Source organism: Streptomyces sp. HNM0574, from assembly GCF_012726235.1.
Classification (GTDB): domain Bacteria; phylum Actinomycetota; class Actinomycetes; order Streptomycetales; family Streptomycetaceae; genus Streptomyces.
This window is the reverse complement of sequence record NZ_JAASAH010000008.1, coordinates 56,776-172,118: the sequence shown is the minus strand read 5'-3', so window position 1 is coordinate 172,118 and position 115,343 is coordinate 56,776. Positions and strand designations below refer to the sequence as shown.

At 71.8% G+C, this 115,343-nt stretch carries 77 protein-coding genes and 1 pseudogene (2 of these 78 only partly in view); 43 read left to right on the top strand and 35 right to left on the bottom strand.

The annotated features are described in order from the left end of the window. Nucleotides 1-407, bottom strand: the 5' portion of a protein-coding gene (locus HCC30_RS16215) for a bile acid:sodium symporter family protein (protein WP_169443243.1). It extends 484 nt beyond the left edge of the window; 407 of the gene's 891 nt are visible here — the first part of the coding sequence; it begins with the start codon at nucleotides 405-407; its stop codon lies beyond the left edge, outside the window. Between the two features lie 210 nt (nucleotides 408-617). Between HCC30_RS16215 and HCC30_RS16210 the strand changes: the two genes are divergently transcribed. The 9 genes from HCC30_RS16210 to HCC30_RS16170 all read left to right on the top strand — a co-directional run bounded on the left by HCC30_RS16210 (nucleotide 618) and on the right by HCC30_RS16170 (nucleotide 12,955). Continuing rightward, nucleotides 618-1,379 carry an SDR family NAD(P)-dependent oxidoreductase gene (locus HCC30_RS16210; RefSeq protein WP_169443242.1) on the top strand — a complete coding sequence of 254 codons (762 nt, stop codon included), beginning with the start codon at nucleotides 618-620 and terminating at the stop codon, nucleotides 1,377-1,379. Nucleotides 1,380-1,547: 168 nt separating this feature from the next. Next, complete coding sequence (locus tag HCC30_RS16205; protein WP_346776660.1) at nucleotides 1,548-2,843, top strand: helix-turn-helix domain-containing protein; 1,296 nt, start codon at nucleotides 1,548-1,550, stop codon at nucleotides 2,841-2,843. A 168-nt stretch (nucleotides 2,844-3,011) separates the two neighbouring features. Beyond that, nucleotides 3,012-3,782, top strand: coding sequence for a glucose 1-dehydrogenase (locus tag HCC30_RS16200; RefSeq protein WP_169443241.1), 771 nt, complete (start codon nucleotides 3,012-3,014; stop codon nucleotides 3,780-3,782). A 44-nt stretch (nucleotides 3,783-3,826) separates the two neighbouring features. After that, nucleotides 3,827-5,314: an AMP-binding protein gene (locus tag HCC30_RS16195; protein WP_169443240.1), complete on the top strand. Its 1,488-nt coding sequence runs from the start codon at nucleotides 3,827-3,829 to the stop codon at nucleotides 5,312-5,314. 2 nt (nucleotides 5,315-5,316) lie between these two features. After that, on the top strand, nucleotides 5,317-7,119 hold the full coding sequence (locus HCC30_RS16190; protein WP_169443239.1) for a DUF3556 domain-containing protein: 1,803 nt from the start codon (nucleotides 5,317-5,319) through the stop codon (nucleotides 7,117-7,119). A 5-nt stretch (nucleotides 7,120-7,124) separates the two neighbouring features. Further along, complete coding sequence (locus HCC30_RS16185) at nucleotides 7,125-8,585, top strand: NAD(P)/FAD-dependent oxidoreductase (RefSeq protein WP_169443238.1); 1,461 nt, start codon at nucleotides 7,125-7,127, stop codon at nucleotides 8,583-8,585. Nucleotides 8,586-8,622: 37 nt separating this feature from the next. After that, on the top strand, nucleotides 8,623-10,062 hold the full coding sequence (locus HCC30_RS16180; protein WP_169443237.1) for a DUF1254 domain-containing protein: 1,440 nt from the start codon (nucleotides 8,623-8,625) through the stop codon (nucleotides 10,060-10,062). 41 nt (nucleotides 10,063-10,103) lie between these two features. Further along, nucleotides 10,104-11,567 (top strand): DUF1254 domain-containing protein, encoded by a 1,464-nt coding sequence (locus HCC30_RS16175; protein WP_169443236.1) that lies wholly within the window; start codon nucleotides 10,104-10,106, stop codon nucleotides 11,565-11,567. 578 nt (nucleotides 11,568-12,145) lie between these two features. Next, nucleotides 12,146-12,955 carry a response regulator transcription factor gene (locus HCC30_RS16170; protein WP_346776659.1) on the top strand — a complete coding sequence of 270 codons (810 nt, stop codon included), beginning with the start codon at nucleotides 12,146-12,148 and terminating at the stop codon, nucleotides 12,953-12,955. On the opposite strand, the gene HCC30_RS16165 is transcribed toward HCC30_RS16170, so the two are convergent. The 4 genes from HCC30_RS16165 to HCC30_RS16150 all read right to left on the bottom strand — a co-directional run bounded on the left by HCC30_RS16165 (nucleotide 12,950) and on the right by HCC30_RS16150 (nucleotide 34,986). Beyond that, complete coding sequence (locus tag HCC30_RS16165; RefSeq protein ID WP_169443235.1) at nucleotides 12,950-19,519, bottom strand: type I polyketide synthase; 6,570 nt, start codon at nucleotides 19,517-19,519, stop codon at nucleotides 12,950-12,952. The two genes, HCC30_RS16170 and HCC30_RS16165, sit on opposite strands and share 6 nt — an antisense overlap. 14 nt (nucleotides 19,520-19,533) lie before the next feature. Further along, nucleotides 19,534-20,574: a ketoacyl-ACP synthase III family protein gene (locus HCC30_RS16160; RefSeq protein WP_169443234.1), complete on the bottom strand. Its 1,041-nt coding sequence runs from the start codon at nucleotides 20,572-20,574 to the stop codon at nucleotides 19,534-19,536. Nucleotides 20,575-20,651: 77 nt separating this feature from the next. Next, entirely contained in the window at nucleotides 20,652-34,385 is a 13,734-nt protein-coding gene (locus tag HCC30_RS16155) for a non-ribosomal peptide synthetase (RefSeq protein WP_169443233.1), read from the bottom strand. Nucleotides 34,386-34,602: 217 nt separating this feature from the next. After that, complete coding sequence (locus HCC30_RS16150) at nucleotides 34,603-34,986, bottom strand: phosphopantetheine-binding protein (RefSeq protein ID WP_169443232.1); 384 nt, start codon at nucleotides 34,984-34,986, stop codon at nucleotides 34,603-34,605. A gap of 369 nt (nucleotides 34,987-35,355) precedes the next feature. Between HCC30_RS16150 and HCC30_RS16145 the strand changes: the two genes are divergently transcribed. Further along, nucleotides 35,356-35,589, top strand: a complete 234-nt coding sequence (locus HCC30_RS16145; RefSeq protein ID WP_346776658.1) for an MbtH family protein — start codon at nucleotides 35,356-35,358, stop codon at nucleotides 35,587-35,589. Nucleotides 35,590-35,727: 138 nt separating this feature from the next. Next, on the top strand, nucleotides 35,728-36,810 hold the full coding sequence (gene rutA, locus HCC30_RS16140) for a pyrimidine utilization protein A (RefSeq protein WP_169443230.1): 1,083 nt from the start codon (nucleotides 35,728-35,730) through the stop codon (nucleotides 36,808-36,810). A 25-nt stretch (nucleotides 36,811-36,835) separates the two neighbouring features. Here rutA and HCC30_RS16135 read toward each other — a convergent pair whose 3' ends face one another. After that, nucleotides 36,836-37,873, bottom strand: coding sequence for a polysaccharide deacetylase family protein (locus tag HCC30_RS16135; RefSeq protein ID WP_346776657.1), 1,038 nt, complete (start codon nucleotides 37,871-37,873; stop codon nucleotides 36,836-36,838). A 119-nt stretch (nucleotides 37,874-37,992) separates the two neighbouring features. On the opposite strand from HCC30_RS16135, the gene HCC30_RS16130 reads away from it, so the two are divergent. Beyond that, nucleotides 37,993-39,645 carry a putative glycoside hydrolase gene (locus tag HCC30_RS16130; RefSeq protein WP_169443229.1) on the top strand — a complete coding sequence of 551 codons (1,653 nt, stop codon included), beginning with the start codon at nucleotides 37,993-37,995 and terminating at the stop codon, nucleotides 39,643-39,645. A gap of 20 nt (nucleotides 39,646-39,665) precedes the next feature. Next, a complete protein-coding gene (locus HCC30_RS16125; RefSeq protein ID WP_169443228.1) occupies nucleotides 39,666-40,154 on the top strand; it encodes a nuclear transport factor 2 family protein in 489 nt (162 codons plus the stop codon). A gap of 22 nt (nucleotides 40,155-40,176) precedes the next feature. Here the strand turns inward: HCC30_RS16125 and HCC30_RS28275 are convergent, their stop codons facing one another. The 7 genes from HCC30_RS28275 to HCC30_RS16085 form a co-directional block, all read right to left on the bottom strand. Further along, a complete protein-coding gene (locus HCC30_RS28275) occupies nucleotides 40,177-41,268 on the bottom strand; it encodes a hypothetical protein (protein ID WP_206323904.1) in 1,092 nt (363 codons plus the stop codon). Continuing rightward, nucleotides 41,265-42,767 carry a hypothetical protein gene (locus HCC30_RS16110; protein ID WP_240979632.1) on the bottom strand — a complete coding sequence of 501 codons (1,503 nt, stop codon included), beginning with the start codon at nucleotides 42,765-42,767 and terminating at the stop codon, nucleotides 41,265-41,267. Before HCC30_RS16110 ends, HCC30_RS28275 begins: the two co-directional genes overlap by 4 nt. A gap of 486 nt (nucleotides 42,768-43,253) precedes the next feature. Continuing rightward, nucleotides 43,254-44,012 (bottom strand): toll/interleukin-1 receptor domain-containing protein, encoded by a 759-nt coding sequence (locus tag HCC30_RS16105; protein ID WP_169443227.1) that lies wholly within the window; start codon nucleotides 44,010-44,012, stop codon nucleotides 43,254-43,256. A gap of 14 nt (nucleotides 44,013-44,026) precedes the next feature. Then, nucleotides 44,027-45,316 (bottom strand): helix-turn-helix domain-containing protein, encoded by a 1,290-nt coding sequence (locus tag HCC30_RS16100; protein ID WP_346776656.1) that lies wholly within the window; start codon nucleotides 45,314-45,316, stop codon nucleotides 44,027-44,029. Between the two features lie 292 nt (nucleotides 45,317-45,608). Next, nucleotides 45,609-48,008 (bottom strand): penicillin acylase family protein, encoded by a 2,400-nt coding sequence (locus HCC30_RS16095; RefSeq protein WP_169443225.1) that lies wholly within the window; start codon nucleotides 48,006-48,008, stop codon nucleotides 45,609-45,611. A gap of 121 nt (nucleotides 48,009-48,129) precedes the next feature. After that, the gene (locus tag HCC30_RS16090) at nucleotides 48,130-49,854 is read right to left on the bottom strand and encodes an acyl-CoA dehydrogenase family protein (RefSeq protein ID WP_169443224.1); all 1,725 of its coding nucleotides are present in this window, start codon (nucleotides 49,852-49,854) and stop codon (nucleotides 48,130-48,132) included. Between the two features lie 56 nt (nucleotides 49,855-49,910). Continuing rightward, the gene (locus HCC30_RS16085) at nucleotides 49,911-50,483 is read right to left on the bottom strand and encodes a PadR family transcriptional regulator (RefSeq protein ID WP_169443223.1); all 573 of its coding nucleotides are present in this window, start codon (nucleotides 50,481-50,483) and stop codon (nucleotides 49,911-49,913) included. 136 nt (nucleotides 50,484-50,619) lie between these two features. Here HCC30_RS16085 and HCC30_RS16080 point away from each other — a divergent pair, with 136 nt between their 5' ends. Further along, nucleotides 50,620-51,699 (top strand): NAD(P)-binding domain-containing protein, encoded by a 1,080-nt coding sequence (locus HCC30_RS16080; RefSeq protein ID WP_169443222.1) that lies wholly within the window; start codon nucleotides 50,620-50,622, stop codon nucleotides 51,697-51,699. Nucleotides 51,700-51,724: 25 nt separating this feature from the next. Here the strand turns inward: HCC30_RS16080 and HCC30_RS16075 are convergent, their stop codons facing one another. The 3 genes from HCC30_RS16075 to HCC30_RS16065 form a co-directional block, all read right to left on the bottom strand. Next, nucleotides 51,725-52,720 (bottom strand): helix-turn-helix domain-containing protein, encoded by a 996-nt coding sequence (locus HCC30_RS16075; protein ID WP_346776655.1) that lies wholly within the window; start codon nucleotides 52,718-52,720, stop codon nucleotides 51,725-51,727. Beyond that, on the bottom strand, nucleotides 52,717-53,367 hold the full coding sequence (locus tag HCC30_RS16070; protein ID WP_169443221.1) for an HD domain-containing protein: 651 nt from the start codon (nucleotides 53,365-53,367) through the stop codon (nucleotides 52,717-52,719). Before HCC30_RS16070 ends, HCC30_RS16075 begins: the two co-directional genes overlap by 4 nt. Before the next feature lie 118 nt (nucleotides 53,368-53,485). Next, nucleotides 53,486-54,301 carry a phytanoyl-CoA dioxygenase family protein gene (locus tag HCC30_RS16065; RefSeq protein WP_169443220.1) on the bottom strand — a complete coding sequence of 272 codons (816 nt, stop codon included), beginning with the start codon at nucleotides 54,299-54,301 and terminating at the stop codon, nucleotides 53,486-53,488. Nucleotides 54,302-54,772: 471 nt separating this feature from the next. Between HCC30_RS16065 and HCC30_RS16060 the strand changes: the two are divergent. The 6 genes and pseudogenes from HCC30_RS16060 to HCC30_RS16035 form a co-directional block, all read left to right on the top strand. After that, nucleotides 54,773-55,242 (top strand): annotated as a pseudogene (locus tag HCC30_RS16060) (arsenical-resistance protein); the annotation flags it as partial. A 531-nt stretch (nucleotides 55,243-55,773) separates the two neighbouring features. Beyond that, on the top strand, nucleotides 55,774-56,490 hold the full coding sequence (locus HCC30_RS16055; RefSeq protein WP_169443219.1) for a (Fe-S)-binding protein: 717 nt from the start codon (nucleotides 55,774-55,776) through the stop codon (nucleotides 56,488-56,490). After that, nucleotides 56,487-58,004 (top strand): lactate utilization protein B, encoded by a 1,518-nt coding sequence (locus tag HCC30_RS16050; protein WP_346776654.1) that lies wholly within the window; start codon nucleotides 56,487-56,489, stop codon nucleotides 58,002-58,004. The genes HCC30_RS16055 and HCC30_RS16050 overlap by 4 nt, the downstream gene beginning before the upstream one ends. Beyond that, entirely contained in the window at nucleotides 58,001-58,651 is a 651-nt protein-coding gene (locus HCC30_RS16045) for an LUD domain-containing protein (protein WP_169443218.1), read from the top strand. Before HCC30_RS16050 ends, HCC30_RS16045 begins: the two co-directional genes overlap by 4 nt. A 65-nt stretch (nucleotides 58,652-58,716) precedes the next feature. Beyond that, nucleotides 58,717-59,523, top strand: coding sequence for an MBL fold metallo-hydrolase (locus tag HCC30_RS16040; protein ID WP_169443217.1), 807 nt, complete (start codon nucleotides 58,717-58,719; stop codon nucleotides 59,521-59,523). A 107-nt stretch (nucleotides 59,524-59,630) separates the two neighbouring features. Then, nucleotides 59,631-60,509, top strand: a complete 879-nt coding sequence (locus HCC30_RS16035; RefSeq protein ID WP_169443216.1) for an ATP-binding cassette domain-containing protein — start codon at nucleotides 59,631-59,633, stop codon at nucleotides 60,507-60,509. A gap of 94 nt (nucleotides 60,510-60,603) precedes the next feature. Here HCC30_RS16035 and HCC30_RS16030 read toward each other — a convergent pair whose 3' ends face one another. Further along, nucleotides 60,604-61,350: a sigma-70 family RNA polymerase sigma factor gene (locus tag HCC30_RS16030; protein ID WP_346776653.1), complete on the bottom strand. Its 747-nt coding sequence runs from the start codon at nucleotides 61,348-61,350 to the stop codon at nucleotides 60,604-60,606. A gap of 256 nt (nucleotides 61,351-61,606) precedes the next feature. On the opposite strand from HCC30_RS16030, the gene HCC30_RS16025 reads away from it, so the two are divergent. Both HCC30_RS16025 and HCC30_RS16020 read left to right on the top strand, forming a co-directional pair. Further along, nucleotides 61,607-62,953, top strand: a complete 1,347-nt coding sequence (locus HCC30_RS16025; protein ID WP_169443214.1) for a DUF1343 domain-containing protein — start codon at nucleotides 61,607-61,609, stop codon at nucleotides 62,951-62,953. A 19-nt stretch (nucleotides 62,954-62,972) separates the two neighbouring features. Next, nucleotides 62,973-63,410: a VOC family protein gene (locus HCC30_RS16020; protein WP_169443213.1), complete on the top strand. Its 438-nt coding sequence runs from the start codon at nucleotides 62,973-62,975 to the stop codon at nucleotides 63,408-63,410. A 231-nt stretch (nucleotides 63,411-63,641) separates the two neighbouring features. On the opposite strand, the gene HCC30_RS16015 is transcribed toward HCC30_RS16020, so the two are convergent. Next, nucleotides 63,642-65,459, bottom strand: a complete 1,818-nt coding sequence (locus HCC30_RS16015) for an ABC transporter ATP-binding protein (protein WP_169443212.1) — start codon at nucleotides 65,457-65,459, stop codon at nucleotides 63,642-63,644. Between the two features lie 125 nt (nucleotides 65,460-65,584). On the opposite strand from HCC30_RS16015, the gene HCC30_RS16010 reads away from it, so the two are divergent. Further along, nucleotides 65,585-66,037 (top strand): MarR family transcriptional regulator, encoded by a 453-nt coding sequence (locus HCC30_RS16010; RefSeq protein ID WP_169443211.1) that lies wholly within the window; start codon nucleotides 65,585-65,587, stop codon nucleotides 66,035-66,037. 70 nt (nucleotides 66,038-66,107) lie between these two features. Continuing rightward, nucleotides 66,108-69,080 carry an FAD-binding and (Fe-S)-binding domain-containing protein gene (locus HCC30_RS16005; RefSeq protein WP_169443210.1) on the top strand — a complete coding sequence of 991 codons (2,973 nt, stop codon included), beginning with the start codon at nucleotides 66,108-66,110 and terminating at the stop codon, nucleotides 69,078-69,080. 132 nt (nucleotides 69,081-69,212) lie between these two features. Here HCC30_RS16005 and HCC30_RS16000 read toward each other — a convergent pair whose 3' ends face one another. Continuing rightward, entirely contained in the window at nucleotides 69,213-70,625 is a 1,413-nt protein-coding gene (locus tag HCC30_RS16000; protein WP_169443209.1) for an alpha-amylase family glycosyl hydrolase, read from the bottom strand. Between the two features lie 329 nt (nucleotides 70,626-70,954). Between HCC30_RS16000 and HCC30_RS15995 the strand changes: the two genes are divergently transcribed. Then, complete coding sequence (locus HCC30_RS15995) at nucleotides 70,955-72,367, top strand: Gfo/Idh/MocA family oxidoreductase (protein ID WP_169443208.1); 1,413 nt, start codon at nucleotides 70,955-70,957, stop codon at nucleotides 72,365-72,367. Between the two features lie 93 nt (nucleotides 72,368-72,460). Here the strand turns inward: HCC30_RS15995 and HCC30_RS15990 are convergent, their stop codons facing one another. Beyond that, the gene (locus HCC30_RS15990) at nucleotides 72,461-73,855 is read right to left on the bottom strand and encodes a cation:dicarboxylase symporter family transporter (protein ID WP_169443207.1); all 1,395 of its coding nucleotides are present in this window, start codon (nucleotides 73,853-73,855) and stop codon (nucleotides 72,461-72,463) included. Between the two features lie 306 nt (nucleotides 73,856-74,161). Beyond that, entirely contained in the window at nucleotides 74,162-74,932 is a 771-nt protein-coding gene (locus HCC30_RS15985) for a L,D-transpeptidase family protein (protein ID WP_346776652.1), read from the bottom strand. A 359-nt stretch (nucleotides 74,933-75,291) separates the two neighbouring features. On the opposite strand from HCC30_RS15985, the gene HCC30_RS15980 reads away from it, so the two are divergent. Together HCC30_RS15980 and HCC30_RS15975 are read left to right on the top strand one after the other, a co-directional pair. After that, on the top strand, nucleotides 75,292-77,193 hold the full coding sequence (locus tag HCC30_RS15980; RefSeq protein WP_169443205.1) for an ABC transporter ATP-binding protein: 1,902 nt from the start codon (nucleotides 75,292-75,294) through the stop codon (nucleotides 77,191-77,193). Continuing rightward, a complete protein-coding gene (locus HCC30_RS15975) occupies nucleotides 77,190-79,010 on the top strand; it encodes an ABC transporter ATP-binding protein (protein ID WP_169443204.1) in 1,821 nt (606 codons plus the stop codon). The genes HCC30_RS15980 and HCC30_RS15975 overlap by 4 nt, the downstream gene beginning before the upstream one ends. A gap of 12 nt (nucleotides 79,011-79,022) precedes the next feature. Here HCC30_RS15975 and HCC30_RS15970 read toward each other — a convergent pair whose 3' ends face one another. Then, the gene (locus HCC30_RS15970; protein WP_169443203.1) at nucleotides 79,023-79,817 is read right to left on the bottom strand and encodes a metal-dependent hydrolase; all 795 of its coding nucleotides are present in this window, start codon (nucleotides 79,815-79,817) and stop codon (nucleotides 79,023-79,025) included. A 246-nt stretch (nucleotides 79,818-80,063) separates the two neighbouring features. On the opposite strand from HCC30_RS15970, the gene HCC30_RS15965 reads away from it, so the two are divergent. Next, nucleotides 80,064-82,583 carry a DEAD/DEAH box helicase gene (locus HCC30_RS15965; RefSeq protein WP_169443202.1) on the top strand — a complete coding sequence of 840 codons (2,520 nt, stop codon included), beginning with the start codon at nucleotides 80,064-80,066 and terminating at the stop codon, nucleotides 82,581-82,583. A gap of 73 nt (nucleotides 82,584-82,656) precedes the next feature. Continuing rightward, nucleotides 82,657-83,523, top strand: coding sequence for an acyl-CoA thioesterase II (gene tesB, locus HCC30_RS15960; RefSeq protein ID WP_169443201.1), 867 nt, complete (start codon nucleotides 82,657-82,659; stop codon nucleotides 83,521-83,523). Here tesB and HCC30_RS15955 read toward each other — a convergent pair. Then, complete coding sequence (locus HCC30_RS15955) at nucleotides 83,504-84,532, bottom strand: DUF6397 family protein (RefSeq protein WP_169443200.1); 1,029 nt, start codon at nucleotides 84,530-84,532, stop codon at nucleotides 83,504-83,506. The genes tesB and HCC30_RS15955 overlap by 20 nt on opposite strands. A 169-nt stretch (nucleotides 84,533-84,701) precedes the next feature. Further along, complete coding sequence (locus HCC30_RS15950; RefSeq protein ID WP_169443199.1) at nucleotides 84,702-85,094, bottom strand: roadblock/LC7 domain-containing protein; 393 nt, start codon at nucleotides 85,092-85,094, stop codon at nucleotides 84,702-84,704. Between the two features lie 129 nt (nucleotides 85,095-85,223). Here HCC30_RS15950 and HCC30_RS15945 point away from each other — a divergent pair, with 129 nt between their 5' ends. Both HCC30_RS15945 and HCC30_RS15940 read left to right on the top strand, forming a co-directional pair. Then, nucleotides 85,224-85,652, top strand: coding sequence for a PPOX class F420-dependent oxidoreductase (locus HCC30_RS15945; RefSeq protein WP_169443198.1), 429 nt, complete (start codon nucleotides 85,224-85,226; stop codon nucleotides 85,650-85,652). A 76-nt stretch (nucleotides 85,653-85,728) separates the two neighbouring features. After that, nucleotides 85,729-86,388: a methyltransferase domain-containing protein gene (locus HCC30_RS15940; RefSeq protein WP_169443197.1), complete on the top strand. Its 660-nt coding sequence runs from the start codon at nucleotides 85,729-85,731 to the stop codon at nucleotides 86,386-86,388. 32 nt (nucleotides 86,389-86,420) lie between these two features. Here the strand turns inward: HCC30_RS15940 and HCC30_RS15935 are convergent, their stop codons facing one another. After that, complete coding sequence (locus tag HCC30_RS15935) at nucleotides 86,421-87,338, bottom strand: oxygenase MpaB family protein (RefSeq protein WP_169443196.1); 918 nt, start codon at nucleotides 87,336-87,338, stop codon at nucleotides 86,421-86,423. Nucleotides 87,339-87,434: 96 nt separating this feature from the next. On the opposite strand from HCC30_RS15935, the gene HCC30_RS15930 reads away from it, so the two are divergent. Beyond that, nucleotides 87,435-88,220: a hypothetical protein gene (locus HCC30_RS15930; RefSeq protein ID WP_169443195.1), complete on the top strand. Its 786-nt coding sequence runs from the start codon at nucleotides 87,435-87,437 to the stop codon at nucleotides 88,218-88,220. Nucleotides 88,221-88,327: 107 nt separating this feature from the next. On the opposite strand, the gene HCC30_RS15925 is transcribed toward HCC30_RS15930, so the two are convergent. Next, the gene (locus HCC30_RS15925; protein WP_169443194.1) at nucleotides 88,328-88,510 is read right to left on the bottom strand and encodes a hypothetical protein; all 183 of its coding nucleotides are present in this window, start codon (nucleotides 88,508-88,510) and stop codon (nucleotides 88,328-88,330) included. A gap of 163 nt (nucleotides 88,511-88,673) precedes the next feature. On the opposite strand from HCC30_RS15925, the gene HCC30_RS15920 reads away from it, so the two are divergent. Further along, nucleotides 88,674-91,679, top strand: coding sequence for a DEAD/DEAH box helicase (locus HCC30_RS15920; RefSeq protein WP_346776651.1), 3,006 nt, complete (start codon nucleotides 88,674-88,676; stop codon nucleotides 91,677-91,679). Nucleotides 91,680-91,732: 53 nt separating this feature from the next. Continuing rightward, nucleotides 91,733-93,085, top strand: coding sequence for an SWF or SNF family helicase (locus tag HCC30_RS15915; protein ID WP_346776650.1), 1,353 nt, complete (start codon nucleotides 91,733-91,735; stop codon nucleotides 93,083-93,085). Nucleotides 93,086-93,156: 71 nt separating this feature from the next. Here the strand turns inward: HCC30_RS15915 and HCC30_RS15910 are convergent, their stop codons facing one another. The 3 genes from HCC30_RS15910 to HCC30_RS15900 form a co-directional block, all read right to left on the bottom strand. After that, nucleotides 93,157-93,960: an SGNH/GDSL hydrolase family protein gene (locus HCC30_RS15910; RefSeq protein WP_169443192.1), complete on the bottom strand. Its 804-nt coding sequence runs from the start codon at nucleotides 93,958-93,960 to the stop codon at nucleotides 93,157-93,159. A 465-nt stretch (nucleotides 93,961-94,425) separates the two neighbouring features. After that, nucleotides 94,426-94,662 (bottom strand): DUF397 domain-containing protein, encoded by a 237-nt coding sequence (locus tag HCC30_RS15905; RefSeq protein WP_169443191.1) that lies wholly within the window; start codon nucleotides 94,660-94,662, stop codon nucleotides 94,426-94,428. Nucleotides 94,663-94,665: 3 nt separating this feature from the next. Further along, nucleotides 94,666-95,535 (bottom strand): Scr1 family TA system antitoxin-like transcriptional regulator, encoded by an 870-nt coding sequence (locus HCC30_RS15900; RefSeq protein ID WP_169443190.1) that lies wholly within the window; start codon nucleotides 95,533-95,535, stop codon nucleotides 94,666-94,668. Between the two features lie 139 nt (nucleotides 95,536-95,674). On the opposite strand from HCC30_RS15900, the gene HCC30_RS15895 reads away from it, so the two are divergent. Beyond that, entirely contained in the window at nucleotides 95,675-96,169 is a 495-nt protein-coding gene (locus HCC30_RS15895) for an ATP-binding protein (RefSeq protein WP_346776649.1), read from the top strand. 207 nt (nucleotides 96,170-96,376) lie between these two features. Here the strand turns inward: HCC30_RS15895 and HCC30_RS15890 are convergent, their stop codons facing one another. Further along, on the bottom strand, nucleotides 96,377-97,828 hold the full coding sequence (locus HCC30_RS15890; protein ID WP_169443189.1) for an amino acid permease: 1,452 nt from the start codon (nucleotides 97,826-97,828) through the stop codon (nucleotides 96,377-96,379). 268 nt (nucleotides 97,829-98,096) lie between these two features. Here HCC30_RS15890 and HCC30_RS29190 point away from each other — a divergent pair, with 268 nt between their 5' ends. Together HCC30_RS29190 and HCC30_RS15880 are read left to right on the top strand one after the other, a co-directional pair. Then, complete coding sequence (locus tag HCC30_RS29190) at nucleotides 98,097-98,474, top strand: hypothetical protein (protein WP_346776648.1); 378 nt, start codon at nucleotides 98,097-98,099, stop codon at nucleotides 98,472-98,474. Nucleotides 98,475-98,791: 317 nt separating this feature from the next. Beyond that, a complete protein-coding gene (locus HCC30_RS15880; RefSeq protein ID WP_169443188.1) occupies nucleotides 98,792-99,811 on the top strand; it encodes a sigma-70 family RNA polymerase sigma factor in 1,020 nt (339 codons plus the stop codon). A gap of 61 nt (nucleotides 99,812-99,872) precedes the next feature. Here the strand turns inward: HCC30_RS15880 and xylA are convergent, their stop codons facing one another. Next, a complete protein-coding gene (gene xylA / locus HCC30_RS15875) occupies nucleotides 99,873-101,039 on the bottom strand; it encodes a xylose isomerase (protein ID WP_169443326.1) in 1,167 nt (388 codons plus the stop codon). Nucleotides 101,040-101,158: 119 nt separating this feature from the next. Between xylA and xylB the strand changes: the two genes are divergently transcribed. The 5 genes from xylB (at nucleotide 101,159) to HCC30_RS15850 (ending at nucleotide 108,399) form a co-directional block, all read left to right on the top strand. Next, entirely contained in the window at nucleotides 101,159-102,598 is a 1,440-nt protein-coding gene (gene xylB / locus HCC30_RS15870) for a xylulokinase (RefSeq protein ID WP_169443187.1), read from the top strand. Nucleotides 102,599-102,652: 54 nt separating this feature from the next. Further along, entirely contained in the window at nucleotides 102,653-103,966 is a 1,314-nt protein-coding gene (locus HCC30_RS15865) for an ROK family protein (RefSeq protein ID WP_169443186.1), read from the top strand. 324 nt (nucleotides 103,967-104,290) lie between these two features. Further along, the gene (locus HCC30_RS15860) at nucleotides 104,291-104,824 is read left to right on the top strand and encodes an N-acetylmuramoyl-L-alanine amidase (RefSeq protein WP_169443325.1); all 534 of its coding nucleotides are present in this window, start codon (nucleotides 104,291-104,293) and stop codon (nucleotides 104,822-104,824) included. Nucleotides 104,825-106,033: 1,209 nt separating this feature from the next. Further along, nucleotides 106,034-106,795: a DUF4239 domain-containing protein gene (locus HCC30_RS15855; RefSeq protein ID WP_169443185.1), complete on the top strand. Its 762-nt coding sequence runs from the start codon at nucleotides 106,034-106,036 to the stop codon at nucleotides 106,793-106,795. A 122-nt stretch (nucleotides 106,796-106,917) separates the two neighbouring features. Next, a complete protein-coding gene (locus tag HCC30_RS15850) occupies nucleotides 106,918-108,399 on the top strand; it encodes an acyl-CoA synthetase (protein WP_169443184.1) in 1,482 nt (493 codons plus the stop codon). A 31-nt stretch (nucleotides 108,400-108,430) separates the two neighbouring features. Here HCC30_RS15850 and HCC30_RS15845 read toward each other — a convergent pair whose 3' ends face one another. The 4 genes from HCC30_RS15845 to HCC30_RS15830 all read right to left on the bottom strand — a co-directional run bounded on the left by HCC30_RS15845 (nucleotide 108,431) and on the right by HCC30_RS15830 (nucleotide 113,974). After that, nucleotides 108,431-109,420: an MsnO8 family LLM class oxidoreductase gene (locus HCC30_RS15845; protein ID WP_346776661.1), complete on the bottom strand. Its 990-nt coding sequence runs from the start codon at nucleotides 109,418-109,420 to the stop codon at nucleotides 108,431-108,433. 118 nt (nucleotides 109,421-109,538) lie between these two features. Next, on the bottom strand, nucleotides 109,539-110,246 hold the full coding sequence (locus tag HCC30_RS15840) for a response regulator transcription factor (protein WP_169443182.1): 708 nt from the start codon (nucleotides 110,244-110,246) through the stop codon (nucleotides 109,539-109,541). Nucleotides 110,247-110,351: 105 nt separating this feature from the next. Continuing rightward, nucleotides 110,352-112,856, bottom strand: a complete 2,505-nt coding sequence (locus HCC30_RS15835; protein ID WP_169443181.1) for an excinuclease ABC subunit UvrA — start codon at nucleotides 112,854-112,856, stop codon at nucleotides 110,352-110,354. A 62-nt stretch (nucleotides 112,857-112,918) separates the two neighbouring features. Continuing rightward, the gene (locus tag HCC30_RS15830) at nucleotides 112,919-113,974 is read right to left on the bottom strand and encodes an acetylxylan esterase (RefSeq protein WP_169443180.1); all 1,056 of its coding nucleotides are present in this window, start codon (nucleotides 113,972-113,974) and stop codon (nucleotides 112,919-112,921) included. 267 nt (nucleotides 113,975-114,241) lie between these two features. On the opposite strand from HCC30_RS15830, the gene HCC30_RS15825 reads away from it, so the two are divergent. Further along, nucleotides 114,242-115,343: the 5' portion of a lipase maturation factor family protein gene (locus HCC30_RS15825; RefSeq protein WP_169443324.1), read on the top strand. The gene runs 308 nt beyond the window's last position; the window shows 1,102 of its 1,410 coding nt (coding positions 1-1,102); the start codon lies at nucleotides 114,242-114,244; its stop codon lies beyond the right edge, outside the window.

Here is a 115,343-nt window from a genome sequence, read left to right as displayed (position 1 = left end):
TGCAGCGTGACCTGCCCGCCGCCGAGGTCCGGGTCGAAGTAGGCCAGGCCGAGGTTGGTGACCAGCGGGATCGACACGATGGCGATCACCGAATTGGCGGCGGTGAGCGTGATGTTGAGGGCGACGTCCCCGCCGAAGAGGTGGCTGAAGAGGCTGGAGATGGTGCCGCCCGGCGACGCGGCGAGCAGCATCATCCCTGCCGCGAGGACCGACGGAACCTGCAGCACGAGCATCAGCCCGAAGCACAGTGCGGGCAGCACGACCAGCTGCAGCGCCATCGTGACCGCGACTGCCCTGCGGTGAGTCCTGACGGCGATGAAGTCCTGGACGGTGAGGGAAAGGCCGAGCCCGACCATGACGAGCGCCACGGCTATGGGCAGAAAGGCCGAGATGAAGGGGGAGTTCATGCGGGCGGCTCCTACCTGGGGTGCGGCGGCGGGCGTCGATGCCGGCCACGCCGCAACGTAGGTCCGGCCGGCCGAAATGCGGACTGGTGCGGGAGGACGAAACACCTCCGCAAAGTCGTGCCCGGACCACAGAGACCCCGCCGCCCGCGCCGCCTAGCGTGATCGGCCGTCGACGCCCCGTCAGCCGACGCCGCACCTCAGGAGGTTCCCATGACAGATCTCACCGGCCGCCGCGCACTCGTCACCGGCGGCGCGCAAGGCATCGGGCGCGCCATCGCCCAGCGTCTGGTGGCCGCCGGCGCCCAGGTGGTGCTGGCCGACAAGAACGAGCAGGGCGCGCAGAACACCGCCAAGGAGATCGGCGGCGGCACCGTCGGCATACGGTGCGACGTGCGCAGTGCCGACGACGCCGGGGACGCCGTCGCCGCGGCGGTCGAGGGTATGGGCGGGCTCGACGTCCTGGTCAACAACGCCGGCATCGAGATCGCGAAGCCCGTCACCGAGCTGACGGACGAGGAGTTCATGCGTGTTCTGAACGTGAACGCGGGTGGCACGTTCCGCGCCACCCAGGCCGCGATTCCCGCTCTGGCCGCATCCGGCAGCGGTGCGATCGTCAACCTCGGCTCCGTGGCCGGCATGTCCGGCGGCCCGATGCTCAGCGCGTACTGCGCGTCCAAGGGGGCCGTCCTCCGGTTCACCGAGTCCGCGGCGATCGAACTGCGCCAGTCCGGCATCACGGTGAACACGGTCTGTCCCGGCATCGTCTCCACCGAGATGGCCGACCGCCTCGTCGCACCGATCGACGCCGTCTCGCCCGCTCCCTTCGCCGAGCTGATCGCGATGCGCCAGGGCCGACCGGGCACACCCGACGAGGTCGCGGGGCTCGTTGCGTTCCTCGCATCGGGCGAGGCCCGCTTCATCACCGGCGCGCACTACGCCATCGACGGAGGGCTCACCGCGAGCCTGTTCTGATCCGCACCGCCCCGGTCCCTGATCCGCACTGTTCCGGACATCGACGCCGTCACCTGCGCCGATGTCCGGGACACGGTGTTGTCGGCCGTTGCCGGGTCCGGAAGGCTCTGTCAGGATGACCGCGCTCGCACGGTGGGTGCGGGCGTGTACGCGACGAGGAGGGCCATCGTGGCCTTGCAGTCGGCCGCCCCCGACGAGGTGAGGCAACGCGCCGAGGCGCGCGTCGCCGCCCTGGCGGGGCACATGCGGGCCCAGCTTCCGGGTCTGACCCGGCGGCTCCAGGCCGAACTGGCCGAGAAGGTCACCGACCTGCGGGGCGACCCCCGGCTCCTCGACCTGCTCTACGGCAGCACCGAGAGCAACCTGGAGACCGTCATCGAGGTCCTGCGTTACGGCATCCCGGCCGAGGACGTCACCGGCCCCTCCGCCGCGGAGGAGTACGCCCGCCGCCTCGCCCGGCACGGCGTCTCCTCGAACGCGCTGACCCGCGCCTACCGGCTCGCCCACGAGTACGTGCTGGACTGGGCCGCCTCCTGGATCGCGGCCGAGGAGCCGGACCCCGTCGTCGCGTACGCCGCTTGCCGCCGGTTCACGAGCATGACGTTCCGGTACGTCGACAGCGTCTCGGAGCAGGTGGTGCGCGTCTACGAGACCGAGCGCGAGCGGTACCTGGCCAATCGCGGCACCGTACGGGCTGCCATGATCACATCGCTGCTCGCCGGTGAGCAGATCAAGGTCGCCGACGCCGAGGCCGCACTCGGCTACGGACTCGGTCAGTGGCACCTGGGCGTCGTCATCTGGGGAGCGGACCGCAGGACGTCCACCCAGGAGCTGCGGCACTGCGAGGGACTGCTCGCCGAGATCGCCACAGCGGCGGGCAGTACGGGACAGCCCCTGCTCGGCCGCAACGACGGCTCGGGCAGCTGGGGCTGGGTCCCGCTGGGCCTCGGAGCGGAGAGCCTCGACCTCGTACGGATGGAGCAGATCGTCGCCGCCGCCGGGTCCGGACTGCGGGTGGCGTTCGGCTCGCCCGCCTCGGGCATGGAGGGGTTCCGGCAGACCCACGTCGAGGCGTTGCGGGCCCGCACTGTCGCGATGGTCGCGGCTGAACGCGCCCGGATGGTCACCTCGTTCACCGAGGCCGGTGTCCGCGCGGCCGCGCTGCTCGCCACCGACCTGGACGCGGCCCGCAGCCTCGTGCGCGACACCCTGGGGGCGCTGGCCGCCGACACCGAGCCCGCGGCCAGGCTACGCGGCACCCTGCTGGCCTTCGTCGTCGAGAAGGGCAGCTACGTCGCCACCGCCGAGCGGACCCACCTGCACAAGAACACGGTGAAGTACCGCGTGGACCGGGCGGTCGAAGAGCGCGGAAAGCCCTTGGACCGCAACTGGCTCGAGGTCGAACTCGCCCTCATCGCCTGCGAGTGGCTGGGCGCCGGCGTTCTCACCGCCGACGCCGTCTGAGCCCTCGCGGCGCCGACACCTCACGTCCGCGGTCCTTCACCTGCGCCTCCTTCTTGGCTCCGGGGGCACGAACATGCGGCCGAGCTTTGGTTTCCCGGCACAGGGACCCCGGCCTTCCGCACGCCTAGCTTCGAGGCACATCACCCGGCCCCGAGCAGGAGGACCCCCATGCCCCAGCAGCTGAGCGGCAAGACGGCCATCGTGACAGGCTCCGCGACCGGCATCGGCTTCGCCATCGCGTCCCGCCTCGCCGCGGAAGGAGCGAACGTGGTCGTCTCCGACATCGACGAGGCTGCCGCCAAGGAGGCGTCCGCAAAGATCCCCGGCTCCGCGGCGATCGCCTGCGACGTACGGGACGAGGACCAGGTGAAGGCACTGGTGGAGGGCTCGGTCGAGCGGTTCGGGGCGCTGCACGTCATGGTGCCCAACGCGGGCGTGGCGCGGGCGATGCCGCTCGTCGAGATGGACCTGGCCGCCTGGCGCGAGGTCACCTCGGTCAACCTGGACGGTGTCTTCCTCGCCATCCGCCACGCGGCACCCGCGATCGTCGCCGCGGGCGGCGGCAGCATCGTCACCCTCGGCTCGGTCACCGCACTCGCCGGCGCACCGCTGATCGGCCATTACGCCGCGTCCAAGGCTGCCGTCGTCAACCTCACCAAGACCGCCGCCACCGAGCTCCGTTCCCACAATGTGCGCGTGAACGCCGTGCTGCCCGGCTTCGTCGGCACCCAGCTGGTCACCGGTCAGGCCGAATCCTTCGAGGAGCAGTCCGGCATGCCGGCCGGCGGGTTCGCCGCGCTGATGGACCAGAAGCAGGGGCGCCTGGGCACGGTCGAGGAGGTCGCCGATGCGGTGCTCTTCCTGGCAGCGGACTCCGCGTCCTTCTGCAACGGCACCGGCCTCCTCCTCGACGGCGGCCTCAACGCCTCGCTGTTCTGACTCCGCTCCGGACGGCATACCACCCCGAAAGGCTCCCGCACACCATGTCTCTGACCTATCTGCACTGGCGCCGACAGGACACCCCGGGCGAGCGGCCCTGCGTGGGCGACGAGCAACTGCAGTTCACCTACGACGAGTTCGGCCTGCGTGTCGAAGCGGTGGCCGAGCAGTTCGCACAGGCCGGCGTCGGCCCCGGATCCGTGGTCGCCGTGATGCTGCCGAACAGGGTCGAGCTGCTGGTCTGCTTGATGGCGGCCTGGCGGGTGGGCGCCGCGGCGACCCCGGTGAACCCTGTCTTCACCGCGGCCGAGGCCGACTACCAGATCAGCGACTCCGGTGCCGTGCTCGTCGTCAACGCCGGCCCCGGCGCACCCGACGGCGGCAGACCGTCCCTCGTCGTCGACGACCTGCGCCAGACGCCGGAAGGACACGCGCTGCCGGAGCCGTCGACCGATCCCGCCGACCGCGCCCTGCTCATCTACACCAGCGGCTCCACCGGCCGCCCCAAGGGCGTGATCCTCGATCACGCCAACATCGACGCGATGGTCGCCTCGATCTCCTCGCACCTGGAGATCACCGCGGACGACCACTGCCTGCTCGTCCTGCCGCTGTTCCACGTGAACGCCATCTGCGTCAGTTTCCTCAGCACCCTGCGCGCGGGCGGCCGTCTGTCCGTGCTGAGCCGCTTCCACCCGAAGGAGTTCCTCGCCGCCGTCGAGCGATTGCGCCCCACGTTCTTCTCCGCCGTGCCCACCATCTACGCCCATCTCGTCGGCCTGTCCGCGGAGTTGACGGCAGACACCTCCTCGGTACGGGTGGCGATCTGTGGTGCGGCGCCCGCCTCCGAGGAACTGCTGGCCGCGGTGGAGAAGCGCTTCGGTTTCCCGGTGGTCGAGGGCTACGGCCTCACCGAGGGCAGCTGCGCCTCCACCTCCTCCCCGCTGCACGCTCCGCGCCGCCCCGGCACCGTCGGCGTCGCCCTGCCCGGCCAGCGCGTCGCGGTCATGGCGGGCGACGGCACCCTGCTGCCGCCCGGCGAGCGCGGCGAGATCGTCGTCCAGGGCGCCAACGTGATGCGCGGCTACCTCGGCCGCCCGGAGGCCACCGCCGAGACCCTGCGCGGCGGTTGGCTGCACACCGGCGACGTGGGCGTCCTGGACGAGGACGGCTACCTGCGGATCGTCGACCGGATCAAGGACATGATCATCCGCGGTGGCGAGAACCTGTACCCCAAGGAGATCGAGTCCGTCCTCCATCAGCACCCCGCTGTGCAGGAAGCCGCCGTGGTGGGCGCCCCGCACGCGGTGTACGGAGAAGTGCCGGTCGCCTACGTGGCCGCGTACCCGGGCATGCCGCTGGTCGTCGACGAGCTGCGCGCACTCTGCGCCGAGCGGCTCACCAAAGTGAAGAACCCGGTGGCCGTGCACGTCCTGGACACCCTCCCCAAGAACCCCGTCGGAAAGCTCGACAAGCCCGCTCTGCGCGCCCGCCTCGCCGCTGCCCCCGCCGACCCCACCCCTCAGGGAGCCTGACCATGGGATTCCTCCAGCCCGACCCCCCGAAGGAAGACCCTCGGACCCTGCTGGCCCGCCCGTTCCTGGAGCGGATCAGAATTCTCAGCACCCACTGGGCCGAGCACGGATTCGGCGCCCCGCGCGCGGTATCCGTCATCTACGTGCTCAAGGTGGCGGTGCTCTACTGCCTGGGCGGCCTCCTCGTCGCCCGGTACACGTCCGATCTCGGTTCCATCTCCGACTTCACCTCCTGGTGGAGCGAGCCGATCCTCTACCAGAAGCTCATCCTGTGGACGGTGCTCCTCGAAGTGCTGGGACTCGCGGGCTCCTGGGGCCCGCTGGCCGGTCACTTCAAGCCGATGACCGGCGGCGCGCTGTACTGGCTGCGGCCGGGCACGATCCGGCTGCCGCCATGGCCCGGCAAGGTCCCGCTGACCGCCGGAGACGCGCGCACCGTGGGCGATGTCCTGCTGTACGCGGCCCTGTTGGCGAGCCTCGTCGTCGGGCTCGTACTGCCGGGGTCCGCCGACAGGGCTCTCGCCGACGCCCTCCCGGACAGCACCGGCGGCCTGGTGACACCCGCGGTCCACGTCGTCGTCGCCGTGCTCCTCGTGCTCTGCGGCCTGCGGGACCGGCTGATCTTCCTGGGCGCCCGTGGCGAGCAATACCTGCCCGCCCTGGTTCTGTCGGCGGCGCTCGGCTTCACCGACATGATCATCGCCTGGAAGCTGCTCATGGTGGTGGTGTGGCTGGGCGCCGGCATCTCCAAGTTCGGCCGGCACTTCACCAACGTGATCCCGCCGATGATCTCCAACGGGCCGTTCATGCCGTCCAAAGCCCTGCGTCGCGCCCACTACCGCAACTTCCCCGAGGACATCCGCCCTTCGCGACTGGCCTGGGTGATGGGGCACATCTTCGGCACCGCCGTCGAGCTGGGCCTTCCGCTGATCCTGCTGTTCTCGCCGGACCGCACGATCACCCTGCTCGCCGCCGCGTCGATGGTGATCTTCCACCTGTTCATCCTGTCCACGTTCCCGCTGGCCGTGCCGCTGGAGTGGAACGCCCTCTTCGCCTTCGGCGCGGTCTTCCTCTTCGTCGGCTACCCGGCGCAGGACGGCTACGGCGTGCTCGACTTCTCCCAGTGGTGGATGCTGCCGCTGATATTCGCCGCGCTCGCCTTCTTCCCCGTCCTCGGCAACTTCCGGCCCGACCTCGTCTCGTTCCTTCCGTCCATGCGCCAGTACGCGGGCAACTGGGCCTCCGCGACGTGGGCGTTCGCCCCCGGCTGCGAGGAGCGCCTGAACGAGCTCGCGACACCCGCGCGCATCCAGGTCGAACAGATGCAGAAGATGGTCATGGCGTACGACGAGGACGCCGCCCGGGTCGCCATGCAGATGCCGCTGGCCTGGCGCTCGCTGCACAGCCAGGGCCGCGGCCTGTACTCCGTCCTCACACGCCGGCTGCCCGACATCGACAACTACACCGTCCGCGAGGCCGAGTTCATCTGCAACCAGCTCACCGGCTGGAACTTCGGCGACGGTCACCTGCACGACATCCGACTCATCGACGCGCTGCAGAAGCGGCTGAACTTCGCGCCGGGTGAGTTGACCGTCGTATGGGTCGAATCGCAGCCGATCCACAAGGACACCCAGAGCTACCAGGTCATCGACGCCGCCCTCGGCGTCGTCGAGCGCGGCACCTGGAAGGTCGCGGACGCCGTCGAGCGTCAGCCCTGGCTGCCGGAGCCACTCGGACCCGTCCCGGTGGAGATCGAATGGGTGCGGTCCGCCGAGGACGCCGGCTCACTCGTCGCGGAAGGCTGAACACCATGACCACAGCAGCAGTCGTGGGCAGCGGCCCCAACGGCCTGGCCGCCGCGATCCGGCTGGCCCAGGAGGGGCTGGACGTCACGGTGCTGGAATGCGCGGAGCGGCCGGGCGGCGGTACCCACACCTCGGAGCTGACCCTGCCCGGCCTCCTGCACGACGACTGCGCGGCGATCCACCCGACCGGGGTCGCCTCGCCCTTCCTGAACTCCCTCGGCCTGGACCGCTTCGGCCTGCGCTGGCTGTGGCCCGATCTCGACCTGGCCCACCCGCTGGACGACGGCCGGGCCGGCGTCCTCTCCCGCGACATGACGCGTACGGCGGCCACCCTCGGCCGGGACGCGGACGCCTGGCGCCGGGTCTTCGCCCCGCTCGCCGACCGTTTCGACAAGATCGGTGAGGACGTCTTCCGACCGGTGCTGCACCTGCCCCGGCACCCCCTGGCGTTCGCCCGATTCGGCATGGGCGTCCTGCCGCCCGCGACCTGGGCGGCACACCGATGGCGGGACGAACCGGCCCACGCCCTGTTCCTGGGCGTCGCGGCACACGCCTTCGGCCGGCTCGACACCCCGCTGAGCGGATCGGTCGGAATGATGCTCGCCGCGGCGGGCCACGCGGTGGGCTGGCCCGTAGCGGAAGGCGGCACGTACGCGATCACCACCGCGATGATCCGCCTCCTGGAGAGCCTCGGCGGCGCCGTCCGCACGGGCGTCAGGGTCACCGCACTTCGCGAGTTGCCCGAACTCCTGGGCAGTGAGCCCGACGTGGTGTTGCTCGACACCGCCCCGCAGGCCGCGGCCCGCATCGCGGGCGACCGCCTGCCGCCACGCGTACGCCGGGCGCTGACCCGTTACCGCCACGGCCCGGCCGTACACAAGGTCGACTACGCGATCGACGGTGACGTCCCCTGGACCAACGAGGACTGCCGCCGCGCCGGCACCCTCCACCTCGGCGGCGGTGCACGGGAGATCGCAGCAACGGAAGCCGCCACCGCACGCGGCACCATGACCGACCGCCCCTTCGTCCTCGTGGGCCAGCAGTACCTCGCCGACCCGTCGCGCTCCGCGAACGGCGCCAACCCGCTGTACGCCTACGCGCACATCCCGCACGGCCACACCGGGGACGTCACCGAGGCGGTGACCGCTCAGATCGAGCGGTTCGCCCCCGGTTTCCGGCACCGCATCCTCGCCGTGCACGCCCGTACGGCACCCCAACTGGCGGCGTACAACCCGAACTTCGTCGGCGGCGACATCGCGGGCGGCTCCAACCACGCCCGCCAGCTGGTCTTCCGGCCCCGCGCCGCCACCGACCCGTACAGCCTGGGCGCCCCCGGGATCTATCTGTGCTCGGCCTCGACCCCGCCCGGCGCCGGTGTGCACGGCATGTGCGGGGTGCGGGCGGCGGAATCGGCCCTGGCCCACCTGAACTCCGCTGCCCGGACTTCGACCCCGGCCCGCGCGTGACCCTCGCACCTAAGCTCCCGCAGGAAAGGCCCACACCATGCCGACCTGGTCCACCGACCGCAGCATCGCCACCCCTCCCGCCCGCTTCATCCGTGCCGACCGCGTGGAGCGCGACGACTCACCCCTCAGCGACACCCTCTACGAGGCCCGTGTCCTGGACGCGTACACCATCGGCGTCCAGGCTTACGTCTACGGCTGGCCCGCGGTGCACAACTGGCGCATCCGGGCCTGCCTGCTCGACCCGGACTTCCCCCAGCACGCCCCGCTGGGCACCTTTCTCCACGAGCCGCTCCCCGCGGACCACCGCTACCGGCTCTTCGTCACGCCGAACGCGGACCTGCTGTACTCCGAGGCGTTCCTCGACCTGCGTGACGAGCCGACCGTGCTGCATGTCCCCGACACCGGCGGCATGCGCTACTGGGCGGCCCAGGTTCTCGACAGCTTCACCGACACCGCCGCCAACATCTCAAGCCGCTCTGCCGGTTCCGGCCCCGGCGACTACGCGCTCGTCGCCCCCGGCTGGGACGGCGTCCTGCCCCCGGGCGTCACCGAGGTCCGCGTCCCCACCCGCACCTGCTTCATCCTGCTGCGCACCCTGTTCGAGACCGAGGCGGACCTCCCGGCCACTCGCAAGATCCAACAGGGCTTCACGCTCACTCCGCTCTCACACTTCCTGGCCGCCACCGCGTACGAGCCGCCCGTCGTACCGGCCGACGATCCGCGCCGCGATGTGATCCGCGACGAGACCGGACTCTCCACTTCCCTCTCCTACTTCACCGTCCTGAACCGCGCCCTGGACGAGGGCGGCATGCGGCCCGCCGAGGACGGTCTGCGCCACCTCTTCGCCCGCATCGGCGTCGGCCCCGGCCACACCTTCGTCCCGGACACCCTGGACTCCGCCACCCGCGAGGGCCTCACGCGCGCGGTCGCCGACGGATGGAAGCTGGTACAGGCCCGCTCCGCCACCGCCCGCACCACCTTCCGCAACGGCTGGGTGCTGCCCGACCCGATCGCGCAGACCGGCTCCTACGGACACGACTACCTCCAGCGCGCGGGAGTCGCCCACCGCGGCATCTACGCCAACACCGCAGAGGAATACGCGGCCATGCCCGCCGTCCTCGACTCCGCGGGCCGCCCGCTGAACGGCGACGCGACCTACACGATCCACATGGACGCGGACCAGCTGCCGAAGGTCGACTCGTACTGGTCGATCACGATCTACACGCTGCCCGACCGCGCCCTGCCCGACCACGCGTCGGGCCGCACGACGGTCAACAGTCAACAGCCGGACCTGACTTACCAGGAAGACGGCTCACTCGACATCTTCATCCAGGCCGACGACCCGGGCCCCGGCCACCACTCCAACTGGCTCCCCTGCGTCCCCGGTCCGTTCCAGCTCATCCTGCGGGCGTACGGCCCCATCGACCCGGCCATCCACCACGGCGCGTGGCCGCCGCCCGCCATCGAGCGCACCTGACTCGGGCGCCGTCGGTTTCCCAGCAAGGAGGCACAGGAGCCATGACCGAACTGCATGCAGCACGCCTGAGCGGTGACGAAAAGATCGAGACCGCGTTCGGCACGATCGAGCTGGAGCACACCTTCCCGACCGACGACTCGGCCGAGCTTCTCTTCGACCAGCTCGACACACAGCGTGCCGCTCAGGCGTACCTGTGGTCGTTGCCGCTCGTCGGGTTCTTCACCTGGCGCGAACGTGCCCGCGAGGTCTTCGGGTCGACGGAGTTCGGCGACTTCGTGGTGTACGACTCGCTGCGCGAGAAGCGCGGCATCGTCACGGCGAACCTCACGACCCCGTACGTCATCAACTTCACGAGCCTGGCGGACGGCCCCGTTCTCATCGACCACCCGGCCGGCCCCACCGCTGGTGGAGTCCTGGACTTCTGGCAGCGCCCTGTTGTGGACCTCGGCCAGACCGGCCCGGACGCGGGCAAGGGCGGCGGCTATGTCGTCCTCGGCCCCGAGCACGACGCACAACCGTACGAGGACTCCGGCCGTCACGTGGTCCGTTCGGCCACGGTGAACGTCTTCATCGCCTTCCGGCTGCTCACCAAGGACCCGGAACTGGCCACGGCGGCCAAGGAAGGACTGAAGCTCTCGCGTGCCGGATCCGATCCGGCACCGGTCCGCTTCATCGAGGGCGTCGACCGCGAGTGGAGCGCGACGCCCGCGCGCGGACTGGCGTACTGGAGCGACCTGGCCGCCGCCCTCCAGGAGGAGCCTGTCCGCGAGATCGACAAGGCGTTCATGGCGATGCTCGCACCCCTCGGCATCGCCAAGGGTCAGCGGTTCGAGCCGGATGACCGTCAGCGCCGCATCTTGGAGGAAGGCGCGGCACTCGGCGAACTCCTGGTCCGCAACCTCCAGGTCAACCCCCGCTGCAGGAAGCCGTATTGGGAGCACACGAGCTGGTACAAGAGCTTCGATTTCGAGATCGAGCAGCAGAACGACACGATGCTCCAGCTCGACCAGCGCGCCACCTGGTTCTACGAGGCTGTCAGCAGCACCAAGGGCATGGTTCACCCCACCCTCGCGGCCGGCCAGGTCTTCATGACGGCGAAGCGCGACAGCGACGGCCGGCTCCTGCGCGCCGATCGCTCCTACCACCTGCACATCCCCGCCGACGTGCCGGCCGCCCAGTTCTGGTCCCTCACGCTCTACAGCGAGGACACCCGCCGCCCCTACGACAACGGCGGCACGGAGATCCGCAGCGTCAGCCTGGACAGCGTCGACGAGCAGCTCGAGTACAACGACGACGGCAGCATCGACCTGTATGTCGGCCCGTCCGCCCCGGCGGCCGCCGAGAGCAATTGGATGAAGACGGTCGGCCAGGACGGCTGGTTCGTCTACTTCCGCCTGTACGCCCCGACGGCCCCGTTCTTCGACAGGTCCTGGTCCCTGCCGGACTTCCGGAGCCACAGCGCCGGTTCGGCGGGGGCTGAATTCAGCGCATCGGCGGGCTGCTGAGCTGAATACAGGGAGCATGCGCACTCGTACGACCGGAGTGCCGAGGAGCCAGCGGGAGGCCACATCCCGAAGTCGGCTTTCACCTGGCTCCCAGAATGCCCTCCGAACGCAGGCCAGGCCCGGTACGGAATCCTCAGCACCGGGCCTGACCTGCTATTTCGACTGCCGGGATGGCGGGATTCGAACCCTCGGTCTCTTTGTCCCGAACAGGGCTCGCCCTGTTGTGGGCGAGGTTGGGGACCTGTCAGGTGCCCCAGCGCAGGTTCGCCAGAGCGCCCCAGGGCGCCAGGGCGCCAGGGCCGGCTGAGCCTCCTCCTCCACCACTGACCGGCCAACCGGTCTGTGGGGCGCGGAGCATGGGCCCCGCGCCCCTCCCGGACGTGGGCTCATGTGGGAGCCCTCACGGGGCTTTCATCGAGGATTCATCGTGGAATGCCAGAGTTTTGACTGCTTCGGTGGTCGCTTGTGCTCTTTCTGAAGACCCCATGGCTTGAAGTTGATGGTTTGTCCACCCTCATTCCGAGTAACCATGTGTGCTGAAAGATGACCCTTCGGAGGGGGACGGAATGGTGGGTCGGGTGGATACGGGCGTCCTTCTCGTCTGCGAGGACCAGCTGGATCGGGCCGGTCTGAACGCTGTTTTCGGCAAGGAACCGGGAATGGCGATCGTCGGTGACATCGAATCACCGGCGACGGCACAGCGGGTGGCGTGCCGGTATCGGCCGGACGTCATCCTGTGCAGTGAACGGGTGCTCTCGCGCGAGACGTTGGTGCTCGCCGAGCGGATAGCGGCGCAGTCGAGCGACGCGCGGCCGGTCCATCTGATCGTGCTGGTCTCCTCCCTGGACGACCAGGCCGTCAGCCTGCTGCGGATCGGCCGCTGCACGCTGTTGAGCCGGAGCGTGGGGCCGGCCGAGCTGATCGCGGCGGTGCGGATGGCCGCCGCCGGATATCTTCCGGTGCGGACCGATCTCGCGAGGAATCTCGCCACCGCTTCGGTCTCCCTGAGGGGAGCTTCGCAGGAGACCCTCGAACAGGTGCGGAATTTAACGAGACGGGAACGACGGGTATTCGAGCTCATGGTTCAGGGCCTCTCGAATCCGGAAATCGCAGCGGGACTCGGAGTCGCGGAGTCCACCGTCAAATCCCATGTGCAGAACATCCTCGGGAAACTCGCACTGCGGGACCGTGTGCAGGCGGTCATCTTCGCGTACGAGGCGGGCATCGTGCGGCGCCCCGCGCCCCTGGGCGAGCGTCTGGGGATGGCCGTCGTCCCGGGTCCCGCGGACAAAGGCGGGGACCCGGGGCCTGCCCGGGCACGGCGTACGGGGAACGGGCGGGCCCTGAGCGACACCGCTGCGCAGGGCCCGCCGCTGATCACCTCATGAACGTCCCTCCAGTTCCCCGGTGATGAACTCCGTGAGGTCGGCCAGGCTCTGACCACCCAGGATGCGTGCCAGCGGCACCGTGACCTCGTACGCGCGCTGCACCTGGCCGCGTACCTCGGTGGCCATCAGGGAGTCCAGCCCCTGCCTGTTGAGCGGCTTGCGGGCACTCAGCCGCTGGGGCGGGAGTGCCAGCACCTTGGCGAGGCGTTCGGTGAGGAACTCCCGTACGGCGTCCGGGCCTTGCGCGGTGCCCTCGGAGGGCTCGGCGGGCTCCGGACGGGGAGGCCCGGCGGGTTCCGGGCGCGGCTCCGGGGCCGCAACTCGCTGCTTGGGCAGGGGCGTCGGGGGCTCGGTGGGCGCCGGTTCCTCCCCCACCAGTTCCGTCAGCAGGGCGTCGCGTGCCGCGTCCGGGTAGGCGGTGCGCCAGCGCTGCCAGTCGGTGGCGAGCACCGTGGCCTGGGTGGAGGTGCCGGCGAGCAGGTCCTGGAGGAGGCCGATGGCCTCGTGCGGGGTGAAGCTGTCCATTCCCTGAGGGGCCAGGTCGCGGCCGTGTTCCTCGGCGTACCGGGCGACCATGCCGACGGTGGACCAGAAGCCCCAGTTGACCGAGAGCGCGGGCAGGCCGCGGGCCCGGCGGTGGTGGGCCAGGGCGTCGAGTGCGGCGTTCGCGGCGGCGTAGGCGCCCAGCATGGGTGAGCCCAGGACGGCGGAGGCCGAGGAGAACAGGGCGAAGAAGTCCAGCGGCGTGTCCTCCAGCACCCGGTGCAGGGTCCACGCGCCGGTGACCTTGGGCCGGACCGTGGCGGAGAACGCGTCCGGGTCCAGCTCGGCCGCCGGGGCGAGGTCGATGACGCCGGCCGCGTGCAGGACGCCGCGTACGGGCGGACGGCCGCTCTCCGCGTGCTCCCGTAGCAGGTCCCGCATCGCGGCCTCGTCGGCGACGTCCACGGCGTGGTAGGTGACCCGGGCCCCGTCGCGTTCCAGGGACTTCAGCAGGGGCGCGCGGCCGCCGAGCGGGCTGCGGCCCACCAGGATCAGGTCGCGGGCGCCTCGGTGGATCAGCCACTTGGCCAGCTCGGTGCCGATGCCGCCGAGCCCGCCGGTGATCAGGCAACTCCCGCCGGACACCTGCCAGTCGGCGCCCGGAGCCGCTGCCGGGGCGGCCGGGGGTGCGGGCACCGGAACCGCCGTCTCAGGGCTGCCGTCGAGGCGGAGCAGGACCTTGCCGACGTGCTGGGCCCGGGCCATCCGCCGGAACGCGGACTCGGCGTCCGCGCCCTCGTAGACCTCGTACGGCAGCGGCTCGAAGGCGTGGCTCTCGACGAGTTCGAGCACCCGGTCGAACAGTACGCCGGCCTGCCGGGGCCGGTTGCGGAGCATGTCGACCAGGTCCATGGCGTGGAAGGTGAGGCTCCTGGAGAACGGAAGGAGGCCGATCCGGCTGTTCTCCAGAAGGTCCTTCTTGCTCATCTCGACGTACCGTCCGTACGGCGCGAGCAGCGACAGGTTCCGGGAAATGGCCTCGCCGGAGAGGGAGTTGAGGACGACGTCGACACCCTCGCCGCGGGTGGCGTCGAGCACCGCGTCCGCGAAGCCGGTGGAGCGGGAGTCGGCGACGTGCCGGATGCCCATGGTCTTCAGCAGGGCCCGCTTCTGCGGGCTGCCCGCCGTCGCGAACACCTCGGCGCCGCGCCACAGTGCCGTGCGGACGGCGGCCAGGCCGACGCCGCCGGTCGCGGAGTGGATCAGCACCCGCTCCCCCGGTGCGAGTCCGGCCAGTTCGTGCAGCCCGTGGTACGCGGTGAGGTACGCGGCGGGCAGGGTGAGCGCCTCCTCGGCCGTCAGCCGGGAGGGGACGCGGGCCACCAGGCGGGCGTCGGCCACGACGTGGCTGGCCAGCGCGCCCTCGGCCAGGGCCACCACCTCGTCCCCCGGCCGCACGCCCGCCGCGCCCTCGCCGAGCCGGGTCACCACGCCCGCGCACTCCCAGCCCAGCGCGGCGCCTTCCGGCAGGCCGGGGTAGGCGCCCATCGCGGTAAGCACGTCGCGGTAGTTGAGCGCGGAGTGGGTGGTCCGGATCTCCACCTCGCCCGGTCCCGGGCCCCGTTCCGGCACCGGGACCCGCTCCAGCGAGTCCAGCAGTCCGGCCGTGCGGGCGCGCAGGGCGTACCGGGCGGGCGCCCGGCCGACTGCCGCGCGCGGGGCGGGCGGTGCTGCGGACGGAGCGCGGGGCACCAGGCGGGGTACGTAGCGGCGGCCGCCGCGGAACGCGATCTGGTGCTCCCGGCCCGTCCCGCCGAGGAGTTCGGCGGCGAGCGGGGAGAGGTCCCCGCTGCCCGGCTCCAGGTCCACCAGGGTGCACGTCCACCGCCGGTACTCCTGGGCCAGCGAACGGCCGAAGCCCCACAGCATCGCCTGCCCGACCGAGACCGGGCCCGGCGCTTCCGGCAGATGCTGCGCGCCCTCGGTCACCAGGAAGAGCCGGGGGACCGTCCCGGCCTGTGCGTCCAGTGCCCGCACCAGGTGCAACACGCTGTGGCAGCCGAGCTGTTCGGCCCGCCGCACCGCCCGCGCCACGTCCGCCGCCGGTTCGGTGCGGCTCTCCGGGTCCCGGGCCGTGCGCGACCATCCGTGCACGATTCCCGCGCAGGGTTCGCCGCCCGTGTCCCGGTCGAGGTCGTCGAGCAGGCGGCGGTGGCCCTCGGCCGAGTCCGGGGCGATCCGGTACCGGTCGGGACCCGGACGCTCGTACGCCGTGCCCTCCTCCACGACGACCACGCGGCCGCCGAGGAGCCCGGCGAGCGTGGCCGTGGCCTCGTCCGCGCCGCCGAACAGCAGCCAGTAGCCGTCCGGGCGGGCGGCGGGGGCGGGTGCCGCGGCCGGCCGCCAGACGACGTCGTGCACCCATCCCGAGGTGTCCCTCGGCTGCTCCCTGGGCACCAGGAAGCGCAGCGTCACGCCCTCCAACTCGGCGATCAGCAGGCCCTGTTCGTCGCGCACCTGGACCGTCCCGACGACCGCGTCGGGGCGTACGGCGGTGCGGACCGCATGGCTCCACACGGGCCCGTCCGGGCGGTGGTGGAGGCGGACGGCGGTGATGCCGCCGAGGACGAACGCGTCGTGCTCGTCGGCCGGTCCGGCGTCCCCGATGGCGGCGGCCAGCGTGTGCCCGCAGGCGTCGAGCAGCGCCGGGTGGAAGAGGTGGCGGTCGTCCACCGGGCCGAGCGAGGAGGGTGCCTCGATCCGCGCCAGCGCCTCCGCCTCGCCGCGCCACACGGCGCGGACCCCCTGGAACGCGCCCAGCCACTGGTTCCCCTTGGCGGCGAACGCGCGGTAGAACTCGTCGCCGGTGCTCTCGGTACAGCGTGCCGTGACGGCTTCGCGGGTGGCCGGTTCCGACGGGGCGGCGCCCGTCCCCCCGAAGTCCAGGCCGCCCGTCACCCGGCGGGAGAACTCCGTCTCCTCCGCCTCCCGGGCACTCACCTCGAAGGACCAACTGCCGTCCGCAGCAGGGGTGATCGCCACCCGGACCACCGGCGGCGCCTCCTCGGGCCTCAGATAGATCGCCCGGTGGTAGGTGACGTCCCGCAGCTCAGGGACGGTGCCGCGCGCCGCGCGGGCCGCCGCCGCGACCATCTCGACGTAGGCCGTCCCGGGGATGATCACGACGCCCTGCACCTGGTGGTCCCGGAGGTACGCGTTGGCCGCGAGGTCCACCGGGCCTTCCCACACGTGCCCCTCGCCCGGCACGGGCCGGCCGAGCAAGGGGTGGTCGCCTTCGTCGGTCTTCTCCCGCGGCGCTGGCCCCCCGGCGGAAGGGGTGTCGGGGAACCAGTACCGCTGCCGCTCCCAGGCCGGGCCCGGCAGCCGGACGTACGCGGACTCCTTCTCGAACAGCCGCCCGAGGTCGAGGGGCTGTCCGTTGAGGTGGACGGCGGCCAGCGAGTCCAGCAGGCAGGCCGTCTCGGGCTCGTGCCGCCGGGTCGAGCCGACGGCGAGGCTGCCGGCCGGTGCCGCGTCGACGTACTCGCGCATCGCGGGGACGAGGATCGGGTGCGGGCTGACCTCGACGAAAACCGTCGGCCCCCGCTCCAGCAGGCGTTCGACCACCGGGCCGAAGAGCACCGGCTGCCGCAGGTTGCGGGCCCAGTAGTCGGCGGTGAGACCGCTGCCGTCGACGGGCTCGGCGAGCACCGTCGAGTACATGGGGACGGTGCCGTCCCGGGGGTCGAGGGTCTTCAGCGCCGTCAGCAGGGGCTCCCGCAGCGGCTCCACCTGCGGCCCGTGCGAGGCGAAGTCCACCCGCACCAGACGGCAGAAGACGCCCTTCTTCTGGAGCGTCACCAGCACCTCGCGCATCGCGTCCCCGTCGCCCGAAAGGATCGTCGACGAGGGGCCGTTGACCGCCGCGACCGACACCAGGCCCTCGTACGGCTCCAGCTCGCGCGCGGCGTCGGCGGCGCTCAGCTCCACCGAGGCCATGGCGCCCCGGCCGGAGACCTCCTTGGCCAGGGCGCTCCGGCGGCAGATGACGGCGGCGCCGTCGGCGATGCTCAGCGCTCCGGAGGCGCAGGCGGCGGCGACCTCGCCCATGCTGTGGCCGACGACGACGTCCGGTTCGAGGCCCCAGGAGCGCCAGACGGCGGCGAGGGCCACCTCCATCGCCCACAGTGCGGGCTGGACGACGGCGACGTCCTCCGGCTCCTCCTCGGCCTCGGTCACCAGCTCGACGACGGACCAGCCGCTCTCCCTCCGGATCGCCGCGTCGCACTCCTCCAGTGCGCGCCGGAACTCCGGTTCGGTGCGGAAGAGTTCGCGCCCCATGCCCACCCACTGGGAACCCTGGCCGGGGAAGACGAACACCACCTGGGCGCGCTCCGGGTACACCTCGTCCGCCGAGCGCAGGAAGGCGGCCGGCTCGCCGTCGAGGAAGGTGTCCAGTTTCCCGGCCAGTTCGCGGCGGTCCGAGCCGACCAGGGTCAGTCTGCTCTCCCGGTGCTCACGGCGGGTCGCCGCGCTGAAGCACACGTCCCGCAGAGGCGCTGCCTCGCCGTCGTCTCGCATCAGCAGGTCCCGGTAGTCCCGCGCCACGCGGTGCAGCGTCTCGGGACGGTGGGAGGAGAGAGCCAGCAGCCTGGCCCGTGCGGGCTCGGGCCCGGGGGTGGCCGGTGCGGTGGCCTCGGGGCGGTAACCGCTCAGGACCACATGCGCGTTGGTGCCGGAGATGCCGAACGAGCTGACGCCGGCGACCCTCGCCCGCTCCCCCTCGGCCCACCGCGTCGTCTCCTGCGGTACCCGCACCGGGGCGGCCTGCCAGTCGACCGCCGGGGTCGGCTCGGCGCTGTGCAGGCTCGGCGGGACGAGGCCGTGCTCCAGCACCAGGACGGCCTTGATCAGCCCGGCGATGCCGGCCGCGCCCTCGGCGTGCCCGATGTTCGACTTGACGGAGCCGACGAGCAGCGGCTCCCCGTCCTCGCGGCCCTCCCCCAGCACGGTGCTCAGTGCGCGCAGTTCGACCGGGTCACCGGCCGCGGTGCCGGTCCCGTGGGCCTCCACGTAGTCCACCCGCGCCGGGTCCACACCCGCGTCCGCGTAGGCCGCGCGGAGGGTCTCACGCTGGGCCGTCTCGGCCGGGGCCATCATCGCGTCGCTCCACTGCCCGTCGTTGACGACGGCGGAGCCCCGGATGACGGCGCGGACGGCGTCCCCGTCCTCCAGCGCCGTCCGCAGCGGCTTCAGCACGACGACGCCGACGCCCTCGCTGCGGACGAAGCCGTCGGCGGAGGCGGAGGCGAATTTGCACCGCCCGTCGGGTGCGAGCATCCGCCCGTCGGAGAAGGTGATGCTCTCCTCCGGGACGAGGACCAGGTTCACGCCGCCGACCAGCGCCGTCGTCGACTCCCCGCTGCGCAGGCTCTGGCAGGCCAGGTGCACGGCGGTCAGCGAGGAGGAGCAGGCGGTGTCCACGGTGAGGCTGGGGCCGTGCAGGTCGAACGCGTAACTGAGCCGCCCGGACAGCACGCTGGGCGCCGTCCCCGCGTTGGCGTAGATGTCGAGGACGCCCCGGCGGCTCATGGTGTCCCAGTAGTTGCGGCCCATGGAGCCGACGAAGACCCCCGTGCGGCCCTCCGCCAGCCGGGCACGGGTGAGGCCCGCGTCCTCGACGGCGACGGCTGCCGTCTCCAGCAGCAGCCGCTGCTGCGGGTCCATCCGGCCGGCCTCGCGGGGGGCGATGCCGAAGAAGTCGGCGTCGAAGGCGTCGATGCCGTCGAGGAATCCGCCGTGCCGGCTGACGATCTTGCCGGGGGTGCCGGGCCTGGGGTCGTGGTAGGCGTCGATGTCGAAGCGAGTGGGCGGGACCTCGGTGATGCAGTCGTGCCCCTCGCACAGCCGCGACCAGAACTCCGTCTCGTCGGCGGCCTGCGGGAAGGAGCACGCCAGGCCCACGACGGCGACGGCGTGGTCGGGATGGAGGGCCGGTTCGGCCGGGGGCTGCTGCCGTGCGGACGGGCGTGGGGCCCTGGACTGCCTGCTGTCCCTCTTGGCGTTCTTGCGGTGCGTCATCGTCGTCTTCCTTGTCAGAGGGCCCAGGAGGCGGTGGCGGTCATCGTCAGGACGGCGCTGCTGACCACGAACCCCGGCGCCGAGCCGGCGAGCAGCACATGGTCACCGGCGGCGAGCTGACCGGTCGTCACGAGGTGGTCCAGGGCGACCACGTGGTCGCTGGCGCCGAGGTGGCCGACGGTGCGGCCGAAGTCCCAGGTGGAGGTGGACTCCGGCAGGCCGAGCGGGTCGAGGAAGAACTGCCCGACCAGATAGCGGCCCTGGTTCACATAGATCGCCCTGGCGACGTCGCCGGGACCGATCCCGGCCTCCTCCAGGGAGCGCCGGGCCACCTCGGCCTGCTTCTCGGCGATCAGCTCGTTGATCGCGGCGAGCGGCCGGTGCTCCCGGCTGAAGTCGCGGGCCCGCGCGAGCATGTCGATGGCGTCGATCTCGTCGCGGCCGTGCGGGTCGAACAGCGGCTCACGGCCCCGGTGCAGACCCTCCAGCTCGGGAACCGCCTGCTGGTTGACGGACCGTACGCGGGCGATGCCGTCGTCCGTGGTGAGCGTCATCGCGCTGGCCGCGTCGCCGATGACGGTGCCGGGGCCGTAGCCGCGCCACCGATTGCCGTGCGGGGAGGCGAAGTTGTCGGCGGTGGTGAGCAGGGCGGTGCGGCGTGCCGGGTCGGCGGCGAGCTGCCCGGCGGCGAGTTCGAGGGCCGCCAGCATGCCGTTGCAGCCCTGTCCGACCTCGAAGACGGGGATGTCGCCGCCGCCCAGTTCGCGCAGGATGTAGCCGCCCGGGTACCACATGGCCGGGCCCTGCCGCAGGACGTGGGAGTGGATGAGCAGGTCGAGGGAACCGGCGTCGGTTCCGGCCCTCTTGAGCGCGTCCCGTGCGGCCGAGACGGCCATCTCCACGGGTGGTGTCTCGCCGGCGACGAGGGTTCCGGTGACCCCCGAGTCCAGCATCAAGGTCTCGTCGTAGAGCCCCAGTTCGATGGCGCGTCGGCTGCTCATCCGCTCCGGCAGATAGGTTCCCAGCCCGCTGACATGGATGTTGTCTGGCCGCATGAGGATTCCTCGCGTGATTCGGCGGGTCGTGTTTCGTGTGCGCCGTGAGTGGTGTGCGCCGTGTATCGGGGGGGTGTTCAGGAGTGGTCCGAAAGGTGGCGGGTGAGGACGCGGCACACTTCGCCGAGCGGCCCGGGGCCGGTCATCGCGTCGTGTGCGCAGGCGAGGGGATGGTCGTCGACGCGCCCGGCCGCGTACGGGGCCCAGGCGGTGCTGTCCGGCGCGTCCTCGGCCCGGCCCTCGGTGGCGGTGAAGAACAGGACGTCGCCGTCGAAGAGTTCGGGCTCGTGCGCGTTCAGCAGGCGGATGTTGCGGACGGCGACGTCGACGAGCTCCCGCACCCGCTCCGGGCCGAGTGACGCGGGGACGCTGTTCTCGGCCAGGACGAGGGGCAGCAGCGCGTCCGGGTCGACGGGGCCCGCGCCCGCCGCCCCGGTGTCCAGGCCGGCGTGGTCGAGCAGTAGGCGCAGGGCGTCCTCGTCGCCGCGGACCTTTTCCCGGAACGGCGCCCCGGGGTAGGCGTCCAGCAGCGCGAGGACGGGGACGTCCTGGCCCTGCCGGCGCAGCTCCACGGCCATGGCGTGCGCGACGACGCCGCCGTAGGACCAGCCCAGCAGCCGGTACGGCCCCTCGGGCTGGATCTCGCGCAGGGCGCGGACGTACGCCGCCGCCGTCTCCCGCAGCGTCGCCGGACCGGGCTCGCCTCCGGAGAACCCGCTCGTCTGGAGCGCGTGCACCGGGATGTCCGGTGAGAGCCCGCTGAGCAGGCCCGCGTAGCACCAGCCGAGGCCGCCCACCGGGTGCACGCAGAACAGCGGCGGACGTGCGCCGCGCGGGCGCAGCGGGAGCACCGTGCCGAAGCCGTCCGCGCCGTCCGCGTCCCCGTCCTCGCCGGAGTCGAGGCGGCGTGCCAGGCGGGCGACGGTGGGGGCCTCGAAGAGCGTGCGGGCGGTGTGGCGGGTGCCGAACGCCGACTGGACGCGGGTGATCAGGCGGGTGGCGAGCAGCGAGTGGCCGCCGAGGTCGAAGAAGTTGTCGTGGACGCCGACGGATTCCTGCCCGAGGGTCTCGGCGAACAGGGTGGCGAGCAGGTGTTCCCGGGGTGTGCGGGGCGGGTCCTCGCCGGCCGGGGCCGTCCGGCCGGGTGCGGGGAGCGCGTCGCGGTCCAGCTTTCCGTTCGGGGTGAGGGGCAGCCGGTCGAGGGGGACGACGGCGGCCGGAACCATGTGGCCGGGCAGCCGCGCCGCGAGGTCCCGGCGGACCTCCGCGACGTCGAGGGCCGCCGGGTCGGGGGTGACGGCGTAGGCGGTGAGCCGGGTGTCGCCGGGCCGGTCGGTGCGGGCGAGGACGACGGCCCGGTCGACGTCCGGCCTGCGGGTGAGGGCGGACTCGATCTCGCCCGGCTCGACGCGGAAGCCCCGGACCTTGACCTGGTGGTCGGTGCGGCCCAGGTGGTGCAGCGTGCCGTCGGGGTCCCGGCGGGCGAGGTCGCCGGTGCGGTACATGCGCGACCCGGGCGGCCCGTACGGATCGGCGACGAACCGTTCGGCGGTGAGCGCGGGCCGGCGGTGGTAGCCGCGGGCGAGCCCGTCCCCGGCGATGTAGATCTCGGCGGGAACGCCCGGGGGGACGGGGCGCAGCGCCGGATCCAGGAGGTGGACGCGGGTGTTGGGGTTGGGGCGTCCGACGGGGGGCGGGTCCTGCGGGGTGAGGGGGTCCGAGAGGGTGGCGCAGGCGGTGGTCTCGGTGGGCCCGTACGCGTTGATCATGCGGCGTCCCGGGGCCCAGCGGGCCACCGTCTCGGGCGGGCAGGCTTCCCCGCCGACGACGAGGGTGGTGAGCCGGTCCGGGAGCGGGTCGAGGTCGTGGAGGACCGCCGGGGGCAGCAGGGCGTGGGTGATGCGGTGGTGGGTGAGCTGCTCGGCGAGGGCCTGGCCGGTGAGGAGTCCGGGCGGGGGGACGACGAGGGCGGCGCCGGTGGTGAGTGCCATGAGGGTTTCCATGACGGTGGCGTCGAAGCTGAAGGAAGCGAACTGGAGGACCCTGCTGGACGGTTGGAGGGCGAAGCGCTCCGTCTGGGCCTGTGCGAGGGCGAGCAGCCCGGTGTGCGGGACGGCGACGCCCTTGGGGCGCCCGGTGGAGCCCGAGGTGTAGATGACGTAGGCGGTGTTCTCGGGCCTCAGTGCGGTCGTGGGGTCGGTGGCGGGCTGCCGGGTGAGCGCGTCCGTGGTGCCGTCGGCGTCGAGGAGGAGCCGGGGGACGGTGGTGCCGGGCAGGCCGTGGGCGGTGTCGCCGGTGGTGAGGACGAGGGCGGGGCGGGCGTCGTCGAGCATGAAGGCGAGCCGCTCGGCGGGGTGTTCGGGGTCGAGGGGGAGGTAGGCGGCGCCCGCCTTGAGCACGGCCAGCATCGCGACGACAGTCTCGGCCGAGCGGGGCAGTGCGAGGGCGACGATCTGTTCGGGGCCGACGCCCTTGCCGATGAGCAGGTGGGCGAGACGGTTCGCGCGGGCGTTCAGTTCGGCGTAGGTGAGGGCGTGTTCGCCGTGGATCAGGGCGGTACCCCGGGGCGTGGCAGCCGTCTGGGCCTCGAACAGCGCGGGCCAGCAGGTGGGTTCGAGGGCGCGTGCGGTGTCGTTCCAACGGGTGTCGAAGGCGTGCTGTTCCTCGGCGGTCAGGGCGTTGAGCTGCCGGACCGGTGCTTCGGGATGCTCGGCGACGGCCTGGAGGAGGTGGCGGAAGCGGGTGGCGACGGCCTCGGCGGTGCCGCTGTCCAGGAGGTCGGGCCGGTGGCCGACGGTGAAGGAGAGCGGGCTGCCGGGCACCACGGTGAGGCTGAGCGCGTAGTGCGTGCCGTCCTGCGCCCGGACGTCGGTGACGCGCGGTTCACCGGCGGAGGCGCCGAAGGCATCCGCGTCGAGCGGGTAGTTCTCCAGGACCGTGGTGGTGTCGAAGAGCTGGGCGTGCGGGGTGGTGCGCTGGATCTCGGTGAGGCCGAGGTGCTGGTGGCCGAGAAGTTCCGCCTGCTCCTTCTGGAGGCGGTCCAGGAACCGGGTGAAGGTCTCGGCGGGGCGGACGAGGGTGTGCACGGGCACGGTGTTGATGAACAGGCCCACCATGCCGTGGTGGCCGGGGAGTTCGGCGGGCCGGCCGGAGACGGTGGCACCGAAGACGACGTCCTCACGTCCGGTGAGGGAGTGGAGCAGCAGCGACCAGGCGCCCTGCACCAGGGTGTTGAGGGTCAGCCCGTGCGCGCGGACGTACTGGTGGAGCCTTTCGGTGGTCTCCGGGGTGAGGTGGTGGGTGAGGTGCCGCGGGGCGGCCGTCGGTCCGGTGGTGGGGGCGGGCGCGAGGAGGCAGGGCTGGTCGAGGGTGCTGAGCGCGGCGGCCCAGGCGGTGCGCGCGGCCTCGTCGTCCTGGCGGGCGAGCCAGGACAGGTAGTCGCGGTACGGGGTGGCGGGCGGGAGCGGGTCGCCCGGGCCCTCGTGGCGGTAGAGGGTGAGCAGTTCGCGCAGCAGCACCGGCAGTGACCAGCCGTCGAGCAGGATGTGGTGCAGGGTGAGCGCGAGGGTGTGCCGGTCGGGGGCGTGCCGGAGGAGGGCGAAGCGGAGCAGCGGCGGGTCGGCCATGTCGAAGCGCTCACCGCGGAGTTGGGCGAGTACGGGCTCGGTGCGTTCCGGCTCACCGGTCAGGTCCCTCTCCTCCCAGCGGAGGCGGGTCCGGGCCGGGATCACCTGGAGGGGGCGGCCGCCGGGGCGGTGAAGGAATCCGGCAGTGAGGTGCGGGTGCCGGCGCAGCAGCGCCTCGGCGGCGGCGCGCAGGCGTGCGGGGTCGATCGACCCTTCGAGTTCCAGGGCCAGTTGGACGAGGTACACGTCGGGCGCCTGCTCGTCGTACGAGGCGTGGAACAGCAGGCCCTCCTGCAGGGGGGTCAGCGGGAGGACGTCCGCCGGCTCCCGTTCGGCCGCGATGCGGTCGATCTCGTCCTGGGTCAGGCGGAGCAGCGGCAGGTCCGAGGGGGTGAGGCCACCCGCCTCGGGCGTGGCGGCGTACTCGGTGAGGGTGCCGAGGGCGCGGGTCCAGAGCTCGCCGAGGCGGCGGACCTCGTCCTCGCCGAGGAGCTGGCGCGGCCAGGTGCAGGTGACGGTGAGTTCCGGGCCTTCGGGGGTGTCCCGGGTGAGGGCGTTGACGGTGAGGGTGTGGTGCAGCGGCATGTGGGGGTCGGCGCCGCCGGAGAGCGGTTCGGCCTCGGCGGCGACCGCCCAGTCCGCGTCCCGGGCCGCCGGGAAGCGCCCGAGGTAGTTGAAGGCCACGTGCGGGCGCGGGAGCCGGGCGAGCCGTTCGGCCGTCCGGGAGTTGAGGTGGCGCAGCAGGCCGTGGCCGATGCCGTGGTCGGGCACGGCACGCAGCTGCTCCTTGACCCGCTTGAGCGCGTCGTGCGCGACGGGGCCGGACAGTGGTCCGGTGCCGGTGTCCAGGCGCTGCGGGTGGACGCAGGTGAACCAGCCGACGGTGCGGGACAGTTCGGCGCCCTCCACCACGTCCTGGCGGCCGTGTCCCTCCAGGTCGACCAGGAGGGTGCCGTCGGAGGGGCCGCCGCGCTCCGTCTGCCAGCGGTGGTGGGCGAGTCCGAGCCCGGTGAGCAGCACGTCGTCGATGCCGCAGCGGTATTGCGCGGGGACCTCGGCGAGCACGGCGCGGGTCAGCTCGGGGGGCAGGGTCCAGGAGTGGGTGACGGCTGTGGCGACGGTGTCGCGCGCGGGGTCCAGCGCGCGCCGCCCCGGCGGCGGGACGGGCGCCCGGAGCGCCTCGGCCCAGAGCTCCGGTTCGCGCTCCCGGTCCCGGCTGTGCGCCTCGTCCGTCAGCGCGTGCGCCCAGTGCCGGAACGACGTGGTCACCGGCGGCAGTTGGGGTTCCGTGCCGGAGGTGACCGCCTGCCACGCGGTGGCGAGATCCTCCAGCAGGATGCGCCAGGAGACGCCGTCGACGACGAGATGGTGCAGCAGGAGCAGCAGCCGGCCGGGGGCGGTGGGGCCCGCGTCGAGCCAGACGGCCTGGAGCATGACGCCGTCGGCGGGGTCGAGGCGGCGCTGTGCCCCGGCGGCCGCGTCGGCGACGGCGGACCGCAGCAGGTCGCGTTCCGTGGGCGGCGGCCCCTCGGCGTGGTGCAGCAGGCCGTGCACGGGCAGGGTGCCCGGCCCGGTGGTGCGCAGCCGGGTTCCCGAGGGCGTACGGACCAGCCGCGACCTGAGCATGTCGTGGTGGTCGACGACGGCCTGGAGGGTCGCGACGAGTTCGTCGTACGCGGCCCCCGCGGGGGTGCGGAGCAGGACGGACTGGTGGAAGCCCGCGACGGCGGGGTCCCCGGCGTCGAAGGCGTGCATCACCGGGGTCAGGGGCATCGAGCCGACGCCGCTGAGGCCGGCGGGGGCGGTGGGGGCGTCGTCCGTCTCGCGTGCCACCGCGGCGAGTCCGGCGACGGTCTGGTGCTGGAAGACGTCCCGCGCGGTGAGGACCAGTCCGGACTGGCGGGCGCGGCTGACGAGTTGGATGGACAGGATGCTGTCGCCGCCCCGGGTGAAGAAACTGTCGTCGATGCCGATGTCCTCGCCGGTCTGGTCGAGGGTTTCGGCGAAGAGGCCGGCCAGGATGCGTTCGCGGGGTGTGCGGGGCGGGCGGGCGGCCGCGCTGTCGGCGACGGGGTGCCCGGGTGCGGGGAGAGCGGCGTGGTCCGGCTTGCCGTTGGGGGTGAGGGGCAGCCGGTCGAGGGGGACGACGTCGGCCGGGACCATGTAGTCGGGCAGTTCGGCCGCGAGGCCGCGGCGCAGCGCCTCGGGGTCGGCGGGGGCGCCGTCGGTGACGACGTAGGCGGTGAGCCGGGCGGCGCCGGGCCGGTCGGTGCGGGCGAGGACGACGGCCTGGGCGACGTCCGACCTGCGGGTGAGCGCAGCCTCGATCTCGGCGGGTTCGATGCGGAAGCCCCGGATCTTGACCTGCTGGTCGCTGCGGCCCAGGTAGTCGAGCGTGCCGTCGGGGTGCCGCCGGCAGAGGTCGCCGGTGCGGTACATGCGCGAGCCGGGCGGACCGTACGGGTTGGCGACGAACCGTTCCGCGGTCAGCCCCGGGCGGCCCAAGTAGCCGCGGGCCAGGCCCTCTCCGGCGAGGTACAGCTCGCCGGAGACTCCCGGCGGGACGGGCCGCAGTCCGGCGTCGAGGACGTGCGCCTGGGTGTTGTCGAGCGGCCGGCCGATGGGCACGGTGGGACGTCCGGAGCCCTCGGGCGGCACCCGGTGGCTGGTCGCGAACGTGGTGGTCTCCGTGGGGCCGTACCCGTCCACGACGGCGAGGCCGGGGCAGGCGTCCTGCACGCGGGCGGCCGCCCCCGGGTCGACGGCGGCGCCGCCCACCCACAGTTCGCGCAGGGCGGCCAGGGAGCGGGGGGATTCGCGGGCGATCAGGTGGAAGAGGCCGGCGGTGAGCCACAGTGCCGTGACGTCGTGCTCGCGGGTCAGGCGCTCCAGTTCGGCGGCGTCCGGCTGGCCGGGCGGGGCGATGACGACCTCGCCGCCGGAGAGCAGCGGGACCCAGATCTCGTAGGTGGCCGCGTCGAAGGAGTGCCGGGAGTGGAAGAGCACCCGCCGGTGGTTGCCGTTGCGCCAGCACCGGTCGAGGGCGAGCTGGGCGACGGCGGAGTGCGGCACCGCCACGCCCTTGGGCCGGCCGGAGGAGCCGGAGGTGTACATCACGTAGGCGAGGTCCCGGGGATCGCCGGGGACGGCTTCGGCCTCCTCCGGGTGCGCGGCGAGTGCCGCGTCCACGGTCACCGGCCGTACGCCGTCGGGCAGTTGGCCGCTCTCCCGGGCGGCGGCGTCGGTGAGGACCACGCGGGTGCCGGTCTCGGTGAGGATCGCGTGGGTGCGGGGGGCCGGGTCGCGGTGGTCGAGGGGGAGGTAGGCGGCGCCGGTCTTCAGGACGGCGAGGAGACAGACGAGCAGGTCCGGTGACCGGTCCAGCAGCACGCCCACCGTGTCCCGCGGGCGTACGCCGGCGTCCAGGAGGGCGCGGGCCAGGCGGCCGGAACGGGCGTCCAGTGCGCGGTAGTCGAGCGTCTCGGAGCCGGACCGTACGGCCACGGCGGACGGGGTGCGCGCCGCCTGTTCGGCGAAGAGCCGGTGGACGGTGCGGGCCGCCTCGGGCCGCGACCGGGCGGTGTCGTTCCAGTCGCTGCGGAGGGCGTGGCGCTCCTCGGGGGTGAGGGGGTCGATGTCGCCGATGGGGGTGTGCGGGTCGGCGGCGACGGTTTCGAGGAGGGCGACCAGCCTGGTGGTGAGGTTCTGGGCTGTCGTGCGGGTGAACAGGTCGGTGGCGTACTCGAGATAGCCGTCCAGGCCGTCGGGCTGACCGGATGGTGTGCTGTTCTCGGCGAACCCGAAGGACAGGTCGAACTTGGCGATGCCGGTCGTCAGAGCCTGGGTGGTGGCGGTGAGGTCCGGCAGGTGCGTGGTGGGCCGGGGGTTGTCCTGGAGGGTGAGGAGGGTCTGGAAGAGGGGGTGGCGGGCCATCGAGCGGGTGGGGTTGAGGTGTTCGACCAACTGCTCGAAGGGCAGGTCCTGGTGGGCGTACGCGGCCAGGTCCGCGTCCTTCGCACGGCGGAGTACCTCGAGGTAGGTGGGGCTGCCGCCGGTGTCCATCCGCAGGACCAGGGTGTTGACGAAGAATCCGACGAGGTCGTCCAGGGCGTCGTCGGTACGGCCCGCGACGGGCGAGCCGAGCGGGATGTCCGTGCCGGCGCCGAGCCGGGTGTAGAGACTCGCCAGCGCCGCCTGGAGCACCATGAACAGGCTCGCGTGGTGCTCACGGGCGAGCCCGGACAGCGCCTGGTGGAGCTCGGGACTGATCCGGAACGTGATCAACTCGCCCCGGTGGCCGGCCACGGACGGACGGGGATGGTCGTACGGCAGGGCGAGCTCTTCGGGGAGGCCGTCCAACGCGTCGCACCAGTAGGCGAGTTGCTGTCCGGCGAGGCTCGTCGCGTCGTCCTCCGCGCCCAGCAGCTCCCGCTGCCACAGCGTGTAGTCGGCGTACTGGACGGGGAGCGGCGGCCGGTCCGAGGGGCGGTTCTCGCCGCGGGCCCGGTAGAAGTGGAAGAGGTCGTCGAGGAGGGGGCGGACGGACTCCCCGTCGGCGGCGATGTGGTGCAGGACGAGGACGAGGGTGTGCTCCTCCGGCGCCGTGCCGAACAGGCAGGCCCGCAGGGGCGGTTCCGTCGCCAGGTCGAAGCCGCGGCGGACGAACGCGTCCACCTCGTCCGACAGTGCTTCGGACGACGTGTCGTACGCCTGGAGGCGGGGCGTGGCCTCCTCCGCGGTGAGGATGTGCTGGTACGGGACTCCCCCGTCGTCGGGGAAGACCGTGCGCAGGCTCTCGTGGCGTTCCGTCAGGTCCGTCAGGGCGTCCTGGAGGCGGGAGTGGTCGAGGGTGCCGGAGAGGCGGAGCGCGAAGGGCACGTTGTAGGTGGGGCCGGGGCCCTCCAGCCGGTTGATGAACCACAGCCGGCGCTGGGCCGGGGAGAGCGGGATGCGCCCCACTCGCGCGAAGGGCACCGGTGAGGGCCGCAGGGCGTCGCCGTGGTCGAGCTGCTGGGCGAGTCCGGCGACGGTCGGTGACTCGAACAGCGTCTGCACCCGCAGTTCCGTGCCGAGGCTGGTGCGGATGCGGCTCACCAGACGCGTCGCCAGCAGCGAGTGCCCGCCCAGCTCGAAGAAACTGTCGTCCACACCGACCCGGGGCAGCCCGAGCACCTCGGCGAAGGCCGTGGCCAGCAGTTGCTCGCGCGGGGTGCGGGGCGGGCGGCCGTCCACGCTGTCGGGCGCGGGGGACGGGGCACTCCGGGGCTTCCCGGTGGGGATTGCGGGCAGCCCGTCGAGGTGCAGGAGGGTGCCGTCCGGGTTCCGGCGGGCGATGTCGCCCGTGCGGTACATGCGGGAGCCGGGCGGACCGTACGGGTTGGCGACGAAGCGTGCGGCGGTCGCTCCCGGGCGGTCGAGACGGCTCTGCGCGAGGCCGTCGCCGGCGAGGTAGATCTCGGCGGGGACGTTGGGCGGTACGGGGCGCAGGGCCGGGTCCAGCAGGAGGACGTGTGCCGAGTCGGCCTGTGCGTCCGCCTGTTCGGTCCCGGTGAGGCTGTGGAGGGTTTCCCTGACCTTGGGGTCAAGGGCCGCGTCGTTCCAGTGGGTTCGGAAGGCGTGGTGCTCGTCGGGGGTGAGGGGGTCGATGTCCTCGATGGGGGTGTGCGGATCGGCGGCGACGGTTTCGAGGAGAGCGACCAGCCTGGTGGTGAGGTCGTGCGCGGTGGTGTGGGTGAAGAGATCGGTGGCGTATTCCAGGTAGCCGTCCAGGCCGTCGGGCAGACCGGACGGTGTGCTGTTCTCGGCGAAGCCGAACGACAGGTCGAACTTGGCGATGCCGGTGATGAGCGCTTGAGCGGTCGCGGTGAGGTGCGGGAGCTGGGCGGTGGGCTGGGGGTTGTCCTGGAGGGTGAGGAGGGTCTGGAAGAGCGGGTGGCGTCCCATCGAGCGCGTGGGGTTGAGGTGCTCGACCAACTGCTCGAAGGGGAGCTCCTGGTGGGCGTACGCGGCCAGGTCCGCGTCCTTCGCACGGCGCAGTACTTCTAGGTAGGTGGGACTGCCCTGGGTGTCCATCCGCAGGACCAGGGTGTTGACGAAGAACCCGACCAGTCCGTCCAGCGCCTCGTCGGTGCGGCCGGCCACCGGCGTACCGAGGGGGATGTCGGTCCCCGCGCCGAGCCGGGTGTAGAGGCTCGCCAGCGCCGCCTGGAGGACCATGAACAGGCTGGCCTGGTGCTCACGGGCGAGCCGGGTCAGCGCCTCGTGGAGCTCGGGGTCGATCCGGAACGTGATCAACTCGCCCCGGTGGCTGGCCACGGACGGGCGGGAGTGGTCGTACGGCAGGGCGAGTTCCTCGGGGAGGCCGTCCAGGATGCCGCGCCAGTAGGCGAGTTGACGTCCCGCGAGGCTCGTCTCGTCCCCGTCCTCCCCCAGCAGCTCCCGCTGCCAGACGGCGTAGTCCGCGTACTGCACCGGGAGTGCCGGGAGCTCCGGGGCCAGGCCGCGGGAGCGTGCGTCGTACGCCGCCAGCAGGTCGTCCAGGAGCGGGCGGATCGACTCCCCGTCGGCGGCGATGTGGTGCAGGAGGAGGACGAGGGTGTGCTCCTCGGGCGCCGTACTGAACAGGGCCGCCCGGAGGGGGAGTTCGGCCGACAGGTCGAAGCCGTGGTGGACGAAGGCGTCCACCACGTCGGACAGTGCTTCGGACGAGGTGTCGTACGCCTGGAGGCGGGGCGCGGCCTCCACCCCGGTGAGGATGTGCTGGTACGGCGTTCCCTCCTCGTCCGGGAAGAGGGTGCGCAGGCTCTCGTGGCGTTCGACCACATCGGTCAGTGCCTGTTCGAGGGCCCGCCGGTCCACCTTCCCTTCGAGCCGGGTCAGGACGGGCAGGTTGTACGTGGCGCTGCGCGTGCCCTCCAGCTGGTTCAGGAACCACAGGCGGCGCTGGGCCGGGGAGAGCGGGACCGGGCCGGAGTGGTCGACGGGGGCCGGCGAGGGCCGCGCGGCCGCGCCGCTGTCGAGGCACCGGGACAGCTCGGCGACGGTGGGCGACTCGAACAGCGTCCGTACCGGGAGTTCCGTGCCGAGGCTAGTGCGGATACGGCTCACCAGACGCGTCGCCAGCAGCGAGTGCCCGCCCAGCTCGAAGTAGCTGTCGTCCACGCCGACTTGGGGCACCCCGAGCACCTCGGCGAAGAGCGTGGCCAGCAGCTGCTCGTGCGGGGTGCGGGGCGCGCGTCCGGTGGTACCGGCGGGCCCCTCCGGGGCGGGGAGCGCCTCGCGGTCCAGCTTGCCGTTGGGGGTGAGGGGGATGCGGTCGAGGACGACGACCGCGCTGGGCACCGCGTAGGCGGGGAGCTGCCGGGCCAGGGCGCGGCGCAGCGCGGTGGCGTCGTGCGCGGCCCGGTCGGTGGTGACGACGTAGGCGACGAGCTGGGTGTCGCCCAGGTCGTCCGTGCGGGCGAGGGCCACGGCCTGGGTGATGTCCGGACGGCCGACGAGGACGGCCTCGATCTCGCCCAGTTCGACGCGGAAGCCGCGGATCTTGACCTGGTGGTCGGTGCGGCCCAGGTAGTCGACCGTGCCGTCCGCGTTCCACCGGGCCAGGTCGCCGGTGCGGTACATGCGCGAGCCCGGGGGCCCGTACGGGTTGGCGACGAACCGTTCGGCGGTCAGCCCCGGGCGGCCGAAGTAGCCCCGGGCCAGGCCCTCTCCGGCGAGGTATAGCTCGCCCGCGACGCCCGGCGGGACCATCCTCAGGGCAGAGTCGAGCACATGGAGGCGCAGGTCCGGGAGGGGGCCGCCGATGGTACTGGCGGAGGAGCGGGTGTCCGCCTCGGTGAGGACGTGCCGGGTGGCGTAGACGGTGGCCTCCGTCGGCCCGTACATGTTCACCACGTCCGGCGCGGCGTCGGGATGGCGCGCGTACCAGCCGGTCAGCCGGGTCGGGTCGAGGGCCTCACCGGCGAGGATGACGCAGCGCAGCGGCGGGGTGCCGGCCGTTCGGGGCTGTTCCTCGATGGCCTGGAGCAGTTGGTAGAAGGCCGAGGGCGTCTCGTTGAGGACGGTGACCCGCTCCTCCGTGAGCAGTTGGAGAAGGTCCTCCGGGGTCCGGCTGGTGGTGAAGGGGACGACGACGAGCCGGCCGCCGTGCAGCAGCGCGCCCCAGATCTCCCACACGGAGACGTCGAAGGCGTAGCTGTGGAACAGGGCCCACACGTCGTCCGGGCCGAAGCCGTACCAGTGGTCGGTGGTGGAGAAGAGGCGGTGCACATTGCGGTGCGGGACGGCCACACCCTTGGGCCGGCCTGTGGAACCCGAGGTGTAGATGACGTAGGCGGCGTTGTCGGGCCGGAGGGCGGTCGTCGGGTCGGTGGCGGGCTGCCCGGTGAGCAGGCCGGCCGTCTCGGTGGTGTCGAGGAGGAGCCGCGGGGTGGTGGTGTCGGGCGGCAGGTGGAAGGGGGTGTCCTCCGTGGTGAGGAGGAGGACCGGCCGGGCGTCGTCGAGCATGAAGGCGATGCGTTCGGCCGGGCAGGCGGGGTCGATGGGGAGGTAGGCGGCACCCGCCTTGAGGACGGCGAGGATCGAGACGATCATCTCGGCCGAGCGGGGCAGCGCGAGGGCCACGATCTGTTCCGGGCCGACGCCCCTGCCGATGAGCAGGTGCGCGAGACGGTTCGCGCGGGCGTCCAGTTCGGCGTACGTCAGCGTGTCCTGCTGGAAGGTGAGGGCGTCGGCGTCCGGGGTGCGTGCCACCTGTGCCGCGAAGAGCTCGGGGACGCACAGCGGCTGCTGCGCGGGGTCCGGGTGCTGCGGCAACTCCGGCGCCAGCCAGGCCCGTTCGTCGTCGGTGAGGACGTCGGTCCGGTGGATCGGGGCGTGCGGATCGCCGGCCAGCCGCTCCAGGAGCGCGACGAAGCGCGCCGCCGTGTCCTCGACGGTCTTCGCGTCGAGGAGGTCGGGACGGAAGCACAGCCGCACGCGCAGCCGGGGACCGGGGGCGACGGACAGCGTCAGCGGATAGTGGGTGACACCGTCACCGTGTGCGGTGAACCGGCCGACACGGATGCCGCTCGCGGTGCTGTCGGCGTTCTCGATGTCCGTGGGGTCCAGGAGGTCGAGGGGGAAGTTCTCCAGGACGGTGGTGGTGTCGAAGAGTTGCGTGTGCGGGGTTTCCTGCTGGATCTCGGTGAGGCCGAGGTGCTGGTGGTCGAGAAGTTCCGCCTGCTCCTTCTGGAGCCGGTCGAGGAACCGGGCGAAGGTCTCGTCCGGGCGGACCACGGTGTGGACGGGGACGGTGTTGATGTACAGGCCGACCATGCTGTCGTGCCCGGGGAATTCGGGCGGCCGGGTGGACACGGTGGAGCCGAAGGCGACGTCCTCACGTCCGGTGAGCGCGTTCAGCAGCAGCGACCAGGCGCCCTGCACCAGGGTGTTGAGGGTCAGCCCGTGCGCGCGGACGAACTGGTGGAGCCGGTCGGTGACCTCCGGGGAGAGGTGCCGGGTGACGTGCTCGGGCGCGGCGGGCGTGCCGGTGGGGGCCGGCGCCGCGCTCAGCGCCGGGGTGAGGAGGCAGGGCTGGTCGAGGTCGGCGAGCGCCTCGGCCCAGGCGGTACGCGCGGCCTCGCCGTCCTGGCGGGCGAGCCAGGCCAGGTAGTCGCGGTACGGGGTGGCGGGCGGGAGCGGGTCGCCCGGGCCCTCGTGGCGGTAGAGGGTGAGCAGTTCGCGGAGGAGGACGGGGAGCGACCAGCCGTCCAGAAGAATGTGGTGGAGGGTGAGCGCGAGGGTGTGCCGGTCGGGAGAGTGCCGGAGGAGGGCGAAGCGGAGCAGCGGAGGGTCGGCCATGTCGAAACGCTGACGTCGCATCTCGGCCAGAACGCGCTCGGTTCCGCCGTCGGGAGAGCCGGTCAGGTCAACTTCCTCCCACCTGAGGCTCGTTCGGGCCGGAATGACCTGGAGGGGCTGTCCGGCGGAACGTGCGAGAAAGCCCGCGGTGAGGTGGGGGTGACGGTGCAGGAGGGCGTCGGCCGCGGTACGCAGACGTGCGGCGTCGACGGCGCCTTCGAGTTCCACGGCGAGCTGGACGAGGTACACGTCGGGTGCCTGCTCGTCGTACGAGGCGTGGAACAGCAACCCCTCCTGCAACGGCGCCAGGGGAAGAATGTCCAGGAATTCCGGCTGCTGCATGATCCGCTCTCCTCTGTTTCCCTTTTTCGTGGCGTTGACCCGCAGGCAACAGCCGTCCCGTGGCGGGGAATGCACCCGGGACAGCGATGACGCGCATGCGACAGCGGACCCGGCCGCACACCGACGGCCGGAATCCGGTAGGCGGAACGGGAGGCACGGACCGGTACGCCCCCGCACGAATGGACAGGCACGCCCCGGGTTCACGGGGCGGCGACGGCTACCGCAACCGGCGTGTGATGTCGTCGAGTTCCGCCGGGGAGAGCGAAACGAGAGGCGTCCTTTCGAGGGCGTCATTCCCGGCGGCGGTCCCGGCACCGGCGGACGGGGCCGCCGCCGGTTCCGCTTCCGGCTCCGCCTCCGGGGCGAGCTGTTTCGCGACGGAGGCCAGCTCCGCCGGCGACTGGTTCAGGAAGAGGTCCCGCCGGGTGAACTCCAGCCCCGCGTCCCGGGCCCGGCTGACCAGCGCCAGGGCGCTGATGCTGTCGCCGCCGAGATCCAGGAACCGGTCACGGGCGCCCACGTCCGCCGCTCCGAGGACTTCGGCGAAAAGGTGGCACAGGAGTTCCACGCGGCCCGTCGGGGAATTACGCTCACTCGCCATGATGTTCAAGCTCCCTGAATAATTCCAGCGCGGCCGCATCCAAGATCCTTGGCCGTTGACGTTAGGCGCGCAGCCGGAATGCTGTAAATCAGCCCACCGGCGAGACTTCGCCCTTTCTCCCCCGAGAGGAGGAGGCCGGGAGAGCGTGTCCCCTGCCCTCCGGGCGCGAAGGACATCCGCCGACAGGAGGAGAAACGGAGCCGCCCGCCCTCCTTCCACGGACCGGTATCGCAAGCCCGTACGCCGGTCGACGGTTCACCCTCCGGCCGCAACCGCCCTAGCCTCGGCGGGAATCCACAGTGCGCGGACGCGGACACCAGACGCGGATTCCCGTCGCACACGATGCGGAGACCAGGCGAAGGAGCCGGCGTGACCAACCCGTTCGAATCCGATGAATCCGGCTACACGGTGCTGCGGAACGGCGAGGGCCAGTACTCGCTGTGGCCCGCCGACCTCGACGTGCCCGACGGCTGGACGGTCGTGAAACCGAACAGCTCCCGCAGCGAATGCCTCGCACACGTCGAGCGGGAGTGGTCCGACATGCGCCCCGCCGGCCTGATCGCGGCGACGGACGGCGCGGACGGCACCGGAGCCGCGCACTGAGACCGCACTCCGGCTCGTCCCGCGCCACCAGCCCACAGGGCGCCGCCCGGTGGCCCGGGACGGGCCGGAGTGTGATTGCCTCGGGTGTCAACGCGCCACGTACCGGGCGCAGTTGGCAGGCCCGTGGAGGAGCGGCTCATGGACATCGGTGTCTTCATCCCCGTCGGCAACAACGGCTGGCTCATCTCGAAGAGTTCGCCGCAGTACATGCCGACCTTCGAGCTGAACAAGGCAGTGGTCCAGAAGGCCGAGGAGCACGGGCTCGACTTCGCGCTGTCGATGATCAAGCTGAAGGGGTTCGGCGGCGAGACCGAGTTCTGGGACCACTGCGCCGAGTCGTTCACCATCATGGCCGGACTGGCCGCCGTGACCGAGCGGATCAAGCTGTACGCCTCCACCCCGATCCTCGCGCTGCCGCCCGCGATCGTGGCGCGGATGGCGGCCACGGTCGACTCCATCGCGCCCGGCCGGTTCGGCGTCAACATCGTCACCGGCTGGGCCCCCGGCGAGTACACGCAGATGGGGCTGTGGCCCGGGGACGAGCACTTCCGCAACCGCTACGACCGGGCCGCCGAGTACGTGACGGTGATGAAGGAGCTGTGGAGCGAGGGCGTCAGCGACTTCACGGGCGAGTTCTACACGATGGACGGCTGTGTGCTCTCCCCGCGGCCCACCGACGGTCACATCGACGTCGTCGCGGCGGGGCAGAGCGGCACCGGAATGGCCTTCGCCGCCGAGCACGCCGACTACAACTTCGTCCTGGGCAAGGGCGTCAACACCCCGCTCGCGCTGGAGGACACCACCGCCGCGCTCGCGGACGCGGCGCGGGCCGCCGGGCGGAGCGTCGGCGCGATGACGCTGTTCATGGTCATCGCCGACGAGACCGACGAGGCGGCCCGCGCCACCTGGCTGGACTACCACGAGAACGCCGACCACGCCGCACTCGCGTACATGGCGGGCGAGACGGCCGCGGACGCGACGGACGACGCCTCCGCCACGGCCCGGACCATCTCGCTGCCCGAGGGCGCGGTCAACTTCAACATGGGCACCCTCGTCGGCTCGTACGAGAGCGTCGCGAGGATGCTGGACGAGGTGGCCGGGGTGCCCGGGACGGAGGGCATCATGCTGGTCTTCGACGACTTCGTCGAGGGCATCGAGAAGTTCGGCACCCGCATCCAGCCCCTGATGAAGTCCCGGGCCGGCCGGAACACGGCCCAGTGACCGGCACCGCCTCCCCGAACGTACCTCAGTACGGCCGGAGTTCGCCCTCCTTCACCCCGCCGGGCTCCGTCCGCGTGCCCTTCGGGTAGGAGACGCGGTCCGGGTCGCCGTCGGAGGTGTAGCGGGCGACCGTGCCGTCGGCCAACTGGCTCAGCCAGTGCGCGGAGCTGTAGCGCGCCTCCGGGCCCTCGGCCGGCGCCGAGCGGATGCGCGGGATGCCCTCCGGGTCGAAGGACTCCGCGTACGGGGAGGGCGCGGGCCCGGCGCCGACGAGATAGACACCCCGGTTCTCGTACGCGGTGCCGCCCGCGCTGCCGGACAGTGCCGCGGAGGCGGGATCCGGCTGGATGCCGAACGGCAGCGCCAGGGAGGTGACGTGAGCCTCGGGGACGTCCCGCTCGACCGACTCCTGCTCCTCCGCTATCTGCCGCCGCGCCTCACCGGCGCCGCCCTCGGCGAGGCTGACGTGGTCCAGGGTGTGGTTGCCGATCTCGAAACCGTGCTCGTGCAGCCAGGCCAGCGCCTTCTTCTGACCGGTGGCGGCGAAGGCGCCGTCGTTGACGAAGAAGGTGGCACGGGCCTTGAAGCGCGGGTGCTCGCGGGCGACGTCCCGCAGGATGCCGACCGCGCAGTCCTCGGCCGGTTCACCGTCGGCACCGAGGCGGAGCTGGCTGTCGGTGGCGTCGTCGAAGGTGAGCACGACGGGGTGAGTGCCCGCGGGGATGTCGATCCGGCCCGCCGCGTAGTCCGCCGCGGTCACCGGGACGTACTTCTCCCGGGCCAGCCGCTCCAGTTCGGCGCGGAAGTCCTCCGGAGTCCGGTCGTACACACTGCTCGGCTTCTCGACGATCTGGTGGTACATCAGGACGGGAACAGCGGCGAGTTCGTCGGCCCGTACCTTCTCCGGCGGCGGAGGTCCGGACGGCCGGCCGGGGTGTTCCGGTCCCGTCGAGCGGGCATCCTGCCGTCCACCGGCGGACTCCGAGGCTCCGTCGCGCGGCGCGGCCGCCCCCGGCCCGCCGCAGGAGACCGCCGCGGTGGCCAGGAACAGCAGCGTCACCACGGCGGCACGGCACCGGCGAGCACCACCGGAACGGTGCGGACGACGAAGACGGCCGAGACGGCCTGGACGGCGAACAGAGCGAAGACAGCGACGCACGAGACCTCCTGAAGGGTGTGCTGATGCGGCTCGCAGACTGGAAGACCTGGCTCCTTTCCCTCTCACCCCGTCGCTCCGGCTCCTCCCCCTCCACCCGATTCCCGCGCAGACGCGCCGCCACCCTCGTCTGCGGTGTGCTGGCACTGGTCCTGGTCGCCGGGAGCGTCGTCCTCGCCCGGGCCCTGCACCGTCCCGAACTGCGGCTGGAGGGCCTGCCGTCGGACGGGAAGGTCAACGCCGCGCACGCGAAGTCCCTGCGCGAGGAAGGACTTTCGGTCTCCTCGGACGGCGGCGCGGAGCCGGGGGGTACCCGGGCCACCCTCGACGGCAGGCCCCTGCGGGCGCACGCGGACGGCCGCGCGCTCTCCGTCCGGCTGGGCGCGCTGCGGGAGGGAAAGCACCAACTCCGCGTCGCACAGCCCGGATCGGCGCTCGCCGGAGCGGCCGAGACCGTACGCACGCTCACCGTGGACACGACGGCGCCCCGCATCGAGGTGGCCGGCACCGAGGCGGACAGCCTCAAGGGCCCGGTGACCGTCGAGGGCAAGGCGCCCGGCGCGCAGCGAGTGGAGGTGCAGGGCCGGAAGGCGCGGCTGCAGCGGGACGGCTCCTTCGCCGCACGGCTCCCCCGCCCGCCCGCGCGGACCACGGTCACCGCGACGGACGCAGCGGGGAACACCGCACGCGAGGATAGCCTCGTCACCGTCCGGCGGCCGCAGCTGAAGGCCGTGCACGTCAGCTCGCAGGGATGGGCCTCGGACAACCTGCGCGAGCCGGTGATGAAGCTGCTGAAGGAGAAGAAGATCAACGCCGTGCAGCTCGACATCAAGGACGAACTGGGCGAGATCGGCTACGACTCCGAGGTACCGCTGGCCAAGCGGATCGGCGCCGCGAAGGGCTACTACGACGTGAAGAAGGCCGTCGAGGAGATCCACGCGGCGGGCGGCGCCGTCGTCGGCCGCATCGTCGCCTTCCGCGACCCGGTGCTGGCCTCCGCGTCGTGGAAATCCGGCCACCGCGACCGCGTGGTGCAGAAGCCCGGTGGCGGCCCGTACGACGGCGGCAGCTACGGCGAACTGTCCTTCACCAACTTCGCGAACGAGGAAGTGCGCCAGTACCACGTGGACCTGGCCGAGGAAGCCGCGAAGCTGGGCTTCGACGACATCCTGTACGACTACATCCGCCGGCCCGACGGCAGGATGAGCGGCATGCGCGTCCCCGGCCTGGGCGACACCACACCCGAGCAGTCCATCGCCGACGTCGTCGCCAAGACCCGCACGGTGGCCCGCGAACACGGCGCGTTCCTGGGCGTCTCGGTGTTCGGCATCGCCGTCACCCGGCCCGAGGAGATCGCCCAGGACATCGGCAAACTGGCCCAGCAGTGCGACTACATCGCGCCGATGATCTACCCCTCGCACTGGGCGGCCGGCGAGTACGGCGTCTCGGAACCCGACGCCCATCCGTACGAGATCACGAAGAAGTCCCTCGCCGACTTCAAGAAGAAGACCCGGCACACGAACGCGGAGATCGTCCCCTGGATCCAGGACTTCTCCATGGGCTCCACGTACGGCGACGCGGAGGTGCGCGCCCAGATCGACGCGGCCAGGGCCGACGGCATCGACGGCTTCCTGCTGTGGAACCCCGGCGTCCGCTACCACGGCGGCGCCCTCGACTGACCCGCCCGAAAGGAGACACGATGCTGTCGCTCCAGGAGATGTCGGACCGGATGGAGATCCAGGACCTCCTGGTCCGCTACAGCCACGCCGTCGACACCCGCCAATGGGACGCCCTGGACGAACTGTTCACCCCCGACGCGGTCATCGACTACACCGCCATGGGCGGCGTACGCGGAAGCCTCCCGGAGATCAAACGCTTCCTCGCCTCCGCCCTCGCGGACTTCCCCGCCTTCCAGCACCTCATCGCCAACACCTCCATCACCCTCCACGGCAACACCGCCACCGCCCGCACCATGTGCCACAACCCCCTGGCCCTCCCCACCGACCACACCCCCGGCAGCACCGGCGTCCTCTACTGCGGCCTCTGGTACCACGACACCCTCACCCGCACCGAGGCTGGCTGGCGCATCGGAGAACGGGTGGAGGAGCGGTCGTACGTGTACGCGGCGACCTCCCCCGCACCCGGGTCCACGTCCGCGCAGGACGGTGGGGAGCCAGGGGCGGGGTGACGGGGGCCGGGGTCCTGACCGGTCAGCCGTGCGGCGTCGCATCGCCGGTGTCGTCCGGCGGGTCTCCGGCGTCCGGGGACTCCTCGTCCTCTGTGAGGTCGCCGACGGGCGGGTCAAACCTGTCACGGAGTTCCTCGGCGGTGTCCCCGCAGTCCTGGGACTTGACGATGTCCACGACCTGCTGAGCGACGAGGCCCCGCCGCACGTCGCCCTCGGTGAGGCCCAGGCTTTCGAGGAAGGCCCCGAAGTGGTCCGCCGCGGACGGTTCCGCCTCGGAAGGAGCCGGGAAGTCCTCCAGGGGTTCCACGACGGGCCGTTCGCCGGCCTGCTCGGGCAGCAGGTCACGGAGCCGCCGTGGCACTTCGGTGTCGTTGGCGGCAGACGTGAGCTGGGCGAGCAGCCCGAGGTCGCCCACCGTCTTCTCGATGTGGTCGTCGTTCTTGGCGAGCCACCAGACCACGGCGCTGCCGGTGTCCTTGAGCACGTCGTCGCCCAGGTACTCGCGCCTGCTCTGCTCGTACTTCCGCTGGTGCTCCCAGACCGCCTTGTCCTTGCGCACCTCGGCCAGCTTCTCCAGCCGCTCCTGGTCGGTCTCGCGGAGGACGAGGGTGACGTTCTCCGCCATGGCCTGGAGGTTGCCCGTCCGGTCCGGACAGAGCCTGCCGAGCGCCCCGTTCAGCTCGTGCTCCACCAGTGAGGCCCGGTCGGGCCCCCGCTGCTCGGTGATGGCCCGGGCCCGGTCGAGCACCGCGTCGACGGCGAGGCCCGAAGGGCTCAGCACGAGGTCGTCACCGGGGACGGCGACGGGGTGCCACCGCACGGTCGCGGAGAAGAGGAAGTCGTAGTCCTCCCACTGGCTGGGCAGCGCCACGCGGCTGACCTGGTGCTCACGGCGTTCGACGGGCGGTGCGGTCCACTGCTCCTCGAAGACCGCCGGTACGGCGCCGCGGCGTGCCGCGGCGATCCTGAAGGCCGCAGCGGGGGCGCCGGCGAGGAGAACGACCAGAACGGGCCAGACCCACAGGGGCCATTCCTGGGTCAGACCGAGGATGGCCAGCAGCAGGCCGCACAGGATGGTGAGAAAGACGGTGGTCGTCTTGCAGCCGGATGTCACGGTGTGCTCCCCACGGAGGGTTCGGGTCGGGGTGGTGCGGCCGGCGGGCGCAGGCCCTGGGCCGCCGATATCTTCCGGAGCAGCACGGCGGTGGTCTCGCCGCCGCGTCTCCGGCCGTGCGGGCTGGTGGGTTCCGCCGCGCGGGCGGCGGCGTACAGCTCGGCGAGCCTGGTGCCGTCCCGGCCGGCGGCGTCGACCAGCAGGTCCAGCAGCAGGCCACCGTGGCGGCCGCCCGCCGAGGCCGAGTGAAGCCAGCGTTCGGCGTACGGCTGCCACTGCGGACGCTCCAGGACCCCGCCGAGTGCTCTCGCCCAGCCCGCGGTCACGCAGTCCCGCACGCCCTTCTCGTCCAGCAGCGCGCGGGTGGCGCAGTCCGGGTCGGTGAGGGCCCGCGGGTCGCAGATCCGCAGGAACAGATGGGTGTCGGCCTCGGGTGAGGCCGGCTGGGTGAGCCGGTCGAGCATGCGCCGGCGCAGCCGCCCGCTGGTCTCCACCAGCCCGCACAGGGCCTCCTGCGCCGCGGTGGAGCCCTGTTCGCGGCGGGCCAGATGGTGCAGCCGGACGACGGCCTGGTCGGGGTGGGTCGGCGCGAGGCTGTCGGTGCAGACGCGGATGAGGACGTAGGCGAGTTCCGGCGTCAGCCGCTTGTCGGTGCACCAGTCGTAGAGCAGCCGGCGGAAACTCCCGCCGTACCACCGGTGTTCGAGGCCGCGGGTGAGCGCGTGGACGGCCGCCTCCACACCGGACCGGCTGGAGCCCCGTTCCGCCCACTCCTCCGCGAGCGAGGCCAGTCCGTCCCGCCGGCCGGTGCGCAGGTACTGGTCGGCGAGCCGCTCCGCCAGCGCCCGGCGCAGTTCCGGGGCGAGGTACGGGCCGGACTGCTCCAGGGCGCGGGCGGCCCACTTCCCCAACCGGTTCCTGAGGTCGGGCATGTGGTCCCAGAAATGGGTGCGGACCGCCGTGTCGTAGTCCGGTCTGTCGAACCGGACGTGGCCGTCGCGCCCCGTCGAGGCGTCGATCTCCGACAGCCGTTCGGCCAGGTCCCTGCGGGCCAGCAAGGGGGTCTCGTCCTGGGGTGTCCCGAGTGCGCGGAGCAGGAGCCCGGTGGCGTCATGGACGACGTCGGCGTGCGCGCCGTGGAGCATCGCGGTGGTGAACAGCAGGGCCCGTTGCGGCGCTTCGCGGAGTGCGGCGACCTGGGCCGCCGCCTCCTTGCGCCACTCCTTCCGCGCGTCACGGGCGCGCTCGCACCAGGCGGGCAGGCCGCCCTCCTGGTCCGCCGCGCGGACCCGCCGGACGCGGTCGGCGAAGTCGGCGATCGCCTCCATGGCGGGCAGCTCGCCGAGGAACTCGTCGAGCACCGGCGCGGAGTGCAGGTACTCCTCCGGCGGGATTCCGTGCAGCAGCAGGTGGCGGCGGAAGACCTCGTGGCCGTCCGGGCGCGCGATCTGTGCGCCGTAGACCCGTAGTTCGGGCTCCAGTTCCTGCTCGCGGGGCATCACGACGACCAGGTGCGCCCGCTGGTCGCGTACGGCCTGGCGGAGTGCGGGCAGGTCCTCGCGGGTCTGCCGCCACCGGGCGACGCCGGCGTCGGCCAGGTCGAGGAGCAGCCGGTCGCCGGCGCCGACCAGGCCAGGGCCGGTGAGGCCGGACTCGTCCTCCTCCCGGCCGCAATTCGCGGAAGATGCCGGTCCTGCGGCGCAGTTCGTGCAGCAGGACCCGGGCTGCGGCCGTGCGGCCGCAGCCGGGAGGGCCGTCCAGGATCACGGTGCCGGTGTCGGACAGCACCCGGCGTGCGAGGCCCATACCCTGTGGGTCGACGAAGCGCTGCCGGAGCCAGCGCAGTTGGTCCTCCGCGATGCGGCGGGGGCTGGGCCCGGCCGCGTCACGGAGCGAGGTGTCGATGGTGAAGTGGTTGTGCTGGTCGCCGTAGCCGGAGTGCACCGGGCCGCCGGGGCCCGCGATGTGGGTGCGGGGTGGCTCGCTCAACGGTCGTCGTCCTCGCGCCGCCCCGACCCGCCGAACTGGTGCCGGTTGTCACCGTGGTGGTCGCCCTCGTAGTACGTCATGCCGTCGCCGGAGAACTGCCGGCGGCCCGTTTCGTGGCGGGAGTGGTGGTAGATGTCGCCGTTGCCGGAGTGCACGGGCCCGTGCGTGCCCTTGATGACCGTGCCGCCGACGTCGCCCGAGAAGTCCCTGCCCTGCACGAGGGTGCCGTTCGTGCCGTGGGCGGTGTTGTTGACGGTGTCCGGTGCGGGCGCGGGCTGTTCGCCGTCCCGTTCGAGGGCGTGGAGCTCGGGGACCATGTCGGCCACCAGGTCGCCGAGGCGTTTGAGGTCGGTCTCGCAGTTCTGCGTGTCCAGGCGGACGGACTGGAGCTCCGCCAACCGCGCCAGTTCCTCCGGCAGTTCGTCCTTGGACAGGCGCTCGGTCTTGCGGCCCTCCAGGACAGGGATCACCGGCAGGGCGCAGGCGAATGCCTCCAGGATCTCCTTGCGCACCCAGTCCCCCGGGTCGCGCAGCTTGGCACGGAAGTTGGTCCAGTCCGGGCCGATGACGGCCAGGAGGAGGGCGCTGCGGCGCACACCGGACAGCAGGTCCTCGGGGAAGGGGTCGCCGGGCCGGATGGACTTCGAGGCGCGGAAGGCACGTTCGCTTCCGAAGCGTGCGGAGAGCGCGGTGTCGATCAGAGCGGCGGTCTTGTCGCCGTCTCCCGTGCGGTAGTTGATGAACACGTCGACCATGAGGGTTCCTCTCGTCAGGAAGGAATGCGGGTTAAGGTGCCGAGCCGCGGCGCCAGGCGGCGCACGGAGGGATGGTCCGAGTAGCGGGACAGGACGCGGGTGAGCCGGCGGAGATCGATGGTGACCGTCGCGGACCGTACGGCGGCCACCCCGTCGAGCAGCGGTTCCGTCAGGGCGCAGGCGTGGTCGATCTCGCCGTCGGCCGCGTGGGCGAGTGCCCGGCGGATGCCGTACCGCACCTGGGTGCGCATCGCGTCCGGGGACACGAGCACGAGCTGCCGGTTCAGTTCCTCGGCCGCCTCCCGGGGCCGGCCGAGGTCGAAGAGGCACCAGCCGGTGACCATGCCGACCGAGTCGGGCAGGTGCATGCTGCCGATGACCGGCGTGTCGGCGTCGGCCTCGTGGCGGGCGAGCAGGGCCCTGGCCCGGTCCAGGGCGCGCAGACATGCCCGGTGGTCACCGGCTAGCGCATGTCCCTGGGCCTCGCGCTGCGCGGCGAGTCCGCGGATGCGTGGCGGGAGGGTGCCGCTCTGCGCCCGCTGTGCCAGGGCGACGGTCTGTTCCGCGTCGTCCTGGTAGAGCGTGACCAACGCCCGGCGGACCAGCGCGTATCCGGACAGTGCCCGGTCCCCTCCGGCCGCCGCGAGGTCCACGGCGCGCTGCGTCCACCACAGCGCGGCGCCCTCGTCCCCGGTCTCCTGGACCAGCCAGCCGACGTACTCGGCGTACCGGGAGCCGAGGGCCAGCAGTTCCTGGCGGGTCCGGGAGTCGGAGTGCGCGGACAGCTCCCGCAGAGTGTGCGTCTGTGCGATCAGTCCGGGCAGCAGGAAGCCGGGTTCGACGCTCTGGCCGAGGCGCCGGTAGTGCGTGAACAGTGACCGCGAGGCGACCAGCATGCCCTCGCCCGCGGCCGGTGAGACCGGGCCCTGGCCGCCGGTCCGCCAGCTGATCAGCGAGGCTGCGCCGGCGCCGACGGCCTGTCGCCTGCCCACGGGCTGGAACCGGCTCGGGCCGTCGGGTGACAGCTGCATCGTCCACTCCTCCTCATGGATTCCGCCCGGAGCCGGCTCGTCCGGCACTTCGGCGGCAGACGAGGCGACCAGGGCGATCAGTGCTCCGTCGGCCCGCAGCGCGGTGTCGCACAGCCGGGCGAGGTCGCGGCCGGGAGTCTTGAGTCCCCGCTCGACCTTGCTCAGCTGGGCCTTGCTGTAGTGAACGGCCGAGGACAGGTCGGTGAGGCTGAGTCCGGCGTCCAGACGCCTCTTCCTCAACTCCTCGCCGAACACGGTGGACGGCTGCGGCACGGGAACCTCCATAACCGTCCATCCAGGTGACCGGGGGTGCCGCACGAAAGACTGCGGCACCCCCGACCGGATGGACAAGGCGAATGGTGCTGTTTCCCGTTTCCCTCTCCGACAGCGTGTTCCGGTACTCACCGGAGGCGTGGGGCAAAGGGGTTGGCAGCGCGAAATGCCCGCGCAGCGCGGGGCGCGCTCAAGCAGCCGTCCGGGGACGGCGGTCACCTACGGGGCGCACGCCCGTGTGTCTCGACTCCCGTCTTCAACATCTCACCGCACACTGCCCGTTGCCCCCACCTCACCCCGGCCACAGAACCACCCTCCGTTCCGCCACCCGTTCCACCGCTTCCCGTGTGTACGCGAGGGGGAAGTAGTCGCCCTTGCGCCAGGGGGTGGCGAGGTCTCGGTAGTGGGGGTCGGTGGGGGTGCCGGACTGGCCGGGGGTGTTGATGGCGAGGGAGGAGTCCCAGTTGCCGACGTCGAGGATCATGCGGAAGGAGGGGCCGTTGGTCTGGCGGTAGTCGGTGGTGCGGTAGGAGGACTGGTTGACCGTGTCGGGGGAGCCGCCGCGGGGGAAGGGGCCGACGTCGAAGCGGAGGCGGTCGTCGTGGTCGAGGGCCGCGGAGGCGGGGTGGGCGAAGAGGGTGTGGTGCAACCTGCCCCACTGCCAGGCGGATTCGTCGCGGCCGAGGCGTTCGGACAGTTGGGTGTGGGCGGTGCGCAGGGTGTCCAGCAGGAGGCGGTCGCGGGCGGGGACGTCGGGGAGCCAGCGGCCGGGGTTCTCCAGTTCGCCGAGGAGTACGAGGGTGTCGGCGTCCTTGATGATCCCGGCGGCCTTCGGCACGGCGGCCCGTACGAAACCGGGGCCGAGGTGCTGGGAGAGCCACACCTCGAAGAGGGCGGCGGCCGCCGAGTCGGCCGATTCGACGGCGTCCCAGCCGCGCAGCAGGCGCAGTGCGCGCCGCAGTCCGGGGTCGCGGCTGTCCAGGCCGGTGAGCAGGGCGGTCAACCTGCGGGCCGGAATGGAGAGTTGGTCGTTCTGGAGGGCCCGTGAGTCGGCGACGGTGTGCCGGTGCTGCTTCGTGAGCACCTCGGTGATCCGCTGGTGGCGGAAGGGGTTGGTCCACTCGTAGCCGAGTCTCATGTCGCGGTACTCGGGTGGCAGGTTGAACTGGTTGGCGGTGGCGATGAAGCCCTCGGCGGGGTTCAGGCTGCGCGGCAGGTCGTCGCCGGAGTGGAATCCGTCCCATTCGTAGCGGCCGTCGCCGGGCACCGGGAGCAGGCCGTCGTAGTCGGCGCGTCGGGGGGCCAGGCCGCCGGGGACCCAGCCGATGTTGCCCGCGGTGTCGGCGTAGATCTGGTTCTCCGTCGGGGCGCCCCAGTTGCGCATCGCCTCGGTGAACTCGCGGAAGGTGCGCGCCCGCATGTAGGCGACGCTGCCGAAGTAGGGGGACATGCCGGGTTCCAGCCACGCGGTGCGCACCGCGTACGCGAGGCCGCGCCGCTCGTCGGTGCGGATCACCGGTCCGTGCCGGGTGAAGGCCAGTTCGACGGTGTGGTCCTTCTCCCCCGCCACCGGCACGCGCTCGCGCAGCACCGTCATCCGCTCCCAGCCGTCGCGGTAGCGGTAGCGGCGGGGGTCGGCCGGGTCCAGTGCGTAGACGTACAGGTCCTCCTGGTCGACGGGGAAGATCGTCAGGCCGAAGGCGACGGTTCCGTTGTGGCCGATGGAGATGCCGGGCAGGGCGGGTTCCCCCGCGCCGATGACGTCCAGCCCGGGGGCGCTCAGGTGGGCGAGGTAGCGCAGGGACGGTGCGGCGTAGGCGCGGTGCGGGTCGTTGGCCAGGACGGGGCGCCCGGTGGCGGTGCGCCGGCCGCTGACCACCCAGTTGTTGCTGCCCTCGTTGGCGCGGTCGCGGGGCGCGGTGGTGCGGATGGCGCCGTCGGTGAACTCGACGTTCCGGGTGGCCAGTTCGAAGACGTCGAGCACGTCCTCGGGCAGGGCGCACGGGTCGAAGCCCTCGGGCACGGTCACCCTGTGGTCCGGTTGCAGGCCCTGGCGGACCAGGTCGGCGTCGGGCCCGGCGGCGCAGGCGACGCGGGCGCGCTCGACCTCGCCGGTGAGGTTGCGGGTCAGGCCGTGGCTGCGGATGCGGACCACGTCCTCGGGCTCCCAGCGGGCCGGACGGTAGCCGAGGAGGCCGAACTCCTCGGGCAGCCGGTCCGGATGGGCGTCCAACCAGTCGACGTAGGCGTTGATCCCTGCGGTGAAGCGGGTCGCGATGCGCCGCGCGTCCGGCGAGTAGCGCGCCCATTCGGCCGCCATGTCGCCGCGGTACAGGAACAGGCGGGTGGCACGGTCCTGGGCGACGTAGTCGGGGCCGAGCACCTCGGACAGGCGCCCCAGGCCGCGGCGGCGCCACAGGTCGATCTGGAAGAGCCGGACGCGGGCCGCGTTGAAGCCCTGGGCGAGGAAGACGTCGTCCTCGTTGCGGGCGTAGAGGTGCGGAACGCCGTAGCGGTCCTCGATCAGCTCGACGGGCTCGCGCAGCCCCCGCACCCGGATGTGCCGTGGCGGCTCCGCGCTCGCCGTCCCGCCCGCCAGTCCGCCCGCCCCCGCGATCCCCGCCGCGCCGGCCGCGAGCGCGCTTCTCCGGGAGACCCGTATCCGGCCCACGTCCACTGCGACCTCCCGCATCGATCGGTTTGCGGGAGTTCTAGCGCGGGGGCGGGGGCGGGGGCGGCACAAGGTTGTGGGACGGTCGTGTCGTACGGCCTCCCGCCCGCCCCGGTCCGGGGCGGGCGGGGCGCCACGGTGCCTACTGCGCCATCTCGTACGTCCCCGACAGTGCCTCGACGCGGGACCAGACGCGGGACGTGCGGGCCTCGTCGACGACCGGGCGGCGGACCGCGTCCAGGGCCCAGCGCTGCTGTGCCTCGGTGGCCGAATCCTTTCCGTGCAGTGCGACGGCGTGCTCGGAGAAGTCGCGGACGAGTACGCCGAAGAGCTCGTCGAGCACGTCCTGCTCCAGACCGGTCAGGCGGGCCTGCTCCAGGATCAGCTGGCCGTGCACGACGAGGGCGAACAGCTGGCCGACGGCGAGCAGCAGGTCGAGGTCGCGGCTCTGCTCCTCGTCGGGCGCCGCCGTGGTGACGAACTCGCAGAGCGCGTCGGCCTGTTCGCGGAAGCGGGCGACGTTGGGCACCTCGGCGTACGCGTCGCACGCGGTGCGCCAGTCGTGGAAGCGGATGGCGCCGAGGCCCCTGGCCGGGCCCTGCCGGAAGAGGAAGTCGTCGTCGGCCGCGTCCAGCCGGGTCGGTACGGGCGCGTACTCGGCCGGCTTGAGCAGGTGGCTGCCCATGAACTTGAGGATGAGCGCCAGGTTGACGTGGACGGTGCCCTCCAGCTTGGGCAGACCGCGGATTTCGACGGCCGCCTGCGCGAAGTAGTTGTCCTTCTCGAAGCCCTTCGCGGCGATGACGTCCCACATGAGGTCGATGACCTTCTCGCCCTCGGTGGTCACCTTCATCTTCGTCATGGGGTTGAAGAGGAGGTAGCGGCGGTCGTCGGGCCCGGCGGAGCGGAAGTAGTCGACGGCGCGGTCGCTGAACAGCTTCATCCCGACGAGGCGGACGTAGGCGTCGGTCAGCTCCCGGCGCACGTGCGGGAAGGCGGTGACGGGGCGGCCGTAGAGCACGCGGTTGTGGGCATGCGTGACGGCCTCGTACATCGCGTGCTCGCAGATGCCGATCGAGGCGGTGCAGAGGTTGAACTTGCCGACGTTGACGGTGTTCAGCGCGGCGTCGAAGGCGGCCTTGCCGGTGTGCAGGACGTCGTCCGGGCCCACCGGGTAGTTGTCGAGGCGGAACTCGCTGACGTACTTGGAGGAGTCGACGACGTTCTTCACCAGCCGGTACGCCTCGTGGCGGCTGTCGGCGGCGAAGAAGACGTAGCCCTCGGGGCCCTCGACGTCGGTGCGGCGGCCGAACACGGAGACGAGTCCGGCGGCGTTGCCGTTGCCGATGTAGTACTTCGAACCGCTGGCCAGGAAGCCGCCGTTGCCGTCGGGTTCGAGGAGCATGTCGGTGTTGTAGATGTCGGCGCCGTGGCTCTTCTCGGAGAGGCCGAAGGCGAACACCTCGCCCTGGTCGAGGAGTTCGGCGGCGCGGGCGCGGGCGGCGGCGTTGTCGCTCTGCCAGACGGGGCCGAGCCCCAGAATGGTGACCTGCCAGGCGTACCAGTAGTCGAGCCCGTAGAAGCCGAAGATCTCGTTCAGTGCGGCGATCCGGGCGGTGTCCCAGCGCTTGTCGCCCTGCTCCGGGCCGGCGTCGGCCTCCGGGGTGAGGAAGGTGGCGAACAGCCCTTCCTTGGCGGCGAATTCGAGGAAGTCCGACAGCCAGGCGCGGGTGCGGTAGTCCTCGATCAGCCGGCGCTTGCCGCGGGCCTCGAACCAGTCGACCGTGGCGCGCAGCAGCCTGCGGGTCTCGGGGTCGAAGTGCGCCGGGTCGTAGGTGCGCGGGTTGAACAGCAGCGGGTCGGACATGCCTGGTACGCCTTTCGGCTCGGGAGGGTGGTGAGGGGAAGAGCTGGGGCTGGGGGTCAGTGGCCGGGTGCGAGCCGGTGCAGGGTGGCGAGCACGTCGTCCAGCCAGTCGAGCGTCATGCGTTCGTACGCGATGCCGCCGCGGAGGACGACGTGCTGGAGCTCCTGCCCGGCGTCGGGCTGCGCGGGGGCTTCCGGCCCGCCATGGGCGTCCCCGGTGAAGTCGCGCCGCTCGCCCGCGAGATAGTGCGCGAGCCGGTCCTCGTGCGCCCGGCGGTGCCGCTCCACCTCGCGGATCAGCGCGGCCGGGTCGTCGAAGGCGGCGCCGCGGATCTTCACGGCGAGCTCGTGCCGGACGCTCTCCGGCTCGATCGGCTCGTGCAGCCACCGGGCCAGCGACTCCCGGCCGGGAGCGGCCACGGAGAACTCCTTCTTGTCCGGCCTGGCCTGCTGCGCGACCTCGCGCGCGGCGACCCAGCCGTCGCTCTCCATGCGCTTGAGCACCCGGTAGATCTGCTGATGCGTCGCGGTCCAGAAGTACCCGATGGACCGGTCGAAGCGCCGGGCCAGCTCGTAGCCGGAGCCCGGCTTCTCCAACAGCGAGACGAGGATCGCGTGCTCAAGCGCCATGCCCGAATCCTTCTATGCAACTCGTTGCATAGACAAGCCGCGCAGGACAGCTGAGATACGGCTCACCCCGGGCGGGCAGCCGCGGTCGTCACGGAGCCCCGGGAAGCCTGCGACGCCTCCCGGTGTTGGTAGAACCATGAACTACGTGGACGTGGTGGTGATCGGGGCAGGGCAGGCGGGACTGTCGAGCGCGTTCCACCTGCGGCGGTCCGGCTTCGAACCGGGGCGGGACTTCGTCGTCCTGGACCACGCGCCACGGCCCGGCGGAGCCTGGCAGTTCCGCTGGCCCACACTGACGTACGGCCGGGTGCACGGCATGCACGCACTGCCCGGAATGGAGCTCACCGGAGCCGACCCGGAACGGCCCTCCTCCGAGGTGATCGGCGAGTACTTCGCCGACTACGAGCGCACCTTCCGCCTCGCCGTCCGGCGCCCGGTGCACGTGCGCGCCGTGCGCGAGGGCAGCGGCGAGTCGGACGGGCGGCTGCTCGTGGAGACCTCGGCCGGCACCTGGGCGGCCCGCGCCGTGATCAACGCGACCGGCACCTGGGACCGCCCGTTCCAGCCGTACCTCCCCGGCCAGGAACTCTTCCGCGGCCGGCAGGTGCACACCGCGCGCTACCCGGGCCCCGAGGCGTTCGCCGGGGAGCGCGTCGTCGTCATCGGGGGCGGCACGTCCGCGGTTCAGCACCTGCTGGAGGTGTCCCGGGTGGCCGCGTCGACGACCTGGGTGACGCGGCGGCCCCCCGTGTTCCGCGAGGGCCCGTTCACCGAGGAACGCGGCAGGGAGGCCGTCTCCCTGGTGGAGCAGCGAGTACGGGACGGGCTGCCGCCGCGCAGCGTCGTCTCGGTGACGGGGCTGCCGATGACGGAGGAGATGCGCGCGGCCAGGGAATCCGGGGTGCTGGAGCGGCTGCCGATGTTCGACCGGATCACGCCGGACGGCGTCGCCTGGGACGGGGGACGGGAGATCGCGGCGGACTCGCTGCTGTGGGCCACCGGCTTCCGCCCCGTCGTCGCCCACCTGGCGCCGCTGGGGCTCCGCGAGCCGGGCGGCGGCATCCGCATGGACGGCACCCGCGCCGTGCGGGACCCGAGGGTCCACCTCGTCGGCTACGGCCCGTCCGCCAGCACCATCGGCGCCAACCGCGCGGGCCGCGCCGCCGTACGCGACATCCGCAAGCTGCTCGCACGGGAGCCGGAGCCGGTGGGCTGAACGGTGCAGGGGTCGTGAACTCTGTTCAGCTCCGTTCCGGCGCCGTCGTACGGAAGCCGGAGCGGTAGGCGGACGGGGTGACGGACAGGTGGTCCCGGAAGCTGCGCCGCATCGACTCAGCCGAACCGAACCCGGACCGCCTGGCCACCGTGTCCACCGGGTCCTCACCGGACTCCAGCAGCGCGCGGGCCGCCTCGACCCGCACCGACTCCACGTACCGGCCCGGCGTGAGCCCCGTCTCCACCCGGAAGAGCCGCGCCAGGTGACGCGGGCTGACCCCGGCCCGGCGCGCGAGGGTGCCCAGGTCGTGCGGGCCGGCGGGGTCGGCGGTGACGGCGTCCATCGCGTCGCGGACCGTCGCGTTCCGGGTGGGGTGGGCGCTCACCCGGGCACTGAACTGCGACTGCCCGCCGGGGCGCGCCATATGGAGGACGAGGAACCTGGCCGTCGCCCGGGCGACGTCGGGCCCGTAATCGTCCTCCGTGAGGGCAAGGCTGAGGTCGATACCGGCGCTCACCCCGGCCGAGGTGGTCACCGGCCCGTCGCGCACGAACAGCGGGTCGGGTTCGACGCGGACCCGCGGGTACCAGCGGGCCAGTTCGTCGGTGAGCTGCCAGTGCGTCACCGCCCTGCGGCCGTCCAGCAACCCGGCCGCGGCGAGCAGGAACGCGCCGGCGCACACCGAGGTGATCCGCCGGGCCCGCCCGGCGAGTCCGGCGACCAGGCCGGTCAGGTGCGGGTCCGCGACGGCGGTACGCCAGTCGGCGCGGCCCGGCACGATCAGTGTGTCGACGCGCGGGGGCAGCGCGGAGGCGGGCCCGTCGACCCCGATCCGCATCCCGGACGAGCTGCGCGGATCGGCCCCGCCGGGCGAGACCAGCCACAGCCGGTAGTCGGCCCCGTAACCGTTGGCCGTGGTCAACACCTCCACCGGGCCCGTGACGTCGAGGAGTTGGACCCGGTCGAAGGCGACGACGACGATCTCACGGCCGCTGCGCGCCGCCGCGCCCTCCCGGCTCACTCCGGCCAGTCGCTGTTCTCGATCGTCCGGACGAAGTCGCCGCGGACGAAGCCGGGCACGAAGTGCTCCAGGACGTCCGCCTTGACGTTGCCGAACGTCGTCTCCGGCTTGGGCGCGATGCCCTCGGTGAACGCGCCGAGGATGCGGCGCTTGAAGTCCGGCCGGGGGTGCGCGGCGACGATCGCGGACCGGTCGGCCGCGTCGATGTCGTGGTAGCCGATGCCCAGCACGTCGTACTCGACGCCGGCCGTGACGAGGGCGACCTCCGGCTCCATGAACTCCGGGATGCCGGGAGTGGTGTGCAGCGCGATCGCCGTCCACACCCGGCGCACGCTGTCCTCGGGGACGCCCCGGGACTGGAGGAACCGCCGGGCCTCGTCCGCGCTGTCCACCTCGAACCTGCGCCCGCTGTCGCGGAAGCTCTCGTTCAGCCCGAGGTCGTGGAACATGGCGCCGATGTAGAGCAGTTCGGGATCGAAGCTCAGTCCGCGACGGCGGCCCTGCAGGCTGCCGAACCAGTAGACGCGGCGCGAATGGTGGTAGATCAGCTCGTCGGTGGTGTCCCGGACGAGCTCCGTCGCCTCGGCCGCGACAGCGGTGTCCGGAACCGCGATCCCCGCGAGCACCTCGTCGCCCTTGTCCGTCATGGTGGCCTCCTGTCGTGACGGTGCGTGCGGACGGATCCAGCCTGCGGCGTGAGAGGAACCGTCCGCCATGTCCGAACGGACAGGTACCCCACAGATCAGGACCCTCACCCGGCCTGGCTCAGCCGGCGAGCGCCTGCCGGATTACCGCCTCGACGGGTGAGCGGCCACCGTCTCCGCACAGCGGCCGGGAGGGGACGAGCTTGGGCTGGCCCAGGAAGCGCGGGCGCGTCCCGCGGTGCGGCTGTCCGGCGTGCACCAGGAACGGATGGCACAGATAGACGTCCCCCGCGCGTCCCGTGGCGTGGACGACGGGGCGGTGGGCACTGGCGGCTCCGGCGCGCCGGGCCAGCTCCCGGGCGTCGAGCCCCGCCTCCCCCGCGGGCTCCAGGAGGCGAGCGACGTCCCGGTGGGAGCCGCGGCGCATGCGGGTGGGCGCGTCGTCCTCCCCCACGTCCGAGAACAGGAAGAACATCCGGAGCGCACAGTCCCTGGAGGTGACGTTCGCGCGCCAGCGCATGTAGTCGGTGGAACCCGGTTCGAGGTCTTCGCCGGGGAAGCTGACGTCGACGTGCCAGCCGTCCACCACCGCGGGCCGCCCGCCGGGGAACCGGACGACGAATCCGCCCAGCCCGTCCGGCACTTGCCAGCGCCCGGGGCCCACGAGCACGTCGAACGCCGCGCGCAGTGCGGACGCCGTGGCCGCCTCCCGGAACGACTCCTCCGTCCGCTCCCCGATCCCCACGGCCGCAGGCGGCCATCCGTCCGGGTCGCGCGGATCGGCGCCGGTGCTTCGCCACAGCACATCACGGCACGCGTCGGCGGTCTCCCGTGGGAACGCCCCCTCGACGTGGACGAAACCGTCGTCGACGAACGCCCTGACCTGTGCCTCGTCGAGCTGCCGGGAGGGCTCGGGTGCCTGTGCTTCGTCGGGCATGGCATCAGGATGCCGCCGACAGGACGGCTCTCGCCAACCCATTTCGACGTCGTGCGGGAGCTGGCCGGTTTGTTCCCTCACAGTGGACGGCGGCCGTATTGGGGCGCCATGTGGAGAAGTTCCCCGCGGGGTTGAGCGTCAATTGGCCGACTGCGGTGGTCGGGCTGGCGGTCGTCCGGGGCTGCTACAGCGACTGGGGCTCTTCGGCTCCACCTGGCGGAAGCTGACCGGAGTGACGCCGGAGGACTCCGCGCGGGCCGGCAGGAAGCCGTTCGCCTTCCTGGTGGCCTCAATTGCCTGGGCGGGCTTCTCGCCGTCCATACTCGCGCAGCACCGTGCCCAACAGCGCGTACCAACTGGTGCTGTTCGCGGGCATGGCCCTCGCCGTCGGGCTGGTGGGCCTGAGGCTCGCGTCTCCCCTCCCCGGGACGATGTCCACGACGAGTGCCTCGACGCGGGACCTGATCTTGTCTGAACGTGCTCGCCTTCCTCGGCGTCCCGCTGCTCGCCGGCTTCCTCACCCGCCGCGTCGGGGAGCGGAGGCTCGGCCGCGAACAGAACCGATTCCTGCCCCGGATCGGCCCGTTCGGTCTGTACGGACTGCTGTTCACGATCGTGCTGCTCTTCGCCCTCCAGGGGAAGACGATCACCTCGCAGCCCTGGGACGTCGCCCGTATCGCGCTGCCGCCGCTGGCGCACTTCGCGCTCATGCAGTTCGGCACCTTCGCCCTCGGCAAGGGCATCGGCCTCCCGTACGACCGCAGCACGACCCTCGCCTTCACGGCTGCGGGAACAACTCCGAACTCGCCATCGCCGCCTTCGGCGTCACGAGCGGCCAGGCGCTCTCCGGCGTCGTCGGACCGCTCATCGAGGTGCCCCTCCTGGTGGCCCTGGTGTACGTATCGCTCGCCTGGCGCCGGAAGTTCGCGCACCGGACGTGACGGCGGTACCTGCTCCGAATGTCGGGAACAGACGAACACGGGAGCGGCTGTTCGCCCGAACGCGTGGTCGCTCCGGATTTCGTTGCACAACTGCCGTTCGTCGCATGATGCTTACAGTGCGCAAGCGACGGGCTGCAGACCGTGCAGGCGCCTCCGGACCCCAGTCCCACGGCGGACCGGAGTGATGTCCCAAAGAAACGCAAGGAGAAGCACCACCATGGACCTCATCACCAACGTGCTCGCAGGCGTCGTCCACTTCGTGGGCTGGCTCGTCTGACGCACGGCCGCTGAAGGCGCCGTCTCCCCCGTCCCACGGGGAGGCGGCGCTTCCGCGTTTCCGGGGCACAGTGCGGCACCGCCAACGTGCCTCTGCCTCAACGGCCCGCTCTCCGGGGCCGGTTCGGACAGTGCGCCGAAACCGTCGCCCCTCCGGCTCCCGACATGCCAGTCCGCGACGACTACTGCACAACGCGTGGCGACTGCGGCAGTATGAGCCCCCCGCCCCGGGTGATCTTGACGAAAGGATGGACCGTGCGGGTAGCTCTCTTCGTCACCTGCGTCAACGACACGCTCTACCCCCGCACGGGGCAGGCCGTCGTCACGCTCCTCGAACGGCTGGGCGTCCAGGTGGACTTCCCCCAGGAGCAGTCCTGCTGTGGCCAGCCGCAGTTCAACACCGGCTACCGCACCGAGGCCGAACCCCTCGCCCGCCGCTACGCGGAGACCTTCCGCGCGTACGACTACGTGATCGTGCCCTCGGGCTCCTGCGCGGCCATGGTGCGCGACCAGTACCCGCGCATCGACGGCCCGGGAACGGCCGACGCCGTGGCGCGGACCTACGAACTGACGGAGTTCCTGGTGGACGTGCTGGGTGTGGAGGACGTCGGCGCGTACTACCCGCACACGGTGACCTACCACCCGACCTGTCACGGGCTGCGGATGCTCGGGCTGGGCGAGCGTCCGCACAGGCTGCTGGAGCACGTCGAGGGGCTGCGGCTGAAACCGCTGGAGGGGCAGGAGGAGTGCTGCGGTTTCGGCGGCACCTTCGCCGTCAAGAACCCCGCCGTCTCGGCCGCGATGGGCGCCGACAAGGCACGGCACATCGAGGAGACCGACGCCGAAGCGGTGTGCACGGTCGACAACTCCTGCCTGATGCACATCGGCGGCACCCTCGCCCGCAGGGGCTCGGCGGTACGGCCCGTGCACATCGCCGAGATCCTCGCCGGGACGAAGGAGGCACCGCTGTGAGCGGCACGTACCTGGGCATGCCCGCGTTCCCCGAGGCCGCCGAAGCGTCCACCCGGGACATGCGGCTGCGGGGCAACCTACGGCACGCCACGCACACCATCCGCGCCAAACGGGAGCGCGCCGTCGCCGAACTGGACGACTGGTCCGCACTCCGCGAGGCCGGCGCGGCCGTCAAGAACCGCACACTGCGCCATCTCGACCACTATCTCGTGCAGTTGGAGGAGGCCGTCACCGCCGCCGGCGGGCACGTGCACTGGGCGGCCGACGCCGACGAGGCGAACCGGATCGTGACCCGGCTGGTGCGGGAGACCGGTGAGCGCGAGGTGGTCAAGGTCAAGTCGATGGCCACCCAGGAGACCGGCCTCAACGAGGCTCTGGCAGGCGCCGGGATCACCGCGTACGAGACGGACCTGGCCGAGTTGATCGTGCAGCTGGGCGACGACCTTCCGTCCCACATCCTCGTCCCGGCGATCCACCGCAACCGGGACCAGATCCGGGACATCTTCCGTGCGCGGATGGCTGATTGGGGACTCCCGGCGCCGGCCGGACTGAGTGACGATCCCGCCGAACTGGCCGAGGCCGCGCGGCTCCATCTGCGGGAGAAGTTCCTCAACGCCAAAGTCGGCGTCTCCGGGGCGAACTTCATGGTCGCCGAGAGCGGCACCCTCGTCGTCGTCGAGTCCGAGGGCAACGGCCGGATGTGTCTGACGCTGCCCGAGACGCTGATCTCCGTCGTCGGCATCGAGAAGGTGGTGCCCACCTGGCGGGACCTGGAGGTCTTCCTCCAGCTACTCCCCCGCTCCTCCACCGCTGAACGGATGAACCCGTACACCTCCACCTGGACGGGCACCACCGACGGGGACGGACCCCGCACCTTCCATCTGGTGCTGCTGGACAACGGGCGGACCGACGCGCTCTCCGACACGGTGGGACGGCAGGCGCTGCGCTGCATCCGCTGCTCGGCCTGCCTCAACGTCTGCCCCGTGTACGAGCGGGCCGGCGGACACGCGTACGGCTCGCCCTACCCCGGTCCGATCGGCGCGATCCTGACGCCCCAACTGCGCGGCACGGGAACGGAACTGGACGCCTCGCTGCCGTACGCCTCGTCGCTCTGCGGTGCCTGCTACGAGGTCTGTCCCGTCGCCATCGACATCCCGGAGGTCCTCGTCCATCTGCGACAGCGGGTCGTGGAGGGCGGGGAGGTCATGGTGCGCGGGCAGAAGACCACCATCCGGCCCGCGAAGGGGCACGCGGCGGAGCGCGCGGCGATGCGCGCCGCGCGCTGGGCGTTCGAGCACCCGCTGGCGCTCGGGCGCGGCCAGCGGCTGGCCACCCGCGTGCGCCGGTTCCAGCCGCGCCGCCTCCCGCTTCCGGGCCCGGCCCGCGCCTGGTCGCAGAGCCGCGACCTGCCGAGCCTGCCCGCCGAGACGTTCCGCGACTGGTGGCGCCGCACGCGGGGCGCGAACGGCACCCCGCAAGGCCCGGACGGGCGAGACGGAGAGGGGACGGAATGAGCAGCCGCGACGTCGTCCTGGCCCGCGTGCGCCGCGCCCTGAGCGATGTACCGCGCGGGGAGGGGCCGGAGGACACCCCCGTGCCACGGGAGTACGCGCGCGCCCACGGGGCGCGGACGCAGGCGCAGATCGCGGGTCTGCTCGCGGAGAACCTCGCCGACTACCGCGCGGTGGTGCACCGTTGCGAGGCCGCCGCGGTGCCGAGGATGGTCGGCGAGCTGCTGCGGGCCCGCGGAGCGCGGAGCGTCGTCGTCCCTTCCGGGCTGCCCGCCGAGTGGCTGCCGGAGCCGGACGGGATCGAGCGGCTCGCGGACGCGCCGGGCCTCACACCTCACCGGCTGGACACGGTCGACAGCGTCGTCACGGGCTGCGCCGTGGCCGTCGCCGAGACCGGCACCATCGTGCTGGACGCCGGCCCCGGGCAGGGACGACGGCGGATCACGCTCGTACCGGACCACCACATCTGCGTGGTGCGGGTGCCCTCGCAGGTGGTCGCGGCCGTGCCGGAGGCGCTGGAGCGGCTGGACCCGGCACGGCCGCAGACCTGGATCTCCGGCCCGTCCGCCACCAGCGACATCGAACTCGACCGGGTGGAGGGCGTGCACGGCCCGCGCACCTTGGAGGTCGTCCTGGCGGGCGAGCACTGAGCGGCCGAGTACGCCACGGGCGTAAGGCGCTCCGTCCGTCTGGGAGAGCGGCTTAGCTTGCGCGCATGGAATGCGTCGAAATCCACGAGCGGCTGCACATGCTCCGTTTCCCGGTCGGGCAGGCGTACCTGTGGCGTGACGGTGACGCGCTCACCCTGATCGACACCGGCCCTCCGGGCTCCGGCGAGCAGATCGAGCGGGCGATCCGTTCGCTCGGGCACGCCCCGGGCGCCCTGCGGCGCATCGTCCTCACCCACTTCCACGAGGACCACGCGGGATCGGCCGCCGAACTGGCGGCACGGCTGCGTGCGCCCGTGCTGGCACACCGCGCGGACGCGCCCGTCGTCCGGGGCGAAGTCGCCCCGCCGGCACCGGACTTCTCCGAGGCGCGGGAGTGGGAGCGGACGCTCTTCGAGCACCAGACGGCCGCCTACGGGCTGAGCGCCGACCATCCCGTCCTGCCCTCGGCGCCCGCCTGCCCCGTCGACCAGGAGCTGACGGACGGGGACGTGCTCGACTTCGGCGGCGGTGCCTGGGTGGTGCACGTTCCGGGGCACACGGACGGCAGCATCGCCCTCCATCTGCCCGCGCACCGCACGCTGTTCACCGGTGACACGGTGGCGCGGACGGACGCGGCCGTCGCCGCGTTCCACGGCACGGCACAGGAGGATGCCGGCCGTGCCGCCGCCGAGGAGGGCGCCTCGTCCTCCGGCGTGATCCTCGGGCCCTTCAACACGCACCGTGCCCGTGCGGTCGCGTCACTGGGCCGTCTCTCCGGACTGGAGGCGGAAACGCTCTGTTTCGGTCACGGATCACCCGTGGTCGGGCAGGGAGTGAAGGCCCTGTACGAAGCGGCTGCCCTCTACAGCTAGTCTGCTCGCGCACCCTTCGTGCGTACGCGGCCCCCGTCGCACGGCCCGTTCGCGGCCGTGCGACGGTGCACCGTCTGATCACGCACCGTCCTGCCAGGGAGGCAGCCATGGAGCAGACCCGCCCGCACGGCTCCGCAGCCGCGGACGCGACCCTGCCGGACGGCCCGGCGGCCTCCGGCGCGGAGGGCCGCGACGCGGGTTCCGCCGTCGTGGAGGTCTCGGGTGTGAGCGTGCGCCGGTACACCACGGGACAGGTGATCCTGGACGGCGTCGACTGGACGGTGCGGCCCGGCGAGCACTGGGCCCTGCTGGGCGCCAACGGCGCCGGGAAGACGACGCTGCTGCGCCTCGTCGGCGCGACGATGCACCCGACGGACGGCACCGTCTCCGTCCTGGGCAGCACCCTGGGCCGGGTCGACGTGCGGCAGCTGCGCAGCGAGATCGGGCACGTGTCGACGTCCCAGCGGGTGCCGCAGGACATGCCGGCCCGCACGGTCGTCCTCACCGGCGCCTCCGGCACCGTGCAGCCGCTGTGGAAGCAGTACACGGACGAGATCAAGGAGCGGGCCGACGAGCTGCTCGCCGAACTGGACTGCAAGGACTTCGCCGACCGCCCGTACGGCGTGTGCTCGGGCGGCCAGCGCGCACGCGTTCTCGTCGCTCGCGCGCTGATGCCCGACCCCGCGCTGCTGCTGCTCGACGAGCCGTTCAACGCGCTGGACCTGCCCTCCCGCGAGGACCTGATCGACGCACTGCGCCGCCTGGCCGGGAACCGGCCCGAGCTGGCCACCGTCACCGTCACGCACCACCTGGAGGAGCTGCCGCCCACGACGAGCCACGCGCTGTTGCTGCGCGAGGGCAGGACGATGGCGTGCGGTCCTGCCGGGGAGGTCCTCACGGGCGAGCGGATGACGGCGAGTTTCGGCCGCCCTATCGAAGTCTCCCGCCAGGACGGCCGCTGGCTGGCCCGGTCCGGGCGGCCGTAGAGACCGTCGCCTCATCGGCCCGATTCTGCGTGCCTGTTGAGCAGATGCGTTTCCGGCTCTCCGTCCCGTGTGGTGACGGATCGCGCTCCAGGGGTCAGGCCACCACGTTGCCGGGGCCGGGGGTGACGGTGTGCGCGGCAGGGCGGCGGGCCGGTGCCCCGACGTCCGGGGCCCGTGACTGCCTCTCGGCCGGTGCCCGCTGCGCCGGGATGCGCGCCTGCGCGGCCGGCTCCTCGGCCAGCCCCAGCTCACGCCGTATCGCCAACAGGGCATAGTGCGTACGGGACTTGACCGTGCCGCGCGGGATGCCCAGGGCCCGAGATGTCTCCGCTCCGGAGCACCCCAGCAGGTGGGTGAGCACCAGTACGGCACGGTGCTCGGGCGAGACCCTGGCGAGGGCGCGGGCGACGACGTACCGGTCCACCACGGAGTCGGCCGGATCGTCGGTGGCCGGAACCCGCCCGCCGTCCTCCTCCGGTGTGGTGCCCACCGGAACGGCGCGTTCCCGACGGTGAAAGTCCACCGCGAGATTACGGGCGACGGTGAACAGCCAGGGACCGAGCCCCGGTTCGGCGCGAGGCTCCGCGCTGCCTTCGTGCCCCTCGTGGCCGTCGGGTGTGCCGGGCCCGGCGAACGTGAGGCGGTCCGCTCTCAACCAGGCGCGCAGCAGGGTCTCCTGGACGATGTCCTCCGCACGGTGCGAGTCCCCGTACGTGAGGCGTCCGACGTACCGGAGCAGTGCGGGCCGGTACCCGTCGAAGACGGTCCTCAGCAGGGCGTCGGCGAAGCCGGGCCCGCCCTCCGGTTCACCACACGCGCACCCACCACGCTCACCAGCCACACCTGCCATAGTGCTGGTCAGCACATGAACGAGCAGCGAAATCCGGCCGTGGAAATCCGGTGAGGCGACTGAACCTCTCCCCTCCGCTTCCGCGCGGCTGTGCGCCTTCCGGGAAGCCCGGCATCCGGGTCATCCTCACTCCGCGCGCCTGTCGTTGCCCGCGCCCGCCCGGGGCCGCGCGCACTCTGGCAGCCGGTCCCGGCGTCGTATAGCTTGCGCCTCCAGCTCACCGGCCCCCAGGGGAAGGAAGTCCGTGATGCCCAGCTCCCCCTCTCGTCGCGCACTCGTCACCGGCGGTACGGCGACGGCTCTCACCGCTCCCCTGCTGCTGTCCGGCGCCGCCCGCGCCGCCGAACCGCCGGGTCGCGGAGCCCCGTCCGGGGCCGTGCCGGGCGCCGACGTCGCCGCCGCCCGCAAGTGGCGGATGCTGCGCGGCCGGAAGGTCGGCGTGGTCAGCAACCCGACGGGCGTACTGCGCGACACCCGGCACATCGTCGACTCGATGGCCGCCCAAGAGCTGGACGTGGTGGGCGTGTTCGGCCCGGAGCACGGTTTCCGCGGCAGCGCCCAGGCCGGCGAGTCCGAGCCGGAGTTCAAGGATCCGCGGACCGGACTGACGGTGTACGACGCGTACGGCGCCGACGCGGCGAAGATGGCGGAACTGTTCACCAAAGCGGGCGCGGACACCATCGTCTTCGACATCCAGGACGTGGGCGTCCGCTTCTACACGTACATCTGGACGATGTACCAGGCGATGGTGGGTGCCCGGGACGTCGGCGCCCGCTTCGTCGTCCTCGACCGCCCCAACCCGCTGGGGCGGCGCGCCGACGGGCCGATGATGACCGAGGAGTTCGCCTCGGGAGTCGGCCTGAAACCCATCCTCCAGCAGCACGGCATGACCGTCGGCGAACTGGCCCGCTACTTCAACGGCGAGCTGCTCCCGGACGAACCGCCCGTCAGGAAGACGCGGAAACCGGGGCACTCTCCGGAACAGCGCGAGGGCGCCGGGCACGGCCGGGTCGAGCTGGAGGTGGTACGGGCCGAGGGCCTCGCGCCGGACGACCTCGCACAGGACCACGGCCTGCCCTGGGTGCCGCCCTCGCCCAACATGCCCACCCCGGACACCGCCACCGTCTACGCCGGCACGGGCTACTTCGAGGGCACCAACCTGTCCGAGGGGCGCGGCACCACCTCCCCGTTCGCGCTCGTCGGCGCCCCCTACCTGGACCACCGCTACAGCGACCGCCTCAACGCGCTCGACCTGCCCGGAGTGCGGTTCCGCGAGGCGTACTTCGTGCCGACGTTCAGCAAGCACAAGGACAAGACCTGCGCGGGCGTCCAGCTCCACCTCACCGACCCGCACCGCTACCGCCCCGTGCTCACCGCCGTGGCCATGCTGGCGGAGGCACGCGCGTACGACGGCTTCGCCTGGCGCGAGGACGCCAACACCGAGCACCCCTTCTGGATCGACAAACTCTCCGGCTCACCCCGGCTCCGCACGATGCTCGACGAAGGCCACGACGCACACCAGTGCGCGTCCGCCTGGAAGACCGAAACCCGCGCTTTCGACCACACCCGGCGGAGGTACTTCCTGTACGGCTGACGGCGTTTAAGCTCCCCGCATGCCCGCACGTTTCAAGGACATCGCCCTGGACGCCCTCGACCACCAGCGGATGGCCGACTGGTGGAGCGCCGCCATCGGGTACCAGCGGAGGCAGCCGCCCGCCGGGCGGACGGAGTGGCCGCCGGAGTGGCCGGTGCTGCTGTACGACAAGGAGGGGCGCGGTCCCTCACTGTGGATCAACCCCGTGACGGAGCCCAAGTCCGGCAAGAACCGGATGCACATGGACGTCTACGGGGACACGGCGAAACTGCTCGCCATGGGCGCGACGCTGGTGCGCCGGAGGGACGACACGATCGACTGGGACGTCCTCGCGGACCCGGAGGGCAACGAGTTCTGCGTGTTCGAGCCGAGGAAGGACCCGCACAGCGAGGCGTACCCCTCGCACGCGCACCACGATTCGCCCGGCGGGCACGATCCGCGGCACCGCGACAGGTGAGCCGCCCCTCTCTCTGCTCACGTCTCCTCTCACCGCACGGTTCCGGTCAGCGGTCCGGTTCCTTCTTCGCTCCTTCCGGCAGGCGCAGGTAGACGATGCCGGCGGGGAAGATCTCCGCGTTCATGGCGACGGCGACCGAGGTGTAGCCCGCCCAGCGGCTGGAGCAGAGGGCGGAGGGGGCTCGTCCGCGTGGGACGAGCCTCGGGGCTCCGGTGCGCGTGGAGCCGGGGCTCAGCTGGCCGGGGCGTCCGCGGTGTGCGCGTCGCGGCGTACGAGGGCCGCGTACTGGCCGTCCCTCGCCATGAGTTCGTCGTGGGTGCCGCGTTCGGCGATGTGCCCGCCGTTGAGCACGACGATCTGGTCGGCGTCCCTGATGGTGGACAGGCGGTGGGCGATGGTCAGTGTGGTGCGTCCCCGGGAGAGCGCGTCGACCGCCTGCTGCACGGCTCGTTCGGTGCGGGTGTCGAGTGCGCTGGTGGCCTCGTCGAGGATGAGGACGGGCGGGTCGCGCAGGATCGTCCTGGCCAGTGCGAGGCGCTGCTTCTCTCCTCCGGAGAAGCGGTGGCCGCGTTCGCCGACGAGGGTGTCGTAGCCGTCGGGCAGTGACTCGATGGCGTCGTGGATCTGGGCCGCCCTGGCGGCGGCACGCAACTGGGCGTCCGTGGCGTCGGGTTTGGCGAAGCGGAGGTTGTCGGCGATGGAGGAGTGGAAGAGGTAGGTCTCCTGGGAGACCACGCCGACCGCTCGGGACAGAGTGTCGAAGTCGAGGTCGCGGACGTCCACCCCGTCGAGGGTGACCCGGCCGCCGGTGACGTCGTAGAGGCGCGGCACCAGGTGGCTGAGCGTGCTCTTGCCGGACCCGGTCGGGCCGACGACGGCGAGCGTGGTGCCGGCGGGGACGGCGAGGTCGATGCCGTGCAGTGTGCCGCCCGGGTCCTGCTGTCCGTAGCCGAAGTCGACGTTCTCGAAACGGACTTCGCCGCGGACGGAGGGGAGCCGGACGGGCCGCTCCGGTTCGGTGATGTCCACCCGGAGGTCCAGGTACTCGAAGATGCGCTGGAACAGCGCGAGGGAGGTCTGCATCTCGACGCCGGTCGACAGCAGCGAGACGGTGGGCCGCAGGAGCCCCTGCTGGAGGCCGACGAAGGCGACGAGGGTGCCGATGGACAGGCCGGGGCCGCCGAAATGGACGAGCAGGCCGGCGGTCAGATAGAGCAGCGGCGGAATGGCGCCCATGACGATCCCGATGGTGGCCATGCGCCAGCGGCCAGCCATGTGGGAGCGGACCTCCAGGTCGAGGAGGCGCTCCGACTCGTCGGAGAAGCCGCGCGTGAGCGATTCGGCACGGCCCATGGTGCGGCCGAGCACGATTCCGCTCACGGACAGGGACTCGGTGACGATCGCCGACATGGACGCCATCTGCTTCTGCCGCTGGGTGGTGATCTGCTTCCGCTCGCGGCCGACCCTGCGGCTGATCCAGACGAAGAACGGCAGCAGGAGCAGGGACGCGACGGTGAGCCGCCAGTCGAGCGCGAGCATCGCCACGACGGAGGCCACCACTCCCGTCAGGTTGGAGACCAGGGACGTCGCCGTGGAGGTGACCGTGGCCTGCATGCCGCCGATGTCGTTGGCGATGCGTGACTGCACCTCGCCGGTGCGTGTCCTGGTGAAGAAGGCCAGGGGCATGCGCTGGAGCTTGGCGTAGACCTCGGTGCGCAGGTTGTGCATGACGCGCTGTCCGACGGTGGTGGACAGGAACGTCTGGAGCACGCCGAAGACGCTCGTCATCACGGCCGTGGCGACGAGCCCGAGGGCCAGCAGCCCGAGGAGTCCGGTGCGCTGGTCGGGTATGGCGACGTCGAGGATCTCGCGCAGCAGGAAGGGCTGGGCGACGGAGACCAGGGACGAGGCGCCGACCAGGAGGCCGACGAGGGCGAGCCGTCCCCGGTAGGGCCTGAACAGGCGCAGGATGCGGCGGATCTGGGCCGGCGGTTCGGGTGCGCCACGCGGAGTGGCAGGCGGTTCCCACGGAATGGCGTCGGGTCGCAACGGGCTCCTCTGGGGTCGGGTTCACGGGCCGGTGCGCGGCGTGATTTCCGCGCACTCCACCAACAGGGAGCATAGTTCATTGTTACCTATACTCACAATGAATGGTGCCCTGTTAACCTGCCGCCATGCCAGCGCCCCACCCGCACGACGAGACCGACGGCGACCTCGCCGAGCAGTTGCTGCGCCTCACGCGCCGCCTGAACCACGCACACCGGCACAACTTCGCCCCCGTCGGCGTCACCCCCGCCCAGGGGCGTCTGCTGCGCACCCTCGCCCGGCACGGCGAACCGCCCCGCATGGCCGACCTCGCCGAACGCCTCGGCGTCGTCCCCCGGCAGGTGACCACTCTGGTCGACGCGCTGGAGGAACGCGGCCTGGTGCGCCGGGAGCCCGACCCGGCGAACCGGCGGGTGACCCGGATCAGGCTCACCGACGGCGGCACCGACGCGCTCAAGGAACTGCGCAAGGCCCGCAAGTCGGCGGCCGAGGAACTACTCGCGCCGCTCTCCTCCGCGCAGCGCGAGGAACTGAGCGGCCTGCTCACCCTGCTCGACGCGGGCGCCCCGCACGAACACTGAGACCGCCCGTGGCGCGGAGGCGGACCTAGCATGGACGCAGCCCGGGGGTGTCCAGCATCAGGGAGTGACCATGCCGCTGCTCGAACCCGATCCCGGCGCCCTGCGGCCACGTCCCACGGACGGTCACACCCCCGCGGGAGACCGCGTACCGGACGGTATGGCCACGGGCTCCCCCGAACCCCTGCTGAGCGAACTGCGGGCGCTGCTGGGTGACCCGGACGGGCGGAAGGTGCTCGGTTCGGTATCGGATCTGGTGCGCTACGCCTCGGACGCCAGCCCGTACCGCTTCGTCCCCCGGGTCGTCGTCCTCGCGGAGGACGTCGACGACGTCTCGGCCGTGCTGTCGTACGCGCGGGGCAACGGGCGTCACGTGGTCTTCCGCGCGGCGGGGACCTCGCTCAACGGGCAGGCGCAGGGCGAGGACATCCTCGTCGACGTGCGGCGTCACTGGGCCGGCGTGGAGGTGCTCGACGAGGACGGCGCCCGCGCGCGCATCCGGCCGGGCACGACCGTGGTGCGGGCCAACGCCGCGCTGGCGCCGTACGGCAGGACGCTGGGCCCGGATCCGGCCAGCGCGATCGCCTGCACCCTCGGCGGGGTCGTCGCCAACAACGCCTCGGGCATGACGGCGGGAACCACCCGCAACTCGTACCGCACGGTGTCCTCGCTCACCGTGGTGCTGCCGTCCGGCACCGTCGTCGACACCGGTGATCCGGCGGCCGACGAGGCGCTGGCAGACGCCGAACCGGCGCTGTGCGAAGGGCTGATGGCACTCAAGGCGGAGATCGAGTCCGACCCGGAGCTGACCGCCCGCATCCGCGCCAAGTATGAGCTAAAGAACACCAACGGCTACCGGCTGGACGCCTTCCTTGACGGCGACAGTCCGGTACGCATCCTGCGCGGACTGATGGTGGGTTCGGAAGGGACGCTCGGATTCCTCTCCGAGCTCGTCTTCGCAACCGTGCCACTGCACCGGCGCACCTCCACCGGGCTGCTGTTCTTCCCCTCGCTCAGCGCGGCGGCGGCCGCGGTGCCCCGGTTCAACGAGGCCGGCGCGCTCGCCGTGGAGGTGATGGACGGCAACACGCTCCGCGCCTCGGTCAGCGTCGCGGGCGTACCCAAGGACTGGGCACGGCTGCCGAAGGAAACCGCCGCGCTGCTCGTGGAGTTCCGCGCCCCGGACGAGGCCGCGCAGCAGGAGTACGAACAGCGGGCGGCCGAGGTCATGTCCGGCCTCGACCTGGTCGCCCCCGTCGAATCCGTCACCAACGCCTTCACCCGGGACGCAAAGACCATCGCCTTCTACTGGAAGGCACGGAAGGCGTTCGTCACGGCCGTGGGCGGCTCCCGCCCCTCCGGAACGACGCTCATCACGGAGGACTTCGCCGTGCCTCCGTCCCGTCTGGCCGAAGCGTGCGGCGCGCTGCTGGAGCTGCAGGAGAGGCACGGTTTCGACGCCGCCGTCGCGGGCCACGCGGCCCACGGCAACCTGCACTTCCTGCTGGCCTTCGACGCGTCGAAGACCGACGACGTGCGACGGTACGCCGACTTCATGGACGAGTTCTGCGCACTGACCGTCGAGCGCTTCGACGGCTCGCTCAAGGCCGAGCACGCCACGGGACGGAACATCGCCCCCTTCCTGGAGCTGGAATGGGGCGAGAAGGCCACGTCCCTGATGTGGCGGATCAAGCAACTCCTCGACCCGGCAGGCGTGCTCGCCCCGCGCGTCCTGCTCGACCGCGACCCGCACGCCCATCTGCGCGGCCTGAAGACCATCCCCCGCGTGGAGGACGTGGCCGACCCCTGCATCGAGTGCGGCTTCTGCGAACCCACCTGCCCCAGCGGTGACCTGACCACCACACCGCGCCAACGGATCGTGCTGCGCCGGGAGATGATGCGCCAGGACCCGGCGTCCCCGGTCAACGACAGTCTGCTGCGCTCGTACACGTACGACGCCGTCGACACCTGCGCCGGCGATTCCACCTGCATGCTGGACTGCCCCGTCGGCATCGACACCGGCGCCATGATGAAGTCCTTCCGCGGCGCACGGCACACGGGCCGCGAGGAGCGTGCGGCCGCCCGTACCGCGCGCCATTTCGGGGCGGTGGAACGGGCCGCCCGGCTGGCCGTCGCCTCGGCGGACACGCTGCGGCGGCGGGTGCTGCCGCGGCGCGGTGACGCGGCGCTGGAGACGCTGACGGGCGCCGCACGCCGGGCCGTCCGGCCCGATCTCGTACCGGAGTGGCTGCCGCAACTCCCCGGCCCCGCCGCCAAACGGCTTCCCGCGACGGACCGGGCGACGGCAAGCGCGGTCTACTACCCGGCCTGCGTCAACCGCATCTTCGGCGGGCCCGAAGGCCACGGGGAGCCGTCCCTGCCGGAGGCGACGGTCGTGGTGTCGGCGCGCGCGGGACGTCCGGTGCACATTCCGGAGGACGTCACGGGAACGTGCTGCGCCACCATCTGGCACTCCAAGGGGTACGCCGAGGGCAACGTGCTGATGGCCAACCGGATCGTCGAGTCCGCCTGGCGGTGGACGGACGGAGGCGAGCTTCCGCTCGTGGTGGACGCCTCCTCGTGCACGCTCGGCATCGCCCACGAGGTGGTGCCGTACCTGACCCCCGCGAACCGGAAACTGCACGAGCGGCTGACCGTCGTCGACTCGGTGGTGTGGGCCGCCGAGGAGCTGCTGCCCCGGCTGACCGTCGAGCGGCGGCTCGCCTCGGCGGTGCTCCATCCGACGTGCTCCATGCGGCACTTGGACGACGCCGACGCGCTGCGCGAGGTCGCCGAGGCGTGCGCCGAGGAGGTCGTGGTGCCGCTGGACGTCCGCTGCTGCGGGTTCGCCGGCGACCGCGGCATGCTGCACAAGGAGCTGACCGCCTCGGCGACCGAGCACGAGGCCGCCGAGGTGCGCGCCCGGCACTTCGACGCCCACCTGTCCGCCAATCGCATGTGCGAGATCGGCATGGACGAGGCCACCGGCGGCCGCGGGTACCGCTCCGTGCTGCTCGAGCTGGAGCGCGCTACCCGGCCGTCCTGAACTGCTGCGGGGCCCGGTCTCCTTCCGCTGTGGGGGAAGCGGGAGGAGACCGGGCCCCGGGTCCGGGGGCGAGCCGCTGTCCGGGACTGCGGGGAGGCACGTACCGGACGGTGCGGTGGCCGGTCTGGAGGGTTACCCGGTGGCCTCCGTGTGGAGGGCGACCGCGCCGCCGGCGGGAACGGTGACCTCCGCCTTGCCGTCGTCGCCGACCTTCACCGGGTCGCCCTCGCAGCCGCCCTCGGGCGTGCCCTGTGCGACGTTGCAGTAGGCGCCCGCGGGCAGCGAGGTGGCGAACGTCCGCTTCAGTTCGCCGTCACCGGAGTTGAGCGCCACGAAGCCCTTGCCCGCGCGGCTGAAGGCGAGAGCGCCGCCTTCGGCCCACCAGTCGGAGAGCTCCGCGTCACCAACAGCGTTGCGGAAGCCCACCATTCCCGTGATCTGCGGGTCCGCATGCATCTGCGTCCAGCCGTCCCCGCCGCTCGGCGGGCCCGCGTCCTTCTCGGACCACTCGTAGCCGGAGTAGACGTTCGGCGAGCCGTACGGGTGGGCCAGCATGAAGGTGTTGGCCAGCTTGTACAGCCCCGCGTCCTTGTAGGTGAGGGTCGAACCGTTGCGCTCGGTGTCCCAGTTGTCGACGAAGGTGCGGGCGCTGCCGCTGTCGAGCTTGCCGTCCGCGATGCCGCCCAGACCGCCCAGGTCGCCTCCCTGGAAGGCGCTCTTGAGGTGGGTGCCGTAGCGGAACTCGTCCACATCGCCCAGGCCGGTGTACTCCTCGGGGCGGACGGCCTCGTTCTCTCCGGCGATGACCTCGGACACCCAGTACCCGGGGTCGGCCATCTTGCCCTTGATGGCCTCCACGTCCTGCGCGGCCATGTGCTTGGCCGCGTCGATCCGGAAGCCGTCGACGCCCAACTCGCGCAGCCGGTCGAGGTACTTGGCGATGGTGGACCGTACCTGGTCGCTGCCGGTGTCGAGGTCGGAGAGTCCGACGAGTTCGCAGTTCTGCACGTCCTCGCGGTTGGTGTAGTCCTGGATGTCCTTCCGGCAGCCGTGGAAGTCGGCGTCGCCGTAGGTGCCGGGGTAGTCGTACTTCGCGTACTCGGTGCCGCCGGTGCCGGTTCCGGAACCGGCCGACATGTGGTTGATGACGGCGTCCGCGACGACCTTGACGCCGGCCTCGTGGCAGGCGTTCACCATGCTCTTGAAGTCGCTCTCGTCGCCGAGACGTCCGGCGATCTTGTAGCTCACCGGCTGGTACGAGGTCCACCACTGGTCGCCGGTGATGTGCTCGGTCGCGGGCGAGACCTCGACGTAGCCGTAACCGGCCGGACCCAGCGTGTCCTTGCACTCCTGGGCCACGGAGGTGAACGGCCGCTCGAACAGCGTGGCCGTGACGGCCTTCCCGCCGGGCGGTGCGGCCTCCTCGGCGGAACGTGAGGGCTCGGAGGCGGCGGGAACGGCCTGTGACTGCCAGGGGCCCATGGTCAGCAGGCCGCCGGCCGTCAGCACTCCGGCCATGACGCCGCCGTACAGACGTTTTCTCATGGTGTGCGGCTCCTTCGTGAGTCGGGCACAGCAGTGCCCGGAGCGCAGCCACGCGCCTGGCCGCAGGTGGGGGTTCGCTGTGGGAGCCTGCCGTCGCGGCCTGTACACGTCAAGAGACTCGCAATATTTTCCATCCTCTTTCAGCAACTTCTTGCTGTGCGGCGCCTGTTCGGCCCCGCTGTCCCCGCGAAGGCCGGTGCCGCGCACAGAAGTCCATCCACGCACCTCAAGAGTCCAAAGGCGGCTCCCTTGCGCACCAGGAGCACCAACGGCCAGTGTCCTGCTCGGAGTTCACGCATCCCACGGGTCAGAGGACTGCTGGAGGCTCGATGAACGACCAAGGATTCAGCCGCCGTTCCGTACTGCGGACCGCCGGCGTCGCCGGAGTGGGGCTGGGCATCGGCGGCCTGGGAGCGGGAAGTTCCGCGGCCGCTCCGGGCACCGCCGCCGACGCGGCGGCCGGCTCCGCCGCGACACCGCCCCGGCAGGGCGAAACCATGATCGGCGTACCGTTCGAAGGCAGGGACACGGTACGGATCGGCATCATCGGGCTCGGGCAGCGCGGCGGCAGCATGATCGACATCTTCCTCTCGCTGGAGGGCGTACGGGTCGTGGCCCTGTGCGACACCGTGCGGGAGAAGGCCGAGAAGGCAGCCAAGAAGGTCACCGACGCGGGCCAGGACACCCCCGCCCTCTACACGAAGGGGGACGAGGACTACGCCCGGCTCTGCGAACGCGGCGACGTCGACTTCGTGTACGTCGCCACCCCGTGGGACTGGCACTTCGCGATGGCCAAGTCGGCCATGACGCAGGGCAAACACGTCGGCGTCGAGTGCCCCGCCGCCATGACGGTGGACGAACTGTGGGAGCTCGTCGACCTCTCGGAGCGCCACCGCAGACACTGCCTCCAGCTGGAGAACTGCGCGTACGGCCAGAACGAGATGCGGGTACTCCGCATGGCGCACGAGGGCCTCTTCGGCGACCTGCTGCACAGCGCGGGCGCCTACATCCACGACCTGCGCGAGCTGATGTTCGACCCGGAGTACTACGAGGGTCCCTGGCGGCGGCTGTGGCACACCCGGCTGAAGGGCGACCTCTATCCCAACCACGGGTTCGGGCCTGCGGCCAACTACATGGACGTCAACCGCGGCGACCGTGCCGTGCGCATCTCCAGTTTCGGCTCTCCCTCCCTCGGCCTGGCCGCTTACCGCGAGGAGAACATGCCGCGCGGGCACGAGAGCTGGAAGGAGAGCTACATCAAGAGCGACATGGCGATGAGCCTCGTCCAGACCGCCAAGGGACGGGTCATACGGCTGGAGCAGAACGTCTCCAATCCACACCCCTACAGCAGACTCAACGTCCTCGGCGGCACGAAGGGTGTCTTCGAGGACTATCCGCCGCGCATCTACCTGGAGCCCGACATGAGCGGGCACGAATGGGGCAACTTCGAGGACTACGCGCGGTGGGACCACTGGCTCTGGAAGGAGAACACCAATCCGCCCGGCGGCCACGACGGCATGGACTACATCATGCTGCTCCGGCTCGTGCAGTGCATGCGGCTCGGCCTCGTCCCCGACTTCGACGTGTACGACGCCGCCACCTGGAGCGCCCCCGTACCCCTGAGCCACGCCTCCATCAAGGCCAACGGCGCACCGCAGGAACTGCCCGACTTCACCCGCGGACTCTGGGAGAAGGAACGCCCGGGCATCGACTCGGAGAAGCCGGACGCGGCCAAGTCCTGACCGCCGGGGCCGACTTCGCTGCGTGTCTGCGGAGAGGCGTGGGCCGGTCGCACCCTGGAGGGAGCGACCGGCCCCGAGCCGTCGTCCGGCCGGCTATCGGTCCGCGCCGGGTGGTGCGGTCTGCGCGGGGGACGTCGCGGGCGCGGCGGCCTTGTCGGTGGCCGGGGGCTCGGCTCCCTCCGGTGCCTTCGCATCCGCCGGCTCGTTCGTGCCGTCCGCCTGGTCCGTGGTGTCGTCGGGCTCGGTTCCGCCCAGGACCCTCTTGGCGCGTACGGAGTCCAGGGCGCCTTCCCAGCGGGAGACGACGAAGACGGCGACGCAGTTGCCCAGGAGGTTCGTGACTACCCGCATGGAGTCCATGATCCGGTCGACGCCCAGCAGGAGCGCCACCGCGCCCGCGGGGATGACGCCCAGGGCGGATGCGGTCGCGGACAGCGCGAGGAAGGCCGAGCCGGGGACGCCCGCCATGCCCTTGCTGGTGAGCATCAGCACGAGTACCACCGTGACCTGCTGGCCGAGCGTCAGGTCGACGCCCACCGCCTGGGCGATGAACAGCATGCCGATGGAGAGGTAGATGGAGGCGCCGTCCAGGTTGAACGAGTAGCCCGTCGGCAGCACGAGCCCGACCGAGTCCTCCCGGCACCCGGCCTTGCGCAGCTTCTCCATCATGCGCGGCATGACGGCCTCGCTGGACGCGGTGCCCAGCGCCAGCAGGATCTCCTCACGGCAGTAGCGGACGAACTGCCAGAGGTTCACCCCCGTGATGAGCTTCAGCACCAGGGCGAGCAGCACCAGGAAGGCCAGCGCGACGCCGTAGCAGAGCGCGATGAGCTGCCCGTACTGGGACATCACGCCGAGCCCGTACTCGCCGACCAGGTGGGCGGTGGCGCCGAAGACGGCGAGCGGGGCCAGCTTCATGATGTAGCCGACGATCGTGAAGACGACGTGCTGCGCCTGCTCGATCGCCGGGAGGATCGCGGGCACCTTCGTCTGGCCGAGGTGCAGCAGCGCGGCGCCCACGAGGCAGGCCAGGACGAGCACTTGGAGCAGCTCGTTCTCGGCGAAGGCTCCCACTGCACTGTCCGGCAGTGCGTGCAGCAGGAACTCGGATGTGGAGGGCAGCTTCTCGCCACCGGTCTGCTCGGCCACCGCGGAGGCGTCGAGCTTGGACGGGTCGACCTCCATTCCGTGCCCGGGTCCTGCGACGTTGGCGGCGAGCAGGCCCAGTACGAGGGCGGCGGTGGTGGCCACTTCGAACCAGATCAGGGCCTTCAGCCCGATCCGGCCGAAGGCCTTCAGGTCGCCGGCCTTCGTGATGCCCGCGACGACGACGCAGAACACGATGGGGGCGATCAGGGTCTTGATGAGGCGGATGAAGCCGTCGCCGAGGGGCTGTACGGCCGTACCGATGTCCGGCCACAGGCGGCCGACGAGAAGGCCGAGGGCCAGTGCGCAGAGGACCTGCGCGAAGAGGGACGTGCGCAGCATTCGCAGTGCGCGCCGTGGCATGGACGGAGCCAGGGCTGCGTTCGACAAGGTGGATCCTCCGAGAGGACGGATTCTGTTATGCGGAATTTCACTTCCGCGCCGACACCCAATCGGACGCTCCGTCCCCTCCGGAAGACCTGTGCGTCACTTCGCTGGAAAACTTCAGGCCACCAATCCCCTACGGACCGGTGCAGATCGGGACCAGCCGACACACGGGCGCACCGGCCGGAACCAGCCATCGGGCGCCCGGGGGCAGCCGGGCGGGAGGAAAGGGGAACCGTGAACGGGCCGACCACACGGCCCGGTTCAGCGGGAGAGTGTCTTCTTGTCGCCCATGACGACCACCGGATGGTCCGCGGGGTCGAGGGTGCGCAGCAGCGAGACGATCGCTTCACGGGGCAGGCTCACGCAGCCGGACGTGCCGTACCCGTGGTCCAGATGCAGCCAGATGCCGCCGCCCTTCGACTGGCCGCGGGGGCGCGTCGGATCGAGCGGGGTGGTGCCCCTGACGCGGTTGTAGTCGACGGCGATGACGTGGTCGAAGTCGTTCCGCTTGGCGTCCGGCCAGTACGACGGCGGGGTGAAGGCCTCGTTGTGCTCGTACGGCAGCGCGCTTCCCGGGTCGGGCAGCAGGCCGCCGGCGTCCGACAGCGTGAACACCCCGACGGGGCTCCGCTTGTCGTTCTCCCTGTGGTTCGGTGTCCAGCCCTTGCGGCCGTTGTGCGCGGGCCAGGTGTGCTCACGCGTCCAAGTGCTCTGCTTCCGGGTGTAGAGCCGCACAGTCGCGTCCGGCGAGTCGGGCCCTTCGCCGTGCACCGTGACGACCTGGCGGGCCTCGCGGGGGACCTTCGCCCACATGCGGTCGCCGATGCCCGGTACGCGCGTGGGGTTGGCGAACCCGCCCGTCCACCCTGAACTTCCGGTGCCCGCAGCGCTGTTGGGGCGGCCGGCCTCACTCGCGCCCGGTAACACGCTCCCCCGGCGCGTTCCGTCGTCCCGTGCGCCGTCCGTCGCGCCGTCCCGGGGGCCGTCCTCACCGCAGCCCGCGAGCGTGGCGGCGAGCACCACGGCCGTCACGCAGGCGAGGGCGGATCTGCCCGCTGACCTCGCGGACCCGCCGCTCCGTACGCGCCTCGGCCACTGTGCCCCGGTTATGCGCATGTACCCATGCTCGCACTCACCCGGCCCCGCGGGGAGGGTGAAAAACCCGTTGCTTTACGGATGGAATGCCGCAAGCCTTGCACGGTCAACGCGACGGCACACCGACCTGCCGACTCGCCGCCATCCGCCCTTCCTCAAGGCACCATTCGAGACTGCGACTTCAGCACGTCGAGGCTCGGGAACGCTGAGGGCCCGGAGCCTCCGCTTCCGGCCGCTCGCCTCCATCCGCCGCCACACCGTCCGCACCGTCGGTCCAACGAACAGCCTGGGACGCCATGCAGATCCGTGACCTTCCGTATGCCGACCCCGGTACGCCGGACGTCCGGTCCGGCTTCCGCTTCCTCCTGTGGCTCGGCCGCAGCCAGATCGGCGGCCAACTCCGCGCGCTCGCCTGGGGCGTCGTGCACATGGGATCCGTCGCCGCGCTGCCCGTCGCCGCGGGGATCGCCGTGGAGGCGGCGGTCGCCCGGTCCGGGACGCAGCTCGCCCGCGCCGGCCTGCTCCTCGCCGTGATCGCCGTGACGGTCTCGGTCGGCGACACGCTGCTGCACCGGGCCGCCATCACCAACTGGATCACCTCGGCGGCACGTACCCAACAGCTCCTGGCCCGGCGTACGGCCGCCCTCGGGGCCGCCCTGACGCGGCGGGTGGCCGCCGGTGAGGTCGTCGCCGTGTCGACGGGTGACATCGAGAAGATCGGCTGGTGCGTGGAGGCCACTTCACGCTTCAGTTCGGCGCTGCTGGTGACGCTCGGGGTGTGCGGCGGACTCGTGCTCTACCAGCCGCAGTTGGGCGTGCTGGTCTCCATCGGCGTGCTCGTCCTCGCGCTGTGCGTCCTGCCGCTGCTGCCGCCCGCGACCCGCCGCGCCGACACACAGCGGGACAAGGCGGGCCGGGCCACGGAACTGGCCGCCGACACCGTCGCGGGGCTCCGGGTGCTGCGCGGCATCGGCGGTGAGGAGCTGTTCCTCACCCGCTACCGGAACGCCTCGCAGGAGGTGCGGCGCGCGGCTGTGCGGACGGCGCGGATGTGGGCGCTCATCGCCGCCGTGCAGGTCGCCCTGCCCGGCCTCCTGCTGGTCGGCGTGGTGTGGCGCGGCACGGGGCTCGCACTCGCCGGAGAGATCGGAGTGGGCGAACTGGTCACCGTCTACGGCGCGGTGACCTTCCTGCTCTTCCCGCTGCGGATGTTCCAGGAGTTCGCCATGGCGTACTCCTTCTCCCGCCCCTCCGCCAAACGCGCCGCCCGCGTCCTCGCCCTCCGCCGTGAGACAGCCGGGGACAGCGGCACGGTTCGGACACCGGAACCGGCCTCCCCTCGTGCGGAGGAAGGGACACCGGCGCAGGTGCCCGAATCGGCCCTCCGCGGCGACCTGTTCGACCCGGCCAGCGGCCTGCTCGTCCCGGCCGGGACGCTCACCGCCGTGGTCTGCGGCGACCCCGACACCGCCGGAACGCTCGCCGAGCGGCTCGGCGGCCACCCTCCCGGCGGGAACGACGAGGAGTCGGTGCGGCTGGGCCACGTACCGCTCGACGCCGTGACGCTGGACGCCGCGCGCAGCGCCGTACTCGTCCAGGACAAGGACCCCGTGCTGCTCTCCGGCACGTTGGGCGAGCTGCTGGACGTCCCCACGTCCGGTGCGGTGACGAGGGAGCGGGCGCTGGAGGCAGCGCAGTGCGACGACGTCCTGCAGGCCCTGCTGCAGGGCAGCCCCGACGCTGCGGGCGATCCGCTCGCCGCGCGCATCACGGAGCGCGGGCGCTCACTGTCGGGCGGCCAGCGTCAACGGCTGTCCCTGGCACGGTCGTTGATCACCGACCCACCCGTCCTGGTGCTCGACGAGCCGACGTCCGCCGTGGACACGCACACCGAGGCACGCATCGCACGGTCCGTGGAGCGGCTGCGCGAGGGGCGCACCACCGTGGTCATCACCTCCAGTCCGCTGCTGCTGGCCCGCGCCCAGCACGTCGTGTTCCTCCCGGACGGCAAGGCGACGGCTTCGGGTACGCACCGGGAACTGCTGGAGTCCGACGGCGCCTACCGCGCCGCCGTCACCCGCGACGCCACCTCGTCCGCGCCGTCCCGCATCAACGGAGACCCGCAACAACATCGGGACGGCGAGAGCGCGGGCGCCCCGCGCGGGGCCGGCGAAGGAGAAGGAGCAGTGAGCACATGAGGTCCGGCACCGGCCGCCGCATCGGCCTCAGCCCGCCCGCATACGATCCGGCCGCCCCGGAGGACGTCACCATCCTGCCCGTCGGCAGGCCCGCGACCGTACGCGCCTACGTGCGGGAGCTGCTGCGGCGTCACCGCAGGGCGTTCCTGACGCTCATCACGGTCAACACCCTCGCCGTCACGGCCTCGATGGTCGGCCCGTACCTGCTGGGCCACGTCGTCGACGAACTGGCCTCGGGCGAGCGTGACGACCTCCATCTCGGGCGTACCGTCGCGGTGTTCGTGGTCGCCCTCACCGTCCAGACGGTGTTCGTGCGGGAGGTGCGGCTGCGCGGGGCCATGCTGGGTGAGCAGATGCTGGCGGACCTGCGGGAGGACTTCCTCGTACGCTCCGTGGGGCTGCCGCCCGGCGTGCTGGAGCGCGCCGGGACGGGCGACCTGCTGTCCCGCATCACCACCGACATCGACCGCCTCGCCTCCGCCATGCGCGAGGCCGTGCCGCAGCTGTCGATCGGCGTGGTGTGGGCGGCGCTGCTGCTCGGGGCCCTGGGGGTGACCGCTCCCCCGCTGCTGCTGGTCGCGCTGATCGCCGCACCGGTGCTGCTCGTCGGCTGCGTCTGGTACTACCGCCGCGCGCCTGCCTCGTACCGCTCGGAGGCCGCCGGTTACGCCGCTGTCGCCGCCGCGCTGGCGGAGACGGTGGACGCGGGACGCACCGTGGAGGCGCACCGCCTCGGCGGGCGGCGCGTCGACCTGTCGGAGCGGCGCATCCGGGAGTGGACGGCATGGGAGCGCTACACGCTGTACCTCCGCTCGGTCCTCTTCCCCGTCATCAACGTCTCCAACGTCCTGATCATCGGGGTCGTGCTGATGGCCGGCGGCTACTTCGTCAGCCGGGGCTGGATCGGCGTCGGCCAGCTGACGACGGGCGCGCTGCTGGCCCAGATGCTCGTCGACCCGGTCGGGCTCATCCTGCGCTGGTACGACGAGCTCCAGACCGCCCATGTGTCGCTGGCCCGGCTGGTGGGCGTCCGCGAGATCGCGGTCGATGCGGGCGACGGTTCCGTCTCCCCCGAGGGGCGGGACGTGGCCGCCGACGACGTGCGGTTCGGCTACTACGCCGGCAGCGACGTGCTGCACGGCGTGACGATGAGCGTGCCGACGGGAACCCGCGTCGCGCTCGTCGGCCCCTCGGGCGCGGGAAAGTCCACCCTGGGCAGGCTGCTCGCCGGGATCTACGGGCCACGCACGGGCGAGGTCACCCTCGGCGGAGCCGAACTCGCCCGCATGCCCGCCGAGTCGGTGCGCCGGCACGTCGCGCTCGTCAACCAGGAGCACCACGTCTTCGTCGGCTCCCTGCGTGACAACCTGCTGCTCGCCCGCACCGACGCGGACGACGCCCAGCTCCGGGAGGCGCTGCGCGCCGTCGACGCCGACCGCTGGGCGGACGCCCTGGACGACGGGCTGGACACCGAGGTCGGCTCCGGCGGGCTCGCCGTCACGCCCGCGCAGGCCCAACAGATCGCGCTGGCCCGGCTGGTGCTGGCGGACCCGCACACCCTGGTGCTCGACGAGGCGACCTCGCTGCTGGACCCGCGGGCGGCCCGCGACCTGGAACGCTCCCTGGCCCAGGTGCTGGAGGGCCGCACCGTCGTCGCCATCGCGCACCGTCTGCACACCGCGCACGACGCCGACGTGATCGCCGTCGTGGAGGACGGACGGATCAGCGAGCTCGGCCCGCACGACACGCTCGTCGCGGCGGGCGGCCCGTACTCCGCGCTCTGGCACTCGTGGCACGGCTCACGCACCCCGGAGTGACCGGGGCGGGAGTCAGCCGAAGAGGCCGAGCGCCACCAGGCCGCCCGCGCCGCCGAGCACCATGAACAGCGGCATGAGCACCTTGGTCTCCACCTTCGCCCCCGCCCGGAAGCGCATGAACCGGGGCGTGCCCAGCGGGTACCAGCGCTTGCCCGCTATCGGCAGCGGCCAGAGGATCGGGCAGCCGGAGATGGTGAGGGCGTCGCCGATGCTGTGCACCAGCGCCCCGAGCACGATCGGCAGCCCGAGCCACATGTACTCCTGGCCCTCACCGGTGAAGAGCCAGTTCGACCCGTTCCCCGGCTGGTCCATCACCCCGGCGAGGATCCACGCCGTCGCCGCTCCCAGCAGCCAGACGAGGACGTCGCTGGAGACGCGGGCGGCTCGCCACAGGAGCCCTTCGACGGCCAGCACCATGTGGATGAAGAGGATCACCAGCACCGCCCACCTGTCGCCCAGGACGGCGGCGGCGGAGAAGCCGGCGCCGACGGCCACGGCCCAGGGCGCGGTGTGGGTGAGGGTGCGGTGCCCGCCGTTGCGGCGGCGTTCGCCCTTGGCGCGGGTGGCGTTGTAGACGGCCTCGGACAGCTTGTCGATCACCCCGCACAGCCCTCGGGAGATCGGGCCGAAGGCCCGGGAGATGGTCGCCGACTTCTGGTCGAGGTCGGGCGCCAGCGCGGCCCCCGAGCAGATCAGCGCGCCGACGACGAGCACGGGCCAGGGCATCGGGTGATCCAGTGCCTGCGCGGCTGCACCCACCCCCAGCCAGGCCGCTGCCCCGGACAGCGAATGCGCCGGTCCCATCATGGTCGTACCCCACCCTTGTTGTCGCTCTTGGTGCCGTGGTCCTTCCGGCACCGTCGTCCCGTACCGCGTCCGGGCTCCGCCGCTCAGCGGCCTTGGCCGCCGGGGCAGTTGGCCCGGGTGTCCTCATGTCGCGGGCCGACGGGCCTGCGGCTTCTGACGACCGGTCGGCGACACAGCGTAGCGTCCGGTGATCACGGCAGACCCACCGGTTCCGTGATCGCGAGGCCGGGAAGGCAGTATGGGGGTGTGACAGCCACCCTCATCGACCAGATCCCGAGCACCCCCGACCCCGACGCCCTCTTCGAGAAGTTCTCCGGGTGGGCCGAGGAGAGGGGCATCACGCTCTATCCCGCCCAGGAAGAAGCCTTGATCGAGGTGGTCTCCGGGGCGAACGTCGTCCTGTCGACCCCCACCGGGTCCGGGAAGAGTCTGGTCGCCGCGGGGGCGCACTTCGCCGCGCTGGCCCGCGACGAGGTGACCTTCTACACCGCTCCGATCAAGGCGCTGGTCTCGGAGAAGTTCTTCGACCTGTGCAAGATCTTCGGCACGGAGAACGTCGGCATGCTGACCGGCGACGCCTCGGTCAACGCGGACGCGCCCGTGATCTGCTGCACGGCGGAGGTGCTGGCGTCCATCGCGCTGCGGGACGGCGCGAACGCCGACATCGGCCAGGTCGTGATGGACGAGTTCCACTTCTACGCCGAGCCGGACCGCGGCTGGGCCTGGCAGATTCCGCTTCTGGAGCTGCCGCAGGCCCAGTTCGTGCTGATGTCGGCCACGCTGGGCGACGTCAGCCGCTTCGAGAAGGACCTCAGCCGGCGCACCGGGCGCGAGACGGCCGTCGTCCGCTCGGCCACCCGACCGGTGCCGCTCTCGTACGAGTACCGCACCACCTCGCTGACGGAGACGCTGACCGAGCTGCTGGAGACGCGGCAGGCGCCGGTGTACATCGTGCACTTCACGCAGGCGCAGGCGGTGGAGCGGGCGCAGGCGCTGATGAGCATCAACATGTGCTCGCGGGCGGAGAAGGACGAGATCGCCAAGATCATCGGTGACTTCCGCTTCACGACGAAGTTCGGCCGCAACCTCTCCCGGTACGTGCGGCACGGCATCGGCGTCCACCACGCGGGCATGCTGCCGAAGTACCGGCGGCTGGTGGAACGGCTGGCGCAGGCCGGCCTGCTGAAGGTGATCTGCGGTACCGACACCCTCGGCGTCGGCGTCAACGTGCCCATCCGCACGGTGCTGTTCACCGCGCTCACCAAGTACGACGGCAGCCGCGTCCGCACCCTGCGCGCGCGGGAGTTCCACCAGATCGCGGGGCGTGCGGGCCGTGCCGGCTTCGACACCTCCGGGTTCGTCGTGGCGCAGGCGCCGGAGCACGTGATCGAGAACGAGAAGGCGCTGGCGAAGGCGGGCGACGACCCGAAGAAGCGCCGGAAGGTGACACGGAAGAAGGCCCCCGAGGGGTTCGTGGGCTGGAGCCAGCAGACCTTCGAGAAGCTGATCGCCTCCGAACCCGAGCCACTGGTCTCCCGGTTCCGGGTGACGCACGCGATGCTGCTGTCGGTGATCGCGCGGCCCGGTGACGCCTTCAGCGCCATGCGGAAGCTGCTGGAGGACAACCACGAGGACCGCAAGTCCCAGCTGCGGCACATCCGCCGGGCCATCGCCATCTACCGGTCGCTGGTGGACGGCGGGATCGTCGAGAAGCTGGACGAGCCGGACGCGGAGGGCCGCACCATCCGCCTGACGGTCGACCTCCAGCAGGACTTCGCCCTGAACCAGCCGCTGTCCACCTTCGCGCTGGCGGCGTTCGAGCTGCTGGACCCCGAATCCCCGGGCTACGCGCTGGACATGACCTCGGTCGTCGAGTCGACGCTGGACGACCCGCGGCAGATCCTGGCCGCGCAGATGAACAAGGCCAAGGGCGAGGCCGTCGCCGAGATGAAGGCCGACGGCGTCGAGTACGAGGACCGCATGGAACGGCTGATGGACATCAGCTATCCGCAGCCGCTGGAGGAGCTGCTGTTCCACGCGTACGGCCTCTACCGGAAGTCGCACCCCTGGGTGGGCGACCATCCGCTGTCCCCCAAGTCCGTCGTGCGGGACATGTACGAACGGGCCATGACGTTCAGCGAGTTCGTCTCCTTCTACGAGCTCGCCCGCACCGAGGGCATCGTGCTGCGCTACCTCGCGAGCGCGTACAAGGCACTGGAGCACACGGTGCCCGACGACCTGAAGTCCGAGGACTTCCAGGACATCATCGAGTGGCTGGGCGAGATGGTCCGCCAGGTCGACTCGAGCCTCCTCGACGAGTGGGAGCAGCTGGCCAACCCCGAGGACGAGAGCGCCGAGGAGGCCCAGGAGCGCGCCGACCACGTCCGGCCCGTCACGGCCAACTCCCGGGCGTTCCGGGTGCTGGTGCGCAACGCGATGTTCCGCCGGGTCGAGCTGGCCGCGCTGGACAAGGTGGGCGAGCTCGGCGAGCTGGACGCCGAGTCCGGCTGGGACGAGGACGCCTGGGGCGAGGCGATGGACGCGTACTGGGAGGAGTACGAGGAGCTGGGCACCGGCCCCGACGCGCGTGGCCCGAAGCTGCTGCAGATCGAGGAGCTGCCCGAGGACGGGCTCTGGCGCGTCCGTCAGACATTCGCGGACCCGAACGGCGACCATGACTGGGGAATCTCCGCCGAGGTCGACCTCACCGCCTCCGACGAAGAGGGCCGGGCCGTGATCAAGGTGACCGACGTCGGCCAGATGTGAGCACCCGCGCGGCCCCGGCCGCGCACGCCGGCGGAGCCGGGACAGCCATGACCACCGTGAAGGAGCGCCTGCCGTGACCAGCCCAGCCGAACGGCTCGTGGATCTGCTCGACCTGGAGCAGATCGAGGTGAACATTTTCCGGGGACGCAGTCCGCAGGAGTCCCTCCAGCGGGTCTTCGGCGGGCAGGTGGCCGGGCAGGCGCTCGTCGCGGCGGGGCGCACGACGGAGGCCGGGCGCCCGGTGCACTCGCTGCACTCGTACTTCCTGCGGCCCGGCATCCCGGGGGTGCCGATCGTGTACCAGGTCGAACGGGTGCGGGACGGGCGGTCGTTCACCACCCGGCGGGTGACGGCCGTCCAGGAAGGCCGGACGATCTTCAATCTGACTGCCTCCTTCCATCAGCCGGAGTCCGGTTTCGAACATCAGGTGCGGATGCCGGACGTACCCGCTCCGGAGAGCCTGCCGAGCCTGCCCGACGAGCTCCGCAGCCATCTCGGTGAACTGCCGGAGTCCCTGGAGCGGATGGAGCGCCGCATGGCGTTCGACATCCGCTATGTGGAGCGGCTCAAGTGGAGCGAGGAGGAACTGCGCGACGTGGAGCCGCGCAGCGGTGTGTGGATGCGGGTCACCGGCTCGCTCGGCGACGACCCGCTGGTGCACACCTGCGCCCTCACTTACGCGAGCGACATGACGTTGCTGGACGCGGTGCGTATCCCCGTCGAGCCGCTGTGGGGCGAGCGCGGTTTCGACATGGCCTCCCTCGATCACGCGATGTGGTTCCACCGTCCGTTCCGGGCCGACGAGTGGTTCCTGTACCAGCAGGAATCGCCCATCGCCACGGGTGCGCGCGGGCTGGCGCGCGGGCAGATCTTCGACCGTCAGGGCCGTCTGATCGTGTCCGTCATGCAGGAAGGGCTGTTCAGGGCGTTGAACGGCTGAGCCGTGCGAGGCGTGCGGCCGGTCCGTTGCCCGCTGCGGCGGCCCTGCGGGCGCCGCGCAGCCGGTCGTACCAGCGTCGGGCCCGCCTGCGGGGGCGGTGCGCGGACGAGCGTGTGCGGCCGTCGACCGGGCGGGCTTCCGTTGCGGGGCCGCCGGTCGCCGTGCGGGACCGCGTCCCGGCTCCGGTTCCGGCCGGCTCGGGCCCGGACTCCCCGTTCATCCCCGGCACCGATGTGGTCAGCGGGGTGAACGGGTCGAATGCCGTGCCGGCGAGGTCTGCGGCGCGGGCCTCCTCGAGTTCGGCCGTCAACAGCAGTCGGCTGCAGAAGATTTCGTCCTCCTCGGAGGCGCGGCAGATCACCGCCGCGGCCCGCCGGGTGGGCTCCGCCCCCTCCGGAACGGTTACCAGCGGCGGCCGCAGCGAGAGCAGCCGCACCCGCTCCTCCGCGACGGGGACGGCCTGCTGCAGCGCCTCGTCGTCGAGCACGGCGGCACGGGCGGCGGCCCGCTCCCACGGGCCGACGGCCTCGCGGACAAGTTGGCCGACGCGGCGGTTCCGCCACTCCCTGGCGCGGTAGTCGGCGCCCTCGGCGAGCAGGACCCGCAGCCCGGTGGGCGTCCTGCCGCTGAGCAGTTCGGGCCTGCGGGCGGCGAACTCCCGCAGCTCCGAGACGAGATAGAGCCAGACGGTGCTGCCGTAACGGTTGACGTAGAACCGGGCGGGGCTGAAGCAACCGCCCCGGGCGAGGCGGAGGAACCGGGCCGGTGCGATGCCCAGCAGCTCCGCGCCTCCCTTCGTGGTCACCGTCCGGACCCGTTCCCGCAGGCCGTCGGCCCGTCCCGGGATCTGTTTGAGCCTGTCGAGCTCCGCGCGCGGCATCACCCTGCGGGCTTCGCCCTCGCGGCCCGGCACCGTGTGCACCTCGCCCTCCCGCACGGCGAGTTCCAACTCCTTCGGCTTGAGGCCGAGTTCCCTGGCTGCCCTGGCCATCGCGACGTTCTTCCCCATACGGTCGCCCCCGTCATCACTCGCTGCGTTCCCACTACGGTGAATCATGACGATAGCGACAGATCAAGATTTTCTCTGCCCCTGTGGATAACTCTCGAAACCGCAGGTCAGAGGCGTACGGGCGGCAACTCGGCCGACCGGCACGACAGTTCGGGAGGCGAGCCGGCGCCTACTGCGTATTGCGCGCGGACAGGCCGAGGTGTTCGCCGACCCGGTTCAGCAGCAGCGTCATCTCGTAGGCCACGTGCCCCATGTCGGCGTCCGGCCCCGTCAGCACGCACAGGCAGCTTCCGTCGCCCGCGGCCGTCACGAACAGCACGCCTTCCTCGAACTCGATCATCGTCTGTCTGACCTGTCCGGCGGAGAAATGCGTACCGGAGCCCTTGGCGAGGCTGTGCAGACCGGAGGCGACGGCTGCGAGGTGCTCCGCGTCCTGCCGTTCGATGGTCTGGCTCTTGGCCGTGACAAGTCCGTCGGTGGAGAGAATCAGCCCGTGCCGTACGGAAGAGAGCCGCTGGGTGAGATCGTCCAGCAGCCAGTCGAGCTCTGTGTTCAGTGCCATCCCCGTGTCCCCCTTCTCCTCGGCACCTGCCGTGCCACCCTTACCCATGACAGTGCGGTGAGCAACCATCAGCCGGACACCAGGCGTTCAAGCCGAGCAAACCAGACAGCTCGGCGCCAGGATGGGCGCATGGCAGAGAAGATGAGCAAACAGGAGTGGCAGACGTTCGTCTCCCAGGGCACCCGCACCGGCAAGCTGGCGACGGTACGCGCCGACGGCCGGCCGCACGTCGCCCCGGTCTGGTTCGTACTGGACGGAGACGACCTGGTGTTCAACACCGGCGCGAACACCGTGAAGGGCAGGAATCTCGCCAGGGACGGCCACATCGCCCTGTGCGTGGACGACGAGAAGCCACCCTTCGGGTTCGTCGTCCTCGAGGGCCGGGCACGGATGAGTGACGACCTGAACGAGGGGCAGTTCTGGGCCACCCGGATCGCGGCCAGGTACATGGGCGAGGACAAGGCGGAGGAGTACGGAGCCCGCAACGCCGTCCCCGGAGAAGTCCTCGTCAGGGTGGCTGTCGACAAGGTCGTCGCACTGTCCGACGTCGCCGACTGAGACGTACGGGGCGAGCGGTGCACGGTCCCCGGCCGCACAGTGCACCGTTCGCCCGGCGAATGGCGAGAATGGATGCATGCCTCACGACGCGACGCACGCCCCGGACGCCGCCCAGCCCCGTCCGGACCGGAACGAGTCCAACGACCCGGACAGTGTGCGGGAGTTCTTCGCCGCCCGTGCAGACCGCTGGGACGAGAAGTTCCCCGAGGACGGGCCGGCCTTCGAGGCGGCCGTCGCCGAAATGGGGCTCCGCCCCGGTGACACGGTCCTCGACGCGGGCTGCGGGACAGGGCGGGCCCTGGCCGCGCTCCGGGCGGCAGTCGGTGCCGAAGGCACCGTGCTGGGAGTGGACCTCACGCCGGAGATGATCGACACGGCGGTCCGAAAAGGACGGCAGCGGGACGCCGGGCTGACCGTCGCCGACGTCTCCCGGCTGCCGGTATGCGACGGCGCCCTCGACGCGGTCTTCGGGGCGGGGCTGATCTCCCATCTGCCCGGCCCGGAGGCCGGCTTGCGCGAACTCGCCAGGACAGTGCGGCCCGACGGGCAGCTCGCGCTGTTCCATCCCATCGGCCGTGCCGCGCTCGCCGCCCGGCACGGGCGGCAGCCGGCTCCGGACGACCTGCGCGCGGAGCCCAACCTGGGCCCGCTGCTTGCCCGTACGGGCTGGCGCCTGACGTCCTTCACCGACGAACCGGACCGCTATCTGGCCCTGGCGGTACGCACCACGGACTGACGCGCCGGATCCCCGCGCCGCCCCGGCGGCCCTCAGTCCTGGGCGGTGTCGCGAGTTCCGTGCGGCACGGGACAGCCGGACACGCGCGGGCCCGAAGTGCCGGGGAACGTACCGAGATCGGCGACGTCGTAGCCGACCGGATAGCCCGGGTACCCCTTGATCTCGGGGTTCTGCCGCGCGTAGTGCGGGGTGCTTCGCGGCGGCATCAGGCGCACCGCCCGGCCGCGCAGGCGCAGGGCTCCGCGTGCCAGCGCGCGCACCGCCGGCCGTGGCTGCTCGAAACGGAACGCACGCAGCAGGGAGTCGTCCAGCAGGGCCTTGCTGGCGCTTCGCACCGCAGGGGCGAGCGGCGCCGGATACCAGGACGCCATGAGGTCCAGGGTGGAGTCGGCGACCTTCCGTCCACCCTCGTCCCAGTCGAAATGGGCGTCCTCGTAGTCGTCCAGGCATTTCTCGAACTCGGCGTAGTTCCGGGGCAGTTCACGGATGCCCATGTGCTGGCCGAGAGTGCGGTAGTAGACCGCGCTCGCATGCAGTTCGTGCTCGGACATGCGGCGCCAGCCGTACACGTCCAGCCAGCGCTTCGGGGAGACGACAAAGGTGCACAGGACGTAGCGCATCTCCTCGTTGGAGATGTCGTAACTGCGGTGCATCTGGTTCATGCGGCGGATCGCCGTGCGCCCGTCCCGGGAGTCGAATCCGTGCTCCACCACCGCGTCCAGCAGGAGGGCCGTGTCGTCGTACCGCTTCTGCGTACGGTCCGTCAGTTCCGCCGTCTCCGCGAGGAGTCGGCCGATGCTGGGAACGGCGTAGGTGCGATAGAGGGCGAGTTCCAGGGCGCGGGCGAAGTCCCACGGGAACTCGTAGACCGCCGTTAAGCGGTAGATCTCCAGGAAGTCCTCTTCCGGGTCGAGTTGGAGAATCTTCTGAAGCCGATCGAAACGCCGCACGTCGCGTCCTTTCCCTGATGCTGACCAAACCGCTCTGTCCGTCCGCCGATTCTAGAGTTAGGGTTCCCCGGACAACTGGCCGAGAGGGGAGACAGGGTGACCGCCGAGGACGACGATGCGCTGTATGTGCTGACGGCAGTGCTGCTCACTCCCGCTCAGTTCCCGAGCGTGCTCGGCGACGACTACCCGGAGGCCTGCGCCGCCCTCGGCCTGGAGCCGTACGCCGAGGGCTACGGCCTGGTGCTTGGGCAGGACGGGACGGGCGCCCGCTGGACGGTGGCCACGGACGACGTGACGCTGGTGGCCTGTGCGATCGCCGCCTGGGACTGCGGCATGGAATACGACCTCTCGCCCGGCGACAGTTCCATCGCCGCGGCGCTTCCCGGCTGGCCTCTGGTGCTGGCCGTGTCGGCCCCGGGCGTCCCCGCCCCGCACGACCCCGAGCCCGAGCCCGGCCAGGAAGCCGGGCACGCCCCTCTGGTGCCGCCGGACACGGAGCACTGGGGGCCGGCGCAGCGGCGCATGGGCGCCGACGAGATCGCGCTCCAGTGGGCCGCGTGGCGTGAACAGGTCGACGGCGACGTGGAGTTCGTCGAGCCGGGTCAGGAGCCGAACAGCGGCATCCGGAAGGCGCTGGCGGACATGCGCGCGTACGTCGACCGGCCTCCGCCCCCCGGGCGCATACGGTCCGCCTTCGCCTCGGGCGAGGCCCGTGCGCTGCGGGTGGACGGGCCGGGCTGGAGCATGGTGGCCCGCACCGACGACATCGCTTTCCTGTTGCTCGACGACGAACCGGGCGAGGTACTGCCGGTGGGCCGCGGCCCGGAGCTGCCCGGTCTGCTGAAGGCTCTCGACGACATCGCCGTCCGGCCGGCGGCCTGAGCGTCCCTACGGCGGCACCGCTCGGAGCCGGGCCGGGATCCTGCTCCCGAACGCAGCCGATGGAGGGGCCCGCCGGACATCCGGCGGGCCCCTCCATCGCTTGTACTTCAGCTGCCGATCTCCTTGCGCGTCACCCGGCGCAGCCGCTTGCGCTGGGAGGGGTCCAGCGCAAGGTAGGCGATCGCGGGAACGCCGACGATCACCAGGAGTGCGATCCAGAACGAGGTGAGCCACCACAGCAGCAGCCCCACGGCCACACCGCCTACGGCGATCTTGCCTCTGTTGGTCATTTCCCATCCCTCCTCAGGGCGGCAGGGCTGCCACACATCTGCCGCTTTCTCCATTGAACGCCTCTTTCCAGGCTGAGGTTCCACAACTGTTTCCGGAAGAGGTCCGGCGTCGGGTACCCTCGGCGACCCGCCAGAGTAGTCAAATTTGAGGAATGCCAGCATCGTGGCACAGCCCGTGGCTCCGTCCGCCCCCGTTCCCTCCCCTCCTTTCTCCTCGGCCCACCTCCACGACCTCACCTCCTGCCACGCCGTCCTCCTCCCCGGCGACCCGCCCCGCACCGCCCGCATCGCCTTCTGGCACACCCACGGAACCCCGCCACTCCCCGGCGGCGCCGATTTCGTGACACTGACCGTCGCGCTGCCGGACGTCTCGGGGGACATACGAGCGCGGGAGGTGCCCGCCCTGTCGCTGCCCGTGCGCGACGCCCTGCCCGTCCTCACCCGCGCACGCGCCCGGACCGCGGGACGGAGCGGCGACGACACGGAACCAGCCTCCTCGTCGGCCGAGTTCTGGGGAGCCGCGACGCTGCTCGCCCTCCATCTGGCGGCACGCGGGCGGCTGCTGCCCGGGCTGAGCCCGTCCGGTCACGACGCGTGGCGGCTCGGCCCGCTGGACGCCGAGGACCACGAGCGGATCGGTCTGCTCGTCGCCGCCATGCCACCGCACGCGCACGCCACACCGCTCGCGGAAGGAGCGGAGACGCTGCGGCTGCCCGCGCCCGACCACCTGCTGCGCGCATTCCTCGACAGCGTCGCCGACACCCTGCCCCGCACCCCCGCCGCACCACTCGCTGCGGGCTGCGACGCGTTCACCGCCGAGGCGCCCCAGCACGTGCCGCACCTGCGCGACTGGACGGCCGAGGTCGCCGCCGGCCACGACGCGGGGGTCCGGCTGTCCCTCCGTGTGGAGATCACCGGACTGCCGGACGGCGGCGGAACGGAGGACGTCGACGCCGCCCCGGAGGGTGCTCCGCGCTTCCGTGGGGTGCTCCAGCTGCACAGCATGTCGGATCCCGCTCTGGTGGCGGACGCGGCGGACGTCTGGTCGGGAGCGTCGCGGGCGGCGGCGGACTTCGGGCCGCGGGCCCGCCAGGACCTGCTGCTCACCCTCCGTCGCGCGGCCGCCGCCTGGACACCGCTGGAACCGCTGCTGTCCGCCGCGGTACCGGACGCGCTCGAACTCGCCGACGAGGAAATCGGCGAGCTGCTGAGCACGCCCGTCGCCCGCGCCCTGGAAGCCGCCGGCGTACAGGTGCACTGGCCGAAGGCGCTCGCCAGAACGCTCACCACCCGGGCCGTCATCACCCCGGACGGAGAGCCGCTTCGCGGCGACGGAATGGAGCACGGCACCGCAGCCTGGGCCGAGGAGGATTCGGGGCTGCCGTCGTTCCTCGGACCCGACGCCCTGCTGACGTTCGACTGGCGCTTCGCCCTGGGCGACGCGGAGCTCAGCCGGGCCGAACTCGACCAGCTCGCCGAGTCCGGACGCCCGCTGGTGCGCCTCCGCGGCCAGTGGATGCTCGTCGACCCGGCGGCCCTGCGCAGGGCGCACCGCCGGGCCGGCCGGAAAGTGACGCCCCTGACCGCCCTCGGCACGGTCCTCATGGGGAAGGCGGAGGACGACGGTGAGCAGGTGGAGGTCCACGCGGGCGGAGGCCTGGAGCGCCTGCGCGCGTACCTGGCCGAGCCCGAGGACGGCCGACACCCGCTCCTGACCGAGCCGGAGGGCCTGGCCGCCTCCCTGCGGGACTACCAACTGCGGGGACTGGCCTGGCTGGACCGGATGACCTCGCTCGGTCTCGGCGGCTGCCTCGCCGACGACATGGGGCTCGGCAAGACGGTGACCCTGATCGCCCTCCATCTGCACCGGCAACAGCGGCCCCAGACCGCAGGCCCCACCCTCGTCGTCTGCCCCACGTCCCTGATGGGCAACTGGCAGCGCGAGATCGAGCGCTTCGCACCCGGTGTTCCCGTACGCCGGTACCACGGCGGAGCGCGCAGCCTGGAGGGGCTGGGGGACGGCGAGTTCGTGCTCACCACCTACGGGACGATGCGGCTCGACGCGCAGCGGCTGGCCTCGCTTCCCGCTCCGTCGTGGGGTCTGGTCGTCACGGACGAGGCGCAGCACGTCAAGAACTCCTTCTCGGCGACGGCGAAGGCACTGCGCACCGTTCCCGCGCGTGCGCGGGTGGCCCTCACCGGGACGCCGGTGGAGAACAACCTCTCCGAACTGTGGTCCCTTCTCGACTGGTGCACCCCCGGGCTCCTGGGACGGCTGGGCACCTTCCGCCGCCTGCACGCCGACGCGGTGGAGGGCGGCGACCCCGCCGCGACGGAACGGCTGTCCGCCCTCGTCCGCCCCTTCCTGCTCCGGCGCCGCAAGACGGACCCCGGCATCGCCCCCGAGCTCCCGGCGAAGACGGAGACCGACCGTGCGGTGTCCCTCACGGCGGAACAGGCGGGACTGTACGAGGCGGTGGTACGCGAAGGACTGGACGAGGTGTCGGGCACGGACGGCTTCGCACGGCGCGGTCTGGTCGTCCGGCTGCTCACGTCCCTCAAGCAGATCTGCAACCATCCCGCGCAGTACCTCAAGGAGGAACACCCACGTCTCCCCGGCCGGTCCGGGAAACTGGAGCTCCTGGACGAGCTGCTCGACACCGTGCTCACCGAGCACGGGGACGGGGCCGCTCCCCCGGGAGTGCTCGTCTTCACGCAGTACGTGCAGATGGCGCGGCTTCTAGAGCAGCATCTGGCGTCCCGTGGCATTCCCTCACAGTTGCTGCACGGCGGGACGCCCGTGGCGCAGCGCGAGGACATGGTGCGCCGTTTCCAGGACGGTGAAGTGCCGGTCTTCCTGCTGTCGTTGAAGGCCGCGGGCACGGGCCTGAACCTGACCCGCGCCGAGCACGTCGTCCACTACGACCGCTGGTGGAACCCCGCCGTCGAGGCCCAGGCCACGGACCGCGCGTACCGCATCGGCCAGACCAGGCCCGTACAGGTGCACCGTCTGATCGCCGAGGGGACGTTGGAGGACCGGATCGCGGAGATGCTGGCACGCAAGCAGGAGCTGGCCGACGCCGTCCTCGGTTCCGGCGAGTCCGCACTGACCGAACTGACCGACAACGAACTGGCCGGCCTCGTCGCACTCCGGGGGAACGACCGATGACACAGCGGGACGGAAACACACAGGAAGACGGCCACGAGCGCGTCTTCGCTCCCTTGCCGCCGGCTCGGGGGCGCGGCTTCGCCCGCACCTGGTGGGGGCGGCAGTGGGTGGACGCGCTGGAGGATTCGGCGCTCGACAGTCAGCAGTTGCGGAAGGGGCGCTCACAGGCCCGGCGGGGCGCCGTCGGCGCCGTGTCCGTCCGGCCCGGCCGGATCACCGCGATGGTGCGCGACGGCGACGGGACGGACAACCGCGCCGACGTCACGCTCCAGGAGCTGGACGCCGCTGCGTGGCACAGGCTGCTGGAGACGGCGGCCGGTGAGGCGGGGCACATCGCGGCACTGCTCGACCGTGACATGCCGCCACGCCTGGTCGAGGACGCGGCGGACGCGGGGGTCGAACTCCTGCCGGGGATCGGCGATCTGGACGCGGAGTGCACCTGCGGCGCGTGGGACCACTGCGTACACACGGCGGCCCTCTGCTACCAGACGGCACGGATCCTCGACGAGGACCCGTGCGTCCTGCTGCTGTTGCGCGGCAGGACCGAACGGTCCGTCCTGGACGAACTCCAGACCCGCTCCGCCGCCCGGGCCACCGCACCGGACGGGACGGACATCGACGGAGCGTCGCGCGGGGACGCGGAAGAGAGTGAGGCCGATTCCCTTCTCCCGGCAGCTCCCGACAGCCCCGATGAGGCGAGCGGAGTACCGGCCGAGGAAGCCTTCTTCCTCGGTGCCGTCCTGCCGCCCCTGCCTCCGCCGCCCACCCCGGTGGAGACGCCGGGTACTGCGCCTACGCTCGGCTCCGGCGGCCCTCGGGGGTCCGAACTCGACGCGGGTGCACTGGAGTTCGTCGTCGCAGACACGGCCGCGCGTGCGCGGAGGATGCTCCGCGAAGCCCTCTCTCCGGGGCACGCGGACAGCGCACCGGGAACGCCGCTGACCGAGAACCAGGACGCCGTCCGGATGGCCGCCACCCACAGCGCGACACCGGACGCCGTGCGGCGGCTGGCCTCGGCCCGGAACACCGCGGACAGTGGCCCGGCCGGAACGGACCGAGGCCGTACGGAGCACGCCGACGCGGCACTGCAACGGGCCGTGGCCGCCTGGAAGTTCGGCGGAGCCGCCGCACTCGCCGTGCTGGAGGACACCTGGAACCCGGACGCCGATGAACTGGCCCGGGCACAGGCCCAGTTGGAGTCCGCCTGGGAGCACGAGGGGGCTCGGCCCCCGCTCCGGGCAGAGGCGAACCGCTGGACGGACGCCGGAAAGGACTCCCAGTTGCGCCTCGGGCGGGACGGCCGCTGGTGGCCCTTCCGCCGCGAGCACGGCGCGTGGTGGCCGGCGGGCGGCGCCGAGCGGGACCCGGCGGCGGCCCTCGCGGTGGCACGCTCCGGAGCGGAATGACACGGGAGGCGTGAGCGCGCACGCTCACGCCTCCCGTCACGGGGCGACCGCAGCAGCCCGGCCGGCAGCCGTCAGGCGGCGCCGTCCATCGCGGGCAGGTAGCCGCCCGACTGGCCCTCCGCTGTCGGGTGGTACGACTCGTCGACGGGGTAGGCGACGCTGTGCAGCCAGGGCGCGGGCGAGCAGATCTCGTGCCCGGTGAAGCCCTCGCGCACGTCACCGAAGGTGAAACCGTGGTCCGCCGCCCGCTTCGCCGTGACGTCGTTCAGGTCGTCCGAGGCCGAGTTGATGGCCGCGCGGGACTTCTCACTGAGGCCGACGTTGCACTGGCCCTCCAGTTGGTACATGCGCGGGTAGCCGAGCACGACCACCTTGGCCGAGGGTGCCTTGCCCCGGATCTCGTCGTAGACGCTGTCGAGCCGCCCGGGAAGGGTGTTCGCGATGTACTCGCGGGCCTGCTCGACCTTTTGCAGGCACGCGCTCTCGCCCTTGAGCACGCAGGTGGTCATGGTGTCGCCGAAGCCGGCGTCGTTGCCGCCGATGCTGATGCTGACCAGTCCGGTGGAGTCGTTGAGCGGGCCGAGCTGTCCGTTGATCACGTCGTCCGTGCGGGCGCCCGCGCAGGCCGTGAAGTCGAAGGACGAGGGGGAGTTGGCGTCGGACCAGAGCTGCGGATACGCCTTGGCGCTGCGTTTGCAGGAGCCGCTGCCCGAGTCGTAACTGCCCGCTCCGAGGCCGGAGGAGTACGAGTCGCCGAGGGCGACATACGCAGGGGCTGCTTCCTGCGCGGTGGCGGGAGCAGCCCCGGTAAGGGTGGTGAGTCCGGTGAGGGCGAAGGCGGCGGTGGCCGCTACTGCCCCTCTGTTCAGTTTCATGGGACCTCTCATGGGGGGGTGACATGGAGGGAGCATCCGCCACGGGTACGTGACAGGGCACTGGCCGAACAGATGTGTCCATGCCAACAACGACGTCGCATGCCACCAGCGGAAACGACCGGCAAGAGGCGCGGTACCGGTGCTCCCGATGAGCGTTTCTGGCCTCACTCGAACGTCGTCCAGCATTCGGCCGGAGTGCCGAATACGTGGTTCCGCCGGGACAAGATCCCTACACCCGGCCATATTTGACGGGGCGTCCGCAGACGGACGGCGCGGGAACCACGGCCGTCAAACCCCTCACTTCGGGGGTCGGCCGCGGTCACCGCGCCGCTGTCCACGTCCGCCGCACCGGAGGCGGGGACGGGCGGAGTCCGGGCCTCCCCGTGGCCGGCCCGGACAAGGTTCTCCATGTGCACGGGCTCCGCACGAAGCAGTGCGAGCCCCCGTCGAGCTCCGAACGGAGCCCTACGCGAGCAGGAAGTCGGCCTCCCCGGCCTTCGCTCCCTGGATGAACGTCTCGATCTCGTGCGGCGTGTAGATCAGCGCGGGGCCGTCGGGATCGGTCGACTGCCGTAGCGCGACGCGGCCGTCCGAGAGCTTGAGCGCCTCTACACAGCTGCCGCCGTTGCCGCCGCTCCACGGCTTGTGCCAGCCCTCGGTGCCGAGTTGGCGGGCGGGCATGCCGTTGTATATAGGATCCATGGTTCAGATCTCCTTGCGCATCCCACTGAGAATCGCCTCGGTCCGCGACAACGGCGCGGCCTGCGCGCACATCCGGTCCAGTGCTTCCAGGAACGTCGAGACGTCGTCGCCGTGGTCGAAGTACACGGCCCCGACCAGGCTCTCCGCACAGGCGACGTCCGGGAGTTCCACGATGGGGAACCTGAAGAGGTGGAACGGCCCGTACATGGCCGGGTGGGGCCCGGCGCTGAACGGCATGATCTGCAACTGGACGTTCGGCCGCGCGGACACCTCTGCCAGATAGTCGATCTGTTCGCGCATGACCTCCTCGCCTCCGATGGGCCTGCGCAGGACCGTCTCGTCCACGACGACCCACAGCAGCGGCGGTTCCTCACGCGTCAGCACCGTCTGCCGCTCCATCCGGAGGGCCACCTGGCGCTGGATCTCCTCCTCGGGAGCGTGCGGCATGCCGGAACGCAGCACGGCCCGCGCGTAGTTCTCCGTCTGCAGCAGCCCGGGCACGTAGTGCGGCTCGTACGCCCGGATCACCCGGGACTCGCTCTCCAGGCTGACGAATGCGCTGAACCATTCGGGCAGCACGTCGCGGTAACGGTGCCACCATCCGGGCCTGTTGGCCTGCCGGGCGAGTCCGAGGAACTCCTCTACCTCGCCCTCCTCCTCGAGCCCGTAGGTGTGGAGCAGCTTCTCCACGTAGGGCACCTTGAGGCCGACTTCGGCCTTCTCCATCCTGCGGATGGTGGCGTGCGTGACGTCGAGGGCCCGGCCCGCCTCCTCGTAGGACAGACCGGCCTTCTCGCGCAGATGCTGCAGCCGCCTGCCGAGCACCACACGCAGCACGGTGGGGGCACCGCCGCCCGCCCGTGAGTCCACCACTACTGCTCGCCTCCAACTGCCGTCATGGTTAGGCAGTTTGACATGCCACCGCGGGGGCGCGACAGCCTGCCCTGAACGATTCTGCAAATTACAGGTTGATCCTTGCCATCCGTCAGTGACAAACCGCATAGTGGAGCGCGTGGCTCCCTCCCATGACGCCTTCTCGTTAGGACACAGCTCCGCTTCCGCGCTCGCCCGGCAGCTCCAGGACTCCTTCCATCTGCCCGCGCTCGACGCCTCGGTGGCCGCGGCGCGCAGAAGAGTCGTCGAGCGATTGCAGGAGTGGCACATCGACCGGCAGACGTGCGAGGACGCCCAGCTCCTGGTCTCCGAACTCTTCACGAACGCGGTCCGTCACACGGCGAGCGAGAAGGTCAGCTGCGTGCTGTGGCTGAGCGGTCTCCGGCTGCGGATGGAGGTCGCCGACCAGGGCGGCGGCGCGCAGCCCGAGGAGCCCGGCTCCGAACGGGCCCTCGACACCGACGGCGAGAGCGGCCGGGGGCTGCTGCTCGTCAGCGCGCTCGCCGAGGACTGGGGCATCCGCCCGGAGAGCGACAGCGGCACGGAGAACAACGGCCACGCGGTCTGGGCCGAACTCCCCTGCACCCGCACCCTGGAGAACCCCGCGGCATGACCCGCCGCGGGGTATGAGCCGTGCCGGACTCACCGGCCGGCCAAACGTGACGCGCACCTCCGTCCCAGGAGCGGTGCCGGACGAGGGTGATGCCCCAACTCCCCTCCCCACAGCGCACGATGCGCCCGGCAGTGTGCGCTAAAAAGCGGCCCCGGAGCGCCATTGCTCCGGGGCCGCTGTCGCGCGAGGGATGCGGCGGGGCCGTCGTCAGGAGGTGACGGAAGCGTCCCGCTTCGCCTTGACCTGGCGGCCGATGCCGATGCCCAGCACCAGTGCGCCCACCGCGACGGACATGATCATCTGATGCCGCCCCTCGGGGTCGTAGAACATGAAGCCGATGACGAAGATGATCAGGCCGATGGTGGCGTACGTGAGGTAGGGGAACAGCCACATGCGGACGGTGTGCCGCTCCGGCATCTCCCTCTCGATGATCGGCCGCATCTTCAGCTGCGAGAGGCAGATGACGAGCCAGACGAACAGTGCCACGGCGCCGGAGGAGTTCAGCAGGAACTCGAACACGGTGTCCGGCGAGGTGTAGTTGAAGATGACGGCGACGAATCCGAAGGCCACGGAGGCCCAGATCGCCACGGCCGGCACCCCGCGCTTGTCGGGCTTGCCGAACGCCTTGGGGGCGTCACCGCGCTGGCCGAGGGAGAAGGCCATCCGCGAGGCCGTGTAGAGGCCGGAGTTGAGGCAGGAGAGCACGGCGGAGACGACGATGACGTCCATGATCGTGCCGGCGTGCGGGATGCCGATCTGGTTCAGCGCCGCGACGTACGGGCCCTCGGTCAGCAGCGCCTTGGAGTTCCACGGAAGCAGGGTGACGACCAGCAGGATGGAACCGAGGTAGAAGGTGCCGATGCGCCAGATCACGCTGTTGGTGGCGCGGCGGACCATCTTCGCAGGCTCGGCGGACTCGCCCGCGGCCAGCGTGACGATCTCGCTGCCCATGAAGGAGAAGACCACCAGGAGCATGCCGGAGAGGATCGCTCCTGGCCCGTTGGGCAGGAACCCTCCCTGCCCGGTGAGGTTTTCGGCACCGACGGCGTCCGTCCCGGGCAGCAGGCCGAAGACGGCGAGTCCCGCGATCACGATGAAGGCGGCGATCGCGACGACCTTGATGCCGGCGAACCAGAACTCGAACTCGCCGTAGGAGCCAACCGATGCCAGGTTCGTCGCCGTCAGCAGGATCATCACCAGCAGTGCCCAGGCCCATTGGGGCACGGACGGTATCCAGCTGGTGAGGATGGCCGCGGCGGCGGTCGCCTCGACGGCGAGTACCACGACCCAGAAGAACCAGTACAGCCAGCCGATGGTGAATCCGGCCCAGCGGCCCAGGGCGCGGTCGGCGTAGGTGGAGAAGGAGCCCGACGAGGGGTCGGCGGCCGCCATCTCGCCCAGCATCCGCATGACGAAGACGACGAGCAGTCCCGCCAGCGCGTAGGAGATGAGGATGCCGGGTCCGGCCTTGGCGATTCCCGCACCGGACCCCACGAAGAGGCCTGCGCCGATGACGCCGCCGATGGCGATCATCGACAAGTGCCGGTTCTTCAGGCCCGCCTTGAGGGTCGCGTCACCGGAAGTCTGCCCTTCGGGGGATTGCCCCTCGGCGTTGCCGGCCTTCGACGTCTGTGGCGAGCTCGGCGTTTGGACGCCCATGTACCGTTCCTTTGATTCCCAGGACCAGGGCCCTGTTTTGGCTTGTTTTCGGAGTTCCCTCTTGGGGTCTCCTCCTTCCAGCCCTTGCTTCAGGGGGAAACTAGACCCTCGCAACCGGGAACAGGTCAATGTGATCTGCGTCACAAACAACGAAATCCGCGTATCCTCGGAACTGCGATGTGCGCAGTGCCGACGGAGCGCGGACGCACGCACGGCCGTTGCCCCGACGTGAAGCCGGAACCCACACGTCGGCGGACGGAGGCAGTCCATGGAGCACGGGCAGGACGAGAGCGGCGGCGAACACGGGAGAGACGACCGGACCCCCGAAGAACCGGGCCGCCCGCACGACGGGACGACGGAATCGGTGAACGACTCCCCGGACACGGATGGTGACGCAGAGGAGTCCAAGGAAAGCGGCATCCGGTGGGACGAACTCGACGATCTTGTGCTGGACGAGCACTTCATCAGCCAGGCCGAGACGAGTGAGCCCTCCGCCCGCACCCGCATGCTCCAGGAACGCTGGCGGGACCGGCCCCCGGAGCCCCAGCCGTGGCGGGCCGACGCTCCCCCGGCGGGCTGGCTGTTCAGCCGGAGCCGCCGGGAGGCGCGCAAGAAGAACAAGAAGAAGCGCAAGAAGGACGACTGATCCGCGGGGAGCCTCCGCCGGGGCTGCGAGAGCCCTCCCGGAAAGAGGCTCCCCCTCTCTGCGTCCGCACCTCACACCCTCCGGGCCTCGCTGTACCCTGCGCAACTGGCCGTGGCACAGGGTGTTTTGGTGTGCCGCTCTTTCCCCATCGGGCAGGTGCGCGGGCGGCCCCGCCAGTAGGCTCGGAATCGACGGCGACAGCCGGACCGGCCGCGGCCGGTGACCGTCTCCGTGCGGTGCCACCGGCCGTTCGCACCGGGCAGTCCGTCGGCGCGGGGCCGCGGACGGTGAGCGCTGCGAGGCGAAAGGCGACGACCATGGCAGACAAGACCCTCGATGACTCCACCCAGGCGTCCATCGGGGACGAGCTTCTCGACCGTGCGCATCCGTACCGGAGAGAGCTGCTGGCGCACTGTTACCGGATGCTCGGCTCCGTGCACGACGCCGAGGACCTCGTCCAGGACACCTATCTGCGGGCCTGGAAGGCCGCCGACCGCTTCGAGGGCCGCTCCTCGCTGCGCACCTGGCTGTACCGCATCGCGACAAACGCGTGCCTCTCCGCCATCGAGAGCAGGGGGCGCCGGCCCCTGCCGTCCGGCATCGGGGCTCCCAGTGACGACCCGGAACGCCCCGTGGTCGAGGCTCCCGAGGTGCCGTGGCTGGAACCCATCCCCGACACCATGTTCGGTGACGAGCAGCCCAGCGACCCCGCGGCCATGGCCGTGACCCGCTCCAGCATGCGGCTGGCCCTGGTCGCCGCCCTGCAGCACCTGCCGCCGCGCCAGCGGGCCGTGCTGCTGCTCCGCGACGTACTGAAGTGGCGGGCCGCCGAGGTGGCCGAGCTGATGGAGACGTCCACGGCGAGCGTCAACAGTGCGCTGCAGCGCGCACGGGCCCAGCTGGAGCAGGTGGCTCCGGTGGAGGAGGAGCTGACAGAGCCCACCGAGCCGGAGAAACGCGAGCTTCTGGAGCGGTACGCGACGGCGTTCGAGCACTCGGACGTGGCGGCGATCGTGCAGCTCTTCAAGGAGGACGCGACCTGGGAGATGCCCCCGTTCCCGGAATGGTTCCGCGGCCGGGAGACCATCGGGCGGCTCATCGGCGCACAGTGCCCGATCGGCCCGGGCGAGGGCCTCATGCGTGCGACGTACGCCAACGGGCAGCCCGCGTTCGGCCTCTACAGCCGACACGAGGGCGGCGACTACCTGCCGTTCCAGCTGCACGTCCTCACGCTCACCGAGGACCGGGTCGGCGCGGTCTCCGCGTTCTTCGGCCCGCGCCTGTTCCGTACGTTCGGGCTGCCGGAGAGCATTCCGGCGGACGCACCCCGGCGCTGAACCGGACCTGCCGTGTGCCCTCCCCTCGCGGAGGGCACACGGCAGGCCGCTGTCCGGGCGGCTACAGCCCCATCAGGTGCTCCGTCGCGAGCTGGTCGAGCTTTTCGAAGCCCATGCCGCGCGCCGCTGCGGCCTCGACGTCGAAGTCCTCGAACGCGCTCCGGTCGGCGAGCAGTTGGGAAACGCTCTCCCCCTCGGCGAGGGTGGGGCGCACCAGTTCGGGGAGGCGTGCGGCGGCGAGCGCGTCATGGACGGCGGGGTCGGCCCGGAAGGCGGCCGCACGCTCGCGCAGGATCAGATAGTTGCGCATGCAGCCCGCGGCAGAGGTCCACACGCCCTCGTAGTCCTCCGTGCGCGGTGGCTTGAAATCGAAGTGGCGCGGTCCGTCGTATCCGGCGCTCTCCAGCAGATCGACCGTCCAGAACGCCTGCCGGAGGTCGCCGGCGCCGAACCTCAGGTCCTGGTCGTACTTGATCCCGGACTGACCGTTGAGGTCCAGGTGGAAGAGCTTTCCGGCCCACAAGGCCTGGGCGATGCCGTGTGCGAAATTGAGGCCCGCCATCTGCTCGTGGCCGACCTCCGGATTGACGCCGAACAGGTCGGGCCGCTCCAGCCTTTCGATGAAGGCGAGCGCGTGGCCCACCGTCGGCAGCAGGATGTCGCCGCGCGGCTCGTTGGGTTTCGGCTCCACGGCGAACCGGAGGTCGTACCCCTGCTCGGTGACGTACTCGGCCAGCAGGTCGAAGGCTTCCTTCATGCGGTCCAGGGCGGTCGGTACGTCCTTCGCCGCGCCGGATTCGGCTCCCTCCCTGCCGCCCCAGGCGACGTAGGTGCGTGCACCCAGTTCCACGGCGAGGTCGATGTTGCGCAGGGTCTTGCGGAGCGCGTAGCGGCGGACGGAGCGGTCGTTGGCGGTGAACGCGCCGTCCTTGAAGACCGGGTGGCTGAAGAGGTTGGTGGTGGCCATGGGCACGGTCATGCCCGTGCTCTCCAGTGCCTGCCGGAAGCGTTTGACGTGCTGCTCGCGCTCACGGTCCGAGGCGCCGAAGGGGATGAGGTCGTCGTCGTGGAAGGTGATGCCCCAGGCGCCGAGTTCCGCGAGCCTCCCCACGGCCTCGGCCGGGTCCAGGGCGGTCCTGGTGGCGTCGCCGAAGGGGTCCCGTCCCTGCCAGCCGACGGTCCACAGGCCGAAGCTGAACTTGTCCTCCGGGGTGGGCCGGTAGCGCACGGTGCCGCCTTTCCGCTGTGCCCGGAAACGGTGCGCACAGCTGCCGAGTCCATTCGTCATGTGCGTTGACAAATTAGTATGCGCGCAACGCACGCAGCGAGGGAAGGGAGCCGACGTCCATGTCAGCACCGGAGGGGCCGCTCGTCGTCGGAGTGGACAGTTCCACACAGTCCACCAAGGCACTCGTCGTCGACGCCGGGACAGGACACGTCGTCGCACGGGGGCAGGCACCGCACCGGCTGCTCCCGGGCCCGGGCCAGGAGAGCGATCCGGAATCCTGGTGGCAGGCCCTGGAGACGGCGCTCGGGCAGTGCGGGCACGCGGCGGGCGAGGCGGCCGCGGTGTCGGTCGGCGGACAGCAGCACGGTCTCGTCACCCTCGACCGCGCGGGACGTCCCGTACGGCCCGCAATGCTGTGGAACGACGTCCGGTCAGCACCCCAACGCGACTGGATGGTGGAGCAGTTGGGCGGGCCCGAACTGTGTGCCGAGCGCGTGGGAAGCGTCCCGGCTCCCTCGTTCACCGCGACCAAATGGGCCTGGCTGCACGAGCACGAACCGGAGTCGGCGGCGGCCACCGCGGCGGTCCGTCTGCCGCACGACTATCTGACGGGGCGCCTCACGGGAGAGGGCACCACGGACAGGGGCGACGCCTCCGGGACCGGATGGTGGGCCACTTCCACCCAGTCCTACGACGAGGAGATCCTCGAACTGCTGCGACTGGACTCGGAGTTGCTGCCCCGCGTCCTGCCGCCGGGCGAAGCGGCGGGCAGGGTGGGCGGCGGCCTGCCGCTGCCCGAAGGCGCGCTGGTCGCCGGCGGCACGGGCGACAACATGGCCGCCGCCCTGGGCCTCGGCCTCCATCCTGGACAGCCGGTGCTCAGCCTCGGCACCTCGGGCACCGTCTACGCCGTCTCCACGCACCGTCCGGCCGACCCCACAGGCACCCTCTCCGGGTTCGCCGACGCACGCGGCGACTGGCTGCCGCTGGCCTGCACCCTCAACTGCACCCTCGCGGTGGACCGGATCGCCGCACTGCTCGGGCTCGGCCGCGAAGCCGTCGAAGGCGGCGGCGAGGTCACCCTGCTCCCCTTCCTGGACGGAGAGCGCACGCCCCATCTTCCGCACTCCTCCGGCCTGTTGACCGGACTGCGGCACGCAACCACGGGCGGGCAGGTGCTCCAGGCCGCGTACGACGGAGCCGTGTTCGCGCTGCTGCGGGCCCTGAAACCGGTACTGGAGAACGAGCCCCGACAGGGCTCCGGAGACGAGGCCCCACTCCTGCTGATCGGTGGCGGCGCGAAGGGCACCGCATGGCGCGACACCGTGCGCCGTCTCTCCGGTCGAGCCGTCCAGGTTCCGCGCGCGGAGGAACTCGTCGCCCTGGGCGCCGCGGCACAGGCCGCCGGGCTCCTGCTGGGCGAGGACCCGGCCGCCGTCGCCCGGCGCTGGGGAACGGCCGACGGCCCGGCGTACGAGGCCGTTCCGCGCGACGACGAGGCACTCGACCGCGTCGCGGGGGCCCTCCGGGATGCGGATACGCTGCTGCGACGGCAGTGACCTGGGGCTCCACGGGCGTTGCCGCGCCCAGGAGTTCAGCGAGGAGACATCACCATGGCAGCCGCCCCTGCGCCCAATTCGCAGCAGGAGATGCGCCGGCGCAACCTCTCCCGCGTCCTCCACGCGGTGAGCGAGGAGGGAAGCGCCTCCCGCGCGGCCGTCGCCGCCCGGATCGGTCTGACCCGCGCCGCCGTCTCCACGCTCGTGGACGAACTCCTGCGCGCCGGGCTCCTGGTGGAGCTCGGGCCCGGCCGTGCGGATGGAGGTGTGGGGCGCCCGGGCAGTGCTCTGGCGCTGGACGACCGGGGGCCGTGCGGGATCGGCGCCGAGGTCGGCGTCGACTACCTCAGCGTGTGCGCGGTCGACCTGCGCGGCCGCGTCCGGGTTCGCGCACGGGAGGCCTCCGCAAACCGCGACAGTCATCCGGGCGAAGTGCTGGCCCGGCTCGGCGAAATGGTCCACCAGGCGGTGGCCGAGGCCGCATCGACGGGGCTCTCTCCCGCCGGCATCACGCTCTCCGTCCCCGGGCTCGTCGCGCGCGGCACCACGACGGTGGTACGGGCGCCCAACCTCGGCTGGCACGACACCGACATCGCCGCCCACTTCCCCTCCCCCGCCGGACTGCCGCTCAAGGTGGAGAACGAAGCCAACCTCGGCGCCCTGGCCGAACTGTGGCTCGGCGGACGGCAGGACGGCTCCCCCGACACCGGCAGCGAAGCGGGCCGGACGGCGGAAAGCGGAACGGGAGCGGAAGGCATGACGGGTGATCCGCCGCGCGACTTCATCCATGTGTCCGCGAAGGCCGGCATCGGCGCCGCGCTCGTGCTGGACGGTGAACTACTGCGCGGCACACGGGGGTTCGCCGGCGAACTCGGCCACGTGCCCGTACGCCCCGGAGGGCCGCGGTGCGGCTGCGGAGGCCGCGGCTGCCTGGAGCAGTACGCGGGCGAGGCCGCCGTCCTGCGGGCCGCCGGGATCTCCGCGCGACACCTGCTGAACGACGGCGCCCACGAGCAGGAAACCAGCCCCGCGGGCCTCCTCTCGGCCCGTGCCGCCGATGGCGACCCGCGGGCCCGTCGCGCGCTGCGGGATGCGGGGACGGCCCTCGGCATCGCACTGGCGGGCGCGGTGAACCTCCTCGACCCGCGCGCCGTAGTGCTCGGAGGGACGCTCGCACCGCTCGGCCCGTGGATGCTGCCGGCTCTGCGCCGAGAGCTGACGCGCCGGACGGCCGCCCCCGGCGCCGTCCCGGAACTCGTCGTCTCCGCTCTGGGGCCCGACGGCCCGCTCCTCGGCGCCGCCCACTCGGTGGTCCGGACGGTGCTCGACGCACCGCTGTCCCACGCCTCCGCCGCGGGACGCTCCTGAAACCGGCCCGCTCTCCAGCTGGACACCCGAAGCGGTCAGAACTGATCAACAGTCAGCACCGCAAGAACGCGAACGCGCCACGCCCTTGGCAAAAGGATGCGCCGATGCCACTATCAACGCGCGTAAATTTGTCATGCACGTGTCCGTGATCCCATCCCCCACTGGGAGCCCACGATGAGTTCTGCACGACACCACTCCCCCCACGCAATCCACCACACCACCCCTCTCACCCCCACCCCCGCACCGCTCTCCTCCCGGGCCACATCGCGCCGCAACCTGCTGCGCGGCGGCCTCGCCCTGGGCGTCGCCGGCGCCGCGACGGCAATGGCGACAGGCCCGGCCGCCGCACGGTCCGGCGGGCTCATCTCCACGGCCGACTACCCGGACGCCGAGTGGATCCCGGCCAATGGCTCGAACTTCACCCCCGCGGACAGACCGTCGGAGTTCCCGATCGAGTTCGTCGTCATCCATGTGACTCAGGGCAGCTTCGCCGGCACGGTGCAGCACTTCCAGAACCCCGAGGCCAAGGTCTCCGCGCACTACGTCGTCCGCTCCAACGACGGCCACATCGCGCAGATGGTGCACGACAAGGACGTCGCCTGGCACGCGGGCAACTGGGACTACAACACCCGCAGCATCGGCATCGAACACGAAGGCTTCGTCGACGACCCCGCCTGGTTCACCGACGCCATGTACGCGGCCTCGGCGGCCCTCACCGCGTCACTGTGCGACACCTGGGGCATTCCCCGGGACCGTACGCGCGTCATCGGCCACAACGAGGTACCGGGCGCCGATCACACGGACCCGGGTCAGCACTGGGACTGGGACCGCTACATGACACTGCTGTCGGCCGCCTGAGCCACCGTCCCCAACCCCGGCCGGCCCGTACCGGTTCTCCAAACCATGCGGGAGTTCAGCAGATCGGGCGATTATCGGCCGTGGGAGAGGATCTTCGCCGGGCAGAGCGCGCATGCTCAACTCCGTGGACACACCGCGTGATTGGCACTCACCGCCCGACGTCCGGCGACTCCGACGCACAGCAGCAGCCTCCGCCGCCGGTGCGGCACTCGCCCTGTGCGGTGCGGCACCGGCGGCGGCCGCCTGGGCACCCCCGGGCGACCCCGCACCACTGACCGGCGTCGAAGCCACGCACCCTTCCGACGAGCAGAGCGACAACCCTCACCCGGACCTCCACAACGGCGAACTCCCGCACGGCACAGGCCGGTTCACCTCCACTCCCTTACATCCGGACCCGCGCCCTGAGACAGCCCCTCAGTCCTCTTCTGCTTCGTCTCCCGAGCGCCCCGCCACCGAAGGGGCCTCTGCCCACAGCTGGGCCGGAAGTTCCAGCGCCTCATCCGGCACACCGCGCGACATCGAGCTCCCCTCACCGGCCGTCTCGCCCGTCCCTCCGCTGCCCCCGCACGGCGGCACGCAGGACCGCCGACCCGCCCCGTACGAGAGTGCCGGGCTGTCGGTCAGCGCGGGTGGCGCACAGGTGGACATGAGCGCGGTGCGCGGCTGTCCCGGCTCCCTCTCCTCTCTGACCGTGCAGCAGGAGGACGGCCCGGACATCAGGCTGACGTCCCGTCGCGGCTCGTGTGCTCCGCCCCCGCCGACCGCACGCCCCACGCCGCCACAGTCGCCGTCTCCTCCGCCACCGCCCCGGGCCTCGGAACCCCCGGAGAAGGCCACGGCGGCCCCCGCGCCGCACCCCGAGCTGCCGGCGCCCGAACAACCCGACGCGCCCGAGCCCTCCCCGTCTCCCGAGAAGAGATCACCGCACGGGAGTCTCCTGCCCCTGGAGTCGTCGGCCGTACGTGACCACGCGGATGCCCGGTTCCCCCTCGTGACCCGGACGCTGCTCATCGTCGCCCCCGCGGTACTGGCTGCCGCGGCGCTGCGTCCCCGCGGCAGCAGCGGCAGTTCCTCTTAGCGGCCCGTCGCCGCGCGCCCCTGCGCCTCCCGGGCGCGCGACGATACACCCCTGCCTCGCGCGCCATTTTCCCCACCCTTACAACCACCTCGTTCCCGCCCAAGCAGCGGGAACGACACAGGAGTTCACTCATGTCCGACTGGATGATCCTCACGCTCGGCACAGTGGCGGCCTGCGCCGTCGTGCTCCTCATCGTCGTGCTGCGGCAGCGCCGAGCCGGTGACGACGACGATCCGTCGGAGACGCCGGACGTGATCGAGTACATGACGATGATGATCGGCGTGGTGTACGCGATCGTGCTCGGTCTCGCCATCGCCGGTGTCTGGGAGGCGCGCAACGTGGCCGAGGACGTCGTCCGGACAGAGGCACAGTCGCTGCACGAGATCCGCGAGCGGGCTCAGGTCTATCCCGAGGCGGAACGCGACCGCATCCAGAAGGACGTCGACGCCTACGTGCGCTTCGCCGTCGACAAGGAATGGCCGCACATGGCGAAGAACGGCGAACTCCTCGACAGGGGCGACGCGTTGCTGGCGGAACTGCGCCAGCAGGTGACCGCCCACAAGCCGGCCGACGTGCAGGAGGAGCAGACCTACCAGGCCATGACCGAGCGGGTCGCCGCACTCGACGCGGCGCGTGCGGAACGGGCGGCGAGCGCCGAGCCGACGATGCCGGGCGTCGTGTGGGTGGGCCTCATCGCGGGCGCCGCCGTGTCCGTGGCCATGCTGTTCACCCTCCAGATCCAGCGCTCCGGCAGGGAGCTGCTGCTGGCGGGTCTCTTCACCGCGTTGGTGGCGTTCCTGCTGTTCCTGGTCTGGCACTTCGACTCGCCGTACGCGCGCGGCCTGGACGACTCCACCGAACCGTTCCTCACTCTCTTCCCGCACGTCGTCTGACCTCCCTCCCGCCCGGGCCGGACGAGGGGAAGGCGGACCGGTCCGCGCACCCGCGCTGCCTCCGGGCGTCCCGGCGGGTGAGATGCTGGGCTGCCGAGAGACGAGATCACGAAGGAGTCCGGGTGTCCCTGCTCTTCCCCGCACTGCACACGGCGTCCTCGCAGCCCGCGCTGCGCTTCGGCGACCGGTCGCTCAGCTACCGCCGGCTCAGCGCGGCGGCGAACAGCCTGGCGTCCCGCCTCGACACCTCCGGGCAGGTCGCGGTCTGGGCGACGCCCACGATGGAGACTTGCGTCGCCGTGGTCGCGGCGCTGCTCGCCGGGGTGCCCGCCGTGCCGGTCAACCCGCGCAGCGGGGCACGGGAGCTGGCGCACATCGTGGCGGACAGCGCGCCGTCGCGCGTCCTGGCCGAACCCGGTGCCGAACTCCCCGAGGAGCTGTCCGGGCTGCCGCGCACGGACATCGTCATCGACCCGGACGCGGAGGAGTCGGCGTGGGCGGCGGCGCCCGAACCGGGCACGGGCGCGCCCGCGCTCGTCATCTACACGTCCGGGACCACAGGGCCGCCCAAGGGCGTCGTCCTCTCCCGCCGCGCGCTCGCCAGCAATCTGGACGACCTCGCCGAGGCGTGGCAGTGGACGGAGGACGACGTGCTGGTGCACGGTCTGCCGCTGTTCCACGTGCACGGACTGGTGCTCGGCATTCTCGGCCCGCTGCGGCGCGGTGGTTCGGTGCGCCATCTGGGACGGTTCACCACGGATGGTGTGGCGGCCGAATTGTCGAGCGGCGGCACCATGCTGTTCGGCGTCCCCACCATGTACCACCGCATCGCGACCGCACTGGACAGTGAACCGGCGCTCGTCGAGGCACTGTCCGGCGCGCGGCTCCTGGTGTCGGGTTCCGCCGCACTGCCGCTGCCCGACCACGAGGCCATCAGGACGGCCACGGGCCGGCGTGTCATCGAGCGGTACGGAATGACGGAGACGCTGATGAACACCAGCGTCCGCGCGGATGGTGAGCCGCGCCCCGGCACCGTCGGCACGCCCTTGCGCACGGTGGACGTGCGGCTGGTCGACGAGGCGGGCGAGCGGATCCCCGACGAGGACACGGAGACGCCCGGAGAGGTGCAGGTCCGCGGGCCGAACCTGTTCACGGAGTACCTCAACCGCCCGGACGCGACGGCCGAGGCGTTCGACGGCGGCTGGTTCCGCACGGGGGACATGGCGACGCGGGACGCTGACGGCTACGTGCGGCTCATCGGGCGCAAGGCGACCGACCTCATCAAGAGCGGCGGCTACAAGATCGGCGCGGGCGAGATCGAGAACGTTCTGCTGTCCCTGCCGTCCGTTGCCGAGGCCGCCGTCACCGGCGAGTCGGACCCCGACCTCGGCGAACGTGTCGTCGCCTGGATCGTGCCCGCCGACCCGGACGCCCCGCCGGCCGCCGAGGAACTCTCCGGCCACGTGGCCGCCCAGCTCGCTCCGCACAAGCGGCCGCGCACGGTGCGCTTCGTCGACTCGCTGCCCCGCAACGACATGGGCAAGATCCTCAAGCGCGAACTCCGCGCTCCGGACGAGGCGGTGGAGAGCAACCCGGGAGCCTGACCGGGTTGTTGGGGGGGGCGACCGTCCCGGCTCAGATGGAGGACGGTTCCGGCTGCCGTGCGAGCTGAGCCAGACGCCGGTAGGAGTCCAACCGGTCGGCGGGGTCGTAGGTGTTGAGCGTGAGCAGCAGTTCGTCCGCGCCCGTGCGGGCGACGAGTTCGGTGAGCGTGCGGGCCATCTGCCGTTCGTCGCCGCGCAGTTGGGACTCCCGCGCCTCGTCGTAGAGCCGGCGTTCCCGCTCCGTCATGTCGTACGCCAGGACCTCCGCGGCCGGGACCAGCGGCTCGAACACGCCCCGGGTGCGGGACCGTACGGTGGCCCACGCCTCGGGGATCTGCAGCGTCTCCGCCTGCGCGGACGTGGCCGCGACGGCCGCGTTGACGGCGACGACGACGTACGGCTCGGAGAGCTGCCGTGAGGGGCGGAATCCGGCGCGGTAGCGCTCGACGGCCGTGACGGTGCGCGAGAGGTCCCGGTGCGCGCCGATGACGAGCGGCAGCCCGTGTTCCGCCGCCGTCTCCGCCCCCGAGCCGACGGCCAGGACGTACGCCGGGACGTTCAGTCCCTCGGCGGGCACGGCGTGGACGGGGCGGTCGCCGTGGAAGTAGTCGAGGAGTTCGCCGATCAGCGCACCGAAGTCCTCCGCCGCTTCCCTGCCCACGCCGAGCGCTTCCCGCACGGCGCCGGTGAAGCCGACGGAGCGGCCCAGGCCCATGTCGATCCGTCCCGGATGGAGCGACTCCAGCACCCCGAACTGTTCGGCCACGACCAGCGGACGATGGTTCGGCAGCATCACACCGCCGGTGCCCACTCGGATACGGAACGTGGCAGCAGCGACCGCCGCGGCCAGCACCGCCGGGGCGGCCCCGGCCACCCCGGGGACTCCGTGATGCTCGGCGACCCAGAACCGGTGGAAGCCCAGTTCCTCCACCTGCTGTGCGAAGCGGACGGTTTCCCGCAGCGCCTGCGAGGGATGGTCCCCCCGCCGCGTGAGGGCACGGTCGAGGACGGACAGCCGCACCCCGCGGAGCAACGGGGCGGCGTCCGACTGTGCGGCGGGGTCGTGCGGAGGCGCGGTAGTCACCTCTGTTCCAACAGACGGCGGCGCTGAGGATTCCCGGCCACCAGCCGGACGCAGGTCACCTCCCGGTGTCCCACTCTCCCGCCGCATCGCCGCTCTCCGTCCCGTCCGCGTCGAGGAGCCCGGCGTCGTGGGCGAGGAGGGCGATCTGGACGCGGTTGTTGAGGTCCAGTTTGGTGAGGATGCGGGAGACGTGCGTCTTGACGGTGGGGACGCTCATGTAGAGCGCAGCGGCGATCTCGGCGTTGGAATGGCCCCTGCCCACCGCAAGGGCCACTTCGCGTTCCCGTTCGGCGAGTGCGGCGAGCGCCTGCCTCGCGCGCTCCCCGCGACGGTCGCCCGTACCGCTGGTGACGTGGTCGATCAGGCGGCGCGTCACCACCGGCGAGAGCACGGGCTCGCCGGCCGCGACCTTCCGCACCGCGTCGAGGATCGCTTCCGGTGCGCTGTCCTTGAGGAGGAACCCGGCCGCTCCCGCCCGCAGGGCGCGCAGCACGTACGCGTCGGCGTGGAAGGTGGTGAGGACGAGCACCTCGGGCGCGTCCGGCGCGGCGCGAAGCCGCTCCGTCGCGGTCAACCCGTCGGTGCCGGACATGCGGATGTCCATCAGGACGACGTCGGGCCCGTACTCGCGCACCATGCGCGGCACCTCGGCGCCGTCGGACGCCTCGCCCACGATGTCGACGTCCTCGACGCCTCCCAGCATGAGCTTCAGTCCGGAACGGACGAGAGGGTCGTCGTCGACGAGCAGCAGGCGGACGGTCATGACCTCCACCGTAGCCAGAACCGGGCTCCTGGCCGGACCGGGGCCCAGCACTCACTCGCACCGCCGGGTCCCGTTCCGGACCACCATTCGCGACAGTGGGCCGGTTCAGTTCCGGGTGCTCGCCCGCAAGTACGGGGCTGTGGCGCTGTTCTGCGCACGTGCCACGTCCTCGGGAACGCCCTCCGCGACGATCCGGCCACCATGGTCACCGCCGCCGGGCCCCAGATCGATCACCCAGTCGGCACCGGCCACGACGTCCATGTCGTGCTCGACGACGATGACGGAGTTGCCCGCGTCGGCCAGGCCGTGCAGCTGCCGCATCAGGACCTCGGTGTCGGCGGGATGGAGGCCGGTGGTGGGCTCGTCGAGGACGTACAGCGTGTGCCCGCGCCGGGTGCGCTGGAGTTCACCGGCGAGCTTGATGCGCTGCGCCTCCCCGCCGGACAGTTCCGTCGCGGGCTGGCCGAGCCGCAGATAGCCCAGCCCGACGCTGCGGAGCGTGGCGAGGCTGCGTGCCGCCGCCGGCACGTCCGCGAGGAACTCCTCCGCCTGGTCGACGGTCATGGCCAGGACGTCGGCGATGGTGGCGCCCCGGTAGGTCACCTCGAGTGTCTCCGCGTTGTAGCGGGCGCCGCCGCAGTCGTCGCAGGGCGCGTACGTGCCGGGCAGGAAGAGCAGCTCGACGGCGACGAAGCCCTCGCCCTGGCAGGTGGGGCAGCGGCCGCTGGTCACGTTGAACGAGAACCGGCCCGCCGTGTAGCCACGGGCCCGGGCCGTCTCGGTGGCGGCGAACACCTTCCGCACGGCGTCGAACAGGCCCGTGTAGGTGGCGAGGTTGGAGCGAGGGGTGCGGCCGATGGGCTTCTGGTCGACGCGGACGATCCGGTCCACCGCGTCGACGCCCTCCGCCGCGGCCACCTTCGCACCGCTGGGGGCGGGGGCCGATTCGTCCTCCGTCCCCGCGTCCTCGGGCCCGCCCTGCGGGGCGGCGCCGGTGCGTTCCGCGACCAGGTCGGCGAGCACCTGGCTGACGAGCGTCGACTTTCCGGAGCCGGAGACGCCGGTCACCGCCGTGAACACCCCGAGCGGGAAGGCCGCGTCCAGCCCGTCGAGGTTGTGGCAGGTGACGCCGGTGAGCCGCAGCCAGCGCTCCGGCTTCCGGAGCGGGCGACGCGGGGCACGGTCGACGCTGGAACTGCCCGCCGTCGTCTCGTCGGCTGCTCCGGTGTCCGTCCCGGGGAAGAGGAAGCGCCGGGTGGCGGAGCGCTCGGTGCCGGCCAGCCCCGTGACGGGGCCGCTGTAGAGCACCTCGCCGCCGTGCTCCCCCGCGCCCGGGCCGACGTCGATGATCCAGTCGGCACGGCGCACCAGATCCATGTCGTGCTCCACGACGAACAGTGAGTTGCCCGCGTCCTTGAGCCGGTCCAGAACGGTGAACAGCGCCTCGGCGTCCGCCGGATGGAGGCCCGCCGACGGCTCGTCCAGCACGTACACCACACCGAACAGTCCGGAGCGCAGCTCCGTGGCGAGGCGCAGCCGTTGCAGTTCCCCTGGCGAGAGCTGGGGCGCGGGCCGGTCGATGCTCAGGTAGCCCAGGCCGAGCTCCGTCAGCACCTCGATGCGGGAGACGAGGTCGCGGGTGAGGCGTCCCTCCACACTGTCCTCGTCCGCCGACTCCGCGGTCGGCGCCAGCACTTCGGCGAGACCGCGGATCGGGAGGGCGGCGAGTTCCGCGATGTTCCGCCCGGCGAAGGTGACGGCCAGCGACTCGGGGCGCAGCCGCCGGCCGCCGCACGCGGCGCAGTCCGCGCTGACCATGTAGCGCTGCACCCGCTTGCGGAGCGTGGCGCTCTTCGTGTCCGCGTACGTGTGCAGGACGTACCGCTTCGCGCTCTGGTAGGTGCCCTGGTAGGGACCGCGGACGCTGGCCGCGTCCCGCACGGGGTGCACGGTGACGACGGGCTGCTCGTCCGTGAAGAGGATCCAGTCCCGCTCTTCCTTCGGGAGCTCGGCCCACGGCCGGTCGATGTCGTGGCCGAGAGTGGCGAGGATGTCGCGGAGGTTCTTGCCCAGCCAGGCGCCCGGCCAGGCCGCGATCGCACCGCCCCGGATGGAGAGCGACGGGTCCGGCACGAGGGAGTCCTCGGTGACGCTGTGCACCGTTCCCAGCCCGTGGCACTCCGGGCACGCCCCGGCCGCCGTGTTGGGCGAGAACGCGTCGGAATCGGCCCGCTGCGCACCGGCCGGATAGTGGCCCGCACGGGAGAACAGCATCCGCAGCGAATTGGACAGCGTCGTCACCGTGCCCACGGACGAACGCCCGCCCGGGACGGAGCGCCGCTGCTGCAGCGCGACAGCGGGCGGCAGACCCGTGATCTCGTCCACGGTGGGCGCGCCGACCTGGTGGATGAGCCGCCGCGCGTACGGCGCGACGGACTCGAAGTAGCGGCGCTGCGCCTCGGCGTACAGCGTGCCGAAGGCCAGTGATGACTTCCCCGAGCCCGAGACACCGGTGAACGCGACCAGGGAGTCGCGGGGCATGGCCGTCTCGACGTTGCGCAGATTGTGTTCCCGGGCGCCCCGCACCCGTACGTAGCCGTCCAAGTTCATCCGTCCGTGCTCACGGCGGCCCGGCCCGTGCAGGCTGCCGCTGTCTTCCGATGGAACGTCGTTCAACCTACGTGACGGTCCGGGTCCGGCCGAACCTGCGCCGCACCGTCCGGGCCGAGCCCCCGCGCCGCAAGCCAGCCCAGCTGCTCCACCTGCTGCGCCGGACCACCGCCGGCATGGTCGCCGAACGGCCAGACGGTGATGTCCTTGTCGACCGCCCGGCCCGTTCCGGGGTCGCGCAGTGCGCCGTAGTGGTTGAACGCGGCGAAGACCGTGGACGGCGGGCAGACGGGGTCCATCAGGCCGACGCTGAAGAGCGCCGGGGCCGTGGCACGGCGGGCGAAATGGACGGCGTCGAAGTAGCCGAGAGTGGAGAACAGCCCGTCGCCGCCGGAGCGCCGGTGCACGCCGAGATAGTGCACGATCTCGGCGTACGGGCCGTGCAGCGCGGCCTCCGCCCCGCGCGCGATGTGGCACAGGAACGGCACATCGGCGAGTACGGCGGCGACGGCGTCACCGGCGAGACCCGCTACGGCCAGCGCGAGGCCCCCTCCCTGACTCGCGCCGGAGACGACGACCCGCTCCGGGTCGACCGCGGGATGCTCGCGCAGGACGTCCACCGCGCGGACACAGTCCGCCATCAGCCGCCGGTAGTAGTGGTGCTCGGGCCCCTCCGCACCACGCGTCATGAACCCGCCGACGTAGTGCGGGCCCGGAACCGGGTCGGGGTCGGCGGTGTCGTGGCCCTGCCCCCGGTTGTCGACGACGAGATGGGCGTAGCCCGCGGCGCTCCACAGCAGGTGCTCCGTGTGCAGCCCGCGCCCGCCGCTGTATCCGATGCAGGTGACCACGGCGGGCAGCGGGCGTTCGGCCGCGCGGGGCAGCAGCAGCCAGGCGGCGACGGGCTGGCCCCCCCAGCCGGGGAACCGCACGTCGTGGACGTCGACGGTGGTCAGCGGCGAGTCGGGCAGCGGGCGGAAGTCCGCCGGCGCGGAGGAGCGCGCGGCCTCACGCGTGACAGCCAGCGTCCCGTCCCAGAAGGCGTCGAAGTCCTCGGGCTCGGGCAGCGTCGGCCGGTACGCGCGGAGCTGTTCGAGCGGCAGGTCGATCAGCGGCATGGTGGCCCTCGCTCGTGTCCGGGTGACGGGTTGCGGAACGGTGCTCCGCCGGACGGTCCGGCAGTGTGCCGTTTTCGCGGATGGTGCACGGATTTCGCGGACAGCGACGCGAAACGGCCGGCCCTGTCCCCGGAATGGGGGTGCGCACGCCGGTACCGCGGACCTGGCCTCCAACTGTCGCTCGGCAACGCCCCGTTCGGGGCGCCGACAGTCCCCGCGCGCCTGTCCGTGTCGTGATCCGGCCGCACGGTGGTAGGCATGGCCGTCATGGAGTGGTTCACCGCGCCCGACTACTGGCTGAGCCGCATGGTGCTGCAGCGCGCCCTGGCCGTCCTCTATCTGGTGGGGTTCGTGTCCGCGGCTGTGCAGTTCCGCGCCCTGCTCGGCGAACGGGGACTGCTGCCCGTACCCGACTTCCTGCGGCGCGTGCCGTTCAAGGCCGCCCCCAGCCTGTTCCACTGGCGCTACTCCGACCGTCTCTTCGCCGCCTGCGCCTGGGGCGGGGCGCTGCTGTCCGCCGCTGTGGCCGCCGGCGCCGCGGACGCCGTGCCGCTGTGGACGTCCATGCTGATGTGGGCGGTGCTGTGGGTGCTGTACCTGTCGATCGTCAACGTGGGACAGACCTGGTACAGCTTCGGCTGGGAATCGCTGCTCCTGGAGGCAGGCTTCCTCGCCGTGTTCCTCGGCAACGACACGACGGCACCGCCCGTGCTGGTGCTGTTCCTGCTGCGCTGGCTGGTGTTCCGGGTCGAGTTCGGTGCCGGACTGATCAAGATGCGGGGCGACCCCTGCTGGCGCGACCTCACCTGCCTGTACTACCACCACGAGACGCAGCCGATGCCCGGACCGCTCAGCTGGTTCTTCCACCATCTGCCCCGGCCACTGCACCGCATGGAGACCGGCGCCAACCACGTCGCCCAACTCGCCGTCCCGTTCACCCTGTTCCTCCCGCAGCCCGTGGCCACCGTCGGGGCTCTGCTCGTGATCGTCACCCAGCTGTGGCTCGTCCTGTCCGGGAACTTCGCGTGGCTGAACTGGCTGACGATCGTGATCGCCCTCTCCGCCGTGGACAGTTCGTACGTCGCACAGCCACCCGCGTACGACAGCCCTCCGCTCTGGTACGTCGTGCTGGTCTGCGCCGTGACCGTGTTCGTCGCCGTCCTGAGCTACTGGCCCGTCCGGAACCTGCTCAGCAGCCGCCAGCAGATGAACCGCTCCTTCAACGCGCTCCATCTGGTCAACACCTACGGGGCGTTCGGCAGCATCTCCCGTGTACGCCACGAGATCGTCGTGGAGGGCACATACGACGACAGCCTCGGAGAGCGCACCGAGTGGCGCGAGTACGAGTTCAAGGGGAAGCCGGGGGCCA

Bases quoted from the DNA above. Each gene is read 5' to 3' on its own strand.
- HCC30_RS15940 (WP_169443197.1), top strand. From the start codon at position 85,729: ATGCCTCACGACGCGACGCACGCCCCGGACGCCGCCCAGCCCCGTCCG.
- HCC30_RS15955 (WP_169443200.1), bottom strand. From the start codon at position 84,532: ATGGGGAAGAACGTCGCGATGGCCAGGGCAGCCAGGGAACTCGGCCTC.
- HCC30_RS15980 (WP_169443205.1), top strand. From the start codon at position 75,292: ATGCAGATCCGTGACCTTCCGTATGCCGACCCCGGTACGCCGGACGTC.
- HCC30_RS16210 (WP_169443242.1), top strand. From the start codon at position 618: ATGACAGATCTCACCGGCCGCCGCGCACTCGTCACCGGCGGCGCGCAA.
- HCC30_RS15865 (WP_169443186.1), top strand. From the start codon at position 102,653: ATGGCAGCCGCCCCTGCGCCCAATTCGCAGCAGGAGATGCGCCGGCGC.
- HCC30_RS16020 (WP_169443213.1), top strand. From the start codon at position 62,973: ATGCCCGCACGTTTCAAGGACATCGCCCTGGACGCCCTCGACCACCAG.
- HCC30_RS29190 (WP_346776648.1), top strand. From the start codon at position 98,097: ATGGAGCACGGGCAGGACGAGAGCGGCGGCGAACACGGGAGAGACGAC.
- HCC30_RS15995 (WP_169443208.1), top strand. From the start codon at position 70,955: ATGAACGACCAAGGATTCAGCCGCCGTTCCGTACTGCGGACCGCCGGC.
- HCC30_RS15925 (WP_169443194.1), bottom strand. From the start codon at position 88,510: ATGACCAACAGAGGCAAGATCGCCGTAGGCGGTGTGGCCGTGGGGCTG.
- HCC30_RS16200 (WP_169443241.1), top strand. From the start codon at position 3,012: ATGCCCCAGCAGCTGAGCGGCAAGACGGCCATCGTGACAGGCTCCGCG.
- HCC30_RS16150 (WP_169443232.1), bottom strand. From the start codon at position 34,986: ATGGCGAGTGAGCGTAATTCCCCGACGGGCCGCGTGGAACTCCTGTGC.
- HCC30_RS16010 (WP_169443211.1), top strand. From the start codon at position 65,585: ATGCCAGCGCCCCACCCGCACGACGAGACCGACGGCGACCTCGCCGAG.
- HCC30_RS15990 (WP_169443207.1), bottom strand. From the start codon at position 73,855: ATGCTGCGCACGTCCCTCTTCGCGCAGGTCCTCTGCGCACTGGCCCTC.
- xylB (WP_169443187.1), top strand. From the start codon at position 101,159: ATGTCAGCACCGGAGGGGCCGCTCGTCGTCGGAGTGGACAGTTCCACA.
- HCC30_RS16065 (WP_169443220.1), bottom strand. From the start codon at position 54,301: ATGCCCGACGAAGCACAGGCACCCGAGCCCTCCCGGCAGCTCGACGAG.
- HCC30_RS15975 (WP_169443204.1), top strand. From the start codon at position 77,190: ATGAGGTCCGGCACCGGCCGCCGCATCGGCCTCAGCCCGCCCGCATAC.
- HCC30_RS16080 (WP_169443222.1), top strand. From the start codon at position 50,620: ATGAACTACGTGGACGTGGTGGTGATCGGGGCAGGGCAGGCGGGACTG.
- HCC30_RS15945 (WP_169443198.1), top strand. From the start codon at position 85,224: ATGGCAGAGAAGATGAGCAAACAGGAGTGGCAGACGTTCGTCTCCCAG.
- HCC30_RS16180 (WP_169443237.1), top strand. From the start codon at position 8,623: ATGCCGACCTGGTCCACCGACCGCAGCATCGCCACCCCTCCCGCCCGC.
- HCC30_RS15910 (WP_169443192.1), bottom strand. From the start codon at position 93,960: ATGAAACTGAACAGAGGGGCAGTAGCGGCCACCGCCGCCTTCGCCCTC.
- HCC30_RS15905 (WP_169443191.1), bottom strand. From the start codon at position 94,662: ATGGATCCTATATACAACGGCATGCCCGCCCGCCAACTCGGCACCGAG.
- HCC30_RS15970 (WP_169443203.1), bottom strand. From the start codon at position 79,817: ATGATGGGACCGGCGCATTCGCTGTCCGGGGCAGCGGCCTGGCTGGGG.
- HCC30_RS16045 (WP_169443218.1), top strand. From the start codon at position 58,001: ATGAGCAGCCGCGACGTCGTCCTGGCCCGCGTGCGCCGCGCCCTGAGC.
- HCC30_RS15860 (WP_169443325.1), top strand. From the start codon at position 104,291: ATGGCGACAGGCCCGGCCGCCGCACGGTCCGGCGGGCTCATCTCCACG.
- HCC30_RS16110 (WP_240979632.1), bottom strand. From the start codon at position 42,767: ATGCCCCGCGAGCAGGAACTGGAGCCCGAACTACGGGTCTACGGCGCA.
- HCC30_RS16000 (WP_169443209.1), bottom strand. From the start codon at position 70,625: ATGAGAAAACGTCTGTACGGCGGCGTCATGGCCGGAGTGCTGACGGCC.
- HCC30_RS16105 (WP_169443227.1), bottom strand. From the start codon at position 44,012: ATGGTCGACGTGTTCATCAACTACCGCACGGGAGACGGCGACAAGACC.
- HCC30_RS16130 (WP_169443229.1), top strand. From the start codon at position 37,993: ATGCGGCTCGCAGACTGGAAGACCTGGCTCCTTTCCCTCTCACCCCGT.
- HCC30_RS16005 (WP_169443210.1), top strand. From the start codon at position 66,108: ATGCCGCTGCTCGAACCCGATCCCGGCGCCCTGCGGCCACGTCCCACG.
- HCC30_RS16025 (WP_169443214.1), top strand. From the start codon at position 61,607: ATGCCCAGCTCCCCCTCTCGTCGCGCACTCGTCACCGGCGGTACGGCG.
- HCC30_RS16155 (WP_169443233.1), bottom strand. From the start codon at position 34,385: ATGCAGCAGCCGGAATTCCTGGACATTCTTCCCCTGGCGCCGTTGCAG.
- HCC30_RS15950 (WP_169443199.1), bottom strand. From the start codon at position 85,094: ATGGCACTGAACACAGAGCTCGACTGGCTGCTGGACGATCTCACCCAG.
- HCC30_RS15840 (WP_169443182.1), bottom strand. From the start codon at position 110,246: ATGACCGTCCGCCTGCTGCTCGTCGACGACGACCCTCTCGTCCGTTCC.
- HCC30_RS16160 (WP_169443234.1), bottom strand. From the start codon at position 20,574: ATGCGGCCAGACAACATCCATGTCAGCGGGCTGGGAACCTATCTGCCG.
- HCC30_RS16195 (WP_169443240.1), top strand. From the start codon at position 3,827: ATGTCTCTGACCTATCTGCACTGGCGCCGACAGGACACCCCGGGCGAG.
- HCC30_RS16040 (WP_169443217.1), top strand. From the start codon at position 58,717: ATGGAATGCGTCGAAATCCACGAGCGGCTGCACATGCTCCGTTTCCCG.
- HCC30_RS16185 (WP_169443238.1), top strand. From the start codon at position 7,125: ATGACCACAGCAGCAGTCGTGGGCAGCGGCCCCAACGGCCTGGCCGCC.
- HCC30_RS16035 (WP_169443216.1), top strand. From the start codon at position 59,631: ATGGAGCAGACCCGCCCGCACGGCTCCGCAGCCGCGGACGCGACCCTG.
- HCC30_RS16125 (WP_169443228.1), top strand. From the start codon at position 39,666: ATGCTGTCGCTCCAGGAGATGTCGGACCGGATGGAGATCCAGGACCTC.
- HCC30_RS16095 (WP_169443225.1), bottom strand. From the start codon at position 48,008: ATGCGGGAGGTCGCAGTGGACGTGGGCCGGATACGGGTCTCCCGGAGA.
- HCC30_RS15835 (WP_169443181.1), bottom strand. From the start codon at position 112,856: ATGAACTTGGACGGCTACGTACGGGTGCGGGGCGCCCGGGAACACAAT.
- HCC30_RS15830 (WP_169443180.1), bottom strand. From the start codon at position 113,974: ATGCCGCTGATCGACCTGCCGCTCGAACAGCTCCGCGCGTACCGGCCG.
- HCC30_RS16090 (WP_169443224.1), bottom strand. From the start codon at position 49,854: ATGTCCGACCCGCTGCTGTTCAACCCGCGCACCTACGACCCGGCGCAC.
- HCC30_RS16190 (WP_169443239.1), top strand. From the start codon at position 5,317: ATGGGATTCCTCCAGCCCGACCCCCCGAAGGAAGACCCTCGGACCCTG.
- HCC30_RS16070 (WP_169443221.1), bottom strand. From the start codon at position 53,367: ATGACGGACAAGGGCGACGAGGTGCTCGCGGGGATCGCGGTTCCGGAC.
- rutA (WP_169443230.1), top strand. From the start codon at position 35,728: ATGGACATCGGTGTCTTCATCCCCGTCGGCAACAACGGCTGGCTCATC.
- HCC30_RS16085 (WP_169443223.1), bottom strand. From the start codon at position 50,483: ATGGCGCTTGAGCACGCGATCCTCGTCTCGCTGTTGGAGAAGCCGGGC.
- HCC30_RS15855 (WP_169443185.1), top strand. From the start codon at position 106,034: ATGTCCGACTGGATGATCCTCACGCTCGGCACAGTGGCGGCCTGCGCC.
- HCC30_RS15890 (WP_169443189.1), bottom strand. From the start codon at position 97,828: ATGGGCGTCCAAACGCCGAGCTCGCCACAGACGTCGAAGGCCGGCAAC.
- HCC30_RS16165 (WP_169443235.1), bottom strand. From the start codon at position 19,519: ATGACGCACCGCAAGAACGCCAAGAGGGACAGCAGGCAGTCCAGGGCC.
- HCC30_RS15880 (WP_169443188.1), top strand. From the start codon at position 98,792: ATGGCAGACAAGACCCTCGATGACTCCACCCAGGCGTCCATCGGGGAC.
- HCC30_RS16175 (WP_169443236.1), top strand. From the start codon at position 10,104: ATGACCGAACTGCATGCAGCACGCCTGAGCGGTGACGAAAAGATCGAG.